Genomic DNA, 115,343 nt, shown 5'->3' on the forward strand with positions numbered 1-115,343 from the left:
TCGTCCATGGTGGACATCCGCGACAGGCAGAAGAGCCCCAGGCCCACCAGCAACAGGGTGATGACGGCGAAGCCGCAGGCGGCGCGGATGGAAATGCTCAGGTTGCGCAGGGACATGGGAGGCTCCTCCGGGGATGCGCGTGGACGTACGGGCATTAAGAGCGGAGGCGTTGCGCGGGACTTAAATGCGGCGGCGGGGTTTGGGAAAGGTCTGATGCGGTTTTACGTGGGGCATGAAAAAGGCCCGTATCCGGGGATACGGGCCTTCAGGTGTCGCCGGGGGCCGGTCAGGCCTTGAAGCGCTGCAGCACCAGGGTGGCGTTGGTGCCGCCGAAGCCGAAGCTGTTGGACATGACGGTGTCCAGCTTGGCGTCTTCGCGAACCTGGCGAAGGATCGGCATGTCGGCCACTTCCGGGTCCAACTCGTCGATGTTGGCCGAGGCAGCGATGAAGTTGCCTTCCATCATCAGCAGGCAGTAGATCGCCTCGTGGACGCCGGCGGCACCCAGGCTGTGGCCGGACAGGCTCTTGGTGGAGCTGATCACCGGGGCCTTGTCGCCGAAGACTTCGCGTACGCCGCGGATCTCCGCCACGTCGCCCACCGGGGTGGAGGTGCCGTGGGTGTTGAGGTAGTCGATCGGGGCCTGGACGGTGGACAGGGCCTGCTGCATGCAGCGGACCGCGCCTTCGCCGCTCGGAGCGACCATGTCGTAGCCGTCGGAGGTGGCACCGTAGCCGACGATCTCGGCGTAGATCTTGGCGCCGCGCTTGAGGGCGTGCTCCAGTTCCTCGACCACCACCATGCCGCCGCCACCGGCGATGACGAAGCCGTCACGCTTGGCGTCGTAGGCGCGGGAGGCCTTCTCGGGGGTGTCGTTGTACTGGGTGGAGAGGGCGCCCATGGCGTCGAACAGGCAGCTCTGGCTCCAGTGCTCTTCCTCGCCGCCGCCGGCGAAGACCACGTCCTGCTTGCCGAGCTGGATCTGCTCCATGGCCTGGCCGATGCAGTGCGCGCTGGTGGCGCAGGCGGAGGAGATGGAGAAGTTCACGCCCTTGATCTGGAAGGGGGTGGCCAGGCACGCGGAAACGGTGCTGCCCATGGTGCGGGTCACGCGGTATGGGCCGATGCGCTTGACGCCCTTCTCGCGGAGGGTGTCGATGGCTTCCATCTGGTTGACGGTGGAGGCGCCACCGGAACCGGCGATGAGGCCGGTGCGCGGATTGGAGATCTGCTCGGGCGTCAGGCCGGAGTCCTTGATCGCCTGTTCCATCGCCAGGTAGGCGTAGGCGGCGGCGTCACCCATGAAGCGGAAGATCTTGCGATCGATCAGCTCTTCCAGGTTCAGGTCGACGGAACCGGAAACGTGGCTGCGCAGGCCCATCTCGGCGTAGGCCGGGTTGTGGCGGATACCGGCACGGCCGGCACGCAGGTTGGCGGAAACGGTTTCCTTGTCATTGCCCAGGCAGGAAACGATGCCCAGGCCGGTGATCACGACGCGACGCATGCGGATAACCCTTAGAAGCTGTCAGTTGAAGTGAAGAGGCCGACGCGGAGGCCTTCCGCGCTGTAGATCTCGCGCCCGTCGACGCTGACGGTGCCATCGGCGATGCCGAGGATCAGCGAGCGGTTGATGGTGCGCTTGATCTGGATGTTGTAGGTGATCTTCTTGGCGGTCGGCAGGATCTGACCGAAGAATTTCACCTCGCCCGAGCCCAGTGCACGGCCGCGGCCGGGGTTGCCCTGCCAGCCGAGGTAGAAGCCCACCAGCTGCCACATGGCATCGAGGCCCAGGCAGCCCGGCATCACCGGGTCGCCCTCGAAGTGGCAGGCGAAGAACCACAGGTCGGGGTTGATATCGAGCTCGGCGACGATTTCGCCCTTGCCGTACTTCCCGCCGGTTTCGCTGATGTGAACGATCCGGTCGATCATCAGCATGTTGGGGGCGGGCAGTTGCGCATTACCAGGTCCGAACAGCTCACCGCGACTGCAGCGCAGCAGGTCTTCCCGGGAATAGGCGTTTTGTCTTGTCATGCGAGCTCCTAAATGGTCCCCGTACTGCAGGGCTTGGCATTTCGTCCACTGCCGTGCGCATAGCGCCGAATCGGCAGACTAGTCATAGACTGTTGCGTTGCAGTGAAAGTCACAGAGTACACTCGTACACCTGCATTCCGATCGTCCCGGGTCGCGCAAGGTGGGGGTTCGAGGGCACAGCCTGCCGCACTTTATCACCCGTTGCCCACTCACCGAAGGTCGGGGGGGCAATCGGTCGCGCCGCCCAGCCAGCGCTGCAGCACACGCTGCAGGTCTGCCCGTTTGAACGGCTTGGCGAGGTAATCGTTCATACCCGCTTCCAGGCATGCTTCGCGGTCGCCCTGCAGGGCGTTGGCGGTGAGGGCGATGATGGGGACCCGGGTGCCTCCATTCATGCCGCGAATCTGACGGGTGGCTTCATAGCCATCGAGCACCGGTAGCCGGCAGTCCATGAGGATGGCGGCGAACCCCGTGCGAGAAGCCGCCTGTACGGCCTGGGCACCGTCGCTGACCAGGCTGACGCGGTAGCCGAGGCTGCGCAGCATGGCTTCTATCACGGTCTGGTTGACCGGGTTGTCCTCCACCAGCAGCACGTCCTGGCCGTTGCCCGCCGCGGCCTGGTCCGGGTAGGGGCCGTCCGTTCGATTCACCTGCTGGCGGAAGGGCAGGGGGATTTCCAGGGTGAACACCGAGCCCTGGCCCTGGTGGCTTTCGGCGCGCAGGGTGCCGCCCATGCGCTCGGCCAGGGTGCGGGCGATGGGCAGGCCGAGGCCGGTGCCGCCGTAGCGCCGGGAAATGGAGCTGTCGGCCTGCTGGAAGGCGTCGAACATGTGTTCCAGCCGTTCCGGGGGAATGCCGATGCCGCTGTCGTGCACGGCGCAGGTGAGCCAGAGCACCTGGTCGTCCAGCGCCTGCCACTGGGTGACCACGCGGATGCTGCCCTCTTCGGTGAACTTCAGGGCGTTGCCGACCAGGTTCACCAGGATCTGCCGGATGCGCGTCGGGTCGCCCTGGACCTCCACCTGTTCCAGGCCGGGCTGAGTCTCCACGATCAACGCCAGGCCGCGCTGCTGGGCGCTGTGCTGGAACACCTGCACCGAACCGTTGACCAGCTCCAGCAGGTTGAAGGCGATGCGCTCCAGTTCCAGCGCGCCCCGCTCGATGCGGGAGAAGTCGAGGATGTCGTTGATCACCTTCAGCAGGTGCTCGGTGGACTCGGTGGCCAGGGCAGCGTACTCGGCCTGCTCCTGGGTCATTTCGGTTGTTTCAAGAAGTTGCAGCATGCCCAGTACGCCGTTCATCGGTGTGCGCAGCTCGTGGCTCATCATCGCCAGGAAGTCGGACTTGGCGCGGTTGGCCTGCTCGGCTTCTTCCCGCGCGGCAATCAGCTGGTCGATGGCCTGGCGCTGTTCCCGGCTGGCGCGGTCGAGGCCGCTGGCGAGGTTGTTGATGTGCCGGGCCAGGTCACCCAGTTCGCCTTCCTCCATCACCGGCAGGCTGGCCTGGTAGTTGCCGGCCTGGATGGCCTCCACTGCCTGGCCCATGGCGCTGATGGGCTGTGACAGGCGGATGGCCAGGCGGCGCGCCACCAGGAAGGTGAGGATCAGGGCGAACAGCGCCAGCAGCGTGGCCTTGAGCAGGATCTCCTGCTGGCGACTGCTGAACGCATCGTTGGACATGCCGACCACCACGCGCCCGAGGTAGCCGGTGGCCAGCTTGCTGTCGCCGCGCCCGGCGTGGAATAGCGTCTCGTTGCCCAGTTGCACCTGCTGCAGGCGGATCGGCGCATGGAAGATCTCCACCTGCGCACCGTTGCGTTCGAGGGTGCCCGGCTGCTCGACGTAGGCGAGGATGGCGTCGTCCTGGTCGCGCACTTCCAGGAAGCGCACATGGGGGGTGTCCAGGGTGGCCTTGAGCAGGCCTTCCAGCACCGGACGGTTGCCGGCGATCACGCCGTATTCGGCTGCCGGCGCCAATTGGTTGGCGATCAACTGGCCGGTGTGGTTGAGCTCCTGGCGCAGGTCCTGCAGCCGGGCGAAAGTGAAGAAGCCGGTCAGCAGCAAGGTCAGCAGCAGGGCGGGGCCGAGGCTGATGAGTTGGGTGCGGGTGTGGATGTCCCAGCTGCGGGTCATGGGGTGGTGCCTCCTGGGCCCGTCAGCGTGGAATCAAGGTGCGTCAGCCCCCGGGCATTTTCGCTTTGGTCGCTCGCCCGGGCGCCCGCGTCACCTTGGCGGCATGCAAGCCGTCGGGTAGAAGAGGCGGGCGAGGGGCGTGGAGGCATGCAGGGGTCTCGGCGCAGGGCTTGCCAGGTTGGGTGATGGCCGTTCGGCGGGCGTTTGGCACCGCAAAACCACGAAGCGGTCACATGGATGCGGGATTTTCGTCGCTCCCCCGCGGCTTGACCAGTGGCAGATGCCCGGTTTGAGACTGGTTGGTCGCTCGGGCCTCCGTATAATGCGCGGATTCGCCACCCGGGTGGCTCTACATGGACTGGTTATGACTCGAGATCAATCGATCGCAGTGCTGGGTGGCGGCAGCTTCGGCACCGCCATTGCCAACCTCCTCGCCGAGAACGGCAACAGCGTGCTGCAGTGGATGCGCGACCCCCAGCAGGCCGAGGCGATTCGCCAGAACCGCGAGAACCCCCGCTACCTCAAGGGGGTGAAGATCCACCCCGGGGTCAGCCCCAGTTCCGACCTGCCGGCCGTGCTGGCGGCCTGCGACCTGGTTTTCGTAGCCATCCCTTCCAGCGCCCTGCGCAAGGCCCTGGAGCCGGTGGCCGAGCAGCTCGAAGGCAAGCTACTGGTGAGCCTGACCAAGGGCATCGAGGCCCAGAGCTTCAAGCTGATGAGCCAGATCCTCGAAGACGTGGCGCCCAAGGCGCGCATCGGCGTGCTCTCCGGTCCGAACCTGGCCAAGGAAGTGGCCGATCACGCGCTGACCGCCACCGTGGTGGCCAGCGAAGACGCCGAGCTTTGCCAGCGCGTGCAGCAGGCCCTGCACGGCAAGACCTTCCGCGTCTATGCCAGCGCCGACCGCTTCGGCGTGGAGCTGGGCGGCGCGCTGAAGAACGTCTACGCCATCATCGCCGGCATGGCCGCTGCCCTGGGCATGGGCGAGAACACCAAGAGCATGCTGATTACCCGGGCACTGGCCGAGATGACCCGCTTCGCCGTCAAGCTCGGCGCCAACCCCATGACCTTCCTCGGCCTGGCCGGTGTCGGTGACCTGATCGTCACCTGCTCCTCGCCCAAGAGCCGCAACTACCAGGTGGGCTTCGCTCTGGGCGAGGGGCTGTCCCTGGAGGATGCCGTGGCCCGCCTGGGCGAGGTGGCCGAGGGGGTCAACACCCTCAAGGTGCTGAAGGCCCGCGCTGAGGAACTGCAGGTCTACATGCCGCTGGTCTCCGGCCTGCACGCCATCCTCTTCGAAGGGCGCACCCTGGCCCAGGTGATCGAGGTGCTGATGCGTGGCGAGCCGAAGACCGACGTCGACTTCATCCCCACCAGCGGCTTTTGAACCAGCTGCCCCAGGACCAGGAGCTAACCATGAGCAATGAGCAAGAAGACCTGCAGCGCGAGTCCATCCTGCTGCGTGTGTTGTGGATGCTGATCTTCGTCATCGTCTGGCAGTTGGCCGAGATCGTGCTCGGCGTGGTGGTGCTGGCCCAGCTGGGCTACCGCGCCTTCTACGGCGCGCCCAACGGCGGGTTGATGGCCTTCGGTGACAGCCTCAGCCAGTACCTGGCCCAGATCGGCCGCTTCGGCACCTTCAATACCGAGGAAAAGCCCTGGCCGTTCGCCGACTGGCCGACCCCGCGCGCGCCGGAAGGTGAGGCTGCCCACAGCGTGCCCCCGGCGCCCCACCCGGTGCGTGACGAAGAGCCGAAGCTGTGAAGCTCTGGCTGCTGCGCCACGGCGAGGCTGAGCCCCGGGCCGCCACCGATGCCGAGCGACCGCTGACCCGCAACGGCCGCCAGGAGGTGCTGCAGGCTGCAGCCCGCCTCGCGGGAGTGCCATTGGACGCGATCATCGTCAGCCCCTACCTGCGCGCCCGGCAGACGGCCGAGCTGGTGGTCGAGGCCCTGGCATTCCAGGGGCCGGTGCTGGTGGAAGGCTGGCTGACGCCGGAAAGCGACCCGCGCGAGGCGCTCGACCGGCTGGCTCAGCGGGAAGAGAGCCAGCTGCTGCTGGTGACCCACAACCCGTTCGTAGGGGAACTGGCGGGCTTGCTCGTCCACGGTCATCGCCAGCAGCCATTGGCCATGAGCACCGCCAGCCTGGCCGAACTTGACGGCGCAATGCCCCTGGCCGGGGTGATGGACCTGCGTGCGCTTCACCATCCCCATCGCCTGTGATCCCGCTGGGGCTCAAGGAAGACTGCCGTGATCCGTGATTTCACCCGCCAGGCACTCGCCTGGCTTCTGGCCATGGCCTGCATCCCGTTCGCGGGCGCTGCCGATCACCCCGACCCGTCCTACTTCGTCGGCCGCTACTGGGTGGTGGGCCGCCTGCCGGACAGCGGCACGCCCTACAGCGGTGACCTCAAGGTCTACCTGCATGAGGGCGAAATGGCGCTGTACTGGGAAGTGGGCGACGAGGTCTGGACAGGGCGGGCGACCTTCGTCGAGTCGGAGCTTGTCGATACCGCCACCCAACTGCGCATCACCGTCGAGCGCGGTGGCCATCCGTACGAAGGGACGCTGCTCTGGCGCAACGACCTGGACAACTACCCAAGGGTCTCGGGCTACATCTACGACCCGAAGGTCGACACCGACAAACCGGGCCTGGAGGCCTGGTTCCCCAACCCCGAGTCCCCCTGAACGAAACGCCCGGCCAAGGGGCCGGGCGCTGTCGGGTCAGTGGCTGGGGGCCTTGTCACCCCTCGTCTTCCAGAGCGAGACCAGCACGCCGCCGATCAGCAGGCTCAGGGTCACACCCAGGGAGATGGCCGGGGGGATCTTGCCGATAAAGCCCACCAGGAAGATCTTGCCGCCGATGAACACCAGCACCAGGGCCAGGGCGTACTTCAGGTAGGCGAAGCGGTGGATCAGCGCCGCCAGGGCGAAGTACAGGGCCCGCAGGCCGAGGATGGCGAAGATGTTGGAGGTGTAGACGATGAACGGGTCCTGGGTGATGGCGAAGATCGCCGGGACGCTGTCCACCGCGAACACCAGGTCGGCCAGCTCGATCATCACCAGGGCCAGCAGCAGCGGCGTACCCCAGAGCACCACACGGCCGCTGGCGTCCGGCTGGCGGACGAAGAAGCGCTGGCCGTGGAGTTCGTCGGTGATCCGCATGTGGCTTCGCAGGAAGCGCACGAAGCGGTTCTCTGCCAGGTTCGGCTCATCGTCCACCTTGGCGAACAGCATCTTCACACCGGTGATGACCAGGAACACGCCGAACACGTAGAGGATCCAGCTGAACTCATGGATCAGTGCGGCGCCCAGGGCGATCATCACGCCACGCAGCACGATCACGCCCATGATTCCCCAGAACAGCACCTTGTGCTGGTACTGCCGCGGGATGGCCAGGAAGCTGAAGATCATCGCCATCAGGAACACGTTGTCCATCGACAGCGACTTCTCGATCAGGAAGCCGGTGACGTAGTCCATGCTCGCGTCAGCGCCTTTCTGGTGCCAGACCCAGAGGCCGAACAGCAGACCTGCGGTGATGTAGCCGGCGGAGAGCATCAGGCTTTCCTTCACGCCGATCTCGCGCTCCTTGCGATGGAGCACGCCGAGGTCGAAGGCCAGCAGAGACACGACTATGGCGATGAAGACCAGCCAGAGCCAGGTTGAGGTGCCGAGGAAGTCGGCGAAGAGAAACGAATCTAGGGCAGTCACGAGCCCCTCCTTTCAGTCGAATTGAACCAACTATGACTCCGACATGGCGGCGCTAACCGTCAGAGGGGCCCGGCGTCATGGCGGCGAGAATACGGATCCCCTCATACCCACTCAAGCAGACCTTTTTGCAAATTGTGTATGCCCCCGGCAGAGGCCACGGTCGATACATTTCTTAACTTGCACCTGGGATGGCGTGCGTGGAATAGTCGACCAAGCAAGTGCTTGGTTGTCCCCGATTCACAAGAACAAGAAAGGAGGAGGCCCTGTGGCTGATGCAGTCCGTTTGCCGCTCGACATGTTCTTCGAGCGTGAAGCACGTCATCCCAACAAGCGTTACCTGGTGCAGCCCATGGCGGGTGGCCAGGTGGAGGAGCTTACCTGGGGCGATGTCGGCGACCAGGCGCGACGCGCCGCCAGTTGGCTCAGGGGGCGCGACCTCCCTCCGGGCAGCCGCATCGCGATCATTTCCAAGAACTGTGCCCACTGGATCGTGGCCGACCTGGCGATCTGGATGGCCGGGCACGTCTCGGTGCCCCTGTACCCCAACCTCACTGGCGAGTCCGTCCGCCAGGTGCTGGAGCACTCCGAAAGCGCCCTGGCGTTCATCGGCAAGCTGGACGACTGGCCGGCCATGAGCGGCGGGATTCCCGAGGGTGTGGCCACCATCGCGCTTCCCATCCACCCCGAGGGCACCTTCGACTACGCCTGGTCGGACCTGCTGGATTCCACCCCCATCCGCGACAACCCACGCACCCGTCCCGAGCAGCTCGCCACCATCATCTACACCTCCGGCACCACCGGCACGCCGAAGGGCGTCATGCAGAGCTTCGGCAACTTCGCCTTCGCCGCCGAGCACGGCGTGCAACTGTTCAATACCGGCGAGAGCGATCGCCTGCTGTCCTACCTGCCGCTGTGCCACGTGGCCGAGCGGATGTTCGTCGAGATGGCTTCCCTCTATGCCGGGCAGACGGTGTTCTTCGCCGAAAGCCTCGACACCTTCCTCCGCGACCTGCGCCGCGCGCGGCCCACGGCGATCTTCGGCGTGCCGCGCATCTGGACCAAGTTCCAGATGGGCGTTTTCGAGAAGATGCCCGCCCAGAAGCTGGACCGCCTGCTTCGCCTGCCTCTGATCGGCCGCTTCATCGGGCGCAAGGTCCTCGCCGGCCTGGGGCTCGATGCCGTGCGCGTTGCCCTGTGCGGCGCGGCCCCGGTGCCCGAGGCGTTGCTGCACTGGTACAAGCGCCTCGGCCTGGACGTGCTGGAGGTCTACGGTATGACCGAGAACTGCGGTTATTCCCACGTCTGCCGCCCCGGCGAGCAGAAGACCGGCTGGATCGGCCGCAACAGCCCCGGCGTCGAAGTGCGCATCAGCGAGGAAGGGGAAGTCCAGGTCCGCAGCGGCGCCACCATGCAGGGTTACTACAAGGACCCGGAACGCACCGCCGAGACCATCACCTCCGACGGCTTCCTGCGCACCGGCGACAAGGGCGAGCAGGACGCCGACGGCAACCTGCGGCTCACCGGCCGCATCAAGGAAATCTTCAAGACCAGCAAGGGCAAGTACGTCGCCCCCGCACCCATCGAGAACCGCCTGGCCGTGCACACCCGCATCGAGCAGGTGTGCGTGGTCGGCGACGGCCTGCCGCAGCCGATGGCCCTCTGCGTGCTCTCCGAGGTGGGGCGCCAGGAGGCCGGCAACGGTACCCGTGAACAGCTGGAAGGCAGCCTCCGGGCCCTGCTCGACGAGGTCAACCAGGCGCTGGACAAGCACGAGCGCCTGCTCGGCCTGGTGCTGGTGAAGGACGTCTGGGCGGTGGACAACGGCTTCCTCACGCCGACCCTGAAGATCAAGCGCAACGTCGTCGAAGGCACCTACGGGCCGCGTTTCCCTGAGTGGATCGAGCGGCGCGAAACAGTGCTCTGGCACGACTGAAGTCCGCGTCGGTCACCCCGGCGCCCACCTAAAAAGGAGTCGACATGAGCCTGTGGCGCGAAACCCCCGATCTGGACCGCCTCAACGCCACCCTGCGCAACACCATCGGCGAGGTGCTGGACATCCGCTTCGAAGCTTTCGACGAGGGCTCGATCACCGCCAGCATGGTGGTGGACGGCCGCACCCACCAACCCTACGGGCTGCTCCACGGTGGCGCGTCCGTGGTGCTGGCCGAAACCCTCGGCTCCACCGCCGCCTACCTGTGCATCGACACCAGCCGCTTCTATTGCGTAGGGCTGGAAGTGAACGCCAACCACCTGCGCGGTCTGCGCAGCGGCAGGGTCACTGCGGTTGCCCGGCCGGTGCACCTGGGGCGCTCCACCCATGTGTGGGACATCCGCCTCAGCGGCGACGATGGCAAGCCCAGCTGCATCTCGCGGCTGACCATGGCCATCGTGCCCCTGGGGGAGGAGCCGCCGCGCAGCTGATGTGCAAAAGAAAGGGGCCGCTTCAGCGGCCCCTTTTCATTCATGCCAGGTCCAGCCAGATCGGCGCGTGGTCGGAGGGTTTCTCCATGCCGCGCAGGTCGTAGTCGATCCCGGCATCGCGCAGGCGCGCCTGCAGCGGCTGGCTGGCGAGGATCACGTCGATGCGCAGGCCGCGCTTGGGGGTGTCCTCGAAACCGCGGCTGCGGTAGTCGAACCAGCTGAAGCGATCATTCACCTCGGGGTGGAGGTGGCGGAAGCTGTCCACCAGGCCCCAACCTTTCAGGGTGGCCAGCCACTCGCGCTCTTCCGGCAGGAAGCTGCACTTGCCGGTCTTCAGCCAGCGCTTGCGGTTCTCCTCGCCGATGCCGATGTCGCAATCTTCCGGCGAGATGTTGATGTCGCCCATCACCACCAGCGGCTGGGAGGGGGCGAAGCGGCTTTCCAGCAGCGCCTGCAGGTCGGCATAGAAGCGTTGCTTGGCCGGGAACTTCACCGGGTGATCGCGGCTCTCGCCCTGGGGGAAGTAGCCGTTCATCACCGTCACCGGGTTGCCCTGTTCGTCGGCGAAGGTGCCGTAGATGAAGCGGCGCTGGGCGTCCTCGTCATCCCCCGGGAAGCCCTTGTGCAACTCCAGCGGTGCCTGGCGTGACAGCAGCGCCACGCCGTAGTGGCCCTTCTGCCCGTGGTAGTGGACGTGGTAGCCGAGCTGGCGGATCTCCGCTTCCGGGAACTGCTCGTCGGCCACCTTGGTCTCCTGCAGGCCGATCACGTCGGGCTGGTGCTTGGCGATCAGCGCCTCCAACTGGTGGGGGCGGGCGCGCAGGCCGTTGATGTTGAACGAAACGATCTTCATGGGGGCAGCCATCCGGAAAAAGTATCGAATCCTAGCCCAACGCCCGCCGGGCCTGCCAGCACATGGCGGCGGGGCAGGGGGGCTGCTAGCTTTTCAGCCAGCCGGGGCACCTGCCCATCGCGGCGACCATAACCAGAACAACGAGGACACCGTGCATGCCCGGATACGTCACCCAAGCGCCGGTCGAAGTGCGCCTGCTCGACCGCGGCTACAGCCGCGAGGCCCGTTCGCTGCTTTACCACGCCTACCGGCACGAGCCCACCTACGCCTACCTGCTGGATGCCAACCGACCCGGCTATGACCAGCGCGTGCGCGCCACGGTGCGGGAGCTGGTCAAGCAGCATTTCATCGAGGAACTGCCGGCCATCGGCCTGCTGATCGAAGAGCGCCTGGTGGGCATCGCCCTCATCGCCCCGCCCCAGCGCCGGCTGGACATCACCGAAAGCTGGGGCTGGCGCCTGCGCATGCTGCTGACCACCGGCCTGGGCTGCACCCGGCGCTTCCTCGAGTACCACGAGGCGGTGCTCGCCTGCCTGCCGCCCGGCCCGTACCACGTGCTGCCGTTGCTCGGCATCCACCCGGAGTTCCAGGGGCGCCAGCTGGGCGAGCGACTGCTCCAGGCGCTGCACGAATGGTGCGCCGAAGACGCCGGCTCGCAAGGCGTGGTGCTGGATACCGGCAACCCGCGCTACCTCGACTTCTACCAGCGCCAGGGCTACCAGCTGCTTGGCGAGGTCGCCGTCGGGCCGGTGCTGGAGCGGGTCTTCTTCCACCCCAACCCGGCCCAGGTGCTGGAAGGCGTTGGCGTGAGCGCCTGAGCCGCCATGGTTGTCAGCCCGACACATCGCGCCATGAAATCCTCGGCCGACGAGGCGTCTGTGACTGAAGAAAGGCAGCGGAACGCCGTGCTAGCATCCCGCGCATGAATGTTCGTCAAGGAATGCGCGGCCTAATGGCACTCGCGCTGTCGGCCCTGTGCCCGCTCGCGCTGGCCAAGGCCTCGCTGGAAGTGAAGGTGTCCCCGGCCAATGCCGAGCTGAAGGCCAATATCGAAGCCTTCATCGGCAGCCTGGGGGATCGAGATGAAACCGCCCTGCGTCGTTTCCGCCGTGCCGCCGAGGAGCAGGCGCGCCAGGCGGCGCAGGCGCTCGGCTACTACCAGGCGGAGATCGACAGCCAGGTACGCCCCGGCCAGGACCCGGTCCTGCAACTGGACGTGCAGCACGGCGAGCCCGTCCGCCTGCGCCAGGTGACGGTGCGGGTGGAAGGCGAGGCCGCCGGCCTCAAGGCCTTCAAGGTGCCGAAAAGCAAGGCCCTGGCCCCGGGCGAGCCGCTCAACCACGGGCTCTACGAAGACGCCAAGAAACTCATCCAGAGCCAGGCCCTGCGCTACGGTTTCTTCGATGGCCGCTTCCGCTCCCAGCGGCTGGACATCGACCCCCGTGCCGGTGTCGCCGATATCGAACTGATCTACGACAGCGGGCCGCGCTACGCACTCGGCCGGGTCGCCTTCGACGGCGACACCCCCTTCGATCCCGACCTGCTGGCGCGCCTGGTGCCGTTCCCGCCCAACACGCCCTATGACGCCGACCAGGTCGCCAAGCTCAGCCAGAATCTCCAGGCCAGCGGCTATTTCGAGGAAGTGCGGGTGGATGCCCAGCCTGAGCCCGGTGCTGGCCGGCTGATCCCGGTGAAGGTGCGTCTCGGTGCCGTCAAACCCCGCACCCTGGGCCTGGGCGTCGGTTTCTCCACTGACGTCGGTCCCCGTGCCCGGGCCAACTGGACCCGCCACTGGATCAACCCCCAAGGCCACCGCCTCGGGGCAGAAAGCGAAATCTCCACGGCACGGCAGAGCGTCGGCACCTGGTACGAAATCCCCCTCGACCCACCGCTGACCGACAGCCTGCGTTTCACCAGCGGCTTCCAGCGCGAACAGCTCACCGACGTCGAAAGCCGCCGCTTCACCCTGGGCAGCCAATGGCAGTCCAAGCTGCCGGACGACTGGCAGCGGGTCGTCTCCCTGCGCTGGGAGCAGGAGATCTACGACTTCGGTGACGGCAGCCCAAACGGGCGCAGCAGCTTCCTCATCCCCGGCATCGGCTACAGCGTCACCCGCAGCGACAACCGCCTCGACCCCAACCAGGGCTACCACCTGCAACTGGACGTGCGTGCCGCCAAGGAGGGCGTGCTGTCCGATGCCGACATGACCTACGCCAGCGCCATGGCCAAGGGCCTCTACACCCTGCCGGGTGGCCATCGCCTGCTGGGCCGGGTCCAGGCCGGCGGCATCGCCACCACCGACTACGGCGCCATCCCGCCCTCGCTGCGCTTCTTCGCCGGCGGTGACCAGAGCGTGCGGGGCTATGACTACCAGACGCTCTCCCCGGAGGACCGCCAGGGCAACAAGGTCGGCGGCCGCTACATGGTGGTGGGCAGCGCCGAATACCAGTACCCCATTGCCGAGCGCTGGCGCATCGCGGCTTTCGTCGACCGTGGCAACGCCGTCAACAACCTCAAGGACAAGCTCAAGACCGGCGCCGGCATCGGCGTGCGCTGGGTCTCCCCGGTCGGGCCCATCCGCCTCGACCTGGCCAAGGCCCTGGATGATCCCGGCGGCTTCCGCATTCACTTCTCCATGGGGCCGGAACTGTGAGGCGCGCGGTCAAGGGGGCGTTGCTCGCCCTGGGGCTCACCCTGGGTGGCGTGGGAGCGACCGGAGCCTGGCTGCTGGGCAGCGAGAGCGGCGCACGCTGGGCACTGGGCCTGGTGCCGGGGTTGGCGGTGGAGGGTTTCAGCGGCCACCTGGGCGGCCAATGGCAGGCACAGCGTGTGGTGTGGCGCCAGGGCGAAAGCGTGGTCGCTATCACCGCCCCGCGCCTGGACTGGCAACCCGGCTGCCTGCTGGGCATGACGCTGTGCATCGACCAACTGGCCGCCGACGAGGTGGCCCTGTCGTTCCCGGGGGAGGGCGGCAGCACTGACGAAGGCCCCGTCCGCCTGCCCGCCCTCGCGCTGCCGGTCGGCATTCGCCTGGGCGAGGCTCGCCTGGGGCGCCTCAGCCTGGATGGCGAGGCGCTGCTGGCCGATCTCCAGCTTCGCGCCACCTGGTTGGCGGACGGGCTCACCCTGGAACGTGTCAGCCTCCGTCGTGACGACCTCGCGTTGGACCTGCAAGGGCACCTCGCCCCCAGTGGGGATTGGCCGCTGGAAGCCACCGGCACCCTCGGTTTGCCGGCCCCAGGCGGCCAGGCCTGGTCACTGGCGTTGCACGCCAAGGGCGACCTGCAAGGGCAACTGACCGTCCATGCCGACAGCACCGGTTACCTGCAAGGCCACCTGGAAGGCGAACTGCAGCCCCTGGCCGACCACCTCCCAGCCTCCGCCACGCTGAAGGTGGACGCCTTCAAGGCCTCGGCGAACCTGCCCGACACCCTGCAATTACAGCGGCTCACCCTCCAGGCCCGGGGCGACCTGGCGCAGGGCTACGCGGTCGAAGGACACGCCAGCCTGCCGGGCGAAGGCGGTGACGTACGCCTCGACCTGGCCGGCCGTGTGGACGCCAAGGGGGCGGACCTCAAGCGACTGGCCCTGATGGCGGCGCCGCAGCAGACGCTCGACCTGAACGGACGGATCGACTGGCAACAGGCCCTGGACCTGGATGCCCGCATCGCCTGGCGTGACTTCCCCTGGCGCCGGCTGTATCCCGCGATCGACGAGCCGCCCGTCAGCCTGCAGCGCCTCGACGGCCAGGTGCAGTACCTCGACGGCCACTACCACGGGCAATTCGATGCCGCCCTGAAGGGGCCGGCCGGCGACTTCACCCTCGCCAGCCCGCTCAAGGGTGACCTGGGCCAGGTGGAGCTGGCTGACCTGCGCCTGGCCGCTGGCCAGGGCAAGGCCCAGGGGCGCGTCCAGGTGGGCTTCGCCAGCGGTGTGGATTGGGATGCCCAGCTCGCCCTCAAGGACCTCGACCCCGCCTACTGGGTCGCCGAACTGCCCGGTCGCCTGGCCGGCAACCTCGCCAGCCAGGGGCGCATGGCCGATCGCCTCGCCCTCACGGCGGACCTCGACCTCAAGGGTCAGTTGCGCGGCCAGCCCGCCGTGCTCCTGGCCAAGGCCCGTGGCGAAGGGCAGCGCTGGACGCTGGAGCAGGTCCAGGCACGCCTGGGCGACAACCGCATCGACGGCCAGGGCCGCCTGGAGGAGCGCCTCGATGGCCGGCTGGACATCGCCCTCAATCGGCTTGGTCAGCTCTGGCCCGGCCTGTTCGGCAGCCTCAAGGGGCGCCTCGACCTCGCCGGCAGCCTCGACGCCCCCCAGGGCCAACTGACCCTCGATGGCCAGCGGATCGGCCTCGGTCCCCAGCGCCTGCGTCAATTGCGGCTTCAGGCCAAGCTGGATGCCCGACAGAACGGCACCCTGCAACTCGATGCCGACGACCTTGAGTCCGGCGAGCGCGCCCTGGGTGACCTGCGCCTGACCGGCTCGGGCACGCTCCAGCGGCAGCAGGCCGAGCTGAGCCTGAAGGGGCCCGACCTGGGGCTTGGCCTGGCCCTCGACGGGCAACTGAAGGACGGCGACTGGCGCGGCCGCCTCAGCCGTGGCGACGTGCGGCTCGGCACCCAGGACTGGCGCCTGGAGCAGGCCGCCTCGCTGCAGCGCCTGGCCGACGGCCGCCTGGACCTGGGCGCCCATTGCTGGCGTTCCGGCGAAGCCAGCCTCTGCGCCGGCCAGCAGCGCCTGATGCCCGAACCCAACCTGGACTACCGCCTGCGGGACTTCCCCCTGGCCAGCCTGGCGCCCTGGCTGCCGGACGACTTCGCCTGGCAAGGGCAGCTGGACGGCGACCTGCGGCTGCAACTGCCATCCACCGGCCCCAGCGGCCGCATCCTGCTGGATGCCGGCAGCGGCGTGCTGCGGGTGCGGGAGGAGGGGGCCAAGGGCCAATGGCTGGATTTCCCCTACCAGAGCCTGCGCCTGGAGAGCAGCCTGCGCCCGCAGCGGGTGGACAGCCGCCTACTGTTCGAAGGCGGCAAGCTCGGCCGTCTGCGCCTGGACGCCCGCATCGACCCGCGCCCGACCCGCAAGCCGCTGCAGGGTGACTTCCAGCTGGAGGGCCTGGACCTCGCCGTGCTGCGACCCTTCGCCCGGGGCGTGGAGGAGCTGGAAGGGCGCCTCGATGGCAGCGGCACCCTCGGTGGCACCCTGCTGGCACCCAACGTGATCGGGCAGGTGCGCCTGGGCGGAGGCCGCCTGGCCGGTGGTGAGCTGCCCACGCGGATCGAAGACCTCAAGCTGGATGCACGCATCGCCGGCGAGCGGGTCGAGCTGTCCGGCACCTGGAGCGGTGGCGAAAAGGGCCAGGGCAGCCTGGGCGGCAGCGTCGCCTGGAGCCAGGGCCTGGATGTGGACCTGGCCCTGCGCGGCAACAGCCTGCCGGTGGTGGTGGAGCCTTATGCCAACCTCGACGTCGACCCCGACCTGCGGGTGCGCATGGCAGAGGGCCGGTTGGCACTGTCCGGCACCGTGCGCGTCCCCCGGGGCACCATCAAGATCCGTGAACTGCCGCCCCAGGCCGTGCGGGTCTCGTCGGATGCCCACCTGGTGGGCGAACAGGACGAGGAAACCCCGCTGCAACTGGCCATGGACGTCAACGTCGAAGTGGGCCAGGAACGGCTCAGCTTCAGCGGCTTCGGCCTGACCGCCGACCTCGCCGGGCACCTCAAGGTCGGCGACAACCTGGCTGCGCGCGGCGAACTGAACCTGAAGAACGGCCGCTACCGCGCCTACGGCCAGCGCCTCGACCTGCGCCGCGCGCGATTGCTGTTCGCCGGCCCGCTGGACCAGCCCTATCTGGACGTAGAAGCAGTGCGAAAGATCGGCGACGTCACCGCCGGCATCCGCCTCAACGGGCGTGCCGACGAGCCGACCACCCAGGTGTTCTCCACCCCGGCCATGAGCCAGGAACAGGCGCTGTCCTATCTGGTACTGGGGCGCCCCCTGGAGCGCGGCAGCGACGGCAACGCCCTGGGGCAGGCCGCCCTGGCACTGGGGTTGTCCGGCAGTTCTTCGTTGACCAGCGACCTGGCGCAGAAGCTCGGCCTCAAGGACTTCCAGATCGGCGACGACGGCGCCACCGGCGTGCTCACCGACCGCCTCAGCATCCGCTATGGCCTCGGCGTACTGGAGCCCACCAGCGTGGTGGCGCTGCGCTACGAACTGACCCGGCGCCTCTACCTGGAAGCCGCCAGCGGCCTGGCCAGCTCGCTGGACCTGTTCTACAAGCGGGACTTCTAGCAGGCAGCCGTGATCGAGGTTTCGGCCGGGAGCCCGGGCTTGAGTCCCCCGGCTTCCAGTGCCGCTGCAAGCGCAACGGCGGGCCTTCCAGGCGACTGACGGTGCTGTTCGGGGCGCCGGCATGGCCTCAGAATCCCGTCATCTTCCCCCGTTGACGTGCGAGGTCGCCGTGGACGTTTCCGCCAGCTCCATCTCCGACGCCAGTGCCGCCCAGCTCGCCATAAAGGTGCAGGTCTCGGTGCTGAAGAAGTCCGTCGACCTGCAGTCCCAGAGTGCCCTGGCATTGCTGGAGGCGCTGCCCGCACCGGTGAGCAACAGCAACCCGCCGAACCTGGGCAACGTCATCGACGTCACCGCCTGAACCTCGGCAGCTTCCCTCCCTTTATTCCTGTCCGGCGGTCTCGCTGCAGGTGCGGTCGCGCCCGGCCTGCTTGGCACGGTAGAGCGCCCGGTCGGCGCGGGCGATGAGGCTGTGCAGGGTGTCTCCAGGGCGCAGTTCGGACAGCCCGATGCTCACGGTCACCGCTGTCTCGCCACCGTCGAAATGATGGTGCGCCTCGGCAACCCGCTCCCGCAGCTTTTCCGCCAGCTGCAGTGCCGTGGCACTGCCGGTGTCCTTGAGCAGCAGGATGAACTCCTCGCCGCCCCAGCGGCAGAGAATGTCCGCCTGGCGCACGCCCGCTCGCAGGTTCTCGGCAAAGCCCTGCAGCACCTGGTCACCGGCCAGGTGCCCGTGGGTGTCGTTGAGTTCCTTGAAGTGGTCCAGGTCCAGCAGCAGCGCGGTCAGCGGACGCTGGTCACGCAGTGATTCCTGCAGCGCCTGGCCCGCCAGCAGGTCGAAGCCGCGACGGTTGGGCAACCCGGTGAGGCTGTCGGTGGTGGCCAGCGCGGCGATGCGGTCGCGGTAGCGGCGCACCATCAGGTACAGCAGCACCAGTACCACCAGGGTCACCGCCAGGCTGATGCCCAGGTTGAGGTAGAGCACGTTGCGCACCGGCGACAGGGCGCCTTCTTCGGTCTTGTCGACGAACAGGTACCAGTCCAGTTCGGGGATGAAGCGGGCATTGAGGTAATGCTCGCCGTCGGGGGCGTGGTACTGGTGATTGCCACCGCGCTGGTGCAGAACCGCCCGTACCACCGGGGCCAGGCCCGGCAGTTCCCCGAGGCCCTGGCCCACGCGGCTGCCTTCCGGCCCGCCCTGGGCGCTGGTGAGCACCACGCGGCCGGTGGTGTCGGTGAAGTAGATGGTCCGCTGGTAGCGCTGCTGGTACTCGTCGATCAGCTTCACCACTGCGTCCACCGTCAGGCCCACGCCAGTGGCACCGAGGAAGCGGCCGTCGTAGTCCAGCACCTTGTAGTTGATGAAGATGGTCAGCCGGTCCTGGTTGGCCATGTCCACGTCGACGTTGATCTCGTAGGGCGTCTCCATGTCCCGCACGCGGTAGTACCAGACGTCCCGGGGCTCGTCCGGCGAAACCTTCTTCAGTACGCCCCGTGACTGGTAGTAGGTGCCGGTGCGCTCGGAAATGAAGAAGCTGGTAAAGGCGCCGTAATGCTCCTGGACTTCGCGCAGGTAGCGGGTCATGCGTTCCGGGTCCTGCTCGCCCTGCATGGCCCAGTCCCGCAGGAAGGTGTCGCGGCTCATCATCGAGGAGATCAGGATGGGCCGCACCAGGTCTTTCTGGATCTCGGAATAGACGTTGTCCGAGGTCAGCGGCAGCTCCGTGTTGACGATGCCGTCACGGATCGACTCGAGGGAGGCGTAGTAGCTGACCAGCGATGTGACGGTGAAGCCACAGGTCAGCAGGAGAACGAGCAGGGCAACGAGGAAGCGCTGGTTACGCAAGCGGGGCAGGTGGGCTGACATCGGAGCGTCCTGGGGCAAGTGGCCACATGCTAGCCACTTGCCCCGCCCGCGTCATCCGCGGCGTTCAGCGCAGCAGGCTGACATCCTCGATCCAGGGTTCCAGGCGCTTGCCGTAGGCCACTTTCAGGCGCATCGGCTTGATCGGCTCGTCGTAGGCGCCCACCAGTCGCTCCTCCACCTGCTGGCGCCAGCGATAAGGCACCTGCAGCGCATCCACCTCCAGTCGGCTCACCCGGGCCTGCAGGCGCGGCGGTGTCTGGTTGTGGTCGTACCAGGCGTAGAGGCGTGCCTTCACCAGCGCATAGCGCTTGCGGTCCGGGTAGCGCTGGCGCAGGGCTTCCGCATCGCTGCCGGCGGCCACCACGAACAGGCGGCTGGCGCGGTCGCGCTCGTACTCGAACTGGCTGCGGTACGTGGCCTCCAGGGCGGTGTTCTCCTCGTTGCGCTTGCGTGCCAGGGCCTTCGTGGCGTCCTTCAGCCGGGCTTCGGCACGGTCGAGCTCTGCCTTCCAGGCGGGGCCATCCAGTTCGAGCACGGCGTAGGTGCTGCTCTCGTGGGTGTCGTAGTGGCCCTCTTTGCCTTCGAGGGGCAGGCCGATTTCCTCCAGCACGGCACGGTCGAGAAGAATCTCCTGCTCGTCCGCATCCCGAGGCGTGCGCCAGTCCAGGCGCAGGCCGAGCCCGCTGTTCTCGCCGGACCAGCCGAAGTCCGAGTAGTCCCGGCCCAGCTCGCGCTGGGACAGTTCCAGGCGGCTGTCCGGCTTGCCGGCGCGGTTGTACCAGACCCCGGCCAGTGCCAGGCCGTTGGCCACCAGGACCAGGCCGAGGGCAGCGGAAAGGGCGTAGCGATTCAGGCTGTTCATCAGCGGGCACCTCCCTTCAGCCAGCTGCGGCGCAGACGATTCAGCACCACCAGGATGAGCAGGGCGATCAGGCCCAGCAGCAGGAAGAACAGGTACTTCGGCAGCAGGTCCCACCACCAGTCGAAGAGCTTGGTGTAGAGGAAGATCACCAGGAAGGTCAGGCTGCCGTTGATCACCTCCGGCCAGTCACGCCGAGCGCCCAACCAGATGCCGAGGGCCGCGAGGGCGAAGCCGCCGAGCTGGTAGCCACCCTCGATCAGGTCGCTGTCCAGGGGCAGGTAGCTGGAGCGGCCCCAGTTGGCCAGGACCAGCAGGGTCAGGAAGAAGGTGATCAGCCCCACCAGGCGATAGGTCGCGGCGAATCCGCCGAAGCGCACCTGGGACAGCAACTGCGGGACGAGGAATACCGCCACTGCCGCCGGCAGGAAGTTCTCCGGGTGCTCCCCCATGGACAGCCAGTAACCGCCACCCCAGGTGCCCACCCGCGCCGAGATGAATGCCATCAGGCACAGCAGCCCGGCCACCAGCAGCAGGCGAGCATTGCAGGCGTAGGCCAGCAACAGCCCGTAGGCGCCCCAGGCGATGAAGGCCTTGTCCGAAGGGGTGATGTTGAAGATCTGCCCGAGCATCACCAGGTTCAGCACGAAGGCGACGAAGGCCAGCATGGCCGCCAGCTTGCTGAAGTAGCCGGTGCTGTCGCGGCGCCGAACCAGCGCGGTCAGGCCCAGGGTGCCCAGGGTCGCGCCGACCAGGATGGCCACCTGCACGGCTTCACTGAACAACCCCCAGAACTGATAGAAGAAGAACAGCAGGCTCGCGCCCAAGGCCAGCGCCCCCAGCAGCGAGGCGATGCGCATGCCCAGGGACAGGCGACGGGTCTGGGTGTCGTGGTCGATGTCGTAGAGACTGCGCAGGTCGGCCAGTACCTGGCGGTGGTGATCGCCGAGCTGGTCGAGCTGGCCGGGGTCGAGCAGCAGCGCCTGCTCCTCGTGCAGGCGCTCCACCTCCCGGTAGAAAGCCTGAATGTCGTCGGCGCGACGTTGTGCGTCCTCATGGGTGACGGCGGGCATGGCGGGTCCTTGTGCGTGCGGTGCCGCCGAGCACTCTAGAGCCGTAGTTGGCGATGGGCAATGTGCAGCGCACGTGCATGCGAAGCAGATCGCCCCTATATCGAAGTGGACGCTGTCGGTAGGGGCGACAGCAGTTGCCCGCTTTTCTGTCGGAGCGATTTCAATCGCCAGCGGCGAAGCTGAGTGATTGCGAATGTATTCGCTCCTGCGAAACGGGCTATGCCGGACGTGGCCTTTACGCCTCCTCCAGCACCACCACCCGTTGCCCGGCGCGCACCGGGGAGCCGGGTTGCACGCGGACTTCGCGGACCACGCCATCGCGCGGGGCGGTGAGGGGGATCTCCATCTTCATCGACTCCAGGATCACCAGCACGTCGCCGGCCTTCACGCTGGCGCCGGCCTCCACCTGCACCTGCCAGAGGTTGCCGGCGATATGGCTTTCGATGGCGTGCTGGCCGGCGTCCAGAGGTGCGTCTTCGCCCAGCTCCGGCGCCGGGTCCTCGCTGTCGAAATGGGCCTGGCCAGAGGCGATCCAGCGTTCGCGCTCGGCGTTGAACGCCGCTTGCTGCTGGGCGCGGAAGGCGGCGATGCCCTCGGCCTCGGCGGCGAGGAAGGCCTGGTAGTCCGCCAGACGCAGTTCGCTGTGCTCGATGCGCAGCGGGAAGCGCCCCAGGGGAAAGTCGCGGCGGATGCGCAGCAGCTCCTCGGCACTCACCGGGTAGAAGCGGATCTGGTCGAAGAAGCGCAGCAGCCAGGGCTTGCCGTCGAAGGCGGCCACCTCGCGGTAGCGGTTCCACATCTGCAGGGTGCGGCCGACGAACTGGTAGCCGCCGGGGCCTTCCATGCCGTAGACGCACATGTAGGCGCCGCCGATGCCCACCGAGTTCTCCGCGGTCCAGGTGCGCGCCGGGTTGTACTTGGTGGTCACCAGGCGGTGGCGCGGGTCCAGCGGGGTGGCCACCGGCGCGCCGAGGTAGACGTCGCCCAGGCCCATCACCAGGTAGCGGGCGTCGAACACCGTGCGCTGCACCTCGTCGAGGTTGGGCAGGTCGTTGATGCGGCGGATGAATTCCAGGTTGCTCGGGCACCAGGGCGCGTCCTTGCGCACCGTGGTCATGTACTTCTCGATGGCCAGCTGGCAGGCCGGGTCGTCCCAGGACAGCGGCAGGTGGACGATGCGCGACGGCACGGCGAGGTCGCCAGCGGCGCAGACGCCGTCCCAGAGCCCCGCGACCACCTGCAGCAGGCGCTCCAGGGGCAGGGTTTCCGGCTGGTAGTGCACCTGCAGCGAGCGGATGCCGGGGGTCAGGTCGATGACGCCCTGCAGCGCCTCGGCCTCCAGCGCCTGCATCAGCGCGTGACCCCGGAAGCGCAGCACCAGGTCCAGCTCCGCCGCGCCGATCTCCAGCAGCAGGTGGGTGTCGCCGGAGAGGCGCGCGACCAGGCGTGTGGCGTCCTGGCCGAGGTCCAGGACGATGGGGCTCGACAGCTCTGCCGCACCTATTGCAGCGGATTCATCCGCGATTTCACGGCCGCCTGTGTCGCGAGTGAATTCGCTCCCACGGAGGGTGGTGCATTCGCGGTCACCTGCCTTGGCCAGCTCCCGTGCCGTGGCGATATCCACCGGCTCGAAGCGCACCCTGTCGCCGGCCTTGAGCTGGCCGAGCTGCCAGAGGTCGGCCTCGATCACCGTCACCGGGCAGACGAAGCCGCCCAGGCTGGGGCCGTCCGGGCCGAGGATCACCGGCATGTCGCCGGTGAAGTCAACGGCGCCTATGGCGTAGGGGTTGTCGTGGATGTTGGAGGGGTGCAGGCCGGCTTCGCCACCGCTCTCGCGCACCCATTCCGGCTTCGGGCCGATCAGGCGCACGCCGGTGCGGCTGGAGTTGAAGTGTACTTCCCAGGCGGTGGCGAAGAAGGTCTCGATGGAGGCCGCGGTGAAGTATTCCGGCGCGCCGTGGGGGCCGTAGATCACCCGGATGCGGCGCAGCGCCGGCAGCGGCTGGCAGAGCTCGGCGGGCAGGCTGGCGCCGACTGCATGGTCGGCCAGGGGCAGCAGGTGCAGCACGTCGCCGGCGCGCAGGGCGCGGCCGCCGTGGCCGCCGAACTGGCCGAGGGTGAAGGTGCTCTTGCTGCCCAGGTAATCCGGCAGCTGCAGGCCGCCGCGCAGGCACAGGTAGCTGCGTGCACCGGCGCCGGCGATGGTGCCGAGGGCCAAGATAGAACCGGCGGGCACCCGCAGCGCGGTGTTCAGCGGCTGCGGTTGACCGTCGAGGGTGAGCGGGATCGGCGCGCCGGTGACGGCCACCACCGCGTCGGTGTTGAAGCGCAGGCTGGGGCCGCTCATGGTGATTTCCAGTGCGGCGGCGCCTTCCTCGTTGCCCAGCAGACGGTTGCCCAGGCGCAGGGCGCGGCTGTCCATGGGGCCGGACGGCGGCACGCCCACGGCCCAGTAGCCGAGGCGGCCGGGGTAGTCCTGCACCGTGGTCTGGGTGCCGGCGCCGAGCACTTCGAAGGTGTGGGCACGGTGGGCGAGGTTTTCCAGGCAACGGGTCCAGGGCCGGCCACTGGCGAAGGGCGCGTCGGCCAGGATCTGCCGCAGGTAGTCGCGGTTGCTTTCCACGCCGTAGAGCTGCGTGTCGGCCAGGGCGCGGTCGAGGGCGACGCTGGCCTCATCGCGGTTCGCTGCCCAGGTGATCAGCTTGGCGATCATCGGGTCGAAGTAGGGCGGGATCTCGCAGCCGGCTTCCACCCAGGTGTCGATGCGCAGGGCGCGACCGTCCGCCTCGGGGAAGTGCACGGCGGTGAGCAGGCCGGGGCTGGGCTGGAAGTCGCGGCCCGGGTCCTCGGCGTAGAGGCGCGCCTGGATGGCGTGGCCGCTGGGGCGCAGCTCTTTCGCCAGCTCGGCGAGCGGGGGCAGGGTGCCGGCGGCCAGCTCGACCATCCAGCGCACCAGGTCGACGCCCCAGACCTGTTCGGTGACGCCATGCTCCACCTGCAGGCGGGTGTTCACTTCAAGGAAGTAGAAGCGCTCGGCCTCGCTGTCGTAGACGAACTCCACGGTGCCGGCGCTGCGGTAGCTGACTGCCCTGGCCAGCTGGATGGCGGCGGCGCAGAGGTCCTCGGCCATGCCGGCGGGTAGGTTGGGCGCGGGGGTTTCCTCCAGCACCTTCTGGTTGCGCCGCTGCACCGAGCAGTCGCGCACGCCGAGGGCGATCACCTCGCCCTGGCCATCGCCGAACACCTGCACCTCCAGGTGGCGGGCCCGCTGGATGTACTTCTCGATGAACACCCCGGCGTCGCTGAAGTTGTTCTGCCCCAGGCGCTTCACCGCCTCGAAGGCTTCGCTCAGCTCGCTGGCCGAGCGGCATACGCGCATGCCGATGCCGCCACCGCCGGCGGTGCTTTTCAGCATCACCGGGTAGCCCACCTGCTCGCCGGCCACCAGCGCCGCGTCGAGGCTTTCCAGCAGTTCGGTGCCTTCGAGCATCGGCACCCCCTCGGCCTTGGCCAAGGCACGGGCGGTGTGCTTGAGGCCGAACACGCGCAGCTGCGCAGGCGTCGGCCCGACGAAGGCGATGCCGGCCGCCTCGCAGGCTTCGGCGAAGGCGGCGTTCTCGGAGAGGAAGCCATAGCCCGGGTGGATCGCCTGGGCGCCGCTCTCGCGGGCTACGGCGAGGATCTTGTCCACCACCAGGTAGGTGCTGGCGGCTGGGCCGTCGCCCAGGCTGTGGGCCTCGTCGGCCTGCTGGACGTGCAGGCTGGCGACATCCGCCTCGGCGTACACGGCGACGCCGCGCACATCGAGCTGGCGCAGGGTGCGGAGGATGCGGCAGGCGATGGCGCCGCGGTTGGCGATCAGGAGTTTTTCAAACATTGCGGAGCCCTCGAAAGGGATGACGGGCCGTCCCGCCTTGTTCGTCTGCACCACGGTCGTCCGTGGCTGGTTTGCTGTCACCTGTAGGAGCCAGCTCTGCTGGCGAAGCGTTCGCGAGCAGAGCTCGCTCCTACGGTCGAGGTCCGGGGTTCTTGCCGAGGCATTGCCCTGAACGGCTCTGGCACAGAAGGAACAGCCAACGCCGCACCCCTTGCAGCTTGCCGCTCACCCCTTGCCGCTGCTTATTCACTCCCATACCAACACCTGCGCCGGAGTCGGGTTCCAGCCGTTGCAGGGGTTGTTCAGCTGCGGGCAGTTGGAGATGAGGAGGATGATGTCCATGTGGGCCAGCAGCTCAACGTACTTGCCGGGGGCGGAGATGCCGTCCTCGAAGGTGAGGCCGCCTTCGGGGGTGACCGGCACGTTCATGAAGAAGTTGATGTTGGCGCTGATGTCGCGCTTGGCCAGGCGGCCGTCGTGCAGGCTGGCGCGCAGGAAGTTGTCGCGGCAGCTGTGCATGTAGCGGGTGCCGAGGGCGTAGCGCACGGTGTTGCTTTCCTGGGCGCAGGCGCCGCCGAGGGTGTCGTGGCGGCCGCAGGTGTCGGCGACGATGCTCAGCATGGGGTTGCCGAGGTTGGACCAGAGCACGCTGCCGGGGCCGAGGTAGACGCGGTTCTGCTTGCGCAGGGTGCGTTGCACGTCATAGCGCTCGCGCGGGTTGCGCGCGCTGTAGAAGAGGGTGTCCACCGCCTGGTTGCCCTCCAGGTCGAGCAGGCGCAGGGTCTGGCCGGCCTTCACTTCGGTCATGAAGGGTTCGCCGGCGGCGATCACGGCGGTGTAGACGGCGGCTTCGGGGTGTTTGTCGCTGGGAGTCGGGTTCATCGGGCGGCCCTCAGATGTACAGGCGTTCGGTGTTGTGGAAGCCACGGCCGTTTTCCGGGCGCGAGGTGCGGCAGAGCAGGGTGATGCCGTCGCTCTCGACCTTGTGCCAGGCCAGCTGCACGGGCTTGGGCGCGTAGACGGGGTCGGGGTCCATGGGGTGCTGCAGGGCGGTGAGTACCACCAGGGTGTCCATCGGCGCGTACAGCTCGATGCAGTCGCCGGCCTGGCTGTTGCCGGGTGCGAAGTTGAAGCAGCCGTCGGCGTCCACCGTGACCTTGCTGAACAGGTTCAGGCACATCAGCAGGTCCTGCAGGTTGAGGTCCCACTTGCCCATCTCCACCAGCAGGTTGTCGACGCCGTTGCGGAAGAAGCCGTTGCGCAGTTCCTGGTAGCGGCCCTGGCCGTACTTCTCGCGCACTTCCTCGGCGTTGAGCACGCCGCCGAAGCTGTCGTGCCAGCCGCAGCTGTCGGCGGTGATGGCGGCGAGCACGCGGCCCATGTCCGAGTACAGGCAGTGGCCGGCGGTGAGCTTGGCGGTGTGCTGGCACTTGAGGCTGTCCGGCAGGTTCAGGCGCTCGCTTTTCTCGGCGGCGTTGAACAGCAGCAGGCTGACGTTGGCGCCGCCCTCGATGTCGCTGATGCGCAGCAGCTGGCCGCGTTTGAGGACGAAGGAGGTGTGGCCGCCGCCGGGGACGGTTTCTTCATAAAGGGTGGGGCGCAGGGCCAGGGATGCGGTCATGGGCGGGCTCCTTTCAATGGGCCGGGGCGGGCTGCAGGGCGCGGGTGACGCGCTCCGGCAGGGCTTCGACGGCGGCGCGCGCGGCGCGGCGGTCGCTGTTCAGGGGGATGTCGTAGGTGATGCGCGCGCCGTAGGCGTTGGGCGCGTGCGGGTCGTGGCGGACCTTGTCGAAGACCATCAGCCGGGTGCCGAGGCTGAAGCCTTCGGAGAGGTCGTGGGTGACCATGAACACGGTCAGCCGGGTTTCCTGCCACAGGCCCAGCAGCAGCTCGTGCATGTCCTTGCGGATGCCCGGGTCGAGGGCGCCGAAGGGCTCGTCGAGCAGCAGCACGCGGGGCTTCATCACCAGGGCCTGGGCGATGGCCAGGCGCTGCTGCATGCCGCCGGAGAGCTGCGCGGGGTACTTGTCCAGGGCATGGCCGAGGCCGACCTTCTCCAGCATCACGGCGGCCTGTTCGCGGGCGGCACGACGGGCACCGCCGAACAGGCGGCCGAACAGCGGCGCGCGGGGCAGCTCCAGGCCGAGTGCGACGTTGTCCAGCACCGTCAGGTGGGGGAACACCGAGTAGCGCTGGAACACCACGCCGCGGCTGGCGTCGGGCTCGGCCACCAGGGGCTGGCCGTCCAGCAGCAGTTGGCCCCGGCTGGGTGTCTCCTGGCCCAGCAGCATGCGCAGGAAGGTGGACTTGCCGCAGCCGGAGGCGCCGACCAGGGTGCAGAACTCGCCTTCGTTCACCTTGAGGTTGAGGTTCTCCAGCACCACCTGGTCGCCGTAGGCCTGCCACAGGTTCTTCACTTCGATGAAGGCGCTCATGCCTGGGCTCCTTCGTACCAGGGGAAGGCCAGGCGGGTGAGCTGGCGCAGGCCCAGGTCCATCAGCCAGGCGAGCAGGGTGATCCACACCACGTAGGGCAGGATCACGTCCATGGCCAGGTAGCGGCGGACCAGGAAGATGCGGTAGCCGAGGCCGTCGGTGGAGGCGATGGCCTCGGCGGCGATGAGGAACAGCCAGGCCGAGCCCAGCACCAGGCGCAGGGAGATGAGCAGGCGCGGCAGCAACTGCGGCAGCACCACGCGCAGGATCAGGGTCCAGGTGTTGGCGCCCAGGGTTTGCGCCTTGATCAGCAGCTCGCGGGGGATTTCCCGGGCGCGCTGCTCCAGGTCACGGGCGATGCAGGGGGCGATGCCGATGACGATCAGCATCACCTTGGACAGCTCGCCGAGGCCGAAGACGATGAACAGGATCGGCAGGATCGCCAGCGGCGGCACCATCGACAGCACCGTGAGCAGCGGCGACAGCGGTGCACCGAACAGCGGCAGGGTGCCGGCGGCGATGCCCAGGCACAGGCCCAGCAGCGCGGCGATGGCCAGGCCCGTGGCCAGGCGCTTGAGGCTGGAGGCGCTGTCCTGCCAGAACAGGTAGTCGCCGGAGCGCTTGTCCTCGGTGAAGGCCAGGCGCTGCACCGTCTCGACCATCTGCGTGGCGCTGGGCAGCAGCTTGTCGTTGGGGTTCTGCGCCAGACGCGATGCCGAGCCGGTGAAGTAGGCCAGCAACAGCAGGGCGAAGGGCAGCAGGATCAGCAGCAGCCTTCCTGCACGGTCCGGGTGGCGGTTGATCAGGCGCATGGCGAGCACTCGGTGGCGTGGGGCGGCGCAGGCGGGGCCGGGGTGGCGCCCGCCAGCGGTTGGGGGCGGCTCAGAGCGTGCCGTCGGCGGCCATCTGCACGTAGGTCGGGTCGAAGCGCAGCTTCACGTTGGCCTTGTCGCCGGTGACCAGCCCTTTGGCGAAGCTCATGCCCACCGCGTGGGCGTCCTTGGCGCCTTCACCCAGCAGGCCGTGGGCGAAGGAGAAGGTGGCCACCTTGTCCATGGTCGCCGGCAGCTTCGGGCTGGTGACGAACTCCAGGGCCTCGGCCGGCGTGCCGAACAGGCGGGTGGCGTCCAGCTGGGCCTGGTAACCCGCCAGGTCGGTGCCCGAGGCCTTGGCCATGTGCGTCAGGGCGGCGGTGCTCTCGGCAGTGCCGGCCTTCATCAGCGCGACGATCTCGAACCAGGCGCCGGTCAGCGCCTTGCCCAGGGCCGGGTTGTCCTTCAGGGTCTTGGTGTTCACCACCATCATGTCCATGATCTCGCCGGGCACCTTGCTGGAGTCGAACACCAGGCTGGTGCCGGGCTTGGCCTTGATCTCGGCGAGCATCGGGTTCCAGGTGGTCACTGCCTGCACCTCGTCGGTGTCGAAGGCGGCGGCGATGTCGGCATCGGAGGTGTTCACCACCTGCACGTCCTTCTCGGCCAGGTGGGCACGCTCCAGGGCGCGGGCCAGCAGGTAGTGGGAGACGGACAGCTCCACCAGGTTCACCGGCAGGCCCTTGAGGTCGCCGAGGGTTTTGCCTTCACCCTTGAGCACGATGCCGTCGTTGCCGTTGGAGAAGTCGCTGACGATCAGCGCGGTGCTGTCCACGCCGCCGGCGGCGGGGATGGTCAGGGCGTCCATGTTGGTCATGGTGCAGCCGTCGAACTGGCCCGCCGTGTACTGGTTGATGGATTCGACGTAGTCGTTGAGCTGGGTGACCTTGATCTCGATGCCGTACTTCTTCGCCCACTTGTCGACGATGCCCTGGGTGGCACCGTATTCCCACGGCATCCAGCCGGCGTAGATCGTCCAGCAGACGTCGAAGCTGCTCTTTTGGGCGGCGGAGGCGTTGAGGCTGAAGGCCGCAGCGAGGGCGGCGGCAGCGAGGGCGAACAGACGGGGTTTGCGCATGGGGTACCTCCAGTTCGGTTGAGGGCGGGCGGAGCGGCGCGGCACATCCCGTTCAAGGGGCGCGTTCTCCCGGGCTTTTGTCCCGCCGTGTAACCTCGCTGGAGGTCGCCAGCTCTCGGACCAGTCATCCGCCTGCGCGGACCGGAACCCTAGCCAGCCATTGCAAATTGTGGTGCCGCGATCCCGGTGGGCCGGGTAGCTCCTGCACGCCAGTCACAAAGCGAAGGCCGTGCCAACACGGGCAAAGGCCCGCCGCAGAAGGGCCAGGTGTCGCCCCGTGGTTCGTCGGCCGCCCACCGGCGCCCAGGGATGGGGCGCGCTGCCTCGCCGTGGTGCGTGGAAATACGCCGTAAAGGATTTTGCCGACGGCAGGTTGCACACCGCCGCACCGGCCCGCTGTCGAATCCGGCGGGAGCAATCCCGGGTGCCGACATTCGTGGGCACCGTCCCAGCGGTCGAAGGAGGCCGCCATGTCCAATCGAACCCTGTTGCTGATGGCTTTACTGGGCCTGCCCCTGACGGGCTGCGCCGCCTATGACTACGACGACTACCGCGAGTACCCGCGCCAGTCCGGCGGCTACTACCGCGTCGAGTCCTATCCCGGCTACCCCGCGTACCCCACCTACATCATCCGCGAGCGCCGCTACGCACCGCCGCCTCCGCCACCCGTGGTGCGCGGCTGGCCGGAGCGGCGCGACCCGCCGCGCTACGAGCGCCATGAGTACCAGCGCCAGGACTGGCGCCAGCAACCTCGGAACGACTGGGACGAACGCCGCCACGACTACACCCCGCGCCTGCAGAACTGGGGCGGCCAGCTGGACGGCGGACACCGCTACTGGCAGGGCCGTGACCGCCATGACCACGATGGTCGCGGCGGCTGGGGGCGCTAGCTCAGCCGGCCGAGGCCGGTGGGGTGCGGGCGTCCTCGTCGAGGATCAGTCCGCGCATCGCCTCGGCAGCCGGTGACAGGGTGCGCCCGGCGCGGCTGACTAGGCCGTAGGCCGAGCGTTGCGACAGCAGGCCGGGCGCCAGCTCCAGCAGGGCCAGGCGCCCGGCCTCGATCTCTTCGGCCACCACGTCCAGTGGCGCCATGCTCAGCACGTCGCTTTCCGCCACCAGCGCCTTCAGCACCATGAAGTTGTCGCATTCGATGCCCAGCGGCTGGCCGCTTTCCGCCAACTGCCCCAGGGCCTGCGCCACCTCGGCGGGCACCTGGGTGCCGGCCAGCGGATAGGCTGCCAGGTCGGCCGCCGTCAGCCGGTGCCGGCGCCGGCCCAGCAGCGGGTGCCCCGGTCGGCAGAAGATCACCCCGGGCCAGCTGCGCAGCGGCGTGACCTCCAGCTGCGGGTCGTCGCGCAGTTCCCGCACATCGGCCACGAACAGCTCCAGGGCATCGTCCAGCAGGCGCTGGTGCAGGCTGTACCAGGTGTCGATGGCCAATTGCACCCGCACCCCGGGGTGTGCCCCGGCGAAGCGTCCCAGCGCCCGGGGCACCAGCCGGGCGGCGGGGTAGGGGCCGGCACCCAGGCGCAGCTCGCCGCTGCCCAGGTTGTCCAGCTGGGAGACCGCACTGCGTAGCGCGCGGTCGCCGTCCAGCAAGCGCCGGGCATGTTCCAGCACCAGCCGGCCGTGGGCGGTCAGGCTCACCTGGCGCGGGCCCCGGTCCAGCAGGCGGCAGCCCAGGCCGTTCTCCAGGGCCTGGATGCTGCGGCTCAGGGCCGGCTGGCTGAGGTTCACCGCCTCGGCGGCACGGGCGAAGTGGCCGTGTTCGGCCAGGGCGACGAAGTGACGGAGCTGGCGTAGGTCGTTCATGCGTTACCTGCATTGAGAGCTGGATAAGAATGCATTGGAATTATCATTCGGCCGCTGCCAGCCTGTCTGCGCTCATCCACAACAACAACGAGCCGACCATGCGACTGACTACCCGCTTCAGCGGCCTGCTGCTGGCCGCGACCCTGCCCCTGGGGGCCGACGCCGCCCTGCCCGACGAAACCCTGAAAGCCAGCATCAACCCCGAACTGGCCGAACACACCCGGCACTTCAACCAGAAGGTCTACCAGGTGGCCGACAACGTCTGGTCGGCGGTGGGCTGGAACCTCGCCAACAGCGTGATGATCGAGGCGCCCGAGGGGCTGATCATCGTCGACACCGGCGAATCGGTGGACCAGTCGCGCAAGGTCCTCGCCGAGTTCCGCAAGATCAGCGACAAGCCCATCAAGGCCATCGTCTACACCCACTTCCACCCGGACCACATCAACGGTGTGAAGGCCTTCGTCAGCGAAGAGCAGGTGAAGAGCGGCGAGGTGCGCATCTACGCCCAGGAAACCCTGCTGGACAACGTCGTCACCCAGGGCTCGCTGGTGGGGCCGATCCTCGCCATGCGCTCGGGCTACAGCTTCGGCGTTGCGCTCTCCGACGAGGACAAGCGCGACATGAACGCCGGCCTCGGCCCGCTGGCCCACGAGGGTGCCTCCACCTTCATCGCCCCCACCGACACCTTCCGCGACAGCCTCGACACCACCATCGCCGGGCTTAAGGTGCAGTTCCTTCACGTGCCCAGCGAGGCGCCGGACGAAATCGTCCTCTACCTGCCGGACAACCGCGTGCTCATCAGCGCCGAGGTGACCCAGGGCCCGACCCTGCCCAACGTCCACACCCTGCGTGGCACCAAGTTCCGCGACCCGGTGGTGTGGGTGGCGAGCCTGGACAAGCTGCGGGCCTTCCAGGCCGACGTGATGGTGCCGCTGCACGGCCAGCCGGTGAGCGGGCGGGAGAAGGTGGAGGAGGTGCTGCGCATGACCCGCGACGCCATCGCCTACATCCACGACCAGACCGTGCGCTGGATGAACAAGGGCCTGACCCCCGACGAGCTGGTGGAGAAGGTCAAGCTGCCGCCGCACCTGGCCGGCTACACGCCCTACCTGCGCGAGTACTACGGCACCGTGAAGCACAGCGTGCGGCAGATCTACCAGGGCTACCTGGGCTGGTTCCAGGGCGACCCGGTGGACCTCGACCCCATCCCGCCGGCGGAGAAGGCCAAGCGCCTGATCGCCCTCATGGGCGGTCGCGACAAGGTGCTGATGGCGGCCGGCGATGCGTACCTGAAGGGCGACTGGCAATGGGCAGCGGAACTGTCCGGCTACGCCATCCGCGTCGACCACGACGACAAGCTCGCCCGCGACATCAAGGCCCGCAGCTTCCGCCGCCTGGGCTACGCCAGCATGAACATCAACTGGCGCAACTGGTACCTGATGAGTGCCATGGAGCTGGAAGGCAAGCTGGAGGGCGACGTGGCGCTGGAAATGTCCCGCCGGGTGCGCGCGGCCTTCCTCTCCCCGGACATGCTGAAGAACCTGCCGGCGCGCATCTTCCTGCAGAACTGGGTGACGCGCATCGACCCGGAGAAGAGCGGCGACGTCGAACTGGCCCTGGGCTTCGCCTTCCCCGACATCGACGAAGCCTGGACCCTGGAGGTGCGCCGCGGCGTGGCCCAGCTCAAGTCCGGCATCGACCCCGCCGTGCCCCTGCGCCTGACCCTCGACAAGCGCTACCTGGACACCGTCATCAGCGGCGAGAACAGCCTGCTCAAGGGCGCGCTGCTGGGGGACGTGAAGGTCGACGGCAACCTGCTGGACATCAAGACCTTCCTCGGCTGCTTCGACTTCGAGGACGCCCCCATCGCCCTCACCGTGCGTTGAGCCGGGCAGGGCGCCTGCCAACCAAAAGTGCGGAGAGCCGTGCCGCCGCCAGGCGGCACACTCTGTCTCCCGCCCCTCACGATGGAGACACCATGCACCTGCCTTCCTTCCTCAAGGGCGCGCTGGCCATGTTCTGGCTGGTGGCGCTGCTCAACGTCATCTACCCCTTCGGCGAGACCCTGCATCGGCCGCTGCTGCTGGTTTCCGCCCTGGTCCTGCTGGCCCACGTCGGCGAGGCCGCGCTGTTCAACCGCAAGCTGCGGGCCCGGCCTTCGCCCTGGCTGGAGCGTATCCAGGTCCTGCTGTTCGGCTTCCTGCACCTGCGCAGCCTGCGTTGAGGCCGAGGGCCATCCCGCCTGTCATGGCCCTGTAATGGCAACTGCGTAGGAGATGTCGGACCCCGTCGCACCTGGCGGGGTCCCGTCCGTTGAACGATTGGCTGAACCTGGAGCGGGGTGGCGTGTTCAAAACCCTGTCGATGCGCCAGGGGGCGCCGACTTGCGAGGACGCATGCAAGGAGTCCACACCATGAAGATTTCCGCCGAACTGGCGTTGAACAATGCGCGCACGCAACTGGCCCTGATGCGCAGCGCGCCGGACCGCCGGGCGCTCGCCTACCGCTTCGCGGTAGCGCGCGGCTACATCGATGCGCTGCACGATTTCGCCGTGATCGACGCCCAGCAGTGGCGCCAACTGCTCGACGAGGCCGATGCCTTGCGCCTGGAAGCCGATACCGCGTTGCACAGCCTGCCCGTGACCCACCTGCCACTGGGCCGCAGCGTCGCCGAGCCGTCCCCGGCCCAGGTGGCCTGACCGTCTGCACATTGCCGGCCCGGTGGCGGGCGCCGTATGCTCGGCGCCTTTCCCACCTGGGCCGGATGCGATGTTCTCTTCCCGACAGGCCATGCTGGGCCGGATGGAAGTCGCCCATTGCAGCGGTACCGGCCATCGCTTCGCCAAGCACAGCCACGACGAATGCGTCATCGGGGTCAACCTCGTCGGCGTGGAAGAGGTGTGGCTGGACCGGCGCACCTTCAGCGCACAACCGGGCGACATCACCCTCTACAACCCCGGCCAGATCCAGGGCGGCGGCGTGAAGGAGGGCGAGCCCTGGCGCTTCGCCGGCCTCTACCTCTGCGCCGACCGACTGGCTGCCGACTTCGGCCTGGCCCACCTGGAATTCGAGCGTGCCTGCTGGCGCCAGCCGCGCCTGGGCCAGTGCCTCAGCGAAGCGGTCGTGCTGGGCCTGCAGGCCGATCCCCACGCCCGCGAGCGCGCCGAGGAGCGCCTGCTGGAGGCGCTGGCGCACCTGGTGGATGCCTGCGCCGCACGCCTGCCGCGCAGCACCGCCCTCGGGCGCGGCCCGGTGGCCCGGGTCCAGGCCCTGCTCGCCGACCGCCTGCAGGACACACCCGACCTGGAGGAAATGGCTGCGCTGGTGGGCGTCTCGCGTTTCCACCTGCTGCGCGCCTTCCAGAAGGAAACCGGCCTGAGCCCGCGCCAGTGGGCCATGCAACTGCGCACCTGCCGCGCCCGTGGGCTGCTGCGGGCGGGCGTGCCGGCCACCGACGTGGCCCACGCCCTGGGCTTCGCCGACCAGAGCCACCTCAACCGGCACTTCCGCGCCGCCTACGGCATCACCCCCGGTGAACTGGGACGGCGCCTGCGCGGCCAGGCTGCAATCTGATCCAAGTCCGCCCTGGGGCGAGCCGGCATACTCGCGCCTTTCTGGCCGTGCCCTGGGAGCATTCGATGTCGATGGTGTTCATTTCCGCCTTTCTGTTCGGCGTGGCGTTCTGCCTGTCGCCCGGTGCCGTACTGGCCGAGACCCTGCGCCGGGGCTTGCTGCATGGCTTTCGCCCGGCGCTGATGGTGCAGGTGGGCTCCCTGGCCGGCGATGCCCTGTGGGCGCTGCTGGGGCTGGCCGGGCTGACCCTGCTGCTGGCCCAGGACGCGGTGCGTGTGCCGCTGACCCTGGCCTGCGCCGCCTACCTCGCCTGGCTCGGCTGGCGCAGCCTGGGGGATGCCTGGCGGCTGCCGGAGGCCGACGACGAAGCCGCGCCAGCAGCGGACCGGGGCGCCTTGCTGACCGGCGCAGCGATCTCCCTGACCAACCCGAAGAACATCGTCTACTGGGGCGCCCTCGGCAGTGCCCTGGCCGGCATCGTCGGTGAGGCCCCGAGCCTGGCCCAGACCGCCACCTTCTTTGCCGGCTTCATGACCGCCTCGGTGGCCTGCTGCTTCCTCTGCGCCGGCCTGGTGGCCTGGCTGCGGCGCAACGCCTCGGCCTTCTGGCAGCGGGCTAGCCACGGCCTGTGCGGCGTGCTCCTGCTGGGCCTGGCAGCGCTCGCTCTGCGCGGGCTGTAGCCACTGGACGGCGCTGCCCACGCTGAGGCAGGCTGCCGAGCCCGTGTCCCTGCTGGAGCGTGTCATGTTCGCTGAATTCCGCCGTCCCGTCCCCCTCGCCAAGGCCTATCGCCTGCTCAACCACGGCCCCACCGTGCTGGTCAGCGCCGCCCATGGCGGCAAGCGCAACGTCATGGCCGCTGCCTGGGCGATGCCCCTGGATTTCGACCCGCCGAAGGTGGCCGTGGTGCTGGACAAGTCCACCTGGACCCGGCGCCTGCTGGAGGCCGACGGCCATTTCGTGCTCAGCGTGCCGGCCCGCCACCAGGTGGACCTGGTACAGACCCTCGGCTCCAGCTCGGGCCATGAACTGGACGCCGCCGGGCACGACAAGTTCGCCACCTGGCAGGTCGGGCACTTCCCGGGCGAGCAGGTCGCCGCGCCGCTGATCGACGGCTGCGTCGCCTGGCTGGAATGCCGCCTGCTGCCCGAGGCGCACATTCAGCAGGGCTACGACCTATTCCTCGGCGAAGTCATCGCCGCCCAGGCTGACAGCCGGGTATTCAGCGAAGGCCGCTGGCATTTCGACGGCCAGGACGACCTGCGCACCCTCCACCACGTCGCCGGCGGGCATTACCTGGTGATCGGTGAGGGGGTGGATAGCCAGGCATTGCCGGCCAAGGCGTGAGGGCGCTCAGGCTGCGTAGCCCGGACTTCAGTCCGGGAGCGCGCCGAGCGCATTCAGCCCCCGTAGGAGCGAGCTCTGCTCGCGAACGCACTTTTATGCAAGTACGGCTGAATGTCTGCGGAAGCGGCTTCAGCCGCGATGCCCCGCCCAGAACGGGCGGGGCGGGGGGATCAGAGGGCGGCGGCCGGGGCCGGGGCGCTCTCGGGCTGGACGGGGATGAACTCCAGCTGCAGGCGCTCGTGGCTCCAGGCGCGGGTGCTGTTGGTCAGCTCCAGGTCGTCGTTCAGCTTGCGGCCGTAGGACGGGATGATGGCCTTCAGGCGGGCCTGCCAGGCGTCGCTCTTGAGCTTCTCGGGGAAGGTCTTCTCCAGCACGCTGAGCATGATCGGCGCGGCGGTGGAGGCGCCGGGGGAGGCGCCCAGCAGGGCGGCGATGGAGCCGTCGGCGGCGCTGACCACTTCGGTGCCGAACTGCAGCACGCCACCCTTCACCGGGTCCTTCTTGATCACCTGCACACGCTGGCCGGCCTGGATCAGTTCCCAGTCGGCGTCCTGCGCATCGGGGAAGTACTCGCGCAGAGCGGCCATGCGGTCGTCCTGGTCGAGCATCAGCTGGCCGACCAGGTACTGGCTGAGGTCCAGGTTGTCCATGCCGGCGGTGGTCATCGGGCCGATGTTGTCGGTGGTGATGGCGCTGAACAGGTCCATGTGCGAGCCGTTCTTCAGGAACTTGGTGGAGAAGGTCGCGAAGGGGCCGAACAGCAGCACTTCCTGGCCGTCCACCACGCGGGTGTCCAGGTGCGGGACGGACATGGGCGGGGAGCCGACCGAGGCCTTGCCGTAGAGCTTGGCGTGGTGACGGGCGACCACGTCCTGGTTGCGGGTCATCAGGAAGGAGCCGCCCACCGGGAAGCCGGCGTAGCCTTCGGCTTCCGCAATGCCGGATTTCTGCAGCAGCTTCAGGGCGCCGCCGCCGGCACCGATGAACACGAAGCGGGCGTTGACTGCGCGCTCGGCGCCGTCGTGGGCCAGGTCGGCCACCACCACCTTCCAGGTGCCGTCTTCGTTGCGCACGATGTCGCGCACTTCATGGCTCAGGTTCAGCTTGAACTTGGGCGACTCGGACAGGGAGGCGAACAGCTGGCGGGTGATCTCGCCGAAGTTCACGTCGGTACCGATGGGCATGCGGGTGGCGGCGATCTTCTGTGCCGGGTCGCGGTCCTGCATCACCAGCGGCACCCACTGGGCGATCTGCGCGTGGTCTTCGCTGTATTCCATGCCGCGGAACAGGTTGCTGTGCTGCAGGGCGGCGTGGCGCTTCTTCAGGTAGGCGACGTTGTCGTCACCCCAGACGAAGCTCATGTGCGGGACGTTGTTGATGAACGAGCGGGGATTCTTCAGCACGCCACGGTCGATCTGGTAGGCCCAGAACTGCTTGGAGATCTCGAAGGATTCGTTGATCGCCACGGCCTTGCTGATGTCGATGCCGCCGTCGGCGGTCTCGGGGGTGTAGTTCAGCTCGCAGAAGGCCGAGTGGCCGGTGCCGGCGTTGTTCAGGGCGTTGGAGCTTTCCTCGGCGACCTGGTCGAGGCGTTCGAAGGTCTCGATCGTCCACTCGGGCTCCAGCTCGTGGAGATAGGTGCCGAGGCTGGCACTCATGATGCCGCCGCCGATCAGCAGCACGTCGAGGGGTTGTTCGGGGGCGTCGGGCTGGGAGCAGCCGACCACGCTCAGGCACGTCAGTGCCAGCAGCAGTTTCTTCATCGATGAACCTTCCAGTCTTCCGGGCTGCGCCTGCCACCCTGTGCACGCGGTGTGGCCGGGCCCTTTGTGAGGGCGCGACCGGGCGGTGGCGCTGCGTTCTTCTGGCCGTCGCATGTGGCGGCGGCTGCGAACGGTGGTCCTGGGACCACCGTGGGCGGCCAAAAAAGCAAGGGCTGTGCCAGATGGTCGCAGGCCAGGTGGCACGGGGCTTGCCGGGAGGCACGCCAGCCGCGGGCTGGCGGGTACCCGCCACCATGGCGGGGCCTGGGAGGCGATGGGTGGCGGAAATCCGCCCACGCGGCTCAGCCGCGGGTGCGCGGGTCGATGTAGTAGGTGATGCGCTGGCGGGGGTTGAGGTAGTCCAGTGCTTCGGGCGGCACCTGGGCCGGCCGCAGGGCGGAGGCGATGGCCAGGTGCGGTTCACGCTCCAGGTCGACGATCAGGGCTTCCTCCTTGGGCACCTGGCTGTCGTAGAGGATCAGCGTCGGCTTGAGCGGCTGGCTCGGGTGCATGCCGAGCACCAGGCCGTAGCGATCATCCTCCAGCTGCACCAGGCTGCCCGGCGGGTAGACGCCCATGCAGCGGATGAAGGCCTTGAGCATCACGTCGTCGAACCGCGAGCGGTGCAGGGCGAACATCTGCTTCAGCGCTTCGTGGGGGCTGAGGCCGGCGCGTGGGTCGCGCGGGTTGCACAGGCCGTCGAAGTGGTTGGTGATGCACACCACCCGGCTCAGCCGGCCGATGGCGGCCTCGGACAGCTGACGCGGGTAGCCGGTGCCGTCGCAGTGCTCGTGGTGCTCGTGGATGACCCGCAGCACCTCGTCGTCGAGCATCAGCTGCTGGCCCCGGCGCAGGCCGTACTCGGTATGCAGCTGGCGCAGCAGCTGTTCCGGGCGGTTCAGCGGCTCAGGCTTGAGCAGCACCTGGCTGGGGATGTCCATCTTGCCGATGTCGTGGAGCAGGGCGCCGAGCCCGAGGCTGTGGCAGGCCTCGCTGTCGTAGCCGAGCTGGCGGCCGAGCATCAGCGACAGCACGGTGACGTTGAGCGGGTGCACGTAGGCATCGTCGTGGGCCTTGCCGTTGATGCTGTGCAACGCGGCGCCGTCTTCGCCCTGGATGGCTTCCACCAGCTCGCCGACCACTTCCCCGGCCTGGCGCAGGGCGTCTTCTGGCTGGTTGCGCAGGGCCTGGTTCATCGCCTTGACCCGCTGGCTGGCCTGGACGAAGCGGCGGTCCACCTCGGCCAGGCGCGTGCGCAGCTTGCTCAGCTGGACCACTCGCGCCTGGCGCGCGGCTTCTTCCGGTGCTGGCGGGGGCGGGGTGTCCTCCAGCACCTCGGTCGGCGTGGTAACCGGTTGCAGCGGCAGGGGCTCGCAGTCGCTGCGCGACGGGTCGTAGCGCAGGCGCTTGAGGCCGAGCTTGCGCAGGGCGGCGACCTGGTTGTCGTCGCGGATCTTGAAGTTGCTGAAGGTGAAGTCGTGTTCCCACCAGCCCAGTTCGAGCTGGATGTAGAGGCCGACGCACAGCTGGTCGGGGGTGATGTAGACAGGGCTCGTGGGCATGCCGGGGACCGGGATGGCGAAATGCTGGCAAGTCTAGCGTTTTCGGGGGCCGAGAGCAGCCCGCCCAAGCGATGGGCCGTGCCGCTCGACGGAGGCCCTGCAATGAGGCGCTCACGCACCGTCGGCGGGCGTCCAGCCGGGTGCGCGGGGCCTTTGCAGATGCGACAGGCCGCGTGGTGACTGGGTTCCCGGCTTCTGGTCCGGCGCTTGCAGCGGGCGTCGCCAACTTGGATACAAGATGGAGCGCCCCGATGAAGACCCCGCTGTTGCCCACCACCGGCTGGACCCTGCACGACTGGCAGCAGGCCTACCGCGACGGCCGCCTGCAGCCCGACTGCCTGCATGAGCTGCTGGAGACCCTGCGCGGGGAAGACCCGGCCTGGATCGTGCTGGTCGAACCCGCCCAGCTGACCGAGCGTCTCGCCGCCCTGGCCCGCCAGCTGGAGGCCGCGGGTGGCGACCTGGCGGCCCTGCCTCTCTATGGCGTGCCGTTCGCCATCAAGGACAACATCGACGCCGCCGGCTGGCGCACCAGCGCCGCCTGCCCGGCGTTCGCCTACCTCGCCGAGGTCGATGCCACGGTGGTGGCGCGGCTGCAGGCGGCCGGTGCCGTGTTGCTGGGCAAGACCAACCTGGACCAGTTCGCCACCGGCCTGGTGGGGGTGCGTTCGCCCTTCGGCGCGGTGCCCAATGCCTTCGATCCGGCCTATGTCAGCGGGGGCTCCAGCTCCGGCTCGGCCTCGGTGGTGGCGCGTGGCCTGGTGCCTTTCGCCCTGGGGACCGACACCGCCGGCTCGGGGCGAGTGCCGGCGGGCTTCAACAACATCGTCGGCCTCAAGCCCACCCGGGGCTGGTTGTCGACCCAGGGGCTGGTCCCGGCCTGCCGCAGCCTGGACTGCATCTCGGTGTTCGCCCTGACCGTGGACGACGCCGAGCAGGTGGCGCGGCTGGCTGGCGGTTTCGATGAAGCGGACGCCTATGCACGGCGCAACCCGGCCACCGCGCCGGTGGCCATCGGGGCGCGGCCGCGACTGGCGGTGCCCGAGGCGCCCGAGTTCTTCGGCGACCGGCGCAACCAGGCGGTGTTCGAGCAGGCCGTACAGCGTTTCGAGGCCCTGGGCGCCGAGGTGGTGCCCATCGACTTCGGCCCGTTTACCGAGCTGGCCCGCGAGCTGTACCAGGGGTCCTGGGTGGCCGAGCGCACCGTGGCCGTGGGGAGCCTGCTGCAGACCCGGCCCCAGGCGATGGACCCGGTGGTGCGGGGCATCGTCGAGAGCGGCCGCGACTTCAGCGCCTGCGACGCCTACCGCGCCGAGTACCGCCGGGCGGCGCTGGCCCGACGCATCCAGCAGGTGCTGGCAGGGTTCGACGCGCTGCTGGTGCCTACCTCGCCGACCCTGCGCACCCAGGCGGAAATGGCCCGCGAGCCGCTGCTCTACAACAGCCAGTTCGGCACCTACACCAACTTCACCAACCTCGCCGACCTGAGTGCCCTGGCCCTGCCGGCGGGGTTCCGCGAGGACGGCCTGCCGGCCGGCATCACCCTGATCGCCCCGGCCTGGCACGACCAGGCCCTGGCCAGCCTGGGGCGCCGCTGGCAGGCGGCGCTGGGTCTGCCGCTGGGGGCCACCGGGCGCTCGCTGCCGCCAACGGTGCCGCCCGTCCCGGCGCCCGAGTGCGTGCGGGTGGCGGTGGTGGGGGCGCACCTGACCGGGATGCCGCTCAACCATCAGCTGACCACCCGTGGCGCGGTGCGGGTGGAGGAGACCCGCACCGCCCCCTGCTACCGCCTGCACGCGCTGGCCGGCTCGGTGCCGCCCAAGCCCGGCCTGGTGCGCGGCCAGGAGGGTGCCGCGATCATCGTCGAGCTGTGGGACGTACCCCTGGCGCGTTTCGGTGAGTTCGTCGCCGAGGTGCCGCCGCCCCTGGGGATCGGCAGCCTGCAACTGGAGGATGGCCGCTGGGTGAAGGGGTTCATCTGCGAGCCCTGGGGCCTGGAAGGCGCCCGCGACATCACGGCCTTCGGGGGCTGGCGCGCCTACGTGGCGACGCTGGGCGGGCGCTGAGCCGATGGCGAGCCGGCCGCCACGCCTGGCGGAGACCGTCTACCGCCAGCTCAAGGACGACATTGCCGATTTCCGCCTGCTGCCCGGCGACCGCTTCAGCGAGGGCGAGGTGGCCGCACGCCTGGCGGTGAGCCGCACGCCGGTGCGCCAGGCGCTGGACCGCCTGCAACAGGAGGGCTACCTGCAGGTGCACTTCCGCAGCGGCTGGGAGGTGCTGCCGTTCGAGTTCGAGCGCTTCGAGGCGTTGTACGACCTGCGCATCGTGCTGGAGCGGGCGGCCATCGAGCGACTGTGCGAGGCCGCCGATGCTGCCGCCAGCCTGGCACCGCTCTGCGCGCGCTGGCAGGTGCCACCGTCCCGACGCAGCGAGGTGGATGCCGAGGTGGCGGCCTGGGACGAGGCCTTCCACTGCGAACTGGTGGCGGCCGCCGGCAACCCGGAACTGGCGCGGGTGCACCGCGAGGTGAGCGAGCGTATCCGCGTGGTGCGGCGCCTGGATTTCGGGGTGCAAGGGCGGATCGCCGCTACCTACGAGGAGCACGCCGCCGTGCTTGCGGCGATCCTGCGGCGGGATGTGGACGACGCCTGCGCACGCATGACCGCCCACATCGCCCAGAGCCGCGCCCAGGTGCGGCAGGTGACCGCCGCGCGGCTGCGGGCGGCCCGGTGCGTGGCCGGCGGGGATCAGGACAGGACGATGTAGTCGCTGCGCTGGGTGATGCCCCGGTGCTCGCCTTCGGTGAGGTGGACGTAGCGGCCGTCGAGCAGGTCGATGGGGATGCAGTCGTCCACGTCCAGCAGGGCGTCGGTGTGGGGTTTGTCCCAGCCTGCGTGCATGCGGCGCTTGCCGCGCTCCTTGGCTTCGGCGCGGTCGCGGGCGACCACCAGCAGGTAGCGGTGGGCTTCGCCGAAGGAGCCGGGTTCGTAGCCGCCGAGGTTGATGAAGTAGAGCCGGGGCGAGCCGGGTGCCGGTGCCAGGCTGCTGAGGCTGACGCGGTAGCCGTCGACGCCTTCGATGGCCATCCAGGAGTCGATGTGCAGGCCTTCGCGGCTGCCGAACCACTCTTCACGCAGGCGGGGGTAGGTGTCTTCGATGGTGTCGGCGAAGGCGAACACCACGTCGTGGACTTCGATCTTGGCCCGGGGGTGCCGGCCACCGAGCATGACGACGTACAGCATTGTCGTTGTCGTTCCTTGGAAGAACAGGGGAGGAGAGGCGCCCGGCATCCACTGCCGGGCGGCGCGCCATGGTAGCGCAGGGTGTGGGGCGGAGTGCAGCGCTTTTCGACGGCCTGCCGGGCTCAGGATGCCGGCGGGTGAACCCGGTCACGGCCGGCGTCCTTGGCGCGGTACAGGGCTTCGTCGGCGGCCCGCAGCAGCTGCGCTTCGGGGGTGTTGTCCAGGGGCAGCGGCATGTACACGTGGTAGCCGAGGCTGGCGGTGACCACGCCGTGGTCGCTGCCGCTGTGGGGGATCTCCAGCGCGCGCACGGCCTGGCGGATCTGTTCGGCGATGCGGTGGGTGTCCTCGGGGTCGGCGTTGGGCAGCAGCAGGGTCATTTCCTCGCCGCCGTAGCGCGCGGCCAGATCGCCGGGGCGGCGGGCGAAGCCGGCCAGCACCTGGGCGACGGCGCGGATGCACTGGTCGCCGGCGAGGTGACCGTAGTGGTCGTTGTAGCGCTTGAAGTAATCGATATCGAGCATGACGATGCCCAGCGGCGTGCCCAGGCGTCGGGCCCGGCTGGCCTCGATGGGCAGCACGGCGTCCAGTCGGCGGCGGTTGGCCAGGCCGGTGAGGGCGTCCTCCAGGGCCAGTTGCTCCAGGGTTTCGTGGGCCAGGCGCAGCTCCTCCTCGGCCAGCGCCCCCTGTTCCATCTGCCGCACCAGGGTGGCGGCGAACACGACAAGGCCGGCGATCACCACCACCACCACCAGGCACGAGCGGGCCACCTGGTTGAGCCAGGGCGCGGCGATGGATTGGGTGGAGATGCCGGTCTCCACCAGCAGGGGGTAGTCCTGCAACTGGCGGTAGCTGAACAGGCGCTCGACGTCGTCCAGTGAGGAGCGGGCCACCGTGACCCCGGCCGGCGCCTCCGGCAGCAGGTCCTTGACGATGTGGGTCTTGGCCAGGCTGCGGCTGGTGGCGTAGGGGTCGAAGGGATGGCGGACGAGGATGGTGCCATTCTGCTCGGCCAGCACGATGATGCCGCGGTCGCCCAGGTCGAAGGTTTCGTAGAAACGGTTGAAGTAGGCCACTTCCAGGGTGGCCACGGCGACGCCGGCGAACTGGCCGTTGCGGTCCTCGATGCGCCGCGAGATGGGGATGACCAGGTCGCCGGTGAAGCGGCTGCGGATCACTTGGCTGATGTGCACCCGGTGGTCGGGGTCGTCCCGGTGGTAGCGGAAGTACTCGCGGTCGGCGTTGTTCATCGGCTGGCCGCCCACCTCGCGGTCAGTCACCACGCAGTTGCCGTCCTTGTCGTAGATGAACAGCTCGTGGAGCTGCGGCAGGAACTGCTGCTGGCGCTTCATCAGCCGGTGCATGCGGGCAGTGTCCAGCCGTTCGAAGCCGTCATGCTCGACCTGTTCGATCAGGTCGTAGAGCAGGGCATCGGCCTGGCGGATGGCGTCGCGCGCGTGTTCGGCGGCGGCGCCGGTGACGTTGGTGGCGCTGACTTCGGCGCGGTGGAACTCCTGCCGGTAGTCGAGCCAGACCTGCCAGGCCTCCATGGCCAGGATCGCCAGGATGGTCAGGGTGGTGAACAGCCGCGCCAGCTGCTGGGTGCGCTGGTGGGGAGGGGGCTTGGAGGGGGCGGGTGCATTCATGCTGTCGGGTCGTGATCCTGGGTACTGCGGGTCCGGGCGGCCTTATCGGTTCCTGCGGGGAACCTTGGTTGTGAGCGTAGCGGAAGGCGCCGATGACTCCAGCGAGGCGGCCCTTGGTTTAGAATGCCGCCCCTTTTCCCGACGCGTATCGCCATGACTCCCGATTCCTTCGACATCCTCCGGCACCGACTCGTCACGGCCTTGGCCGAGCCGCCGGCCGAGACCCGGCGCCTGTTCCATGGCCGTGGCCGGCTCTGGCCGGGGCTGGAGCACGTCACGGTGGACTGGCTGGAGGGCGTGGTGCTGGTGGCGCTGTTCCGTGAGCCGCCGGCCGAGGCGCTGGAAGGCTTGCGTGCGCTGCTGCTGGCGCTGGCCGAGGCGCCTGCCTGGCCTGCTGGAAGCGTTCGCAGTGTACTGCTGCAGCACCGCTACCGACCCGGCAGTGAGACCGAGTGCCTGTGGGGCGAGGCGGTGGATGCCTGGACCATGCACGAGGACGGCCTGGCCTACCGGCTGGACCTGATGCGCAACCAGAACATCGGCCTGTTCCTCGACATGCGCCATGGCCGCCGCTGGGTGCGCGAGGTGGCGGCGGGGCGCCGGGTGCTGAACCTGTTCGCCTACACCTGCGGCTTCTCCGTGGCGGCCATCGCCGGGGGCGCCGAGGCAGTGGTGAACCTGGACATGGCCCGCGCGGCACTGGCCCGTGGGCGCGATAACCACCGTCTGAATGGCCATGACCTGGAGCGGGTGAGCTTTCTGGGGCATGAGCTGTTCAAGTCCTGGGGGCGGCTGAAGCGGGAAGGGCCTTACGGGCTGGTGATCATCGATCCGCCGTCGTTCCAGCGCGGCAGCTTCGAGCTGGACCGGGACTACCGCAAGATCCTCCGCCGCGTGCCGGAACTGCTGGCCCCCGGCGCCCGGGTGCTGGCCTGCGTCAACGACCCGGCCACCGGGGCCGACTTCATCATTCGCACGATGGGGGAGGAAGCGCCTGGCCTGGTGTTCCGCGAACGCCTGGCCAACCCGCCGGAATTCGCCGACGAGGACCCGGAAGGTGGGCTCAAGGCCCTGGTGTTCGAGTGGGAAGGGGCCGGGCAGGCCGGCCTGGAGCCTGAGGCAGGGCGCTAGCCCGGAGGGACGTGCGTGGGGCTGTACTCAGATCACGCCCGCGTCGTCGTCGTTGATCAGCCGGTTGAGCCCGCCCAGGGCTTCCCGCGCCTGGGTCCGGCTGAGCAGCTTGGACTGGGCGGCCGGCGGCAGGTCGGTGATGCGCAGGACGCCCTTGGTCATGAGCACGCTGATCAGGTCTTCCAGCACCCGGATCATCTCGCTGTCGCTCTGCTTGAGTTGCAGCAGGCTGGCCTCGATGGCCTGGTTGGAGTACCAGGCGAGCACGTCCTGGTCGTCGGCGGGGAGCTGGCCGGTGTGGCCGGCGAACTCGGCCGCTTCGACCCGCACCAGTTTGCCCTGGTCGTCGCGCTGCACGTAAAGCATGGGGTACCCCCTGGTTGGACATGATTCGCCGGACGCACATCTATACGCGTGGCCTGGCAAGCAGGCAAGAATGGCCGGGCAGGGCTGCCTTCCCACCGCGCCTTGGCGCGGTGGGAAGGGGCTTCATCAGCTGTGCTCGGTCTTCACCAGCGGGTCGGAGCCGGCCACCAGCGAGCTGACGATCTGCGAGGAGGTCGACCCGTACTGGGTCAGGTCCACGCCTTCGAGCTTGATGGTCACATCGGCGCCGTTGGCGACGTTGCCGCTGGTGCTCACCTGCAGGGTGCTGGTGGCGGTGTCGACCTTGAGGTAGTCAAGAATGTTGTTGGCGTTGGCGGCATCGGGCAGCAGGTCGCTGAGGTCGATGCGATCGCCTTCGCCGGCGTTGAAGTCCTTGATCACGTCATTGCCGAGGTCGCCGGCCTTCCAGACGAAGATGTCGGCGCCGGCACCGCCGGTGAGGGTGTCGTTGCCCACGCCGCCGATCAGCAGGTCGTTGCCGTCACCGCCATTGAGCAGGTCGTTGCCAGCGTTGCCGTAGAGCACGTCGTGGCCGTTGCCGCCGTTGAGGATGTCGGAGTACTTGCTGCCGTTGATCAGGTCGCTGGCCTCGGTGCCGTTGGTGGTGCCGATGGTGTGCAGCGCCCAGCCGGTATCGGTCTGTACCAGTTCCTGCCCGGCGCCCGGGGCCTGGAAGATCTCCAGCCCGCTGCCGCTGGCACCCAGCACCTTGTAGGCGGAGTCGGCACTGCCGCTGAGCTTGAACTCAACTTTCAGGCTCGCTGCGCCGCCTTGATCCCAGTACAGGAGTTCCAGGGCCTGCAGGTCGCCACTGAGGCCGACACCGCTGAACACCTTGGTAGTGGTGCTCTGGATGTAGTCGGCTTCGGCCACCACCTGGCCACCGATCATCAGGCGGTAACCGTCGTCCGCGGTGACGCGGATGTCATAGGTGCCGCCTTGGGCCAGGTCGAGGAAACCGTGGGCGCGGATGATCGCGTCCGAGGTGTCGCCCAGGCCTGCGCCGCCGGCCTTCAGGTTGGAGACGTTGCCGGTACTGGCTGCCGTGAGGAAGTCGTACAGGTTGTTCTGGATGGTGTTGTTGACGTAGCCGATGGTGGTGCCGTTGGACACCGTGCGGTTGTCGCCCAGGTCGTCGCTGAACACGGTGGTGCCGTTCTTCAGACCGTAGTCGATGACGTTGGCGACGAAGGTGGCGTTGACCGAGGCGGCGGCCGCGTTGTCGTTGGAACCGATCAGGCTGGTGCTGTTGCCAGTGCGGGACTCGACGTAGTCCTCCACCAGCTTGAGGCTGGTGAGGTTCGGCCGCGCGGTGCCGCTTTCGGCATAGCCCCAGTATTCACCGGTCAGGCCGCTGGACAGCGAGGTGCTGGTGTCCGCGACGTTGATGGTGTTGGTGGTGAGGCTTTCATGGTCGACGCCACCGTCGACGATCTTCAGCGTCAGGTGCTGGCTGGCGGAGCTGGCGGTGGTGCCGTTGGGCTCCACCGACACGGCCTTGATGTCCAGGCCGATCTCGCCGCGTACCGAGCCGCTGACCAGCAGCTTGGCGGTGGCCAGTTGGGCTGCGGTCAGCGATACCACGCCGGCGTTCGCGGTGAGGGTGGTGTTGCCGACCACCACGCTGGCCCCGCTGGGCAGGTTGGAGAGGTCGTAGCGCAGGCTCTCGGAACCGTCGGTGTCGGTCAGCGCGCCGCTGATGTAGTTGGCCAGGGCGATGCTGGTCTTGCCGCTGACGCCGCCGTCACCGGCCACCACGCCCTGGGACGAGGTGAGGGTGATGTTGTCGATCAGTGCACCACGGCCGCTGGAGTCGGTGGAGGTGCCGGCCAGCTTGATGGTCAGCGCCTCGGTCTTGCCGGTGCCGGTGAAGCTGAAGTGGATGTTCTCCCAGTTCAGGCTGGACTGGCTGCTGGTGGAGCTGTACTCGCCCACCAGGGTGGTGCCGAGGTAGACCGCGATCTTGGTGAAGCTGGCGTCGAAGCCCGAGCGACCGGCGTAGTCCAGGTTCAGCTCGTAGACCTTGCCGACCTCGGTGGCGACGTTGCGGGTGACGCCCAGGGTCTGGGACATGCTGCCGCCCGCGTCGTTGAGCTCCAGCGCGTCTCCGTTGTTGGTGCCCGGCAGCCTGACGGTGACGTAGCCGCCGGCCTGGTTCTGCATGCTGTCGCCGTTGGCCCAGATTTCGAAGACGTTGTTGCCGCCGTTGCGCACGTCACCGGTGGTGACCAGGGACCAGTTCTCGAAGGTCGGCCCGGCCACGTCCTGGGAGGTGTTGTCGCTGTTGGGCGCCGATTCCCAGGTGGTGGTGAACAGCGTGCTGGCCGCGGCGGACTTCACGGTCAGGGTCGGCACGTCGGCCACCGGGGTGATGTCGATGCTCATGGTGCTGCTGGCGGTGCTCAGGGCGCCGTCGCTGCCGCTGTACTTGAAGGTGGCGTAGGTGGCCTGGTTCAGCCCGACGCCGCTGCCGCCGAAGCTGTCGTGGCCGGACTCGTTGCTGTCCGGCACGAAGCGCAGGCCGCCGGCATCGATCGCCGACTTGGTGATGGTGCTGTTGGCGGTGACGTCGGTCCAAGTGCCGTTCACCTGCATCTGCAGTTTGCCTTCGATCGGCAGGCTCTCGATCTTGATCGACAGGGTGCTGTTGGCGTCGACGTCGCTGACCTTGAAGTCGCTCCAGGCGAAGGTGTAGTTGGTGTCTTCGACGCCGGTGACGTTGGCGCCCGCGACCACCACCGGGGCCTCGTTGACGTTGTTCACCTGGATGGTGAACGACTGGTTGGCGGTGCTGCCGTCGGAGCTGGTGGCCTTGACCACGATGGTGTGGCTGGTGGCGCTCTCGTAGTCCAGCTTGGTGCCGTCGGCGACGGTGACCACGCCGGTGGTGGCGTTGATGGCGAAGCGGCCGCCGGCGTTGTCCACCAGCTCGTATTTGGTGATGGTGGCGCCGACGTCGCCGTCCACGCCCTTGGCGGTCACGCCGACCACGGTGCCGTTGGCGGCGTTTTCGTTGACCTGGTTGGTGGCGGTGTTGCTGTCGGTGATCACCACGCCGTTGTCGTTGACGTTGCCCACCTGGATGGTGAACGACTGGGTGTTGGTGCTGCCGTCGGAGCTGGTGGCCTTGACCACGATGGTGTGACTGGTGGCGCTCTCGAAGTCCAGCTTGGTGCCGTCGGCCACGGTCACGACGCCGGTGGTGGCGTTGATGGCAAAGCGGCCACCCGCGTTATCGGTCAGCTCGTACTGGGTGATGGTGGCGCCGACGTCGCCATCCACGCCCTTGGCAGTCACACCGACCACGGTGCCCGTGGCCGCGTTCTCGTTGACGAAGTTGCTGGCGGTGTCGCTGTCGCTGATGACCACGCCGTTGTCGTTGACGTTGCCTACCTGGATGGTGAACGACTGGGTGTTGGTGCTGCCGTCGGAGCTGGTGGCCTTGACCACGATGGTGTGGCTGGTGGCGCTCTCGTAGTCCAGCTTGGTGCCGTCGGCGACGGTGACCACGCCGGTGGTGGCGTTGATGGCGAAGCGGCCGCCGGCGTTGTCCACCAGTTCGTACTGGGTGATGGTGGCGCCGACGTCGCCGTCCACGCCTTTGGCGGTCACGCCGACCACGGTGCCGTTGGCGGCGTTCTCATTGACCAGGTTGGTGGCGGCGTCGCTGTCGGTGATGACCACGCCGTTGTCGTTGACGTTGCCCACCTGGATGGTGAACGACTGGGTGTTGGTGCTGCCGTCAGAGCTGGTGGCCTTGACCACGATGGTGTGGCTGGTGGCGCTCTCGTAGTCCAGCTTGGTGCCGTCGGCGACGGTGACCACGCCGGTGGTGGCGTTGATGGCGAAGCGGCCGCCAGCGTTGTCCACCAGTTCGTACTGGGTGATGGTGGCGCCGACGTCGCCGTCCACGCCCTTGGCGGTCACGCCGACCACGGTGCCGTTGGCGGCGTTTTCGTTGACCTGGTTGGCGGCGGTGTCGCTGTCGCTGATGACCACGCCGTTGTCGTTCACGTTGGTGACGTTCACGGTGACGGTAGCGGTGGCAGCGGTCTTGCCGTCGGTGGCGCTGACCTGCAGCTGGTGCTGGGTGGCGGTTTCGTAGTCCAGCGTCTTGCCGTTGGCCAGAGTGATGACCCCGGTGCTGGCGTTGATGCTGAACAGACCGGCGTCGTTGCCGCCGATGATGCTGTAGAACAGCGGCTCGCCGTCGCGGTCCTGATCGGTGCCGGTGAAGCGGTCGCTCAGGTCGGCGATGGTGGTGCCGGCGGCGGTGTTCTCGGCGAAGGTGACGCTGCTATCGACCAGGCCGGGTGCGTCATCCAGGTTGGCCACCTGGATGGTCATGGTGTTGGGCTGGCTGGAGAACAGGCCGCTCTGGTCCTGCACGGAGAAGCTGAAGGAGCCACTGCTGCTGCCGCTGGCGGTGGGGGTGTAGACCAGCGAGGCGATCTGCGCCGCGGTGACCAGCATGCCCACGGTGACGGCGGTGCCGTTCAGGCTCAGGCTGCCATTGCCCGGCAGGCTGTTGATGCGGATGGCCTTGAGGCTGTCGCCGGCGTCCACGTCGCTGAAGCCGAACTCGGCAGCGCTGAAGCTGCGCGGGGTGCCTTCGTCGGTCTGCACGGTGTTGTCGGCGCCGGTGGGGGCGTCGCTCACCGGGTGCACGGTGACCGGCAGGGTCAGCGAGGTGGAGGCTTTGTCGCCGTTGGCGCCTTCGGTGGCGGTGGCGGTGACCTTCAGGTCGAAGGTGCCGTTGTAGTTGGCCGGCGGGGTGATGCTCAGGTTGCTCAGGTTCCAGCCGCTGATGTCGGCGGTGGTGCTGCCGCTGGTGGCGGTGAAGCTGTGCACGCCGTCGGTCAGGGTGGCGCCTGCGGGGATCTGCGAGATGCCCACGGAGAGGCTTTCCGAACCGTCGGTGTCGTTCAGCGAGGCGGTCAGGCGCGACAGCGGGATGCTGCTGTCCTCGTCACCCTCGTTGACGTTGTAGAGCTGGTAGTAGCCCTTGCCGTCGCTGCCATGCAGGTCGGACAGGTGCAGGCCGTTGCCGGCCAGGTCGCTGGCCTTGGTGTAGAGCTGCACGTTGGCGCTGGACAGGTCCTGCACCGGGCCGTTGCCGACCTTGACGTTGACGTCTAGGGTGCCCGGGCCGCTCTGGTTGTGCTGGTAGATGTCCAGGGTGTAGTAGCCGCTCTGCTGGGCGGTGTAGCTGCCGCTGAACTGGCCGGTGGAGCCGCCCCAGGTGGCGCTGCCCACGGTGGTGCCGCCGACCACGACCATCACGCTGTCGTCGCCGGTGCCGCTGAAGGTGTAGGTCTGGCCTGCTTCCAGGTAGATCAGGCCGGAGAGCTTGTTGGCCACGCCGGCGTTGACGCTGTCGATGTGGGCGTCGGCCAGGTTGCCGCTGCTGGTGGGGGTGCCGGCGGCGTCGATGGTGCTCTTCAGGGTGGCCGGGTTGGCGCCGTTGCCACCGCTGCCCAGGGCCAGGTTATTCCAGCTCTGTTGCAGCAGGCCGGTGGCGGCGGGGGTGCCGCTTGGTGCCTGGGTGCCCAGGTTCGGGGCGTCGGCCACCGGCTGGATGCCCACCTGGACGGTGGCGGTGCTGTTGCCGCCCTTACCGTCGGTAACGGTGTAGGTGATGGTGTCCGCACCGCTGTAGTTGCCGGTGGGGGTGTAGACCAGCTTGCCGTCGACGATGCTGACGCTGCCGTGCTGCGCGCTGGCGCCGGTCAGGGTCAGGCTGTCGCCGTCTACGTCGCGGTCGTTGGCCAGCACGTCGATGGTGACGGGGGTGTCTTCCTGGGTGGTGGCGGTGTCGTTGACGGCGGTGGGCGCATCGTTCACCGGCTTGACGGTGATGTCGACCACGGTGTCGACCACGCCGCCCTTGCCGTCGCTGACGGTGACCACGAAGCGATCCGGGCCGTTGTAGTCGCCGTTGGGCTTGTAGGTGTACTCGCCGGTGTTCGGGTCGAGGGTCAGGGTGCCGTTGGCGGTGCCGGTCTTCACGGTGTAGGTGAGGCGGTCGCCGTCCACGTCGGTGGCGGGGATGCGGCTGGTCAGGGTGCCGTCTTCGTCCACGCTGGCGGTGCTGTTGGGCGCCACCGGGGCATCGTTGACCGGCTTGACGGTGACGCTGACCACGCTGGTGGTGGTGCCGCCGTGGCCGTCGCTGATGGTGACGGTGAAGGCGTCGCTGCCGTTGAAGTCCTTGGCCGGCTGGTAGGTGTAGGTGCCGTCGGCGTTCATCACCACGGTGCCGTGCTGCGGGCCGTTGCCGTTGGCGATGCTGTAGGTGAGGGTGTCGCCATCCACGTCACGGCCGGTCACGCGGCCGTCCACCGGGGTGTCCTCGTCGGTGCTGATGCTGGACGGGGAGGCGGTAGGGGCGTCGTTGATCGGCTTGACGGTGATGTTGACCACGGTGTCGGTGACACCGCCCTTGCCGTCGCTGACGGTGACCACGAAGCTGTCCGGCCCGTTGTAGTCGCCGTTGGGCTTGTAGGTGTACTCGCCGGTGTTGGGATTGAGCACCAGGGTGCCGTTGGTGGTGCCGGTCTTCAGGGTGTAGGTGAGGGTGTCGCCCTCCGCGTCGGTGGCGGGGATGCGGCTGGTCAGGGTGCCGTCCTCGTCCACGCTGGCGGTGCTGTTCGGGGCGTTCGGGGCATCGTTGACCGGGTTGACGATGACGCTGACCAGGCTGGTGGTGGTGCCGCCGTGGCCGTCGCTGATGGTCACGGTGAACGTGTCGGTGCCGTTGAAGTCCTTGGCCGGCTGGTAGGTGTAGGTGCCGTCGGCGTTCATCACCACGGTGCCGTGCTGCGGGCCGTTGCCGTTGGCGATGCTGTAGGTGAGGGTGTCGCCGTCCACGTCACGGGCGATCACGCGGCCGTCGATCGGGGTGTCTTCATCGGTGGTCAGGAACTGCGGGCCGGAGGTCGGTGCGTCGTTGACCGGGTTGACCTTGACCGTCACCACGGAGTCGGCATAGCCGCCCTTCGGATCGTAGACCCGGATGGTGAAGGAATCGGTGCCGTTGTAGTCCTTGTTCGGGGTGTAGGTGTACTCGCCGGTGGCGGTGTTGAGCAGGATCGAGCCGTGGGCCACGCCGGACTGGATCACGTAGCTCAGCTTGTCGCCGTCCACGTCGGTGGCGACGATCTGGCCGCTGACGCTCTTGTCCTCGTCAGTTTCCTTGGTCTGGTCGGTGGTTTCCGGCGCGTCGTTGAACGGCAGGACGTTGATGCTGACCAGGCTGGTGGTTACGCCGCCCTTGCCATCGCTGATGGTGACGGTGAAGGCGTCGGTGCCGTTGTAGTCCTTGGCCGGCATGTAGGAGAAGGTGCCGTCGGGGTTGAGCGTGACGGTGCCGTGCTGCGGGCCGTTGCCGTTGGCGATGCTGTAGGTGAGGGTGTCACCGTCCACGTCGCGGGCATTGATCGTGCCGTTGGCGGCGTTGTCCTCGACGGTGGTCAGGAACAGCGGGCCGGAGGTCGGTGCATCGTTGACCGGGTTGACCTTGACCGTCACCACGGAGTCGGCATAGCCGCCCTTCGGATCGTAGACCCGGATGGTGAAGGAGTCGGTGCCGTTGAAGTCCTTGTTCGGGGTGTAGGTGTACTCACCGGTCACGGTGTTGAGCAGGATCGAGCCGTGAGCCACGCCGGACTGGATCACGTAGCTGAGCTTGTCGCCGTCCACGTCGGTGGCGACGATCTGGCCGCTGACGCTCTTGTCTTCGTCGGTTTCCTTGGTCTGGTCGGTGGTTTCCGGCGCGTCGTTGAACGGCAGGACATTGATGCTGACCAGGCTGGTGGTCACGCCGCCGTGGCCGTCGCTGATGGTGACGGTGAAGGCGTCGGTGCCGTTGTAGTCCTTGGCCGGCATGTAGGAGAAGGTGCCGTCAGGGTTGAGCGTGACGGTGCCGTGCTGCGGGCCGTTGCCGTTGGCAATGCTGTAGGTGAGGGTGTCACCGTCCACGTCGCGGGCATCGATCTTGCCGGTGGCGGCATTGTCTTCGACGGTGGTCAGGTCCAGCGGCTTGGAAGTCGGGATGTCGTTCACCGGGTTGACGGTGATCCGCACCACGGCGTCGACCACGCCGCCCTTGCCATCGTTGACGGTGACGGTGAAGGAGTCCGGGCCGTTGTAGTTGGCGTTGGGCTTGTAGGTGTACTGACCGGTGGCGGTGTCGAACACCAGGGTGCCGTTGTTGGTCCCGGTCTTCAGGGTGTAGGTCAGGCTGTCGCCATCGGCATCGGTGGCGTTCAGCTGGCTGGTGAGGGTGCTGTCCTCGTCCACGCTGACGTTGGCGTTGTTGACCACCGGCAGGTCGTTGATCGGGTTGACCGCCAGGTTGATGGTGCCGTTCACGGTGGCTGTGCCGTCGTTGACGCTGTAGGTGAAGCTGCCCACGGCATCGCCGGCCTTGTAGTCGGCGGGGGCGTTGTACTTCAGGCCCTGGAGCTGGGCGCTGGTGAGGGTCTGGCCATTGCTGACCAGGGTGCCGTCGGCGAGGGTGACCTGGCCGACCACCGGCAGGCCGGTGACCTTGATGGTGAGCACGTCGCCGTCCACGTCGGTGGGCGCCTTGATGCCCAGCGGGGTGCCGACGCTTTCCTCGTTGACGGTGAGGCCGTGGCTGTCCACCACCGGCAGGTCGTTGACTGCGGTGACGCCCACCTTGACGGTGGCGGTGTCGGTGCCGCCCTTGCCGTCGCTGACGGTGTAGGTGAAGGAGCCGGTGCCGTTGAAGTTGGCCGCCGGGGTGAACACCACCTTGCCGTTGACCAGGGCCACGGTGCCGTTGACCGCGTTCTGCACGCTGATGATGGTCAGGCTGTCGCCGTCCACGTCGGTGTCGTTGCCCAGCAGGGTGGCGGGCTCGATGGTCAGCGGGGTGTCTTCAGCGGTCACCAGGCCGTCGAGGCCGTGGCTCAGACTGTTGCCGCCGAGCACGGTGTAGCTGCCGCCTTCGGGGCGCATCTCCACCTTGAGCTGGGCCTGGCCGCCCTGGTCCCAGTAGATGATCTGGATCTGGTGGGCGCCGCCGGCAGGTACGTTGAAGGTGGCGAACTCGCGGGCGGTCGGGCCCTGGTTGCCGTTGTACTCGGCCACCACCTTGCCGTCGATGACGATGCTGAAGCCGTCGTCGGCGGTGACGCGCAGCTGGTAGTTGCCGGCGGCCAGGTTGACCGAGCCGCTCAGCTCGACGATGGCGTCGGAGGTGTTGGCCGGGTCGGTGTTCAGGCTGGCGGCGTCGCTGCCGAGGAACTTCTGCAGGTTGCCGTTGCCGCCCAGGTCGCTGCTCACGCCGTTGCCGTAGTTCAGCGAGGTGGCAGTGAAGGTGGCGTCGGCGGCGTGCTTGGCGATGAAGTCCTTGACCATCGCCAGGTTGCTCAGGTTCGGGCCGTCGGCGCCTTCGCGGTAGGCGTAGTAGCTGCCCTTCAGGCCGCTGAGGGTCGGGGCGTCGTCACGGGCGTCGGGCGCATCGTTCACCGGAGTGACGCTGATGGTCACGCTGCCGTTCACGGTGGCGGTGCCGTCATTGACGCTGTAGGTGAAGTTGCCCACCGGGTCGCCGGCCTTGTAGTCGGCAGGGGCGTTGTATTTCAGGCCCTGCAGCTGGGCGCTGGTGAGGGTCTGGCCGTTGCTGACCAGGGAACCGTCGGCCAGGGTGATCTGGCCGACCACCGGCAGGCCGGTGACCTTGATGGTGAGCACGTCGCCATCGGCATCGGTGGGCGCCTTGAGGCCCAGCGGGGTGCCGACGCTTTCCTCAGCCACGGTGAGGGGCTTGCTGTCCACCACCGGCAGGTCGTTCACCGGGGTGACGCTGATGGCGACGCTGCCGTTCACGGTGGCGGTGCCGTCATTGACGCTGTAGGTGAAGCTGCCCACCGGGTCGCCGGCCTTGTAGTCGGCAGGGGCGTTGTACTTCAGACCCTGCAGCTGGGCGCTGGTGAGGGTCTGGCCGTTGCTGACCAGGGAACCGTCGGCGAGGGTGACCTGGCCGACCACCGGCAGGCCGGTGACCTTGATGGTGAGCACGTCGCCGTCGGCATCGGTGGGCGCCTTGAGGCCCAGCGGGGTGCCGACGCTTTCCTCGGCCACGGTGAGGGGCTTGCTGTCCACCACCGGCAGGTCGTTCACCGGGGTGACGCTGACCGCCACGCTGCCGACCACGGTGGTGGTGCCGTCGTTGACGCTGTAGGTGAAGTTGCCCACTGGGTCGCCGGCCTTGTAGTCGGCGGGGGCGTTGTACTTCAGGCCCTGCAGCTGGGCGCTGGTGAGGGTCTGGCCATTGCTGACGGTGGTGCCGTCGGCCAGGGTCACGCGGCCGACCACGGGCAGGCCGGTGACGGTGATGGTGAGCGCATCGCCGTCCACATCGGTGGGCGCCTTGAGGCCCAGCGGGGTGCCGACGCTTTCCTCGGCCACGGTGATGGCGTTGCTGTCCACCACGGGGGCGTCGTTGCGGCCTTCGATGGTGACGCTGGCGCTGGTCTTGACCAGGCCGCCGTGGCCGTCGCTGACCTCGTATTCGTAGTTCAGGACCAGGTTCTGGCCCTTGGCCAGGTAGTTGTAGGCGGACGGGTCCACCTTGAGGCTGTTGCTGGCGGCGTCGAAGGTCACGCCGGCGGCGTTGCCGGTGCCGACCTGCTTCAGGTTGATGACGCTGAGCACGTCCTTGGCGTCGACGTCGCTGGCGTTCTGCAGCAGGTTGATGCTGTAGGGCTGGGCATCTTCGTTGGTCACCGAGGTGATCGCGCCGCTGACCACCGGGGCGTCGTTGCTGCCGGTGACGGTGATGGTGACGTCGCGGCTGGCGCTGGCGTTGCTGCCGTCGGTGACGGTCACGCGGTAGACCAGGGTCAGGGTCTCGCCGGCAGCCAGGTAGTCCAGGGAGCCGGCCGGCACGCTATAGGTCCAGTGCACGGAGCCCTGGCCGTCGCCGGTGGCGGAATCGCTGAGGGTGGCGGCGAGGCTGCCCAGGGCGGCCACGGCCTGGCCATTGCCGTCGGTGGCGCTGACCAGCTGGGTGCTGACGCTGTGGCTGTCGTTGAGGTCGGCGTCTTCGAAGCCGATGTCGCCGGTGGCGCTGAGGTTGCCGGCGTTCTCGCCGGGCACGCCGTCGGCGCGTTCGGTGACGCTGCCGGTCTGCACGGTGGTTTCCAGCACCGGCGCGTCGTTGCGGCCTTCGATGGTCAGGGTGGCGGTGGTGGGGGTGACGCCGCCGTTGCCGTCGACCACGTCGTAGCTGTAGGTGAGCACCAGCTTCTCGCCGGCGGCCAGGTAGTTGTAGGCGTTGGGGTTGACCTGCAGGGTGTTGCCCGAGACGGTCACGCCGGCAGTGTCGCCGCTGCCGACCAGCTTGACGTTGGCCACCGAGAGCACGTCGCTGCGGTCCACATCGCTGGCGTTCTGCAGCAGGTCGACCTGCTGGGCGCCGGCGTCTTCGTTCGTGGTGGTGGCGATGGCCGCGCTGACCACGGGGGCATCGTTGACGCCGTCGATCACCACGGTGGCCTGGGTGGTGACCAGGCCGCCATGGCCGTCGCTGACCTCGTATTCGTAGGTGAGGGTGACCTTCTCGCCCTTGGCCAGGTAGTTGTAGGCGCTGGGGTCGAGCACCAGGGTGTTGCCGCTGACGGTCACGCCGGAGGCATCGTTGCCGCTGGTTTCGCGCAGGTTGACGACGTTGAGTACGTCGTTGGCATCGGTGTCGCTGGCCTTGGCCAGCAGGTTGATGACCTGGCCGGCGGCGTCTTCGTTGGTGCCGACGCTGATGGCACCGGTGACCACCGGGACGTCGTTGACGCCGGTGATGGTCAGGGTCAGCACGCTGTCGCTGCTGAGCTGGCCGTCGGTGGCGGTGAACGGGACCTGGATGACCAGCTTCTCGCCAGCGGCCAGGGACTGGTAGGCCGCGTTGCTCGGGTCCAGGGTCCAGGTGCCGTCGGGGTTGAGGCTGAAGCCGGCCGGGGCGTTGCCCTTGAGGCTGAAGGTCAGTTTGTCGCCGTCGACGTCGGTGGCGGCGAGCTGGCCGCCCACGGTCGGGCCGTCTTCGGTGGCGCTGGCGCTGGTGGGGCTGGCCACGGGCGCATCGTTCACCGGGGAGACGTTGATGGTGGCGGTGGCGTTGGTGGAGGTGGCGCCGTTGTTGTCCACGGCCTGGTACTGGAAGGTGGTGGTGCCGTTCCAGTCGCTGTCCGGGACGAAATAGACCGGGCCGGTGACGCTGTCGCCGGCTTTCAGCGGGGTGCCGCCGTTGGCCGAGGCGTAGAGCTGGCCGTGCTGGGGCAGGCCGGTGATGACGAAGCCGGTGACGGTGCCATCGACGTCGTTGCCGGCCAGGTCGACCTGGATGCGTGCGGGCTGGTCTTCGCTGCCGCTGGCGGACACGGCGCTGGCCACCGGGGCGTCGTTGGTACCGGTGACGGTGATTTCCAGGTTGGCGGTGTTGCTGGCACCGAATTCGTCGGTGACGGTGACCGGCACCTTGATCACCAGCTGCTCGCCGGCCTTGAGGCTGTCGTAGGCGCTGTGGCTGCTGTCGAAGCTCCAGCTGCCGTTGCTGTTGAGGGTCAGGCCGTCGACGGTGGCGGGGGTGGTGAAGGTCAGTTGGGCACCGGTGTCGACGTCGGTGGCGACCATCTGGCCGGTGATGACGCCATCGCCTTCATCGGCTGCGGCGGTGGCGGCGTCGATCTTCGGCGCATCGTTGGTGCCGGTGACGGTGATGGTCAGGGTGCTCTTCGCACTCAGGCTGCCGTCGCTGACGCTGTAGGGAATGGTCAGGGTCAGGACCTGGCCCTTGGCCAGGCTCTGGTAGCCGGCGGCGCTGGGGTCGAGGGTCCAGGTGCCGTTGGGGTTGAGCTGGAAGCCGTCCGGGGCGGGGCCACTGAGGGTGTAGGTCAGTGTGTCGCCGTCGACGTCGTTGCCATCCAGCTGGCCGCTGATGGGGGCGGCGTCTTCTTCGGTGGCGGCGTCGGTGGCGCCGGCCACGGGGGTATCGTTCACCGGATTGATGGTCAGGCCGATGCTGTCGTTGTCGGTGAGCTGGCCATCGCTGGTGCGGACGTTGAGGGTGTCCTGGCCGTTGTAGTCGGCGGACGGGACGTACTTAAGGCCCTGCAGGGCGGCGTTGATGGCCTGGGCGCTGCCGGAGAGCACCAGGGTGCCGGTGCCGTTGCCGCTGAAGGTCACGCCGTTGCCGAGGTTGCCCAGGGTCAGGGTGCCGTGGCCGACGCTGAGGGTGGTGGTGAGGGTGTCGCCGTCCACGTCGGTGACGCTGATGGCGTTGCCGTTGGCGGTGCTGAAGGTCTGGCTGCCGTCTTCGTCGAGGGTCTGGGCGCCGGGGACGCTGTTGACCGGGGCGTCGTTGATCGGGTTGATCACCAGTTGCAGCGTGCCGGTGGTGCTCAGGGAGCCGTCGCTGAGGGTGTAGGTGACGGCCGGTACCACGCCGCTGTAGTCGGCGTTGGGGGTGAAGGAGAACTCGCCGTTGGCCAGCAGGGTCAGTTTGCCCACCGACAGGTAGGCGGTGTCGCCGGCCTGGTAGTTCTGCCCGGCGATGCTGAAGCCGGTGACGCTCAGGCTGGTGCTGTCGACGTCGCTGTCGTTGGTCAGCACGTTGCCGGTGGCGACGCTGTCCTCGTCCAGGGTGACGGTGTCGTCCACAGCCACCGGGGCATCGTTGGTGCCGTTGATGGTGACGGTGACGCTGGTCTTGGTGCCGTCTGCGCTGGTGACTTCGAAGGTGTCCACCAGTTTCTGGCCGACGTTCAGCTCGTTGTAGGCGGAGTTGGCGACGTAGCTCCAGTTGCCGGCGGCGTCGATGCTGAAGGTGCCGTAGGTACCGGCGGTGCCGGTCTGGGCAACGAAGGTGGCCGGGCTGTCGACGTCGCTGATGGTCAGGGTGCCGCCGGCGGTGAGGGCGCTGTCGGTCTCGTCCAGTTGCACGTCGGCGCTGCTCAGCACGGCGGCGTCGTTGGTGCCGTTGATGGTGACGGTGACGCTGGTCTTGGTGCCGTCGGCGCTGGTGACCTGGAAGGTGTCCACCAGCTTCTGGCCGACATTCAGCTCGTTGTAGGCGGCATTGGCGACGTAGGTCCAGTTGCCGGCGGCATCGATGCTGAAGGTGCCGTAGTTGCCGGCGGTGCCGGTTTGGGCGACGAAGGTGGCCGGGCTGTCGATGTCGGTGATGCTGAGGGTGCCGCCGGTGGTGAGGGCGCTGTCGGTCTCGTCCAGCTGCACGTCGGCGCTGCCGAGCACGGCGGCGTCGTTCACGCCGGTGACGGTGATGGTCAGGGTGCTGGTGCTCTTGGCGCCGAACTGATCGGTCACTTCATAGGGCACGGTGAGGGTCAGCTTCTGGCCTTCGGCGAGGGACTGGTAGGCGGCGTTGCCGGCGTCCAGGGTCCAGGCACCGGTCTGCGGGTTGAGGCTGAAGCCGGCGGGGGCCTTGTCGGTGAGGCTGTAGCTGAGCACCGCGCCCTTGTCGGCGTCGCTGGCCTGCAGGGTGCCGCTGACGGTCTGGTCTTCGGTGACGTCGGCGCTGCTGGCGGTGGCGATCGGCGCGTCGTTGGCGCCGTTGAAATTGATGGTGATGACGCGGGTGTCGCTGGCGCCGGACGGGTCGCGCACGGTGACGACGAAGCTGTCGCTGGCCTTCTCGCCGTCCTGCAGGCCGTTCACGGCCTTGGCGTCCACGACGTAGGTGTAGGTGCCGTCGGCATTGACGGTCAGTTCGCCGTAGGCGCCCTTGCCGCTGCCGCTCCAGGTCAGCTGGGTGTCGTCCACGTCGGTGGCGGTCAGCTGGCCCTTGATGTCGGCGAAGGTGTCGAGGCCGGCGGTGTCGTTGACGTCGGCGGTGTAGGTGCCGCTGGCCACCGGTGCGTCGTTGACCGGGGTGATGCCCAGGTTGACGGTCAGCGGGGTGGAGGCGCCGCGGCCGTCGGTGGCGGTCACGACGAAGCTGTCGGAGCCGTTGTAGTCCTGGGCCGGGGTGTAGGTCCAGGTGCCGTTGGGGTTGAACACCAGGGTGCCGTTGGCCGGGCCCTGGGTGACGCTGAAGGTGATCAGGTCGCCGTTGGCATCGCGGGCGGTGAAGGTGCCGCTGATCGGGGTGTCTTCCGGCGTGCTCAGGCTGAAGGTGGTGATGGGGCCGCCATCGGCGCCAGTGAACTGCGGAGCGATGTTGGGCAGGGCACCCTGGGTCTCGGTGGTGCCGGAGGCGCCGTTGGCCAGGCCCTGGGTGGCGAAACCGATCTGCGCTTCAACGACGCCGCCGGTGGGGTCCAGCAGGACGAAGCTGCGGCCACCGCCGGCTTCACCGCCGCTGGTGGAACCGCCGGCGCTGGTGGCACCGGCAGCGGTGGCTTCGAAGGCCTGGGTCGGGTCGACACCCGCGGCGATGGCCTGTTGCAGCTCTTCGGCGCTGGGCGCGGTCTGGGCGGCGCCGTCATCGGCGGCCTGGGGGGCGAATTCGTTGCTTGCCCAGCGGGTGTCGCGGCCCAGGTCGATCAGGCGGCCATCGGGCAGCTCGATGGTGACCATGCTGGCCGCGCCGGTGACGATCTCGTCACCCTGGAAGATCCGATCCCCCTCGAAGAGCTGACGCTGCACACCCTCGGCGGAGAGTGCAACGACCTGGCCGATGACGCTTTTCACTACGGCTACGACAGTGCTCATGGGGGTGAATCTCCTGGTTTGGCTTCAGCTTGCGGCGCCGAGTCGTTCCAGAGGTGGATCGGCGCTGCATTCCTTCATTGATTCGGTGGTGTTGAAAAGCTGGCGTCAGTAATTTGGCTTATTCAGATTCGCTATTGGGTATATGCCAAAGTATTGACCAATTGTCTGCCATCCTAAACAATTGCCTACGTAATGTCACTTTGATATTCGCAGCTATTTAAGATAGTTCTGACAGAAGGATCAGGACTGACTTGGGTCACGGATTTCTGCTCGCTGTTTGAGCAAGGTTGACGCCAATTCCCTGACGGAATCTTGCCCGGACAGAAACCCACCGAATTTCCATGAAAGGATGCCTTTCCATGCGTCTGCGCTTTGTTACCGCCTTGCCCTTTGCCCTTGTCGCCAGCTTTCCCCTGCACGCGCAGACCCTGCAGGAGGCCATGCAGCGTGCGATCGAGTACCACCCGGAAGTCCAGGCCGGGGTGAATGCCCGCCTGTCGGCTGACTATCAGTTGAAGGCTGCGAAGGGCGGCTACCTGCCGCGTGTGGACGTGGTGGCCGGCTATGGCCGCGAAGGCAGCGACAACACCACCACCCGTGGCCAGGGTGACCACTGGCGGACCATGACCCGTGGCGAGTCGGCCCTGACCCTGCAGCAGATGGTGTTCGACGGCTTCGCCACCTCCAGCGAAGTGGCGCGCCAGCAGGCCACCGTGAACTCCCGTGCCTACTCGCTGCTGGGCACCTCCGAGCGCACCGCGCTGGACGTGGCGCAGGTGTACATCGAGGTGATCAAGCGCCAGGAGATGGTCCGCCTGGCCGAGGAGAACCTGAAGAGCCACCAGCGCATCTATGACCAGATCACCCTGCGCAGCACCCGTGGGGTAGGGCGCCTGGCCGACCAGGACCAGGCCGAGGCGCGCCTGGCCCAGGCCCGCAACAACCTGATCACCGAGCAGACCAACCTGGCCGATGCCCGCACCAACTACTTCAGCGTGGTGGGCACCGACCCGCTCGAACTGACCGAGCCGTCCGGCCTGCCGGGCCAGTTGCCCGCCGACCTGGCCGATGCCCGTCGCGCCCTGCTGGAAAACAGCCCGATCCTGCGTTCGGCCGAGTCCGACGTGGCCGCTGCGGAGAAGCAGTACGACGCCGCCAAGTCCACCTTCTACCCGCGCTTCGATGCCGAACTGCGCCGTGGCGCCGACAACGACCTGGACGGCCAGAACGGCCACGTCAACGAATGGCAGGCCATGCTGCGCATGCGCTACAACCTGTTCGCCGGCGGCAGCAACAAGGCCGACCTGGAGTCCAAGTCCTACCAGGTGAACCAGGCCCTGGACATCCGCAACAACGCCCTGCGCGTGCTCAACGAAGACCTGGGTCTGTCCTGGAACGCCCTGGCCAACGCCCGCGAGCAGATGCCCATCGCCCAGCAGTACGTGGACTACAGCAGCCGCGTGCGCGAGTCCTACCAGAAGCAGTTCAGCATCGGCGAACGCACCCTGCTGGACCTGCTGGACAGCGAGAACGAGCTGTTCACCGCCTCGCGCCGCCTGGCTGAAATTCGCTACCTGGAGCTGTTTACTCAGTACCGGATCAAAGCCACCATGGGCGAGCTGCTCAAGAGCCAGGGTGTCGTCGCACCGATGGCGAGCGTCGTTCAGAGCGAGCTGAAGCCCGAAGTGAACCTGCCGGGCCTCAACTGAGCAGCGCCCAACCCCCGTACCGTTGAAAAGAGTGTTCCAGCGTGGATCAAGAAGCCAGTCGATTGCCCTTCACCAACGATCCACGCGGACAGCTCGATGATCCCCTGCTCGACAGCCTCCTCAGCCTCTGCCTGCAGCACCAGCGCCCGGCCAGCCGGGCCATGCTCACGGCGGGGCTGCCGCTGCCCGGCCAGCGCCTGACCCCCGAGCTGCTGCCCCGTGCGGCCGCCCGGGCCGGCCTGCAGGGGCGTCTGCTGCAGCGCAAGCTGGAGCAGATTCCGGCCATTGCACTGCCGGCCATGCTGATCCTCAAGGAGGGTCGCTGCGCCGTGCTGCTGGGCTGGGAAGCCAATGGCGATGCACGCCTGCTGCTGAGCGAGAGCGACGGCGGCGAGGTGCGCGCCCCCCGCGAGGCCCTGGCCGAGGACTACGCCGGCCAGGCCTTCTTCGCCCAGCCGCGGCACAAGTTCGACCTCAACCACGGCACGCTGATTCCCCGGGTCAAGCACTGGTTCCGCGACACCCTCAAGCGTTCCCGCTGGCTCTACGTCGACGCGGTGGCGGCCAGCCTGCTGATCAACCTGATCGGCCTCGGCGCGCCGTTGTTCGTGATGAACGTGTACGACCGCGTGGTGCCCAACCAGGCCGCCGCCACCCTGTGGGTGCTGGCCGTGGGCATTTCCGGCGCGTACGTCTTCGACCTGCTGCTCAAGACCATGCGCGGCCTGTGCCTGGACCTGGCGGGCAAGAAGACCGACATGATCATTTCCGCCACGCTGTTCGAGCGCATCGTCGGCATGGCCATGAAGCACCGGCCCGCGCGGGTCGGCAGCTTTGCCCAGAACATCCATGAGTTCCAGACGCTGCGGGACTTCCTCGCCTCGCTGACCATGACCAGCGTCATCGACCTGCCGTTCACGCTGTTGATCCTGCTGGTGATCGGCATCCTCGGCGGGCACCTGGTGTGGGTGCCGCTGGTGGCCTTCGTGCTCGCCGGTACCCTCGGCTGGCTGCTGCAGAAACCCCTGGTGGAGACCATGGACCGCACCATGGCGCTGTCCGCCGAGCGCCAGTCCAGCCTGATCGAGACCCTGGCCGGCCTCGACGCGGTGAAGGTGAACAACGCCGAGAGCGAGCGCCAGTACCTCTGGGAGCAGACCATCGGCACCCTGGGCCGCCTCGAACTGCGGGTGAAGATGCTCTCCAGCCTCTCGCTCAACCTGACCCTGCTGATCCAGCAGCTGGCCGGCGTGGTGATGATCGTCGCCGGGGTCTACATGATCATCGCCGGCGACCTCAGCATGGGCGGGCTGATCGCCTGCTACATGCTCAACGGCCGTGCCCTGGGCCCGATGACCCAGCTCTCCGGCCTGATCACCCGCTACCAGCAGGCGCGCCTGACCATGTTCTCGGTCAACCAGATGATGGCGCTGCCCCAGGAACGCCACGAAGACGAGCGGCCGCTGACCCGCCAGGGCCTGCAGGGCGCCATCGAGTTCCGCCAGGTGTCCTTCACCTACCCGAACCAGCAGAACCCGGCGCTGAACACCATCAACCTGATTATCCGCCCTGGCGAGAAGGTCGGCATTGTCGGCCGCAGCGGCTCGGGCAAGAGCTCCCTGGCCAAGCTGATCGTCGGGCTCTACCAGGCCGATTCCGGCAGCCTGCTGGTGGACGGCGTGGACGTGCGCCAGCTGGACGTCAGCGACCTGCGCCACAACATCGGCTACGTGCCCCAGGACATCCAGCTGCTGGCCGGCACCCTGCGTGACAACCTGGTGTCCGGCGCCCGCTACGTCGAGGACGAGCTGGTGCTGCAGGCTGCCGAGCTGTCCGGTGTGCACGAATTCGCCCGGCTGCACCCCCAGGGCTACGAGCTGCAGGTGGGCGAGCGTGGCCAGAACCTCTCCGGCGGCCAGCGGCAGAACGTCGCCCTGGCCCGCGCACTGCTGCTGGACCCACCGATCCTGCTGCTCGACGAGCCCACCAGTTCCATGGACAACACCGGCGAAGAACGCCTGAAACAGCGCCTGGCGGCCGTGGTCGCCAACAAGACCGTGCTGCTGGTCACCCACCGCGCCTCCATGCTGTCCCTGGTGGATCGCCTGGTGATCGTGGACAAGGGGCAGATCATCGCCGACGGTCCGAAGGAAGCCGTGATGGAAGCGCTGAAGAAGGGGCAGATCAGTGTCGCGTAAGTCGATGGGCGAAGGCCTGATGAGCTACTTCAAGGGCCAGGAGAGCCTGGCCGACCAACCCCTGCCGGAAGTCAGCAAGGCCCTGGTGGAGGACGCGCCCCGGGTGGTGCGCCTGACCATCTGGACGCTGATCGGCTTCACCCTGTTCCTCGGGCTCTGGGCGCATTTCGCCGAGATCGACGAGGTGACCCGGGGCGAGGGCAAGGCGATTCCGTCGTCCAAACTGCAGAAGATCTCCAACCTCGAGGGCGGCATCATCTCCGAGCTGTTCGTCCACGAAGGCCAGGTGGTGGAGCCGGGCGACCCGCTGCTGCGCCTGGACCCCACGCGCTTCCAGTCCAACGTCGGCGAGACCGAGGCCGACCGCGTGGCCATGGCCCTGCGCGTCGAGCGCCTGAGCGCCGAGGTGGACGGCCGCGAGCTGGCCATTCCCGATGCGCTGCGGCAGAAGGCCCCCGGCCAGGCCGAGAGCGAGGAGGCGCTGTTCCGCAGCCGCCAGCAGCAGCTCAGGGACGAAGTGGCCGGGCTGGAGCAGCAGCTGGTGCAGAAGCAGCAGGAGCAGCGCGAATTCGTCTCCAAGCAGGGCCAGTACCGCAACAGCCTGGAGCTGCTGCGCCAGGAGATCGCCATCTCCGAGCCGCTGGTGGCGGAAGGGGCCATCTCCAAGGTGGAGGTGCTGCGCCTGAAGCGTTCCGAAGTGGAGGTGCGTGGCCAGCTGGAGGCCACCAACCTGGCCATTCCCCGGGCCGAGTCGGCCATCAAGGAGGTGGAGCAGAAGGTCGCCGAGACCCGCTCGCGCTTCCGCAGCGAGGCGCTCACCCAGCTCAACGAGGCGCGCACCGACCTGAACAAGGCCGAGGCCACCGGCAAGGCTCTGGAGGACCGGGTCAACCGCACCCTGGTCACCTCGCCGGTACGCGGCATCGTCAAGCAGCTGCTGGTGAACACCATCGGCGGGGTGATCCAGCCGGGCAGCGACCTGGTGGAGATCGTCCCGCTGGACGACACCCTGCTGGTGGAGGCGCGCATCCGACCCCAGGACATCGCCTTCCTCCACCCCGGACAGAAGGCCATGGTGAAGTTCACCGCCTACGACTACACCATCTACGGCGGGCTGCAGGCCGACCTGGAGCAGATCGGCGCGGACACCATCACCGACGAGGACGGCAACAGCTTCTACCTGATCAAGCTGCGCACCCGTAAGAGCCACCTGGGCAGCGACGAGAAGCCGTTGCTGATCATCCCCGGCATGGTGGCCTCGGTGGACATCATGACCGGCAAGAAGAGCATCCTCAGCTACCTGCTCAAGCCGATCATCCGTGCCCGCGCCGAGGCCTTGCGCGAGCGCTGATTCACAGCTCGGGCAGGCGAGGGTGGACAGCCTGCCGTTCGTCACCTAGGGTCTGCGCGGCTTGCGGCTGCGCAGGCCGAGAAACCCAGGTTCCACCGCGTACGCAGGAGCGCCCATGGACGAATTCATGCAGGCCGCCATCGACGAAGCCCGCCAGGGGCTCGCCGAAGGGGGCATCCCGATCGGTTCGGTGATCGTGCACCGGGGCCGCATCATTGGCCGTGGCCACAACCGTCGCGTGCAAGAGGGCAGCGCCATCCGCCACGGCGAGATGGACGCCTTCGAGAACGCCGGCCGGCAGAGCGCCAGCGTCTACCGCGAGTGCGTGCTGTACACCACGCTGTCACCCTGTTCCATGTGCAGCGGCGCCATCCTGCTCTACGGCATTCCCAAGGTGATCATCGGCGAAAACCACACCTTCCTCGGCGAAGAGGCGCTGCTGCGCTCGCGCGGAGTCGAGGTCGAGGTGCTGCAGGACACCACCTGCATCCGGTTGATGGAAGACTTCATCGCCGCCCGCCCCGAACTCTGGAACGAGGACATCGGCGAATAGGCGAGCGGATCGCCTGCACGCGCGTTCACGGACGACACCATGCACAACCCACCACCCGCCTTCGGGGCAGTTGCCCCTGAGCCCTTCCTGCGCCGCAACTGGCCGGCGTTGCGCCGTGCCTGCTATGTCTTCGGGGTGCTGGCGGCCCTGCCGTTCGCCCTGCTGTGCCTGCTGATACCGGGCGGGTCGGGCTTCGGGCTGCTGCTGACCACCGGCGCCTGGCTGGGCATGGCCGGCCTGGTGTGGACGCTGTTCATCGAGCCCGAGGAGGCGGGCGGGCTGGCCAACCTCTTCGCCTTCTGTCTGCTGTTGGCCGGTGAGCTGGCCTTCCTGCCGCTCTCCATGGGCCTCCTTCTCGGTGCCATGCCGGCCGGGCTGTCGGCCTTGCTCGTCTGGCCGCCCCTGGTGGGGCTGCACTACATGGTGCGCATCCTGCTGGCCATGCGCGAGAGCGGCGACGTGTTCGCCCTGCGCCTGCTGGCGGGCCTGGGTGTGGTCATCGCCGTCGGTGGGCCGTTGTACTGGGTGACCCGCGACCAGCCGGCTGCCCAGGTCATTTCCGCCACCCGCCCGGCGGCGGAGATCACCGTGCTGCGGGAGGGCCCGGCTCGATTCGCCGAGGTCACGGTTGCCCCGTTGCTGGCCGCCGGGTATCGCAGCGTGCACGCGGACGGCCGCACCTACCAGGCCCTGCCACGGGGCGCACGGCGCTCCGTGCCCTGGGCCGGCGAGCCCTCACGCTATGTGGTCATCGAGCGCATCAGCCCCATTCCGGATTCCGAGCCTGCCGCCTGGCGCAGCGATATGGAGGTGCTCGATCAGGCCGAGGACCTGCGCCTGGGCAATCGCCAGGCCTGGGTCGGCGACGGCCGGCCGGTGATCGGCCAGGCGCCCGATGGGTACCCCGAGTTGCGGGATGCGCCTGCTGCCAGCTTCCTGCAGAAGGTGCTGGTCCCGCCGCCGCGCATCAATCTCCCCTGGGGCTACCCGGAGACGCCGTTGAACCTGCATGAACTGCCGCCCGCCACCCTGGTGGACCCGGCCCTGTTCGCCGGGCGCCCGGCTGGCTGTGGTGCGGTCAGCGTGCGCCCCAGCCCCGCCGGCTACAACAACGAGCTGGCGGGCCAGGGCTGGTGGTACCAGCCCGACGCCGCCATACGCCAGGTGGCCTGCCTCGGTGACAGTTACCTGCTGCTCAGCGACTGGCACCTGGGCGGTATCTCCCTCGATCACGTCGACCGTTACGGCCAACTGCTGGGCCAGTACCGGCTTGACCTGAAGGCCACCGACGGCAGCCGCGAGGCCGGCCAGGTGGCGCTGCTCTCGGCGGACAGCCGAGGCGGGCGGCTCTACCTGCGCTTCGGCGCGCTGAGCTGGGAGCACCTGAACGCACGGGCTACCCGCTACGACCGTGAACTGGCCGTGGACTTCACCCTCGGCAGCCGGCCTCTCTACTAGCCATGGACAGCCTACTGGGCGCGGTCGGCCGCCTGCTGGGCGAACTGCTGGTGGAGGTGCTGCTGCGCTGGGTGCTGTTCAGCGTCGGCCGCGTCGTCCTGCGCCTGGGCACCCTGGGGCGCTACCCCAGGGGCCATTGGCTGGACGATGGCTGGGAGAGCGCCATCACCTGCACGGTGGGGCTGTTCGTGCTGCTGGGCACCGTGGTGACCCTCGGCACGCTCATGCAGTGACCGCTTCCGGCTCCACCTGCGACAGCGGCTTCGCCACGCTCTCCAGCGGCTGCCGCTCGGCCGCCACGCCCCACAACGCCTGGATCACCCCGGCCGCCACCATCAGCCCGGCGCCGATCAGGTAGCCGATGAACACCTGGCTGCGCTCGGCGCTCTCGATCAACTGGCCGAACAGCAGTGGCCCGACGATGCCGCCCAGGCCGGTGCCGAAGGCATAGAACACGGCGATGGCCAGGGCGCGAACCTCCAGCGGGAAGGTCTCGGCCACCGTCAGGTAGGCCGAGCTGGCCGCCGCCGAGGCGAAGAAGAAGATCACCATCCAGGCAATGGTCTGCTGGGTGGCGTCGAGCATCTGCTGCTGGAACAGGTAGCCGCTCAGGGTCAGCAGCACGCCGGAGAGGATGTAGGTGCTGCTGATCATCACCCGCCGCCCCACGTGGTCGAACAGCCGGCCCAGCAGCAGCGGGCCGCAGAAGTTGCCGAGGGCGAAGGGCAGGATGTACCAGCCCACCTGGTCCCCCGGGACGTCGTAGAAGTCCGTCAGCACCAGGGCGTAGGTGAAGAAGATGGCGTTGTAGAAGAACGCCTGGCTGGTGAGCAGGCTGAGGCCCACCAGGGCGCGGCGGCGGTGGCGCACGAACAGGGTGTGCAGCACCTCCGGCAGGGGCGTGTGGTCACGCCCGCGCAGGCGCATGCGCGGCAGGTGATCGACGGAGGCGAGTGTGTGCCCCTCGCGGCGGAAGCGTGCCTCGATGGCATCGATGATGGCCTTTGCTTCGTCCGGGCGGTTGTGGATCATCAGCCAGCGCGGGCTTTCCGGGAGCCACAGGCGCATCAGCAGGATCACCAGCCCCAGCGCCGCGCCGATGCCGAAGCACAGGCGCCAGCCCATGTCGCCACCCACCACGTCCGGGTCCAGCAGCACCACCGAACCCACCGCGCCGAGGGCGGCGCCGATCCAGAAGGTGCCGTTGATGCCCAGGTCCACCCAGCCACGGAAGCGGGCCGGGGTGAACTCCTGGATGGTGGAGTTGATCGCCGAGTACTCGCCGCCGATACCGGCTCCGGTGAGGAAGCGGAACAGGAGGAAGCTCCAGAGGTTCCAGGCGAAGGCGGTGGCGGCCGTGGCGGCGATGTACACCGCGAGGGTGATGAAGAACATCCGCCGGCGGCCGATGCGGTCGGTCAGCCAGCCGAAGAACAGTGCCCCCAGCACCGCCCCGGCGATGTACATGCCGCCGGCCAGGCCCACGTCGGTGTTGCTCATGTGCAGGGCCGGACTGTGCTTGAGGGCGGCGGCGACCGAGCCGGCGAGGGTGACCTCCAGGCCGTCCAGCAGCCAGGTGATGCCCAGCGCCATCACCAGCAGGGTATGGAAGCGCCCCCAGGGCAGGCGGTCGAGCCGTGCCGGCAGGTCGGTGTCGTAGTGGCGGGTTTCGTCGCCGGTGGCGTCCTGGCCTGGACGGGCGTGTGCGGTCAGCGAGGGGCTGTTCATCACGGGCTCCTTGATCCATGGGGGCCGGCGCCGGGGCTGGCCATGATCTGGAGAGCGCGCGAGGGGGAGCGGAGTTCAGGTTGTCTGCCGGCCGGCACGGGGCCGACCGGCAAACGGGGCTGGCGGGTGGTGGTTCAGAGGTCGCTGAGGATCTTCATCTTCAGGCTCTGGTACTCCGCCTTCGAGAGCTTGCCCGACTCGAACTGCTGCTTGGCATCGGCCATGGCCTTGGCCAGCTTGTCGGCGCTGGCGAAGGCGGTTTGCGGATTGATCAGCTTGGACAACCCCTGGAGGGCGCTGATGTCGCCCGTCACTTCGGCGTTGAAGATCGGGGTCGTGGTGCTGTCGCTGTCGCCGCTGTAGGAGACGCTGGAGCTCGACTGCGTGGTGCGTTTGCTGGCGCCTGGGGTGGCCGGGTCGAAGAGGGTGTCGAAGCGGGTGAAGCCGAGCCCGCGCTCTTCCATGCCGCGGATGCGGTTTCTCTCGCGCCACTCCTGTTCCTGCTGCTGGCAGTACACGTACAGGGCCCGCGCGCTGACCACTTCCAGGCCGTTGAGGCGGATCAGCAGGCCGTTGTAGAGGCGCAACCGCAGTTCGGCGCCGAACAGGTCCTGCAGCAGGTTCTCGTCGATGGCGGCGTCCTGCAGGTCCTGCCAGCGGATGTCGTGCATGCGGTAACCGCCGATCAGGCGGCGGCGGAAGATGATCAGCCGCATGTTGGTGGCGACCACCACCTCGCGGCGGTGCTTCAGTGCGTGAAGGCGCAGCTGGTGCGAACTCTGGAGGATGGTCTCGTCCCCCAGCAGCAGGGACTTGATGGTGGTGAGCGCCGCTTCGATCCGATCCATGGAGGCTTTCCGGAGTGTGAAAAAGGGCCGCAGAGTGCCATCGGGCTCGGCTCCGGGCAACCCGGTGTGCAGTGCATCACGCTCACGGCCTTGACAGGCCGGGTGGCGTGGCGGTCCAATGCGCGCCTTTCCGATCCACCCCCTTCCCTCAAGTGGTGAAGCCAATGCCCCGCGCCAGCCAACTCGCCTGACACCGACGACGGTTCGACAAGCTCTGTTGCTGGCCGTGCATTCGCACGCTCACTGATCCCGCTGCATCACGTCGTCGGTTTTCCCTGTTTCAAGAAGGAGAAGACCATGACGGACCACGTCCGCGTTTCGACGCTCAACCTCGACTTGTTCAAGTACCCGCGCACGCCTCACCTGGAGTCGTCGCGGCTGCAGCTCGGCGACAGCGATGCCGACCAGCTCGCCTACCGTGACCTGGCCGGCTGCCACCTTGTGGTGGAGGAAAAACTCGACGGCGCCAACGCCGCCATCAGCTTCTCGCCCGGCGGCGAGCTGTTGCTGCAATCCCGAGGGCATTACCTGATCGGCGGCAGCCGCGAGCGCCAGTTCGGCCAGTTCAAGCAATGGGCCTGTGCCCACGAAGCCTGGCTGCTGGAGCGCCTGGAAGACCGCTACGTGATGTTCGGCGAGGTGTGCAGCAAGCTGCATTCTGTGTTCTACGACCGGCTGCCGCACCTGTTCCTCGAGTTCGACATCTGGGACCGCACCGAGCAGGCCTTCCTGTCCACCCGTGCGCGGCATGCGTTGCTGGCCGGTGGCCCGGTGCTGTCGGTGCCGGTGCTCCACGAGGGCCCGCCGCCGCCTCGGCTGGCTGATCTGCTGCGGCTGGTCGGCCCCTCCCTGGCGCGTTCGCCCGACTGGCGCGCCAGCTTCGAGCGCACCGTACGGCGCGAAGGGCTGGACCTGGCCCGGGCGCTGGCCAACGGCGACCACTCCGAGCACATGGAGGGGCTGTACCTGAAGATCGAGGACGCCCGGCACACCCTGGGCCGCGCCAAGTGGGTCCGCCCGGATTTCGTCCAGGCGATCCTCGACAGCGGCCTGCACCATTCCCGGCAGCCGTACATTCCCAACCTGCTGGCACCGGGCGTTGACCTCTACGCCCCGCAGCCAGTGGTGACCTGGGCCAGCCTGGCTGCCCAAGGAGACTGAAGACCATGGACATGGCAACCCTCAGGGCCCTGGTGCCCAACCCCGGCCAGGCGGCGGACTTCGCCGCCTGCCTGGCGGCCATCCCGTCCCTCGGGCGGCTGGCCGATACCCCGCAGGACCCGCTCTACCACGCCGAGGGCGACGTCTGGATCCACACCCGGATGGTGGTGGACGCGCTGCTGGCCCAGCCGGCCTATGCCGCTGCCGATGCGGACGCGCGCTTCGTGCTGTTCTTCGCCGCGCTGCTGCACGACATCGCCAAGCCCGATACCACGGTGATCGACGAAAGCACCGGCCGTATCGGCCAGCCGGGCCATTCGCGGCGCGGCGCCATCGATGCGCGCATCCTGCTGTGGCGCGCCGGCGTGCCGTTCGAGCTGCGCGAGCGCATCTGCCGGATCATCGCCGTGCACCAGCTGCCGTTCTTCGCCCTCAGCAGCGACCGCAGTGGGCGCCCGGTGGAATTCACCTTGCACCGGCTGTCCTGGGAGCTGCCGTTGTGGATGCTCTGCGCGGTGGCGCGGGCGGACATGCTGGGGCGTGGGTTCGACGGCAAGCAGGCGGTGCTGGACGAGATCGACCTGTTCGAGCAACTGGCGGAGGAGGAGGGCTGCCTGCACGCGCCCAAGGCTTTCGTCGACGAGCACACCCGGGTGCAGTACTTCCGTGGCGCGCGGGTGTTGCCGGACTACCCGCTGCACCGGGCCGTGGAGGGCTCCGAGGTGGTGGTGCTGGCCGGCTTGCCGGCCAGCGGCAAGAACACCTGGCAGGCGCGCCACCGCCCCGACCTGCCGGTGGTGTCCTTCGACGACGCCCGCGAGGCGCTGGGCCTGCGCCACGGCCAGAACGAAGGGGCCGCTGCGCACTACGCCATCGACCAGGCCCGGGGACTGCTGCGGGCGCGGCGGCCCTTCGTGTGGAATGCCACGCACCTGTCGGCACAGATGCGCAAGAAGACCCTGGACCTGCTCTACGCCTATGACGCGCGGGTGGAGCTGGTCTACCTGGAGCAGCCGGAGACGGAGATCCTCCGGCGCAACCGCCAGCGCGACAGCAGCCTGCGCAACCAGGACATCGCGCGGATGCTGTTCAAGTGGGAGGTGCCGGTGCCCAGCGAGGCGAACCGGGTGGTCTATCAGGTGGTGTGAGGCTTCACCGATTCCAGCGCCGCCGCCAGGTGCGCCAGCATGGCCTCCCAGCCGGCGCGGGCGTTGTCGGCCTGTTCGCTCCAGCGGGCGTCCAGGTAATGGGTCAGCTGCAGCTCGCAGCCTTCGTCCAGGGCGCTGATGTCCACGTCGACGCGGTCGCGCTCGGCGCTGTCCCGGCCGATGCCGAAGGTGAAGGACAGCCGCTGGGGGCGGACCAGTTCGAGGTATTCGCCGACGTGCTCGACCTTCTCGCCGTTACGCAGCTCCACCATCAGCAGGTGGCCGCCGGGGCGGGGATCGAGGTCGACGACGCGCATCTCGCCACCGGGCGTGGCGAACAGGAAGCGGCAGGCCAGCGCCGGGTTCAGCCAGGCGCTGTAGACCGCGTCGGCCGATTGCGCAAAGCGCCGGTGGGTGTGGAGGGCGAGGGTCTGGGTGTCCTGCATGGCGGTCTCCTTGCGGTAAGCGCGGTTCAGGTCAGGCTGTCGGGGTCGCCGCAGTACATCTGGATGCGCGAGCGCAGCCAGCGTTCCGCCGGGTCGTTGTCCTGGGCGCCGCGCCAGGCCATGGACAGCTCGAAGGTGCGGTTGCCGTAGGGCGGGTCCTCCACCCGCAGGCCGCCGGCGGCGGTGAGCACGGCTGCGGTGTAGTCCGGCACCACGGCGACCATGTCGGTCCCGGCCAGCAGGGCGCCCAGGCCGTTGAACTGCGGCACCGCCAGCACCACCCGGCGGCTGCGGCCGAGCTTGGCCAGCTCCTCGTCGACGAAGCCGCTGAGGTCACCGGCGTAGGACACCAGGGCGTGGGGGCGCGAGCAGTAGTCCTCCAGGCTCAGGGGGCCAGGGACCGAGTCGGCCCGCAGCAGCTTGGAGCGGGCGCGGCGGATGGTCTTGCGCTTGGCGTTGGCCGGCAGCTCGTCGGTGTAGCTGACGCCCACGGAGATTTCCCCCGAGGCCAGCAGGTTGGGCATCAGCAGGTAGTTGGTGCGGCGCACCACCAGCACCACGCCCGGGGCTTCGGCACGCAGGCGGCGGAGCAGGGCGGGGAGCAGGCCGAACTCCACGTCGTCCGACAGGCCGATGCGGAACACCGCGTTGCTGGTGGCCGGGTCGAAGTCGGCGGCGCGGCTGATGGCGGTGGAGATGGAGTCCAGCGCCGGGGTCAGCAGGGAGAAGATCTCCACCGCCCGCGCCGAGGGCTCCATGCTGCGCCCGGTGCGCACGAACAGCGGGTCGTCGAACAGCGACCGCAGGCGGGCCAGGGCCGCGCTGATGGCGGGCTGGCCGAGGAACAGCTTTTCCGCCGCGCGGGTCACGCTGCGCTCGTGCATGAGCGTCTCGAAGACGATCAGCAGGTTGAGGTCGACTTTGCGCAGGTCGTTCCTGTTCATGCATGGGCTTCCGGAAAAAGTGGGTGAAAAATGAGGCTCCGCGCAGGCGCCGTCAAGCGCCCGCATCATCACCGTTTATGACGACTATTGATCGCTACGGGTGGTTTTGTGGACAAAGCCCGGATAGAGTCCGTGGCCATGTAAAGAGTCACAGGCGAGGTGCGTGATGTCCCGCATGATCCGTTTCCATCAGTTCGGCGAGGCCGACGTGCTCAAGCTGGAAGAGCTCCCCACCCCGGTGCCCGGGCACGGCGAGGTTCTGGTGCGCACCCGTGCCATCGGCGTCAGCTGGAAAGACGTGCTCTGGCGTCAGAACCTGGCCTCCGAGTCGGCACGCCTGCCGTCGGGTGTCGGGTTCGAGATGGCCGGCGTGGTCGAGGCCGTGGGCGAAGGGGTCGATGACCTCGAACCCGGCGTGGCCGTGGCCAGCTTTCCCGCCAGCACCCCCAACCGCTACCCCACCTGGGGCGACCAGGTGCTGCTGCCGCGCAGCGCCCTGACGCGCTACCCGGACGAGGTGCTCACTCCGGTTGAGGCAGCGGTGCACTACACCCCCTTGCTGATGGGCTACTTCGCCCTGATGGACCTGGCCCGGCTCAAACCCGGCCAGCGCGTGCTGGTCACCGAGGCCGGCCATTGCCTGGCGCCGCAGACCGTGCAGCTGGCCAAGGCGCTGGGCGCGGTGGTGATCGCCTCCACCAGCTACCCCGAGAGCCGTCCGTTCCTCAAGGAACTGGGGGCCGACAAGATCATCGTCACCGAAGAGCAGGACCTGGTGCTGGAGGTCGAACGCTTCACCGACGGCCAGGGCGTCGAGGTCATCCTCGACCAGTGCGCCGGCCCGCAGATGAAGCTGCTGGGGGATGTCGCCGCCCAGCGCGGCAAGCTGATCCTCTACGGCCTGAACGGTGGCAACGATGCGGCCTTCCCGGCCTGCGCGGCGTTCAAGAAGCACCTGCAGTTCTTCCGTCATTGCGTCATGGATTTCACCGGTGGCGATCCGGAGTCGGGCCTGGAGCGTGATGAGGCGGCCGTCCGCCGCGCCCTCGAGCACATCAACCAGCTCACCCGCGACCACCTGCTCAAGCCGAGCATCGACCGGGTCTTCGAATTCGAGGACTTCATCGAGGCCAGCCGCTACATGGAAACCTGCCCGCCCGGCGGACGGGTGGTGATGCGCGTCGCCGACTGACCTGTTCCCTGCGACCCCTTCGATCCGGCGCCCTGTGCGCCGGATTGCGTTGTGGGCGGCGGTGGTTTCAGCCAGGACTGCAGTCTGCCGTCCCACCTCCTTGCCCGGGTAGTCGATTCCTGCCGGATTCTTGCACGATCCTGCCTGTTTCTACTCGCGTGCGAGACGCCGGTTTTCCCCGCGGTTAGAGTCGGAAGCCTTGCCGGGAGAAGCCCTAACCATGAACTCATCCGTCTCCAACGCCGACCCTGTTTTCACCGCCCCCCTTGGAGCCCAGGACCGGTTCGCCCGGCTGATTGAACGATTCGCCAGGGAGGAGGGCGGCAGCGCCACCGCCATCCCCGGCCTCTGGCTGTTCCGCGCCAGCACGCCCAGCGAACCGCTGCATTGCCTCTATGAGCCCGCCCTGGGCGTGGTGGTCCAGGGCAGCAAGCAAGCCCAGCTCAACGGCGAGTGCTACCGCTACGGCCCGTCCCAGTACCTGATCGTCTCCCTCGACCTGCCGGTGATCGGCCAGGTGCTCGAAGCCACGCCCGAGGTGCCCTACCTCAGCATGCGCCTGGACCTGGAGCCCGCCGCCATCAGCGAGATGCTGCTGCAGATCGCCGAGCCGCCGCCGCTGTCGGCGTCCGCCCGGGGCATCTCGGTGTGCAGCCTGGACGGCGGCCTGCAGGACGCGCTGATCCGCCTGGTGGGCCTGCTGGACACCCCGGCCGATATCCCCGTGCTAGCACCGCTGATCAAGCGCGAGATCCTCTACCGCCTGCTGATGGGCGAGCGCAGCGCGCAGTTGCGGCAGATCGCCTGCGCCGGCAGCCAGGCCCAGCGCATCGCCCGCGCGGTGGCGTGGCTGAAGACCCACTACCACCGGCCGCTGTCCATCGAAGCCCTGGCCAGCGAAGTGAACATGAGCAGCTCGGCGCTGCACCACCATTTCAAGGCGGTCACCGCCCTCAGCCCGCTGCAGTTCCAGAAGCAGCTGCGCCTGCAGGAGGCGCGGCGGCTGATGCTCAGCGAAGCCCTGGACGCCGCCACCGCCGGTGGCCGCGTCGGCTACGAGAGCCCCTCGCAGTTCAGCCGCGAATACAGCCGGCTGTTCGGCGCGCCGCCCCAGCGCGACATCGCCCGCCTGCGGCAGAGTGCCTGAACCGGCCGCCGCTTCGTCGCCCCGGCACCGGGGCCGGCGGCGGCCTTCTAGTCTGAAGAAAACCAGCCAGGCCGCGTGCGGCCGATGACGACCAACCCGATCCCGAAGAGGTGGGCCAACCGATGATTACCCTCAACCTGAATGGCCAGGACACCGCGCTCGACGTGGCGCCCGACATGCCCCTGCTGTGGGCCCTGCGAGACGTGGCCGGCATGACCGGCACCAAGTACGGCTGCGGCATGTCGCTGTGCGGCGCCTGCACCGTGCACGTCGACGGCCAGCCCACGCGCGCCTGCGTCACCCCCGTTTCCAGCGTGGTGGGGCGCAAGGTCACCACCATCGAAGCGGTGGCCGAGAACGACGTCGGCCGCGCCGTCCAGGCCGCCTGGCGCAAGCTCGACGTGGTGCAGTGCGGCTACTGCCAGTCCGGGCAGATCATGGCGGCCACCGCCCTGCTCAGTGGCAACCGCACGCCCACCGATGCCGACATCGACGCCGCCATGAGCGGCAACATCTGCCGCTGCGCCACCTACGTGCGCATCCGCGCGGCTATCCACGAAGCCGCCGGGCAGCTGGCATGAGGAGCGACGCCATGAGCACCTTCGAGCAGGACGCAGCGCCGGAGACCGGCATCTTCAACGTCAGCCGCCGCACCTTCCTGCGCGGCAGTGGCGGACTGGCCCTGGGGGTGCTGTTCTCGCCCCTGCTGGACGCCGCCGAACTGCTGGCCGGCAACGGCAGCTTCGAACCCAATGCCTTCGTGCGCATCGACCGCAGCGGCCAGGTGACGGTGATCGCCAAGCACGTGGAGATGGGGCAGGGCGCCTACACCGGCCTCGCCACCCTGGTGGCCGAAGAGCTGGACGCGGACTGGAGCCGGGTCGTGGTGGAGGGCGCGCCTGCCGACGCCAAGCGCTACAACAACCTGGCGTTCGGGCCGTTCCAGGGCACCGGCGGCAGCAGCTCCATCGCCAATGCCTACGAGCAGATGCGCAAGGCCGGTGCCACCGCCCGCGCCATGCTGGTGGCCGCCGCCGCGCGGCAATGGCAGGTACCGGCTGATTCCCTGCGCGTCGAGCAGGGCGTCATCAGCCATGCCGCCAGCGGTCGCAAGGCCGGCTTCGGCGAACTGGCCGAGGCCGCCGCCCGTGAAAGCGTACCGGCCAGCGTCCCCCTCAAGGAGCCGAAGGACTTCCGCCTGATCGGCCAGGCCGTACCGCGCAAGGACAGCCCCGACAAGACCGACGGCCGCGCCGTGTTCACCCAGGACTTCAAGCTGCCCGGCATGCTGGTGGCCGTGGTGGCCTACCCGCCGCGCTTCGGTGCCGTGCCGTCCAAGGTCGACGCCGCCCGCGCCAAGGCCGTGCCGGGCGTGGTTGAGGTGGTGGAGTTCCGCGACCTGCCCCACGGTCGTGCCGGCGTCGCCGTGCTGGCGCACAACACCTGGGCTGCCCGCAGCGGCCGGGATGCCCTGGCGGTGGAGTGGGACGAACAGCGTGCCTTCACCCTCGGCAGCGAGGAGATCTTCGCCCGCTACCGTGACGCCGCTGCCCAACCGGGCACCGTCGCCACCCGCCAAGGGGAGGTGGAGCCGGTCCTCGCCAAAGCCCACCAGCGCATCGAGGCAGAGTTCGAATTCCCCTACCTGGCCCACTCGGCCATGGAACCGATGAACTGCCTGGTGCGCCTCTCCGAAGGCGCCTGCGAACTGTGGAACGGCGAGCAGTGGCAGACCGGTGACCAGGCTTCGGTGGCACGCTTGCTCGGCATCGCCCCGGAGAAGGTCACCATCACCCAGCTCTACGCCGGCGGCAGCTTCGGTCGCCGCGCCAACCCGGTGTCGGACTACCCGCTGGAAGCCGTGGCCATCGCCAAGGCCGCCTGGGACAAGGGCGTGAAGGCGCCGGTCAAGCTGGTCTGGACCCGTGAGGACGACACCCGTGGCGGCTACTACCGCCCGGCCTACCTGCACCGCGCACGCCTTGCGCTGGATGCCGAAGGCCGGTTGACCGCCTGGCACCACCGCATCGTCGGGCAATCCATCATCAAGGGCACCGGCTTCGAGGCCGTGATGATCAAGGACGGCGTCGACCAGACCTCGGTGGAGGGCCTCTCCAACCTGTCCTACGCCGTCCCCAACCTGCAGGTGGAGCTGAGCACCCCCAGCGACATCGGTGTCCCCGTGCAGTGGTGGCGCTCGGTGGGCCACACCCACACCGGCTTCGCCGCCGAAGTACTGGTGGACGAAGCCGCCACCACCGCCGGCAAGGACCCGTACGCCTTCCGCCACGGGCTGCTGGAGAAGCACCCGCGTCACCGAGGCGTGCTGGAGCTGGTCGCCGACAAGGCTGGCTGGTCCCAGCCGCTCAAGCCGGGCGCGGAGGGCGAGAAGCGTGGCCGTGGCATTGCCGTGCATGAATCCTTCGGCAGCTACGTGGCCCAGGTAGCGGAGGTGACGGTCAAGGCTGATGGCAGCTTCCGGGTGGATCGGGTGGTCTGCGCGGTGGATTGCGGCCTGGCCATCAACCCAGACGTGATCAAGGCGCAGATGGAGGGCGGCATCGGCTTCGGCCTCGCGGCCGCCCTGCACGGCGCCATCACCCTGCGGGAAGGGCGCGTGGAGCAATCCAACTTCCACGACTACCAGGTGCTGCGGATGAACGAGATGCCGGTGGTGGAGGTGCACATCCTGCCCTCCGCCGAGAAGCCCACCGGCGTCGGCGAACCGGGCGTGCCGCCCCTGGCACCGGCAGTGGCCAATGCGCTCTACGCCGCCACCGGCGTGCGCCTGCGCAAGCTGCCGTTCCCCAGCCAGGTCAAGGCCTGACCGGCCGGCGAGGTGGCCCTATCAGGCCGCCTCGCCGCGAATCAGCTGGCGCAATGCGCGACGCTCGGCGATGGGCGTGCTCACCTGGAGCATCTCGAAGGTGCCGTCCTCACGGCACAGCGCCACCTCAGTCTCGAAGTGCAGGCGGAACTCATCCTGGGTCACATGGGTGACCAGGTAGCTGTTGTCGTTGCAGGCGTGGGGGAAGGACATGGCTCGATCCTCGTTTCAGCGGGGCAGGTGCTCGACCCGAGGCATGATGCCGCTGCGCTCCCGGGCGCAGAACTGAAAGGGGCTGATGGTCGCCATCAGCCCCATCGATGGACCCGGCGCTAGGCGCTCAGGCGCACGGCCAGCTCGTCAACCTTCACCGCCCAGTCCGCATCCTGGCCGAGGGCGCTGCGCAGGAAGTCCCGCTGAGCCTCGTTCCAGAACGGCGCTTCATGGATCTTGCGACCCTCCTCCAGGCGATGGCCCGCGATGAAGGCCTCTATGGCCGGCCGACTGGCGTCCAGCCCGAGCTGTTCGAACAGAGTGGCAAGGGTATGGGGCGTGGTGTCCATGGTGGTCTCCTGTTGGGTCTGTGGGGTTCGACTCGCGATCCGGCGCAACGGTTCGCCTGGAAACACAGCGGCGCCTTCCCACTGGCGCACAGAGCAGTGGCAAGGCGCTTCCGCCCAGCCTTGGCGGCAGGTATCTTCCGCACCTTCTGATTTTTCCAGGACCCTTGCCCATGACCCGCCCATTGTCCCGCCTTGCTGCCCTGTGTTTCGGCCTGTTCGTGCTGCAGGCCGAGGCGCGGGTGGAGGTGGAGGCGGTGCAGCACCCGACCATCGGGAGGATGCTGGTGGCCAAGGTGTCGGAGGAGATTGCGCCGGGTGACTACGACGCGCTGATGAAGGGGGTGCTGGGCAACCCCGGCAACTTCGCGCGCAAGGTGCTGATGCTGGACAGCATCGGCGGCAGCGTGCCCGAGGCGATTCGCATGGGGCGGCTGGTGCGCGAGACCGGCTTCGACACCCTGGTGCCGTCCACCGGCCTGTGCCAGGGCACTTGCGTCTACCTGCTGGCGGCCGGCCGCAACAAGGCGGTGCGCGGTTCGGTGGGGCTGCACCGGCCGTACTACGCCCACGGTGACGCCTCGCGGGATGCGGCGCTGTACCAGGGGGTGCGCTACAACGCCTCGGCCTACTTCCGCGAGATGGGCATTCCCGACAGCCTGCTGGACGACATGCAGCGCATCGACCCGCGCCAGATGCGGGTCCTCGACCCGAAGGATCTGGCGCGCTACCGGCTGATCAGCGGCAAGTAGGCGCGCCGGGTCGCCCGATCAACCCTGGGCGACGTTCACCGGTACGGCCTGCACCACCTGGGTGGGGGCGGCCATCCAGCCACCGGCCACGGCGGCTTCGCGGAAGGCCAGGTAGTGCGGGCTGGCGCGGTGGGCGTCGATGGCGGCCTGGTCGCGGTACAGCTCGTGGAGTTGCAGGCTGCCGTCATCCCCGGCGTAGAGGTCGTAGCGCAGGTTGCCGGGCTCGTTGCGGGTGCCTTGGACCAGGGCTTCCAGGGCCTGCAGGACGACCTCGCGGTGCTCCGGCAGGGGGCTCAGGGTGGCGAACAGGGCGATGCTCATGGCGTCTCCTCGAAAGGGGGAGGCGCGGCGCCTCCCCGATGGGTTCACAGCAGTTTCAGCAGGGCGTCTGCCGTGGCATCGGACGAGGCCGGGTTCTGTCCGGTCACCAGCAGGCCGTCCACTACCACATGGCTGTGCCAGTCGTCGGCACGGCTGTAGAGGCCGCCATGGCCGCGCAGCATGTCCTCGACCAGGAAGGGCACCACCTCGGTGAGCTGCACGGCGGCTTCTTCGCTGTTGCTGAAGCCGGTCACCTGCTTGTCACGCACCAGCGGCTGGCCGTCGGCTGTCTTCACATGGCGCAGCACGCCGGGAGCGTGGCATACCGCAGCCACCGGCTTGCCCTGGGCCAGGAAGGCTTCGATCAGGGCGATGGAGCGGGCGTCCTCGGCCAGGTCCCAGAGCGGGCCGTGGCCGCCGGGGTAGAACAGCGCGTCGTAGTCGTCGGCGCGCACGGCTTCCAGGGGCAGGGTACTGGCCAGGGCCTGGCGGGCGGCCGGATCGGCGTCGAAGCGGCGGGTGGCGTCGGTCTGGGCGCTCTCTTCGTGGCTCTTCGGGTCCAGCGGCGGCTGGCCGCCCTTGGGCGAGGCCAGGGTCAGGGCCATGCCGGCATCGTGGAAGTGGTAGTAGGGCGCGGCGAACTCTTCCAGCCAGAAGCCGGTGGCCAGGCCGGTGTCGCCGAGGCGGTCGTGGGAGGTGAGGACCATCAGGATCTTTTTCATGTGCAGTCTCCCGCCCGTAGGGGCGTCGTTTCAGGTTGGCGACCATCCTAGGAGAGGGCGTACGATTCGATAATTCGAAAGCTCTTATTCCTGGTATCCAAAAAGTGAATATCGCCAACAAGGACCTGAACCTGCTGCTGGTCTTCCATGTGCTCTACCAGGAGCGCAACGCCTCGGTGGCGGCCGAGCGCATGGCCCTCAGCCAGCCGGCCCTGAGCCACAAGCTGAACAAGCTGCGCCACCAGTTGGGCGACCCGCTGTTCGTGCGCGCGCCGCGTGGGCTGACGCCGACGCCCCGGGCCCACGAGCTGGCTCCGCGCATCCAGTGCCTGGTGGCGGAGCTGGAGGCCTTCTACGAACACAGCGACGGCCAGGACTTTCTCCAGCGCGCCGAGCGCATCCACCTCTACAGCACCGACTACATGGAGCAGACGCTGCTGCCCGAGCTGCTGCCGGTGTTGCGCCGCGAGGCACCGAACCTCGTGCTGGTGACCCACAACACCCGTGGCCTGCTCCCCCGCGAGGAGCTGGAGAAGGGCACCTGCGACCTGGCCATCGCCGGGTTCTACGCCGATTTGCCGGACACCTTCCACCAGCAGCGCCTGCTCAGCGAGGACTTCGTGGTGCTGGCCTGGCGCGACAACCCGCACCTGGCCAAGGGACTGGACCTCGACGCCTTCGTCGCCTGCGAACACCTGCTCACCACCCTCACCGGCGACCTGGCCGGGCGGGTCGACCAGGCCCTGGCCGCACTCGGTCGCCAGCGGCGGGTGGCGGCGGGGCTCTCCAGCTTCCTGGCGCCGCCCCGGCTGTTGCCCGGCACCGACCTGCTGCTGACCTGCCTGCGTTCCGTGGCTGAGGACGCTGTGGCCCGCGACCCGTCGCTGTGCCTGCATGCGCTGCCGGAGGCGCTGGCCCTGCCGAAGGTTGAGGTGATGCAGATCTGGCACCAGCGCACGGCCAGCGACCCGTTGCGGCGTTGGGTCCGCCAGCAGATCCAGGAGGCTGCCCGGCGCTTGCAGGGCTGAACTGTTGCTGGGGCAACAGATGTTCAGCAATTTGCCCTGCTGTGCAGATTCCAACAGTTGTTCGTTTTATATAAATAGCTGATTAATAAGGAATATTTTTCAGGCACGGGTTGTGCAACCGATCTCTTCGCAAGCGTACGCGGCTGCTCGCGACGCAACAGGAATAATCGAGAACGGACCCATGACCCACCCTTCCGAACCCAAGGACCCGCGTGACCAGGCGCCCCCGCTACTCCCGGCGGCGCTGATCGAGAACGACGCCCAGGCCCTGCACGCCGCCCACGAAGTGGCCAGGCAGGCCCGGGCTGGCGCCGCCCAGCGTGACCGCGACCGCCAGTTGCCCTGGCCCGAAGTGGAACTCTTCACCCGCCTGGGCCTGGGGGGCATTCGCATCCCCCGCGCCTATGGGGGTGCCGAGGTTTCCCATGTGACCCTCGCCGAGGTGTTCCGCATCCTCTGTGCCGCCGACCCGGCACTGGGGCAGATCCCGCAGAACCAGTTCGGCCTGCTCAGCGTGATCGAAAACGTCGGCAGTGAAGCGCAGAAGCGCCAGGTGTTCGCCGGCATCCTCGCAGGGCGTCGCCTGGCCAATGCCGGCCCCGAGCGCAATACCAAACACACCCTGGAGATCAAGGCGCGCATCACCCGGGGCGATTCCGGCCTGGAGGTGAGCGGCGAGAAGTTCTATTCCACCGGCGCCCTGTTCGCCCATTGGGTGGCGGTCAAGGCCCTGGATGACAGCGGCACCGGCGTGCTGGCCCTGGTGGAGCGGGGCGTGCCGGGGCTGGCGATAGTCGACGACTGGTCCGGCTTCGGTCAGCGCACCACCGCCAGCGGCACCGTGCTGCTGGACCGCGTACCGGTGGCGGACGACCTGGTGTTCCACAACAGCCGCCTGGCCGAGGTGCCGAGCATCCAGGGCGCGCTGTCGCAGCTGATCCAGGCGGCCATCGACGCCGGCATCGCCGAGGCCGCCATCGACGACGCCATCGCCTTCATCCGCGAGCGCTCGCGGCCCTGGGTGGACGCCGGCGTCGAGCGAGCCAGCGAGGAGCTGTACACCATTGCCGAGATCGGCCGCCTGAAGACCGAGCTGAACGCCGCCAACGCGCTGCTGGAGCGCGCCGGCCAGGTGCTCGACGAAGTGGCCGCCGCGCCCATCGACGCCGCAGCGGCCGCCCGCGCTTCCATCGCCGTGGCCGAGGCCAAGGTGCTCACCACCGAGATCAGCCTGCTGGCCAGCGAAAAGCTGTTCGAGCTGGCCGGCAGCCGCGCCACCCTCGCCGAGTTCGGCCTCGACCGGCACTGGCGCAATGCCCGGGTGCACACCCTCCACGACCCGGTGCGCTGGAAGGTCCACGCCGTCGGCAACTACCACCTGAACGGCGCCTTCCCGGCCCGCCATTCCTGGATCTGAGGAGGCGCCATGACCATTGCCCATCCCCACCCACACGCCCCCGTGGCAATCATCCGTGACGACGCCGAAGCCCTGGAGGTGGCGCGCCAGGTGGCCGACCTGTTCCGACCCGGCGCTGCCGAGCGCGACCGCGAGCGCCGCCTGCCCCTGGACGAACTGGAGCTGTTCAGCCGCACCGGCCTCTGGGGCATCAGCGTGCCCCGCGAGTTCGGCGGGGCCGGGGTGTCCCGCGTCACTCTGGCGCGGGTCATCGCGCTGATCAGCGCCGCCGACAGCTCCCTCGGGCAGATCCCGCAGAACCACTTCTATGCCCTGGAAGTGCTGCGGGTGAACGGCAGCCCCGAACAGCAGCGCCGCCTGTTCGCCGCCGCTCTGGCCGGCGAGCGTTTCGGCAACGCCCTGGCAGAGATCGGCACCCGCACCGCCAACGACCGCACCACCCAGCTGGTGCGGGACGGCGAGGGCTACCGCATCCGTGGCCGCAAGTTCTACTGCACCGGTGCCCTCTACGCTCACCGCGTGCCGACCCTGGTGGTGGCCGAGGATGGCCACCAGTACCTGGCCTTTGCCGAGCGCGCCGCGCCGGGGCTGACGGTGATCGACGACTGGTCGGGCTTTGGCCAGCGCACCACCGGCAGCGGCTCGGTGGTGTTCGACGACGTGCCGGTGGCGGCCGAGGACCTGGTGTCCTTCCAGGCCGCCTTCGAGCGCCCGACCACGGTCGGACCTTTCGCCCAGATCCTCCATGCCGCCATCGACGTCGGCATCGCCCGCGCTGCCTACGAGGATGCGCTGGCCTTCGTCCGCACCCGTTCGCGGCCGTGGATCGACGCCGGGGTCGACAAGGCCAGCGACGACCCGTTGCTGATCCACGCCTTCGGCCACCTGGCCATCCGCCTGCACGCCGCCGAGGCCATCCTCGACCGCGCCGGCCGGCTGCTGGATGCCGCCAGCGCCGAGCCCACCGCCGACAGCGTGGCCGCTGCGTCCCTGGGGGTGGCCGAGGCCCGTGCGCTGACTACCGAGGTCTCGCTCAGTGCCGGCAGCAAGCTGTTCGAACTGGCCGGCACCCGCGCCAGCCTCGCCGAGCACAACCTCGACCGCCACTGGCGCAACGCCCGGGTGCACACCCTGCACGACCCGGTGCGCTGGAAGTACCACGCGGTGGGCAACTACTACCTCAATGGCGTGCTGCCGCCGCGCCGGGGGACGATCTGATGGCGCGCAAGCAGATCCTCCTCAACGCCTTCAACATGAACTGCGTGGGGCACATCAACCACGGCCTGTGGACCCACCCGCGCGACCGCTCCACGGACTACCGCAGGCTCTCCTACTGGACGGAGCTGGCGCAGCTGCTGGAGCGCGGGCTGTTCGACGGGCTGTTCCTGGCGGACATCGTCGGCGTCTACGACGTCTACCAGGGCAACGTCGACCTGACCTTGAAGGAGAGCATCCAGCTGCCGGTCAACGACCCGCTGCTGCTGGTCTCCGCCATGGCCGGGGTGACCCGCCACCTGGGCTTCGGCGTTACCGCCAACCTCAGCTACGAGCCGCCGTACCTGTTCGCCCGGCGCATGAGTACCCTGGACCACCTGAGCGAGGGGCGCGTGGGCTGGAACATCGTCACCGGCTACCTGGAGAGCGGGGCCCGTGCCATGGGCCGCAGCCAGCAGGTGGAGCACGACCGCCGCTACGACCAGGCCGACGAGTACCTGGAGGTGCTCTACAAGCTGTGGCAAGGCAGCTGGGAAGCCGGGGCAGTGGTCAACGACCGCCAGCGCCGGGTCTACGCCCAGCCGGACAAGGTGCACAAGGTGGTGCACCACGGCGAGTTCTTCGACGTGGAGGGCTACCACCTCTGCGAACCCTCGCCGCAACGCACGCCGCTGCTGTTCCAGGCCGGCTCCTCGGCGCGCGGCCTGCGCTTTGCCGGCGAGCATGCCGAGTGCGTGTTCATCAGCGGCAGCAACAAGGCCGCGACCCGCGCCCAGGTGGACAAGGTGCGCGCCGCCGCCGTGGCCGCCGGCCGTGATCCGCAGGCGGTGAAGGTGTTCATGGGCATCAGCGTGATCGTCGCGCCCACCGAGGCCGAGGCCCGTGCCAAGCACGCCGAGTACCTGGCCCATGCCAGTGCCGAGGCGGGCGTCGCCCACTTCGCCAGCTCCACCGGCATCGACTTCGCCCGCTTCGCGCTGGACGAGCCGATTCCCTACATGAAGACCAACGCCATCGAGTCCGCTGCCAGCAAGCTGCGTGACAACAGCCTGACCCGCCGCGACCTGCTCGAGCAGCACGCCCTGGGTGGCCGCTACGTCCTGCTGGTGGGTTCGCCGACCCAGGTGGCCGACGAGCTGCTGGCGTGGATCGACGAGACCGGGCTGGACGGCTTCAACCTCACCCGCATCGTCACCCCGGAGAGCTACGCCGACTTCATCGACCTGGTGGTGCCGGAGCTACAGGCCCGAGGTGCATACAAGACCGCCTATGCCGAAGGCACCTTGCGCCACAAGGTGTTTGGTGCGGGGGATCAGTTGCCGGCGGACCATCGTGGAGCCCGTGTGGGAGCGAATTCATTCGCGAATCGGCCCGAAGGGGCGACCCCGGACTCCCAGGGGAAGGCTGCGCCTTCCATCGCGAATGAATTCGCTCCCACGACCTGAACCCATTACCCACGGATAGAAACCATGCCCAAGCACACCCTCAAAACCCTGGTCCTTGGACTGCTGCTGGCCAGCGGCATCGCCCAGGCCGCCGACAAGCCCCTCAAGCTCGGCACCACTGCCGCCTTCGCCCCGCCCCTGGAAGTGGCGGTGGAGGAGGCCGCCAAGCAGGGCCTCAAGGTCGAGCTGGTGGAGTTCACCGACTGGAACACGCCGAACATCACCCTGGCCAATGGCGACATCGACGCCAACTACTTCCAGCACACGCCCTTCCTGGAGAACGCCAACAAGGAGGGTGGGTTCACCCTGAAGGCCTTCGCCCCCGGGATCATCAACAACGTCGGCCTCTACTCGAAGAAGTACAAGGCCATCGCCGATCTGCCTGAGGGCGCCAAGGTGGCCATCGCCAACGACCCCATCAACGGCGGTCGTGGCCTGCAGCTGCTGCAGAAGGCCGGCCTGCTGAAGCTCAAGGAAGGCGTGGGCTACAAGGCGACCCTGGACGACATCGTCGAGAACCCCAAGCACATCGACATCATCGAACTGGAGGCCGTGCAGCTGGTGCGCGCCCTGGACGACGTCGACCTGGCCCAGGGCTACCCGCACTACATCCGCCTGGCCGGCACGATCGACCCCAACAGCGCGCTGCTCTTCGACGGCATCGAGAACAAGGAGTACGTCATCCAGTTCGTCACCCGTGGCGATTATCAGGATGACGGCCGCCTGGCGAAGTTCGTCGAGGTGTACCAGCACTCGCCGCAGGTGCGCGCCGCACTCGACAAGGCTCATGGCTCGCTCTACCAGCCCGGCTGGCAGTGACGTCCCTGGGATAGGCGTGGGAGCGAATTCATTCGCGAAAGGAGCGCGCAGCGCTCCCGGGCGGCCCCGGCAGAGCAGTCCTTCGGCCTGCATCGCGGATGAATCCGCTCCCACTGCAGGGGCGACTTCAGTTGCCCAGGGGCAGCAGCGCTGCCCAATGGTGTCGAGGAGCAGCCCTGCGGGCTGCCTGGCGAATGAATTCGCCCCTACGGAGGTTCGCCGTGCGGTTTGGTCGAGGGGGCTGGTGGACGCGCGTAGCCCGGGAGCTGTGCCGGATATCCCCGGGCTGAAGCCCGGGCTACTGCCTTCCGCGGCTCCGTTTTTCGGGCTTTAAACAGATTTTCGAGAGGCCCACATGGTCAGTTTCAATCGCAACATCCGCCTGGACCTGCCGCACATCCGGCTGCAGGGGCTGGGCAAGGCCTACCCGGGCAGCCAGGGGCCGGTGCAGGCGCTGCAGGGCATCGACCTGGAGATCCGCCGGGGCGAGGTGTTCGGCATCATCGGCCGCAGCGGCGCCGGCAAGTCGTCGCTGATCCGCACCCTCAACCGCCTGGAGAAACCCTCGGTGGGCCAGGTGGTGATAGACGAGGAAGACATCGGCACCTTCGACGAGAAGCAACTGGTGCTGCTGCGCCGTCGCGTCGGCATGATCTTCCAGCACTTCAACCTGATGTCGGCCAAGACCGTCTGGCAGAACGTCGCCCTGCCGCTGAAGGTGGCGGGCGTGGCCAAGGCCGATATCGAGCGCAAGGTCGCCGAGCTGCTGGCCCTGGTAGGCCTGGCGGAGAAGCGCGACGCCTACCCGGCGCAGCTCTCCGGCGGGCAGAAGCAGCGGGTCGGTATCGCCCGTGCGCTGGTGCACCAGCCGGAAATCCTGCTCTGCGACGAGGCCACCTCGGCGCTGGACCCGGAAAGCACCCAGTCGATCCTGGCGCTGCTGCGCGACATCAATCGGCGCCTGGGCCTGACCATCGTGCTGATCACCCACGAGATGGGCGTGATCCGCGAGATCTGCGACCGCGTGGTGGTGCTGGAGCGGGGGCGGGTGGTGGAGCAGGGCGAGGTCTGGCAGGTGTTCGGCGACCCGCAGCACGTAGTCACCCGAACCCTGCTGGGCACCCTGCGCCATGAGTTGCCGGACGACCTGCAAGGTCGCCTGGCCAACGAACCGGTGCCCGGCGGTGACCTGCTGCTGGACCTGCACTTCACGGGGGCCAGTGGCCGCGAGCCGGACCTGCTGGCCATTGCCCAGGGCTTGGGCGCACGGGTGAGCCTGTTGCACGGCGGCATCGACCGCATCCAGGGACGCCCGCAGGGGCACCTGCTGGTGCGGGTCGGCCTGGCCGGGCTGGGCAGTACGCAGGTGCTGGAGCGCGCTCACCAACTGGCGGACAAGGCGGAGGTGCGCGGCTATGTCGCCCATGCTTGATCGGCTCTGGACCGGGCTGCTGGATACGCTGCTGATGATCGGCGCCTCGTCGCTGATCGTGCTGCTGGTGGGCATTCCGCTGGCGTTGGTGCTGGTGACCACCGGGCCGGGCGGGATCTTCGAGGCACGTGTGCTGAACCGCACCCTGGGCAGCGTGGTGAACGTGCTGCGTTCGGTGCCCTTCCTGATCCTGATGGTGGCGCTGATTCCCTTCACCCGGTTGATCGTCGGCACCAGCTACGGCGTCTGGGCCGCGGTGGTGCCGCTGACCATCGCTGCCACGCCGTTCTTCGCGCGCATCGCCGAGGTGAGCCTGCGGGAGGTGGATTTCGGTCTGGTGGAGGCGGCCCAGGCCATGGGTTGCCGGCGTCGCCACATCATCTGGAACGTGCTGCTGCCGGAGGCGCGGCCGGGCATCGTCGGTGGCTTCACCATCACCCTGGTGACCATGATCAACTCCTCCGCCATGGCCGGCGCCATCGGCGCGGGCGGGCTTGGAGACCTGGCGTACCGCTACGGCTACCAGCGCTTCGACACGCAGATCATGCTCACGGTGATCATCGTGCTGGTGCTGCTGGTGACCCTCATCCAGTTCGGCGGCGACCGCCTGGCGCGGTTGCTGAACAAGCGGGCCTGAGGGCTGTTGCTGGAGCAACAGTCCGGCAACAGGCTGTTGCCGGGTGTACAGCAGGGCGAGGCAGGGCAGGGCGCCAGGCCGCGCCGGCCGGGGCGCGGAGGGTTGGCATGGTGGCTGCATATTCCCTGATCAAAGCGTGATGACGGCTATGGATAGCTGGATCGAATAAGGAGCGTCGCGCGACTTCTGTCAGGAGCCTCCCATGAGCCATTTCCCCCTGCGGGCCCGCCGGCCCGGTTTTCTCGGTCGCGTAGTCGGGCTGCTGGCCGCCTGCGCGGCACTCGCCTCGCCGTTGGCCGCCCAGGCCGAGACGCCGCCTGAGCAGGTCCGCCTCGACTACGCCTACTACTCGCCCACCAGCCTGGTGCTGCGCCATTTCGGCTGGCTGGAGCAGGCTCTGGGCCCGGATACGCGGGTGAGCTGGGTGCTGAGCCAGGGCAGCAACCGTTCGCTGGAGTACCTCAACGGCGGCAGCATCGACTTCGCCTCCACCGCCGGGTTGGCGGCCGTCCTGAGCCGTGCCAACGGCAGCCCGATCAAGACCGTGTACATCGCCAGCCGCCCCGAGTGGACGGCCCTGGCGGTACGCAAGGACTCGCCGATCAAGACCCTGGCCGACCTCAAGGGCCGCAAGATCGCCGCGACCAAGGGCACCGATCCGTACCTGTTCACCCTGCGCAGCCTGGAACAGGCCGGCCTGGGCAAGGACGACGTGGAGCTGGTGCACCTGCAGCATCCGGATGGCCGAGTGGCCCTGGAGCGCGGTGACGTGGACGCCTGGGCCGGGCTCGACCCGCACCTGGCGGCCAGCCAGCTGCAGTCGGGGGCGCGCATCCTCTACCGCAACCTGGATTTCAACAGCTACGGGGTGGTGAGCGTGACCGAGGGCTTCGCCGCCGAGCACCCGCAGACCATCAAGCAGGTGCTGCAGGCCTATGAAAAGGCCCGGCAGTGGGCGCGGGAGAACCCCGAGCCGCTGGCGGAGCTGCTGGCCAAGGAGTCCGGCCTGCCGCTGGAGGTGGCGCGGCTGCAACTGTCGCGCACCGACTTCTCCAACGCCCAGCCGGGCGCGGAGCACATCGCTGCGCTGAAGGCGGCGGCGCCGATCCTCGCCAGCGAGGGCCTGGTACGCCGTGGCGTGGACGTGGCCCAGGTGGTGGACCAGTTGATCGACCCGAGCTTTGGTACCCAGGCCATCGCCCGCCAGTGATGCAGTACCCCAGGAGAGCCCGATGAGCAGCAAGAGCAAGACCCTGGCGGTTCCGCCGCTTCCCTGGCGACCCGCCGTGCCACTGGCCGCGCTGGTGGTACGGGCCAAGGGGTTGGCGATTCCCCTGGCGGCGATCCTGCTGCTGGAGGTGGCCGTGCGTGCGGGCTGGGTGCCGGCGTACCAGATGCCGGCCCCCAGCGACATCCTGCTGACCCTGCAGGAGCTGGCGGCCGGGCCGCTGTGGGGGCATATCGGGGTCAGCCTGGGGCGCGTGGCCGCCGGGTTCGCCGTGGGTGCGTCCCTGGCGCTGGTCGCTGCTGCCTGGGTGGGTCTGAGCCGCGAGGCGGAGGCCTACCTGGAGCCGACCCTGGCCGCGTTGCGGGCGATCCCCAGCCTGGCTTGGGTGCCGCTCCTGCTGCTGTGGCTGGGCATCGACGAGCGCTCGAAGGTGGTGCTGATCGCCATCGGTGCGTTCTTCCCGGTTTACCTGAACGGGGTGGCGGCGATCCGCAACATCGACCGCAAGCTGGTGGAGGTGGGGCGCATGTACGGCTTCGGGCGGCTTCGGCTGGCCCGCCGCATCCTGTTGCCGGCGGCCCTGCCGGGGCTGTTCACGGGGTTGCGGGGTGGGCTCAGCCTGGCCTGGATGTTCCTCGTGGCGGCCGAGCTGATCGCGGCCACCCGGGGCCTGGGCTACCTGCTGACCGACGGCCGGGAAACCTCGCGGCCGGACCTGGTGCTGGCGGCGATCATCGTCCTGGCGCTGCTGGGCAAGCTCAGTGATGGGCTGCTGGCGACGTTGGAGCGGCGCCTGCTGGCCTGGCGCGATGCGTTCGCCGGCGAAGGCGGGGAGGCGCAACCATGAGCCTGCCCCTGCTGGATTTCCGCGTGCAGCGCAAGGCGTTCGCCGGGCACACGGTGCTGCAGGACGTGCACCTGCAACTGGCCGAGGGCGAGGTGGTGAGCCTGCTGGGCCCCAGTGGCTGCGGCAAGAGCACCCTGCTGCGCATCGTCGCCGGCCTGGAGCGCGACTACAGCGGCCAGGCGCTGCGCGGTGAGGGCGAGGTGGCCTTCGTGTTCCAGGAGCCGCGCCTGATGCCCTGGCTGACGGTGGCGGAGAACATCGGTTTCGCCGATGACCGGGCCTACGACCGGCCCCGGGTGGCGCAACTGATCCGCGAGGTGGGACTGGAGGGATTCGAGCAGGCCCTGCCCAAGCAACTGTCGGGCGGGATGGCCCAGCGCGTGGCCATTGCCCGGGGGCTGTATTCGCGGCCCCGGGTGTTGCTGCTGGACGAGCCCTTCAGCGCGGTGGACGCCTTCACCCGGATGAAGCTGCAGGATTTGCTGCTGGCCCTGGCTGCGCACCACGGCATTGCGTTGCTGCTGGTCACCCACGATGTGGACGAGGCCCTCTACCTGGGCGACCGCGTGCTGGTGATGGGCAGTCGCCCGGGGCGGGTGCTGGAGACGCTGGAGGTGCCGCTGGTACACCCCCGCGACCGGCGCGACCCGCTGCTGGCGCAGTTGCGTGCCGAGGCGTTGACGGCGCTGCACCGGGCCCACGCGTTCTAGTGACTCTCAGCCGGTGGTCTTGCGCCGGGGATCGGGGATGCCGGACCAGAGCTCGTCGAGGTTGCGGAAGTTCCAGTCCGCCGGGGATTCGCGGCCGACGATGCGGTCGCGGCCGGCGAGCTTGGCCAGGTCCACCACTTCCTGGGGGATCGCGGTCTTCAGTCGGGCGGAATAGAACACCTTGACCTTGGGCGTGGTGAGGGACTTCTCGTGCTGCTCCATCACCACCCCCAGGCGCCCGCTCTCCAGGCGCACCAGGGACCCGGTGGGGTAGATGCCGATGGATTTGACGAAGGCCTGGAAAACCAGCTCGTCGAAGTGGTCCTTGCTCCATTCGGCCATGCGGCGGATGGATTCGGCCGGGTCCCAGCCACGCTTGTAGGGGCGGTCGGAGGTGATGGCGTCGTAGACGTCGCAGACCGCGCCCATCTTGGCCAGCAGGCTGATCTGGTCGCCGGCCAGGCGGTGCGGATAGCCGGTGCCGTCGACCTTCTCGTGGTGGTGCAGGCAGACGTCCAGCACCAGGGCGCTGACCTGGTGGCTCTCCAGCAGGATGCGGGCGCCTTCCTCGGGGTGCTTGCGCACGCACTGGAACTCGTCGTCGGTGAGCTTGCCGGGCTTGTTCAGCACGTCCATGGGGATGGCCATCTTGCCGATGTCGTGCAGCAGGCCGGCCAGCCCGGCCTCGCGCACCTGGGCCTCGCCCAGGCCGAGCTGGCGGGCGAGGGCGATCATCAGGGCGCACACGGCCACGGAGTGCATGTAGGTGTATTCGTCGGCAGTCTTCAGCCGCGCCAGGCTGATCAGCGCATTGGGGTGGCGCAGCACCGAGTCGGAGATTTCCTGCACCAGGCCCTGGGCGTCGTCGACGCTGATGGCCTTGCCCATGCGGGCATCGCTGAACATGCTCACCACGGCGTCCTTGGCCTTGGCACAGAGCATGGCGGCACGGCTGACTTCGCTTTCCAGGTCGGCACGCTCGATGGGCGGCGCCTGCTCGGCGGCGGCCAGGCGGGCGTCGATCTCGGCTTCGGCCTCCTCGACGCTGACGCTGGGCTGGTCCTGGTGGATATCCAGGCCCTTGTCGGTGTCGATCCAGACTTCATGAACATCGCTGTTGCGGATGCGCTGCAGGTCCTTGTCGGTCTTGACCACGAACTTGGCGCGGAAGAACGGGTGGTCCATCCATGAACCGCAGAACTCCTGAACGTACATGCCCAATTGCAGGTCGGTGGTGGCGATGCGTTTGAGTGTCATGGCACTACTCTGACGGGGGAAAGGCGCTCGGCAGGGCCGGCTGACACTCACTATAGGCGGGCGATGGCCGGCTTTGAAACGCCGCCTGCAAGCTTGCACGGCTGTTCTATCTTGAGTGAAGGCGCCGCGCGGCATGCGGCGTTCCGTCTTCGCCCGACGACCGTCCGGCGGCCCAATGGCACCGTGCCATATTCGTCTAGTCTCTCTGTCAATCAGGGAAAGCGAGTAGCAGGGAATGCAGGATTCTTTCAGCTCCGAGCCGGTGATCCTGATCGTCGATGACCAGGCCAGCGACGTCCTCATCCTCAGCGAGGCGATCCGCGACCTGGCGTCCATTCATGTCGCCAACGGGGGAACGGGAACGCTGGATGTGGCGCGGGCCTGCCGCCCGGACGTGGTGCTGCTGGACATCCAGATGCCGCTGATGGACGGCTTCGAGATCTGCCGGGCGATCAAGTCGGACCCCAAGCTGCGCGGGGCCTCGGTGCTGTTCGTCACCGCCCACAGCGGGCCGGAGAACGAGTTGAAGGCGCTGGAGAGCGGTGCCCTGGGCTTCATCCGCAAGCCACTCAACCTGCCGCTGGTGCGCGCCCATGTGCGTGCCCACCTGGATTTGCGCGAGCAGGCCAAGCGGGTGGTCTGCTTCGATGCCCTGACCGGTCTGCCCAACCGCGCGCTGCTGCAGGACCGTGCGGCCCAGGCCATCCAGAAGGCCCGGCGCAGCGAGGGGCGGGTGGCGATGCTGATGCTGGACCTGGACAACTTCAAGTTCCTCAACGACACCATTGGCCACTCCACTGGCGACCAGGTGTTGCGCGAGGTGGCCCAGCGGCTGTCTGCGGCGGTGCGTTCGGTGGACACGGTGAGCCGCCAGGGCGGCGACGAGTTCGTGGTGCTGCTGCCGGACGTGCAGGGCTTCGATGCGGTAGGGGACTTCTCCGAGCGGCTGCTGGGGATCATCGCCCAGCCGCTGCTGATCAACGGCAACCGCTATGACTTGTCGGGGAGCATCGGCATCAGCTTTTTCCCCGATGATTGCGACAATTTCGAGTCGCTTTACCGCTATGCGGACGCGGCGATGTACCAGGCCAAGCAGGAGGGCCGCAACCGCTTCCGTTTCTTTTCCGAGCAGATCGAGAACAGCACCCGGGCCCGCCACATGCTCGAACGGCATATGCGCCGGGCGCTGGAGCAGCGGGTGTTCGAGGTGTTCTACCAGGCCAAGGTGGACGTCACCGACGGCCGCCCCAGCGGCGTGGAGGCATTGGTGCGCTGGCGCACGTCCGACGGGCAACTGGTGTCGCCGGCGGACTTCATCCCCCTGGCGGAGGAGACGGGGCTGATCATCCCCATCGGCAAGTTCGTGATGCTGCAGGCCTGCAACGACGCCCAGCGGATGATCGCCATGGGCTGGCCGGTTTGCATGAGCGTGAACATCTCGGCGGTGCAGTTCCGCGAGGAGAGCTTCCTGGGTATGGTCACGGCCATCCTGGAGGAGTCGGGCCTGCCGCCGAACCACCTGGAACTGGAAATCACCGAAGGGGTGCTGGCCCACGACATCGACCGTACCCGTGCCACCCTGCTGGCGCTGAAGGAGATCGGCGTGCGCATCGCCATCGATGACTTCGGCACGGGTTACTCCAGCCTGGCCTACCTCAAGCGCCTGCCCATCGATGTGCTGAAGATCGACCAGAGCTTCGTCCGCGAGATGCTCACCGACCGCAGCGATGCGGCCATCATCGAGGCTGTCATCCGCCTGGCCCAGGCGCTGGACCTGGAACTGGTGGCCGAGGGCGTGGAGTGTCCGCGCCAGGCCCGGCGTCTTCAGGAGCTGGGGTGCCGGCTGATGCAGGGCTACCTGTTCTGCCGGCCGCTGCCCTACGAGGACGCCTGTGGCTTCCTCGCCGAGCACTGTGAGCACCCGCGCTGCTGGACCACTCTGGATGGCGAGGGGGAGGCCGAGTGAGAAACCGCGGGCAGGTGTCCGTTCCACTGGTTGCCATGCTCCTCACGGCGCTGGCCGGCCTGCTGGTGACTGGCCTGCTGGCGGGGTTGCTGGAGCGCGCCAACCAGGATCGTCTGCACGAGGCCCTGCATGACGTCACCGAGCGTGCCGCAGATGGCGTTGTGAAGCGCCTGGAGCTTTACCAGTACGGTTTGCGTGGGGCTCGGGGCAGCCTGCTGACCGCTGGGGAGTGGGGCATGACGCGGGAGATCTTCCAGCGCTATGCCCGCTCCCGCGATATCACCAAAGAGTTTCCGGGTGCGCGGGGCTTCGGGTTGATCCGCCGTGTGCCGCAGGCCGAGCTGGCCGGTTTCCTGGTCAAGGCGCGGGCCGACGGGCCGGCGGATTTCGACATCCATGAACTGACGGACCATCCGGGCGAGCACTTCATCATCCAGTACATCGAGCCCCTGGCAGGCAACGAGCCCGCCATTGGCTTGGACATCGCCTCCGAGCGCAACCGCCGTGAAGCGGCCCTGTCGGCGATGCGCAGTGGTGAGGTGCGGCTGACGGCACCGATCACCCTGGTGCAGTCCCTGGGCAAGCCGCGCCAGTCGTTCCTGATCCTGATGCCGATCTACCGCAGCGGGGTGGTGCCGGCGACCGAGGCTGAGCGGGAGCGTCAGGCCATGGGCTGGAGCTATTCGCCGCTGATCACCGAGCAGGTGCTGCAGGGGCTGGAGGTGGTGGACGAGACGATGCGCCTGCGCCTGCGGGACATCACCGAGGATTCGGACGAGCCGCTGTTCTACGAGAGCGCGCCGGATTCGGCCGAGGCGCCTGAAGTCCACCAGGAGAAGGTCCTGCGGGATTTCTACGGCCGTCGCTGGGAGATCGAGCTGGCTGCGCTGCCGTCGTTTGTCGAGCGTCTGGCGCTGCCGCCTCCGGCGATGGTGTGGGTGGCGGGGACAGGGCTGAGCCTGCTGCTGGCGGCGTTGCTGGGGGCGAGCCTGATGAGCCGCCGACGCAAGCACCAGGTGCTGGCGGAGCAGGCGCGGCTGGCGGCCATCGTCGAGAACTCGGCCGATGGCATCGTCGGCCAGACCCTGGGTGGCGTGATCACCAGTTGGAACCAGGGGGCCGAGGCGATCCTCGGCTACAGCGCGGAGCAGGCCATCGGCCAGGACCTGGCCGCATTGGTGGTGCCGGAGCGCGGCCACGAGCAGGAAGAAACATTGCTGCGCCAGGCGCTGGCCGGGGAGCGCATCAGCCTCTACGAAACCCGTTACCGGCGCCAGGACGGCAGCCTGGTGCATGTGGCCCTGTCGATCGCGCCGATCCTGGATGGCCTGGGCCGGGTGGTGGGCATTTCGCGCACGGTGCGTGACATCACGGCGCAGAAGCAGGCAGAGGCGCGCATCCTCGAGCTCAATGCCAGCCTGGAGACCCAGGTGGCCGAGCGCACGGCCCAGCTGTTGCGCACCAATGTGCTGCTGGACGGCGTGCTGACCGCGGCCACCGAGGTGTCGATCATCGCCACCGACCCGGACGGGCTGATCCGGGTGTTCAACCGCGGTGCCGAGCGCTTGCTGGGGTACTCGGCCGAGGAACTGGTGGGGCGCCAGACGCCGGCGCTGCTGCATGTGACCGAAGAGGTGGTGGCCCGTGGCCGGGAGCTTTCCGCCTATTACGACAAGCCGGTGCAGGGGTTCCGGGTGTTCGTCCAGGTGCCTGAGCTGGAAGGTTCCGAGGCACGTGAGTGGACCTATGTGCGCAAGGATGGCAGCCGCTTCCCGGTGACCCTGGTGGTGACCGCGATGCGCGATGAGCAGGGGCGCATCACCGGCTACCTGGGCATTTCCCTCGACATCACCGAGCGCAAGGCCACCGAGCGGCGCCTGGCGGAGAGCCTGGCGACCACCCGTGCGGTGCTGGATACGGCGGTGAACCCGGTGATCACCTTCGATGGCGAGGGGCGCATCCAGACCTTCAACCCGGCGGGTGGCGTGGTGTTTGGGGTATCGCCCGAGCATATGGTCGGGCGCTCTATCGAGGACCTGATCGAGCCCGTGTCCCTGGAGCGCTTCCACGAACTGCTCACGGGCTACGAGCAGCCGGTGGAGGGTCTGGGGCCCAGCGGGATGGAGCTGTGGGGGCGGCGCAGTGACGACAGCGCCTTCCCCATGCAGGTCACCCTGGCACCGATGCTGGTGGGTGGCGAGCAGCGCATGGTCTGCGTGGTGACCGACCTCAGCGAGCAGCATCGCCAGCGCAAGGAGCTGGTGGCCACCCGCGACCAGCTGCTGCTGGCCTCGGAGGTGGCGGGCCTGGGCATCTGGTCGTGGTTCCTGGAGGACAACCGGCTGCACTGGAACGACCGCATGTTCGAGCTGTATGGACAGCCGCGCAGCCTGCGGGAACAAGGCCTCACGTTCGACCATTGGCGCCAGCGTGTGCACCCGGACGACATGGACCGGGTGGTGGCGCAGTTGCAAGGGGCCATCGCCGGGACCGCCGTCTATGACCCGATCTTCCGCATCGTGCGGCCGGACGGGCAGGTGCGTTACATCCAGGCGGCGGCTCAGATCGAACGGGACTCCCTGGGCCGGCCCACCCGGGTGACCGGGATCAACCTCGACATCACCGCCCAGCGCGAACTGGAGTCGCGCCTGCGGGATGCGCGTGACAAGGCGGATGCGGCCAGCGCGGCGAAGAGCTTCTTCCTCGCCAACATGAGCCATGAAATCCGCACGCCGATGAATGCGGTGCTGGGCATGCTGCACCTGGTGCAGGGCACCGGGCTGGACAACCGCCAGCTGGACTACGTGCTCAAGGCGCAGACAGCGGCGCGCTCGTTGCTGGGGCTGCTCAACGACATTCTCGATTACTCGAAGATCGAAGCCGGCAAGCTGCAGCTCGATCCGCACCCGTTCGAGCTGGAGTCGCTGATGCGCGACTTGGCAGTGGTGCTGGCGGGTAACCAGGGCGACAAGGATGTCGAGGTGATGTTCGACCTCGACGCCAACCTGCCGCTGCACCTGGTGGGGGACAGCTTCCGCCTGCAGCAGGTGCTGATCAACCTGGGTGGCAATGCCCTGAAATTCACCAGCCGTGGCCAGGTGGTGGTGGCCTTCCGTCAACTGGCCTGCGACGACTCCTCGGTGTTGCTGCAGGTGTCGATCAGCGACACCGGCATCGGCATCAGCCCGGAGCAGCTGGAGCGGATCTTCGATGGCTTCACCCAGGCCGAGGCGTCCACCACGCGCCGCTTCGGCGGCACCGGGCTGGGCCTGGTGATCTGCAAGCGCCTGGTGGAGCTGATGGGGGCCGAGCTGAAGGTGGAAAGCCGGCCGGGAGAAGGCAGCCGTTTCTGGTTCGATGTGCGGCTGGGCATCAGCGAGCCGGTCGCCGCCCTGCGCAGCGAGTGCCCGTGCGTGGATGCGCCGCTGCACCTGCTGGTGGTGGACGACAACCCGGTGGCGGGGGAGGTGCTGCTGCGCACGCTGCTGTCCCTGGGGTGGCGCAGTGAATACGTGATGTCGGGTGAGGCGGCTGTCTCGGCGGTGCAGCAGGCGGCGCGGCGGGGCGATCCGTTCGACCTGGTGCTGATGGACTGGCGCATGCCGGGGCTGGACGGGCTGGCCAGCAGCCGTGCCCTGGCGGCACTGGGGGCTGCAGCACCCCGGGTGGTGATGATCACCGCCCACGGCAGCGAGGTGCTGGCGGACCAGCAGCAGAAGGGACGGGCACCGTTTGCGGCGTTCCTCACCAAGCCGGTGACGCCCCAGCAGTTGGCCACTGCTGTGCAACGGGCGATCTGGGGCGAGGAGGGGGCGGTGGGCCAGCCTACCGCCGGTGTAGCGCGGGTCCGGCACCTTGCTGGGTTGTGCCTGCTGGTGGTGGAGGACAACGCGCTGAACCGCCAGGTGGCTTCGGAGCTGCTGATGGGCGAGGGCGCGGAAGTGATCCTGGCCGAGGGCGGCCTGGAGGGGGTGCAGACGGTGCTGGCGGAGCCGGAGCGTTTCGATGCGGTGCTGATGGACATCCAGATGCCGGACATCGATGGCCTGGAGGCGTCCCGGCGCATCCGCCTGGATGAACGGTGCCGCACCCTGCCGATCATCGCCATGACCGCCAATGCCTCGGAGCAGGACCGGCGCACCTGCCTGGAAGCGGGGATGAACGATCACGTCGGCAAGCCCGTGGACATCCAGCAACTGACCCGGGTGCTGTTGTTCTGGACCGGTGGGGCTACCCCGGCGCTACCGGAGCCTCCGCCCCCCCGACCCGCCCCGGGTGCGCAGGTGTTGCTGGAGCCGCCGGCATCGATCCTGTCGCGTTTTGCCGACAACCTGCCATTGCTGCAGACGGTGCTGGTCAGCTTCCGCGAGGAGACCGAGCGTCAGCTGGAGCAGTTGCAGCAGGCCCGTGATGATGGCGACCTGCGCGGTGTGCTGGCGGCCTTGCATGGCATCAAGGGCAGTACCGGGACGATGGGAGCCAGGGCGCTTTCACACCTGGCCATGGAGCTGGAGAGCCGGGGCCGTGGATTGACCCCGGATACGGCTGCTCCCTTCCTCGAAGACCCGAGCTGGCTGCTGCAGATGCGTGCACTGCTGGTGGAGAGCAACCAGCAACTGCTTGAGCAGTTCCAGGTGGATGCGTCGACTGGCCAGGGGCAGGAGCCCCTGCCGGCGCTGGATGAGGACGCCTGGCGTGAGGCGCTGCAGCAGACGCTGGAGCTGCTGGCCAGCGGATCGATCCAGGCGCTGGACCGCGCGCGGGAGCTTAAAGGGCGTGCTCCGGACAGCCTGCGGGAGGCGGCAGCGGCCTTTGCCGCGCGGGTGGAGCGCCTGGACTTCCAGGGCGCCCAGGCCTTGGCCCGTGACCTGTTGCCCAGTGATGCGGCGTCTTCGCCGGACTGAAGGGTATCGGGCCTGATACCGAATTCTTCTCGGCGCTGCGGAACTGGCGGGCACCGGCTCGCTCAAATCGGCACTTCAACCACTGCCGAGGTGTGAGCAGCATGCGTCTTCCCTTCAAGCCCTTCCTGGCCCTTCTGATGGTTCTGCCGTTGACCGCCTGCCTGGACAAGCAGGTGGACCAGACGGCGCTGTGCACCTTCACCTCTGACGCCGATGCACGGCTGTGCAAGGAGGGCGAGCTGGCCTGGTTCAAGCCGGCCCGCTGGGGCAACGAGCAGTTGCCGTTGAGCGTGGCGGCGGCCTATTGCGACTTCAACCATCCGGTGATGCACAACAACGCGGGGGTGATCTGCGTGTTCACCGAGAAGCGCCTGCGGCTGGTCAACGGCCAGTAAGGCGGGGGCGGGCGAGGCGGGAGTATTCCGCCCTGGTCAGCAGGTGCAAATAAAAAAGGCCTCGGTATCGCTACCGGGGCCTTGAGGCATCCGGCTGGGCCCGAGGGCCCGCCGGTGAACAGCTCCTATTAGTGGAACTGGTTCATGGTGTTGTCTTTACCGCTTGCCTTCAGAGCCGCTTCGCCAGCGAAGTACTCCTTGTGGTTGTCGCCGATGTCGGAGCCAGCCATGTTCTGGTGCTTGACGCAGGCGATGCCTTGGCGCAGCTCCTGACGCTGAACACCCTTCACGTAGGCCAGCATGCCCTCGTCGGCGAAGTAGCCTTTGGCCAGGTTGTCGGTGGACAGGGCCGCAGTGTGGTAGGTCGGCAGGGTGATCAGGTGGTGGAAGATGCCGGCGTGGGCGGAACCGTCACGCTGGAAGGTACGGATCTTCTCGTCTGCAACCTGGGCCAGTTCGGTCTCGTCGTACTCGACGCTCATCAGCTTGGCGCGGTCGTAGGCGGAAACGTCCTTGCCTTCGGCGACGAACGCGTCGAACACCTGCTGGCGGAAGTTCAGGGTCCAGTTGAAGGACGGGCTGTTGTTGTAGACCAGCTTGGCGTTCGGGATGACCTGACGGATGCGGTCAACCATGCCTTTGATCTGGCCAACGTGCGGCTTCTCGGTTTCGATCCACAGCAGGTCGGCGCCGTTCTGCAGGCTGGTGATGCAGTCCAGTACGCAGCGGTCTTCGCCGGTGCCCTGACGGAACTGGAACAGGTTGGACGGCAGGCGCTTGGGACGCAGCAGCTTGCCTTCGCGGTTGATCACGACGTCGCCGTTCTTCAGTTCGGCAGCGGAGATCTCTTCGCAGTCCAGGAAGGAGTTGTACTGGTCGCCCAGGTCGCCCGGCTGCTTGGTCACGGCGATCTGCTTGGTCAGGCCGGCACCCAGGGAGTCGGTACGGGCAACGATCACGCCGTCGTCCACACCCAGCTCGAGGAACGCGTAGCGAACGGCGTTGATCTTGGCGAGGAAGTCTTCGTGGGGAACGGTCACTTTGCCGTCCTGGTGGCCGCACTGCTTCTCGTCGGAAACCTGGTTCTCGATCTGGATGCAGCAGGCACCGGCTTCGATCATCTTCTTGGCCAGCAGGTAGGTGGCTTCCGGGTTACCGAAGCCAGCGTCGATGTCGGCGATGATCGGGACGACGTGGGTTTCGTAGCCGTCGATCTGGGCCTGTACTTCGGCTTCCTTGGCCTTGTCACCGGCGGCGCGGGCAGCGTCCAGGGCGGTGAACAGCAGGTCCAGTTCGCGGGCGTCAGCCTGGCGCAGGAAGGTGTACAGCTCTTCGATCAGGCCGGCGACAGCGGTCTTCTCGTGCATGGACTGGTCGGGCAGCGGACCGAAGTCGGAACGCAGGGCGGCAACCATCCAGCCGGACAGGTAGAGGTAGCGCTTGTTGGTGGTCTTCAGGTGCTTCTTGATGGAGATCAGCTTCTGCTGACCGATGAAGCCGTGCCAGCAGCCCAGGGACTGGGTGTAGACGGAGGAGTCGGCATCGTACTCGGCCATGTCCTTGCGCATGATGGCCGCGGTGTACTTGGCGATGTCCAGACCGGTCTTGAAGCGGTTCTGCACACGCATGCGAGCTGCGTACTCGGGGTTGATCGCGCTCCAGCTGCTGCCGTACTTCTCTTTCAGCGCGGCAACGGCTTTGATCTCGTTCTGATATGCGGACATGGTCAATCCTTCAAATGTGTATGGTTGAGCACCAACTTCCCCGTGCAAGGACCTGGAAGGCCATGGCGGGTTGCTCACCGCAGTACGCTGAGAATGTGACCAGAGCGAGTGTGAACTCGGAGGGAGGGGTTGAGACGAACGGTGCAGGCGGCTTCGGTGATCGCTACCCGTGGCGCTTTCGGCTCGTGGATGCCTTGACGCACGAATAGGGGTGAAGTTTCGTCTGCCAGTTTCGCGGTGCTTCCCCGTCCCTCAGGACAACCTCGTTCCAGTCGCAACCTCGTCGCACTGCCTTTTGGGCTACACAACACGGGTCGGCTCGTTGGTCTGGAGCACGGCCCGGAGGCCCGTTTCAGGGCCCCTGGTTAGCGGGAGCGGGGCCATCATGCGCCTCAAACAAGTGTTCGTCAAACGTTTTTGTAGTGTTTTTTTGTGACTACTACAAAAGTCGTGTGTGCGACTGGATGGTCAGTTGGAGGGGGCTCAGTCGAGGCTGTCGACCTTCAGGCGCAGGGTCATGTTTTCGCTGCCCTGGGTGGTCTGGCGGTGCAGGAAACCACTGCTGTCGCTCTGGCTGGATTCGTTGACGCCGCCGACGGTGATCCATTCGCCGAGCCGGCCGCTGACGCGGGTGTCGGTGCTCTGGATGTCGATGGCGCCCGGCTGGGACTGGCTGAGGCGGTCGCGGTTGCTGCTGAGGCTGACGTGCACGGTCTGCCCGGTGACGCTGGCGGTGACGTAGAAGCCGCGGGTGACGTTGCGGTATTCGGTGTTGGTGTAGACCTGCCCATAGGGCCCGGTGCTGGCACTGGTGATGGGCACGCTCTGGCCGACCTGGATGAGGGCGGGGTAGCCCTCGGTGGCCTGGACCTGCTGGACGCCGCCGCCCCGGCTGTCGGTGCTGCGGCGGATGATGCGCACCTGGTCGCGGCCGTTGACTTCGCCACGGCCGGCCTGGACGTCGACGCCGCCGACGCTGGCCGAGCCGTTGACGCTGTAGCCCTGGTCGTCCTGGTAGTTGCTGTCGCTGGTGTCCACCGAGATCAGCAGGCGGCGTGGGGCGGTGTCGAGCTTGTCGAGCACGCCGCGCAGTTCCTGGATCTTCTGCGGGGAGGCATTGACGATCAGCTGGTTGCCGTAGGCGCTGACCCGACCTTCGTTGCCGATCACCGACTGCACCACCGGCATCACGTCCTCGGCGGTGCGGTAGTTGAGCGGGATGACTTCGGTGGCGGCCTGCAGGGGCAGGCTCAGGGCCAGGCACAGGGCGGCGAGCAGGGCGGCGAGCAGGGCGCGTGGCGTCATAGCAGGAAACTCCGCAGGTCGGGGTCGCTGACGCTCTGGTCCCAGGCCTGGTCGAACTGGACCTGGCGCAGGCGGCAGCGGCCGGGGTCGTTGTACAGGGCGTAGCCGGCGAAGCTGTCCAGCTCCGGGCGCATCAGCAGGCCACGGTCGTCCACCTGCAGGTAGGCGCACTCTTCGCTGGCGTGGTCCGGGTTGAGCCGGCGGATCTGGCTGTTGCTGGACAGGCGGCGCACGAGGTTGAGCAGGCGGTGGCCTTCCTTCACCGGGCGGGTCACGTCGCGGATCAGGATGCGCAGGCGGTTGCGCGGGTTGGCCAGGAGGAAGCGGGTGCAGGCTGTCTGGATGCTGCTGTGGTGATAGAGCCAGGCTTCCAGGTCGGGCGTGTAGAGGTTGAGGCTGCGCTGGGCCTGTTGCAGGAGCGCCAGGGCGTGGGAGCGGGCTTCCTCGGGTTTGGCGAAGCGCTGCAGGGCGTCGTGCTGGCCGAGCACGAAGGGAGCGGGTTCCCAGGGGGCGGGTTCGCGCAGGTCCGGGACCGGGTTATGGACATCGAAACGCCCCGGTGAATGGAATTCGATGGCAGGCAGCTCGGCCTCGATCTCTTCGTTTTCCGGGACGTTCGATTCCATGGGGACCTCTATTGGCTGTCGCGCACCATATCCACGTGGGGGATGCCGGCTTCGATGAATTCCTCGCTGACCACACGGAAGCCATGGCGCTCGTAGAACGGCGTGGCGTGGACCTGGGCCGAGAGCATCTGCTGCTTGAGGCCGCGGCGCTCGGCTTCGGCGATCACCGCTTCGAGCAGGCGATCACCGACATGCAGGCCGCGCCAATCCTTGAGGACCGAAACGCGACCGATGTGGCCGTCGGGCAACAGGCGTGCGGTGCCGATGGCGTACTCGTGCTCGAGGGCGAGGAAGTGCACGGCGTCGGCATCCTCGGCATCCCACTCCTGTTCAGGCGACACGGATTGCTCGGCGATGAAGACCGCCTCGCGGATGCGTCGCAAGTCAGCGTTGTCCTTCTGCCAGTCGGCGATTCGGACGTGAATCTCACTCATCGGCAAACTCCAGACTTCCTTGCTTGATCAGTTCCCACAGAAGCTTACGCCCGTCTTCGTCGGCCAGCCATCGGCCGAGGTTCTCGATGTGCAGTGCATCGCTGGAGCACACCAGGCGCAGCAGTTCGCGCAGGGAGGAGGGCAGCAGGCGGCTCTGGCCGCTGGCGAACAGCACGAGGCCGATATCCACTTCCGACCAGGCCATGCGTGCGCTGGGGTTGCGGATGATCACGGCGCCGTCTTCGATGGCGCCGACGAAGGCTTCTTCATCGACTTCGATGCCGGTGACCAGTTCGGGGTAGCGCGGCTCGGTCATGAACTGGCCGAACCAGGTCAGCAGCAGGCGCTCGTCGCTCATGTGCTCGGCGATCAGGGCCTTGAGGCGGTCGAGGGCGTCCTGCTGGATCTGGTGCGGGTCTTCGACCGGCTGGATGTCGGCGTCGCTGTAGCGCTCCTCGTCCGGGATGAACTGGGCGAGGAAGTCGGTGAAGTGGGTGAGCACTTCGGCGGCGCTGGGGGCGCGGAAGCCGACCGAGTAGGTCATGCAGTCGTCTTCGGCGGTGCCGAAGTGGGCGAGGCGCGGCGGCAGGTAGAGCATGTCGCCGGGTTCCAGGACCCACTCATCGGTGCCCATGAATTCGGCGAGGATGCGCAGGTCGCCGTGGGGCAGCAGCGCGCTGTCGGCGTCGCACATCTGGCCGATGCGCCAGCGGCGGTGGCCATGGCCCTGGAGCAGGAAGACGTCGTAGTTGTCGTAGTGCGGGCCGACACCGCCGCCCGGGGCGGCGTAGCTGATCATGACGTCGTCGATGCGCCAGTTGGGCAGGAAGCGGAAGTGCTCCAGCAGTTCGCCGACTTCCGGGACGAACTGGTCGACGGACTGCACCAGCAGGGTCCAGTCGCGCTCGGGCAGGTTCTGGTAGGTGTCCTCGGCGAAGGGGCCGCGACGCAGCTCCCAGGGGCGCTCGCCGTGTTCGAGGATGATGCGCGACTCGACTTCCTCTTCCAGGGACAGGCCGGCCAGCTCATCGGGGGAGATGGGGCTTTCGAAGCCTGGGATGGCCTGGCGGATCAGCAGCGGCTTCTTCTGCCAGTAGTCACGGAGGAATTCGCGGGCAGAGATGCCGCCGAGGATTTGCAGGGGAAGATCGGAAGTCATGGCAGTGAACCTGTGAAATAAAAACGCCCGGCACGGCCGGGCGTATGGAGGCGGTTGCCCGTCAGATGCGCTTGGCCTGGGCCACGGCGTTGCCGATGTAGGCAGCCGGGGTCAGTTTGCGCAGTTCGGCCTTGGCTTCGGCAGGGATGGCCAGACCGTCGATGAAAGTCTGCAGGGCTTCGGGGCTGATGCCCTTGCCGCGGGTCAGTTCCTTCAGCTTCTCGTAGGGGTTCTCGACGCCGTAACGACGCATGACGGTCTGCACCGGCTCGGCGAGGACTTCCCAGCAGGCGTCCAGGTCTTCGGCGATGCGCTGGGCGTTCAGCTCCAGCTTGCCGATGCCCTTGAGGCTGGCTTCATAGGCGATGACGCTGTGGGCGAAGCCGACGCCGAGGTTGCGCAGCACGGTGGAGTCGGTCAGGTCGCGCTGCCAGCGGGAGATCGGCAGCTTGCTGGCCAGGTGCTGGAACAGGGCGTTGGCGATGCCGAGGTTGCCTTCGGAGTTCTCGAAGTCGATCGGGTTGACCTTGTGCGGCATGGTGGAGGAGCCGATCTCGCCGGCAACGGTCTTCTGCTTGAAGTAGCCGAGGGAGATGTAGCCCCAGACGTCGCGGTCGAAGTCGATGAGGATGGTGTTGAAGCGGGCGACGGCATCGAACAGTTCGGCGATGTAGTCGTGGGGCTCGATCTGGGTGGTGTAGGGGTTCCAGGTCAGGCCCAGGTCGCCTTCGATGAACTCGCGGGCGTTGGCTTCCCAGTCGATGTCCGGGTAGGCGGACAGGTGGGCGTTGTAGTTGCCGACGGCGCCGTTGATCTTGCCGAGCAGCGGGACGGCGGCCACCTGGGCGATCTGGCGCTCCAGGCGGTAGACGACGTTGGCCATTTCCTTGCCGAGGGTGGTGGGCGAGGCGGGCTGGCCGTGGGTACGGGACAGCATGGGGACGTCGGCGAAACGCATGGCCAGATCGCGGATGGCATCGGCCAGCTGGCGCATGAGCGGCAGGATCACCTGGTCGCGACCTTCGCGCAGCATCAGGGCGTGGGACAGGTTGTTGATGTCCTCGCTGGTGCAGGCGAAGTGGATGAATTCGCTGACCTTGGCCAGTTCCGGCAGCGTGGCGGCCTGCTCCTTGAGCAGGTATTCCACGGCCTTCACGTCGTGGTTGGTGGTGCGTTCGATTTCCTTGATGCGCTCGGCATGCTCGAGCTGGAAGTCTTCGGCGAGCTTGTCCAGCAGGGCGTTGGCTTCGGCGGAGAAGGGCGCCACTTCCGGAACGCCGGCGTGGGCGGCGAGGCGCTGCAGCCAGCGCACTTCGACCTGGACGCGGAAACGGATCAGGCCGTATTCACTGAAGATCGGACGCAGGGCGCTGGTTTTGCCGGCGTAGCGGCCATCGACGGGGGAAACCGCAGTGAGCGAAGAGAGCTGCATGGAGGGGGTCTCGGGCAGGTCGGTCAACGAAAAGGGCGCACATCATACATGAAAACCGACCCGGTCGCCGTGCCCGACCGGTCACCTTCCGGCGACCGGTCGCTGGGCTCACCCTCGCAGCAGGGGATAGAGCTCGGCGAGCAGCTTGCGACGGCTGAACAGCAGCTGCCAGCGGTGGCCGCCGAGCTGGCGCCAGAGGCGGGCTGAGCGGATGCCGGCGAGCAGCAGGGCGCGGATCCTTGCGGCGTTGGTGGATTGCTGCAGGTAGCGCATGTCGCCATGCACCTGGATGCGCTGGCGGAAGGTGCTGAGGGTGTCCTGGTAGAGCGAGGCACAGGAGGCGACGACGTTGTCGTGGGCCGGGCCGAAGTGCTGGACCTGCTGCTGGATCTGGTCGAGGCGGCTGCCGATCTGGTCGAGCATGTCGTCGCGCTTGGCCAGTTGGCGTTCGAGGGTGAGCAGCGACAGGGCGTAGCGCAGGGGCTCGCGCTGGAGGCTGGCGGGCTCGCGCTCGAGTGCGCTTACCAGGGCCTTGTAGCCGTCGCGCAGGTTGATGTCGTCGCCGCCGTACACGTCCAGGGTGCTCTTCGGGTCGCGCACCAGCAGGCTGCCGATCATGCAGGCGAGGGGGGCTTCGCTGATCTGCCCGGTCTTGGCGATGCGGTCGACCAGGGCGGCGGCTTCGAAGACGCCGCCGAGGGCAATGAGTTGTTCGTTCAGCGGGGCCATCAGGTGCGTTCCTCGCTGTACCAGGGCTCGGCGCTCTCGATCACGCCGCCGCCGAGGCACACCTCGCCATCGTAGAAGACCACGGACTGGCCGGGGGTGACGGCGCGCTGGGGCTCGGCGAAGACGGCGCGGTAGCCGTCGGCGGTCTTCTCCAGGGTGCAGGCCTGGTCGGCCTGGCGGTAGCGCACCTTGGCGGTGAGTTGGCGCGGGGCGTCCAGTTCGATGGGGTTGACCCAGAAGATCTCGGAGGCGAGCAGGGCCCGGGAGAACAGCCACGGGTGCTCATTACCCTGGCCGACCACGAGGACGTTGCGGGCGACGTCCTTGGCGAGGACGTACCAGGGCTCGTCGCTGGCGTCCTTCATGCCGCCGATGCCCAGGCCCTGGCGCTGGCCGATGGTGTGGTACATGAGGCCGTGGTGGCGGCCGATGACGTCGCCGTCAGTGGTCTCGATGTCACCCGGCTGGGCGGGGAGGTACTGCTTGAGGAAGTCGCTGAAGCGGCGTTCACCGATGAAGCAGATGCCGGTGGAGTCCTTCTTCTTGGCGGTGGCCAGGCCGTGTTTCTCGGCGATGGCGCGGACTTCCGGCTTTTCCAGTTCGCCGACGGGGAACAGGGTACGGGCGATTTCCTTGCCGCCGACGGCGTGGAGGAAGTAGCTCTGGTCCTTGTTCGGGTCCAGGCCCTTGAGCAGCTCGGTGCGACCGTCGATATCGCGGCGGCGCACGTAGTGGCCGGTGGCGATGAGGTCGGCGCCGAGCATCAGGGCGTAGTCGAGGAAGGCTTTGAACTTGATCTCGCGGTTGCAGAGGATGTCCGGGTTCGGCGTGCGGCCGGCCTTGTATTCGGCGAGGAAGTGCTCGAACACGTTGTCCCAGTACTCGGCGGCGAAGTTGGCGGTGTGCAGCTTGATGCCGATGCGGTCGCAGACGGCCTGGGCGTCGGCCAGGTCTTCCTTGGCGGTGCAGTACTCGGTGCCGTCGTCCTCGTCCCAGTTCTTCATGAACAGGCCTTCCACCTGGTAGCCCTGTTCCATCAGCAGGAGAGCGGAAACCGAGGAGTCTACGCCGCCGGACATGCCGACGATGACGCGGGTGTTGGCTTTATCGGACATAGGAATCTGTTGCTGCTGCAAAAAAGAACGGGATTCTACCAGTTGCGGCGAATGGGGGCGATCAGGCCGGGTCGCGGATCAGGGCCAGGGGAAAGCGTTCACCCGCCAGGTAGTCGTCGACACAGCGCAGGACGAGGCGGCTGCGCCAGCGGTCCTGCTGGGCTGCCAGCTCGTCACGGGTGAGCCAGCGCGGGCCGATGATGCCGTCGTCCAGTGCCAGGTCGGGGCGATGACGCAGGGGGCGGGCGGCGAAGCAGACGCGCTGGTAGGTCACGCCATTGCTGGGGGCGGTGTACAGGTAGATGCCGGTGACGGCGGTGAGTTCAACCTCCCAGCCGGTCTCTTCGAGGGTTTCCCGCAGGGCGGCCTGGGGCAGCGTCTCGTCGGCTTCGAGGTGGCCGGCGGGCTGGTTCAGGACGGCCCGGCCGTCGGCTTCTTCCTCGACCAGGAGAAAGCGGCCCTGGTCTTCGACCACGGTGGCGACGGTGATGTGGGGTTGCCAGGTCATGGTGTGGCTCCTTCTGAGGGGGCGACATGTTCGCAGGGCTGCGCCGGAAAAAGAAACCCCGGGACATGCCCGGGGTTTCTGGTACTGCAGGTCGTTTAGGCGACCAGTCCGTCGATGACCGCGTTGAAGGTGGCGCTGGGGCGCATCACCTGGCTGGTCAGCTCGGGGTTGGAGCGGTAGTAGCCGCCGATTTCGGCAGGCTTGCCCTGTACGCCGTTGAGTTCGGCGACGATGGCGGCTTCCTGCTCGGTCAGGGCCTTGGCGACCGGGGCGAAGTGGGCCTTGAGTTCGGCGTCTTCGTCCTGGGCGGCCAGGGCCTGGGCCCAGTAGAGCGCCAGGTAGAAGTGGCTGCCGCGGTTGTCGATCTCGCCGACCTTGCGGGACGGGGATTTGTTGTTGTCCAGCAGTTTGCCGGTGGCTTCGTCGAGGGTCTTGCCCAGCAGCTTGGCCTTGGCGTTGCCGGTCTTGATGCCGGTCTCTTCGAGGGAGACGGCCAGGGCCAGGAACTCGCCGAGGGAATCCCAGCGCAGGTAGTTCTCTTCCACCAGTTGCTGCACGTGCTTGGGCGCGGAGCCGCCGGCGCCGGTTTCGTACATGCCGCCGCCCGCCATCAGCGGGACGATGGAGAGCATCTTGGCCGAGGTGCCCAGTTCCATGATGGGGAACAGGTCGGTCAGGTAGTCACGCAGGACGTTGCCGGTCACCGAGATGGTATCCAGGCCGCGGATCATGCGTTCCATGGAGACGCGGATGGCTTCGTTGTAGCCCATCATGCGGATGTCCAGGCCGGTCAGGTCGTGGTCCTTGAGGTACAGCTCGACCTTCTTCTGCAGTTCGCGGTCGTGGGCGCGCTCCGGGTCCAGCCAGAAGATGGCAGGGGTGTTGGACTGGCGGGCACGGGTGACGGCCAGCTTGACCCAGTCGCGGATCGGGGCGTCCTTGGTCTGGCAGGCGCGCCAGATGTCGCCGGCTTCCACTTCGTGCTGCATCAGGACGGTGCCGTCGGCAGTGACGACGCGCATGGTGCCGTCTGCGGTCATCTCGAAGGTCTTGTCGTGGGAGCCGTATTCCTCGGCCTTCTGCGCCATCAGGCCGACGTTCGGTACGCTGCCCATGGTGGTGGGGTCGAACGCGCCGTTGGTTTTGCAGAAGTTGATCATTTCCTGGTAGATGCGGGCGTAGGTGCTTTCCGGCATCACGGCCTTGGTGTCTTTCTGCTTGCCGTCCTTGCCCCACATCTGGCCGGAGTTGCGGATCATGGCCGGCATGGAGGCGTCGACGATCACGTCACTGGGGATGTGCAGGTTGGTGATGCCCTTGACGGAGTCGACCATCGCCATTTCGGGGCGGTGGCTGTAGACCTCGTGGATGTCGTGCAGGATCTCCTCCTGCTGGGAGGCGGGCAGGGCCTTGATCTTGTCGTAGACGCTGCTGATGCCGTTGTTCGGGTTGACGCCCAGTTCCTTGAACAGGTCGCCGTACTTGTCGAAGACGTCCTTGTAGTAAACGCTGACGGCGTGGCCGAACACGATGGGGTGGGAGACCTTCATCATGGTGGCCTTGACGTGCAGGGACCACATGACGCCGGTTTCCTTGCAGTCCTGCAGGGTCTGTTCGAAGAAGGCACGGAGCTTCTTGCAGCTCATGAACATGCTGTCGAGCACTTCGCCATCCTGAAGGGCCAGCTTTTTCTTCAGCTCGACCTGGCCGTCCTTGCCGACGAACTCGATGCGAACGTCACCGGCCTTGGCCATGGTGATGGACTGCTCGCTGGAGAAGAAGTCGCCGCCACGCATGTAGTCGGCGTGGGAGCGGGAGGCCATGCTCCACTTGCCCATGGAGTGCGGGTGCTTGCGGGCGTAGGCTTTGACGGCTGCCGGTGCGCGGCGGTCGGAGTTGCCTTCGCGCAGGACCGGGTTCACGGCGCTGCCCAGCACCTTGGTGTAGCGCGCGCGGATTTCCTTCTCTTCTTCGCTCTGCGGATCTTCAGGGAAGTTGGGGACGTTGTAGCCCAGTGCCTGGAGTTCTGCGATTGCGCCCTTCAGCTGCGGTACCGATGCGGAGATGTTCGGCAGCTTGATGATGTTGGCGTCGGCAGCGGTCGCAAGGGTCGCCAGGTAGGCCAGGTCATCCTCGATGCGCTTGTCGGCAGGGAGGGTGTCGGCGAAGGTGGCGAGGATGCGTCCGGCGAGGGAGATGTCGCGGGTCTCCACGTCGATGCCGGCGGAGGCGGCGAATCCCTTGACGATGGGGAGGAGGGAGTAGGTGGCGAGCGCTGGGGCTTCGTCGGTGAAGGTGTAGGTAATCTTCGGACGGTTGGGCATTAACGTTTGACTCTCTTCTATGCTGGACGCGCACAGACTCTCGTAGCGCACCGGTAGATGCAGTCGCTCAAACGGATCCGATGTTGAGCAGTGCCGAGAATTGCCGCGGAGGGGTAATGGAGCGCCAGTAGAGCGTTGCTCGGCCCGATCATGATGGTGGTCTGGCCGCTTCAGGGTCAGTTGAGCCTGGTCCCAGACTGCTCGACCCAGGTGACCATGAGGTCACGGCGCGCAGTGTACCATTCCTTTCGGTTGGCTGGCTCTGGCACGATGTTTCGACTAAGGAAGATATGGTCGATGACCGCCCGTTTGGAGTAGGCTCACGGGCCGCAAGAGCATTCTCAAACCACAATATGGAGCTCAGCATGGGATACCAAAAGATCCAGGTTCCGGCAGTCGGTGACAAAATCACCGTTAACGCGGATATGTCCCTGAACGTACCGAATACCCCCATCATTCCCTTCATCGAGGGCGATGGTATTGGTGTCGACATCAGCCCTGTAATGATCAAGGTCGTGGACGCTGCCGTGTCCAAGGCGTATGGCGGTGAGCGCAAGATCGCCTGGATGGAGGTCTATGCCGGCGAGAAGGCCACTCAGGTCTACGATCAGGACACCTGGCTGCCCAAGGAAACCCTGGAGGCCGTGCGCGACTACGTCGTATCCATCAAGGGCCCGCTGACCACGCCGGTGGGCGGTGGCATCCGCTCCCTCAACGTGGCCCTGCGCCAGGAGCTGGACCTTTACGTTTGCCTGCGTCCGGTGCGCTGGTTCGAAGGCGTGCCGAGCCCGGTCAAGAAGCCCGGCGACGTGGACATGGTGATCTTCCGCGAGAACTCCGAAGATATCTATGCGGGTGTCGAGTGGAAGGCGGGTAGCCCCGAGGCCGAGAAGGTCATCAAGTTCCTCACCGAGGAAATGGGCGTGAAGAAGATCCGCTTCACCGAGAACTGCGGTATCGGTATCAAGCCCGTTTCCGAGGAAGGCACCAAGCGCCTGGTTCGCAAGGCCCTGCAGTACGCGGTGGACAATGACCGCAGCTCCGTGACCCTGGTGCACAAGGGCAACATCATGAAATTCACCGAAGGCGCCTTCAAAGAGTGGGGCTACGAGATTGCGCGCCAGGAATTCGGTGCCGAACTGCTGGATGGTGGGCCGTGGATGCAGTTCAAGAATCCGCGCACTGGCAAGAACATCGTGGTGAAGGACGTCATCGCCGACGCCATGCTGCAGCAGATCCTGCTGCGCCCGGCCGAGTACGACGTGATCGCGACCCTCAACCTCAACGGCGACTACCTGTCCGATGCCCTGGCGGCTGAGGTAGGGGGTATCGGTATCGCTCCGGGCGCCAACCTGTCCGACTCGGTGGCGATGTTCGAGGCGACCCACGGCACTGCGCCTAAATACGCAGGCCTGGACAAGGTGAACCCGGGGTCGGTGATTCTTTCCGCCGAAATGATGCTCCGCCATATGGGCTGGGGCGAGGCTGCGGACCTGATCATCAAGGGCGTGAACGGTGCCATTGCGGCGAAGACCGTCACCTACGACTTCGAGCGTCTGATGGACGGTGCCAAGCTGCAGTCCTGCTCCGAGTTCGGCGACGCCATCATCACGCACATGTGATCGATAGGCGTGCAACAAAAAAAGGCCGGTCAATTTGACCGGCCTTTTCGTTTCCCCAGCTTTCAGGGTCAGGCTTCGACGGCGCTACCTTTGGCAGTGGCAACTGCAGCGGTGCCATGGGTATCGCTGGCCGCCGTGACAGGGCTGATGTTCACGGCATGCAGGCCCTTGGGGCCCTGGATAATGTCGAAGCTTACCGGCTGGCCAGCCTTGAGGGTCTTGTAGCCCTCCATCTGGATCGCCGAGTAATGGGCGAACAGGTCCTCATCTCGGCCTTCAGCGAGGATAAATCCATACCCCTTGGCGTTGTTGAACCACTTGACCTTACCG

The 115,343-nt window shown here is 67.8% G+C and carries 88 protein-coding genes, 1 pseudogene and 1 riboswitch (2 of these 90 running past the window's edge); of the genes and pseudogenes, 47 read left to right on the top strand and 42 right to left on the bottom strand.

Annotation, left to right across the window (positions count from 1 at the left end):
• From PotMrB4_RS11030 to PotMrB4_RS11045, 4 genes are all read right to left on the bottom strand, one after another.
• A protein-coding gene (locus tag PotMrB4_RS11030) for a methyl-accepting chemotaxis protein (protein WP_172433267.1) crosses the window boundary here: on the bottom strand, positions 1–116 show its beginning. Its footprint begins 1,510 nt before the window's first position; 116 of the gene's 1,626 nt are visible here — the first part of the coding sequence; its start codon is at positions 114–116; its stop codon lies off the left edge, out of view.
• Positions 117–286: 170 nt separating this feature from the next.
• The gene (gene fabB, locus PotMrB4_RS11035; RefSeq protein WP_074972506.1) at positions 287–1,504 is read right to left on the bottom strand and encodes a beta-ketoacyl-ACP synthase I; all 1,218 of its coding nucleotides are present in this window, start codon (positions 1,502–1,504) and stop codon (positions 287–289) included.
• Positions 1,505–1,515: 11 nt separating this feature from the next.
• Entirely contained in the window at positions 1,516–2,031 is a 516-nt protein-coding gene (gene fabA, locus PotMrB4_RS11040; RefSeq protein WP_044413996.1) for a 3-hydroxyacyl-[acyl-carrier-protein] dehydratase FabA, read from the bottom strand.
• 209 nt (positions 2,032–2,240) lie between these two features.
• Positions 2,241–4,163, bottom strand: a complete 1,923-nt coding sequence (locus tag PotMrB4_RS11045) for an ATP-binding protein (RefSeq protein WP_142008385.1) — start codon at positions 4,161–4,163, stop codon at positions 2,241–2,243.
• Positions 4,164–4,527: 364 nt separating this feature from the next.
• Here PotMrB4_RS11045 and PotMrB4_RS11050 point away from each other — a divergent pair, with 364 nt between their 5' ends.
• Genes PotMrB4_RS11050 through PotMrB4_RS11065 form a run of 4 tightly spaced genes read left to right on the top strand, consistent with a single transcriptional unit; the run spans position 4,528 to position 6,853 of the window.
• Entirely contained in the window at positions 4,528–5,550 is a 1,023-nt protein-coding gene (locus PotMrB4_RS11050; protein WP_069560232.1) for an NAD(P)H-dependent glycerol-3-phosphate dehydrogenase, read from the top strand.
• Between the two features lie 29 nt (positions 5,551–5,579).
• Positions 5,580–5,927, top strand: coding sequence for a DUF4389 domain-containing protein (locus PotMrB4_RS11055; RefSeq protein ID WP_044413989.1), 348 nt, complete (start codon positions 5,580–5,582; stop codon positions 5,925–5,927).
• Positions 5,924–6,388 carry a phosphohistidine phosphatase SixA gene (gene sixA / locus PotMrB4_RS11060; RefSeq protein ID WP_172433268.1) on the top strand — a complete coding sequence of 155 codons (465 nt, stop codon included), beginning with the start codon at positions 5,924–5,926 and terminating at the stop codon, positions 6,386–6,388. Before PotMrB4_RS11055 ends, sixA begins: the two co-directional genes overlap by 4 nt.
• A 27-nt stretch (positions 6,389–6,415) precedes the next feature.
• Complete coding sequence (locus PotMrB4_RS11065) at positions 6,416–6,853, top strand: hypothetical protein (protein WP_172433269.1); 438 nt, start codon at positions 6,416–6,418, stop codon at positions 6,851–6,853.
• 36 nt (positions 6,854–6,889) lie between these two features.
• Here PotMrB4_RS11065 and PotMrB4_RS11070 read toward each other — a convergent pair whose 3' ends face one another.
• Positions 6,890–7,876, bottom strand: coding sequence for a TerC family protein (locus tag PotMrB4_RS11070; RefSeq protein WP_172433270.1), 987 nt, complete (start codon positions 7,874–7,876; stop codon positions 6,890–6,892).
• A gap of 265 nt (positions 7,877–8,141) precedes the next feature.
• Here PotMrB4_RS11070 and PotMrB4_RS11075 point away from each other — a divergent pair, with 265 nt between their 5' ends.
• Together PotMrB4_RS11075 and PotMrB4_RS11080 are read left to right on the top strand one after the other, a co-directional pair.
• Complete coding sequence (locus tag PotMrB4_RS11075; protein WP_172433271.1) at positions 8,142–9,809, top strand: AMP-binding protein; 1,668 nt, start codon at positions 8,142–8,144, stop codon at positions 9,807–9,809.
• Between the two features lie 44 nt (positions 9,810–9,853).
• Complete coding sequence (locus PotMrB4_RS11080; RefSeq protein WP_074972519.1) at positions 9,854–10,297, top strand: hotdog fold thioesterase; 444 nt, start codon at positions 9,854–9,856, stop codon at positions 10,295–10,297.
• Between the two features lie 40 nt (positions 10,298–10,337).
• On the opposite strand, the gene xthA is transcribed toward PotMrB4_RS11080, so the two are convergent.
• Positions 10,338–11,150 carry an exodeoxyribonuclease III gene (gene xthA / locus PotMrB4_RS11085; RefSeq protein ID WP_044413974.1) on the bottom strand — a complete coding sequence of 271 codons (813 nt, stop codon included), beginning with the start codon at positions 11,148–11,150 and terminating at the stop codon, positions 10,338–10,340.
• Positions 11,151–11,305: 155 nt separating this feature from the next.
• Here xthA and PotMrB4_RS11090 point away from each other — a divergent pair, with 155 nt between their 5' ends.
• From PotMrB4_RS11090 to PotMrB4_RS11105, 4 genes are all read left to right on the top strand, one after another.
• Positions 11,306–11,968, top strand: coding sequence for a GNAT family N-acetyltransferase (locus PotMrB4_RS11090; protein ID WP_160481248.1), 663 nt, complete (start codon positions 11,306–11,308; stop codon positions 11,966–11,968).
• A gap of 134 nt (positions 11,969–12,102) precedes the next feature.
• Positions 12,103–13,803: an autotransporter assembly complex protein TamA gene (locus PotMrB4_RS11095; protein ID WP_232060822.1), complete on the top strand. Its 1,701-nt coding sequence runs from the start codon at positions 12,103–12,105 to the stop codon at positions 13,801–13,803.
• A complete protein-coding gene (locus PotMrB4_RS11100) occupies positions 13,800–17,447 on the top strand; it encodes a translocation/assembly module TamB domain-containing protein (RefSeq protein WP_172433273.1) in 3,648 nt (1,215 codons plus the stop codon). The genes PotMrB4_RS11095 and PotMrB4_RS11100 overlap by 4 nt, the downstream gene beginning before the upstream one ends.
• A gap of 169 nt (positions 17,448–17,616) precedes the next feature.
• On the top strand, positions 17,617–17,808 hold the full coding sequence (locus PotMrB4_RS11105; protein ID WP_197939515.1) for a putative motility protein: 192 nt from the start codon (positions 17,617–17,619) through the stop codon (positions 17,806–17,808).
• 21 nt (positions 17,809–17,829) lie between these two features.
• Here PotMrB4_RS11105 and PotMrB4_RS11110 read toward each other — a convergent pair whose 3' ends face one another.
• From PotMrB4_RS11110 to PotMrB4_RS11150, 9 genes are all read right to left on the bottom strand, one after another.
• A complete protein-coding gene (locus tag PotMrB4_RS11110; protein ID WP_107330201.1) occupies positions 17,830–19,314 on the bottom strand; it encodes a sensor domain-containing diguanylate cyclase in 1,485 nt (494 codons plus the stop codon).
• Positions 19,315–19,378: 64 nt separating this feature from the next.
• On the bottom strand, positions 19,379–20,176 hold the full coding sequence (locus tag PotMrB4_RS11115; protein WP_142008398.1) for a DUF4824 family protein: 798 nt from the start codon (positions 20,174–20,176) through the stop codon (positions 19,379–19,381).
• Positions 20,176–21,246 carry a DUF2157 domain-containing protein gene (locus PotMrB4_RS11120; protein WP_172433275.1) on the bottom strand — a complete coding sequence of 357 codons (1,071 nt, stop codon included), beginning with the start codon at positions 21,244–21,246 and terminating at the stop codon, positions 20,176–20,178. The genes PotMrB4_RS11115 and PotMrB4_RS11120 overlap by 1 nt, the downstream gene beginning before the upstream one ends.
• A gap of 235 nt (positions 21,247–21,481) precedes the next feature.
• The gene (gene uca, locus PotMrB4_RS11125; protein WP_172433276.1) at positions 21,482–25,123 is read right to left on the bottom strand and encodes an urea carboxylase; all 3,642 of its coding nucleotides are present in this window, start codon (positions 25,121–25,123) and stop codon (positions 21,482–21,484) included.
• Between the two features lie 246 nt (positions 25,124–25,369).
• A complete protein-coding gene (locus PotMrB4_RS11130) occupies positions 25,370–26,005 on the bottom strand; it encodes an urea amidolyase associated protein UAAP2 (protein ID WP_172433277.1) in 636 nt (211 codons plus the stop codon).
• 10 nt (positions 26,006–26,015) lie between these two features.
• Complete coding sequence (locus tag PotMrB4_RS11135; RefSeq protein ID WP_172433278.1) at positions 26,016–26,744, bottom strand: urea amidolyase associated protein UAAP1; 729 nt, start codon at positions 26,742–26,744, stop codon at positions 26,016–26,018.
• Positions 26,745–26,757: 13 nt separating this feature from the next.
• Positions 26,758–27,558, bottom strand: coding sequence for an ABC transporter ATP-binding protein (locus tag PotMrB4_RS11140; RefSeq protein WP_172433279.1), 801 nt, complete (start codon positions 27,556–27,558; stop codon positions 26,758–26,760).
• A complete protein-coding gene (locus tag PotMrB4_RS11145) occupies positions 27,555–28,370 on the bottom strand; it encodes an ABC transporter permease (RefSeq protein WP_172433280.1) in 816 nt (271 codons plus the stop codon). The genes PotMrB4_RS11140 and PotMrB4_RS11145 overlap by 4 nt, the downstream gene beginning before the upstream one ends.
• Before the next feature lie 70 nt (positions 28,371–28,440).
• Positions 28,441–29,508, bottom strand: coding sequence for a putative urea ABC transporter substrate-binding protein (locus PotMrB4_RS11150; protein WP_172433281.1), 1,068 nt, complete (start codon positions 29,506–29,508; stop codon positions 28,441–28,443).
• Between the two features lie 64 nt (positions 29,509–29,572).
• A riboswitch (guanidine-I (ykkC/yxkD leader) is annotated at positions 29,573–29,672 on the bottom strand.
• A gap of 306 nt (positions 29,673–29,978) precedes the next feature.
• Between PotMrB4_RS11150 and PotMrB4_RS11155 the strand changes: the two genes are divergently transcribed.
• Positions 29,979–30,398, top strand: a complete 420-nt coding sequence (locus tag PotMrB4_RS11155) for a hypothetical protein (protein ID WP_172433282.1) — start codon at positions 29,979–29,981, stop codon at positions 30,396–30,398.
• Position 30,399: 1 nt separating this feature from the next.
• Here the strand turns inward: PotMrB4_RS11155 and PotMrB4_RS11160 are convergent, their stop codons facing one another.
• The gene (locus PotMrB4_RS11160; RefSeq protein WP_044405789.1) at positions 30,400–31,320 is read right to left on the bottom strand and encodes a LysR family transcriptional regulator; all 921 of its coding nucleotides are present in this window, start codon (positions 31,318–31,320) and stop codon (positions 30,400–30,402) included.
• Positions 31,321–31,418: 98 nt separating this feature from the next.
• Here PotMrB4_RS11160 and PotMrB4_RS11165 point away from each other — a divergent pair, with 98 nt between their 5' ends.
• The 6 genes from PotMrB4_RS11165 (at position 31,419) to PotMrB4_RS11190 (ending at position 36,240) form a co-directional block, all read left to right on the top strand.
• Positions 31,419–33,206, top strand: a complete 1,788-nt coding sequence (locus tag PotMrB4_RS11165) for an alkyl/aryl-sulfatase (protein WP_044405847.1) — start codon at positions 31,419–31,421, stop codon at positions 33,204–33,206.
• Between the two features lie 92 nt (positions 33,207–33,298).
• Positions 33,299–33,544 carry a DUF1145 domain-containing protein gene (locus PotMrB4_RS11170; RefSeq protein ID WP_044405788.1) on the top strand — a complete coding sequence of 82 codons (246 nt, stop codon included), beginning with the start codon at positions 33,299–33,301 and terminating at the stop codon, positions 33,542–33,544.
• Positions 33,545–33,734: 190 nt separating this feature from the next.
• Complete coding sequence (locus PotMrB4_RS11175) at positions 33,735–34,019, top strand: hypothetical protein (RefSeq protein ID WP_044405786.1); 285 nt, start codon at positions 33,735–33,737, stop codon at positions 34,017–34,019.
• Between the two features lie 70 nt (positions 34,020–34,089).
• Complete coding sequence (locus PotMrB4_RS11180; protein ID WP_172433283.1) at positions 34,090–34,893, top strand: helix-turn-helix transcriptional regulator; 804 nt, start codon at positions 34,090–34,092, stop codon at positions 34,891–34,893.
• 65 nt (positions 34,894–34,958) lie between these two features.
• Complete coding sequence (locus PotMrB4_RS11185; protein ID WP_172433284.1) at positions 34,959–35,573, top strand: LysE family transporter; 615 nt, start codon at positions 34,959–34,961, stop codon at positions 35,571–35,573.
• Between the two features lie 64 nt (positions 35,574–35,637).
• Positions 35,638–36,240 carry a flavin reductase family protein gene (locus PotMrB4_RS11190; protein WP_172433285.1) on the top strand — a complete coding sequence of 201 codons (603 nt, stop codon included), beginning with the start codon at positions 35,638–35,640 and terminating at the stop codon, positions 36,238–36,240.
• A 170-nt stretch (positions 36,241–36,410) separates the two neighbouring features.
• On the opposite strand, the gene PotMrB4_RS11195 is transcribed toward PotMrB4_RS11190, so the two are convergent.
• Both PotMrB4_RS11195 and PotMrB4_RS11200 read right to left on the bottom strand, forming a co-directional pair.
• The gene (locus PotMrB4_RS11195; RefSeq protein ID WP_172433286.1) at positions 36,411–38,003 is read right to left on the bottom strand and encodes a malate:quinone oxidoreductase; all 1,593 of its coding nucleotides are present in this window, start codon (positions 38,001–38,003) and stop codon (positions 36,411–36,413) included.
• A gap of 302 nt (positions 38,004–38,305) precedes the next feature.
• Positions 38,306–39,565 (bottom strand): HD-GYP domain-containing protein, encoded by a 1,260-nt coding sequence (locus PotMrB4_RS11200; RefSeq protein WP_172433287.1) that lies wholly within the window; start codon positions 39,563–39,565, stop codon positions 38,306–38,308.
• Positions 39,566–39,816: 251 nt separating this feature from the next.
• Here PotMrB4_RS11200 and atzF point away from each other — a divergent pair, with 251 nt between their 5' ends.
• A complete protein-coding gene (atzF, locus tag PotMrB4_RS11205; protein WP_172433288.1) occupies positions 39,817–41,631 on the top strand; it encodes an allophanate hydrolase in 1,815 nt (604 codons plus the stop codon).
• Between the two features lie 4 nt (positions 41,632–41,635).
• Positions 41,636–42,334 (top strand): GntR family transcriptional regulator, encoded by a 699-nt coding sequence (locus PotMrB4_RS11210; RefSeq protein WP_172433289.1) that lies wholly within the window; start codon positions 41,636–41,638, stop codon positions 42,332–42,334.
• On the opposite strand, the gene PotMrB4_RS11215 is transcribed toward PotMrB4_RS11210, so the two are convergent.
• Both PotMrB4_RS11215 and PotMrB4_RS11220 read right to left on the bottom strand, forming a co-directional pair.
• Positions 42,316–42,810 carry a DUF1543 domain-containing protein gene (locus PotMrB4_RS11215; protein WP_044400559.1) on the bottom strand — a complete coding sequence of 165 codons (495 nt, stop codon included), beginning with the start codon at positions 42,808–42,810 and terminating at the stop codon, positions 42,316–42,318. The two genes, PotMrB4_RS11210 and PotMrB4_RS11215, sit on opposite strands and share 19 nt — an antisense overlap.
• Positions 42,811–42,932: 122 nt before the next feature.
• Entirely contained in the window at positions 42,933–44,456 is a 1,524-nt protein-coding gene (locus PotMrB4_RS11220; RefSeq protein ID WP_172433290.1) for a sensor domain-containing diguanylate cyclase, read from the bottom strand.
• A 153-nt stretch (positions 44,457–44,609) separates the two neighbouring features.
• On the opposite strand from PotMrB4_RS11220, the gene PotMrB4_RS11225 reads away from it, so the two are divergent.
• A complete protein-coding gene (locus tag PotMrB4_RS11225) occupies positions 44,610–45,587 on the top strand; it encodes a class I SAM-dependent methyltransferase (RefSeq protein ID WP_172433291.1) in 978 nt (325 codons plus the stop codon).
• 27 nt (positions 45,588–45,614) lie between these two features.
• Here PotMrB4_RS11225 and PotMrB4_RS11230 read toward each other — a convergent pair whose 3' ends face one another.
• Both PotMrB4_RS11230 and PotMrB4_RS11235 read right to left on the bottom strand, forming a co-directional pair.
• Complete coding sequence (locus PotMrB4_RS11230) at positions 45,615–45,953, bottom strand: tryptophan synthase subunit beta (RefSeq protein WP_074968056.1); 339 nt, start codon at positions 45,951–45,953, stop codon at positions 45,615–45,617.
• Positions 45,954–46,079: 126 nt separating this feature from the next.
• The gene (locus PotMrB4_RS11235) at positions 46,080–61,670 is read right to left on the bottom strand and encodes a retention module-containing protein (protein ID WP_172433292.1); all 15,591 of its coding nucleotides are present in this window, start codon (positions 61,668–61,670) and stop codon (positions 46,080–46,082) included.
• 359 nt (positions 61,671–62,029) lie between these two features.
• Between PotMrB4_RS11235 and PotMrB4_RS11240 the strand changes: the two genes are divergently transcribed.
• From PotMrB4_RS11240 to PotMrB4_RS11265, 6 genes are all read left to right on the top strand, one after another.
• Positions 62,030–63,379 carry a TolC family outer membrane protein gene (locus PotMrB4_RS11240; protein ID WP_172433293.1) on the top strand — a complete coding sequence of 450 codons (1,350 nt, stop codon included), beginning with the start codon at positions 62,030–62,032 and terminating at the stop codon, positions 63,377–63,379.
• 41 nt (positions 63,380–63,420) lie between these two features.
• Positions 63,421–65,577 carry a type I secretion system permease/ATPase gene (locus tag PotMrB4_RS11245; RefSeq protein WP_172433294.1) on the top strand — a complete coding sequence of 719 codons (2,157 nt, stop codon included), beginning with the start codon at positions 63,421–63,423 and terminating at the stop codon, positions 65,575–65,577.
• 4 nt (positions 65,578–65,581) lie between these two features.
• On the top strand, positions 65,582–66,928 hold the full coding sequence (locus PotMrB4_RS11250) for an HlyD family type I secretion periplasmic adaptor subunit (RefSeq protein WP_142016356.1): 1,347 nt from the start codon (positions 65,582–65,584) through the stop codon (positions 66,926–66,928).
• Positions 66,929–67,043: 115 nt separating this feature from the next.
• Complete coding sequence (locus PotMrB4_RS11255; protein ID WP_172433295.1) at positions 67,044–67,481, top strand: nucleoside deaminase; 438 nt, start codon at positions 67,044–67,046, stop codon at positions 67,479–67,481.
• A gap of 39 nt (positions 67,482–67,520) precedes the next feature.
• On the top strand, positions 67,521–68,939 hold the full coding sequence (locus tag PotMrB4_RS11260; RefSeq protein ID WP_172433296.1) for a hypothetical protein: 1,419 nt from the start codon (positions 67,521–67,523) through the stop codon (positions 68,937–68,939).
• A 2-nt stretch (positions 68,940–68,941) separates the two neighbouring features.
• Positions 68,942–69,172: a hypothetical protein gene (locus tag PotMrB4_RS11265; protein ID WP_142010345.1), complete on the top strand. Its 231-nt coding sequence runs from the start codon at positions 68,942–68,944 to the stop codon at positions 69,170–69,172.
• Here PotMrB4_RS11265 and PotMrB4_RS11270 read toward each other — a convergent pair.
• Positions 69,162–70,667: an MFS transporter gene (locus PotMrB4_RS11270; protein WP_044403728.1), complete on the bottom strand. Its 1,506-nt coding sequence runs from the start codon at positions 70,665–70,667 to the stop codon at positions 69,162–69,164. The two genes, PotMrB4_RS11265 and PotMrB4_RS11270, sit on opposite strands and share 11 nt — an antisense overlap.
• A gap of 134 nt (positions 70,668–70,801) precedes the next feature.
• Positions 70,802–71,515: a PH domain-containing protein gene (locus PotMrB4_RS11275; RefSeq protein ID WP_172433297.1), complete on the bottom strand. Its 714-nt coding sequence runs from the start codon at positions 71,513–71,515 to the stop codon at positions 70,802–70,804.
• A 297-nt stretch (positions 71,516–71,812) separates the two neighbouring features.
• On the opposite strand from PotMrB4_RS11275, the gene PotMrB4_RS11280 reads away from it, so the two are divergent.
• Both PotMrB4_RS11280 and PotMrB4_RS11285 read left to right on the top strand, forming a co-directional pair.
• Positions 71,813–72,676, top strand: a complete 864-nt coding sequence (locus PotMrB4_RS11280) for an RNA ligase family protein (RefSeq protein WP_074967866.1) — start codon at positions 71,813–71,815, stop codon at positions 72,674–72,676.
• Positions 72,677–72,681: 5 nt separating this feature from the next.
• Positions 72,682–73,824 carry an AAA family ATPase gene (locus PotMrB4_RS11285; RefSeq protein ID WP_172433298.1) on the top strand — a complete coding sequence of 381 codons (1,143 nt, stop codon included), beginning with the start codon at positions 72,682–72,684 and terminating at the stop codon, positions 73,822–73,824.
• Here the strand turns inward: PotMrB4_RS11285 and PotMrB4_RS11290 are convergent.
• The gene (locus tag PotMrB4_RS11290; protein WP_172433299.1) at positions 73,812–74,270 is read right to left on the bottom strand and encodes an SRPBCC family protein; all 459 of its coding nucleotides are present in this window, start codon (positions 74,268–74,270) and stop codon (positions 73,812–73,814) included. The two genes, PotMrB4_RS11285 and PotMrB4_RS11290, sit on opposite strands and share 13 nt — an antisense overlap.
• A gap of 26 nt (positions 74,271–74,296) precedes the next feature.
• Complete coding sequence (locus PotMrB4_RS11295) at positions 74,297–75,214, bottom strand: LysR family transcriptional regulator (RefSeq protein ID WP_074967870.1); 918 nt, start codon at positions 75,212–75,214, stop codon at positions 74,297–74,299.
• Positions 75,215–75,380: 166 nt separating this feature from the next.
• On the opposite strand from PotMrB4_RS11295, the gene PotMrB4_RS11300 reads away from it, so the two are divergent.
• From PotMrB4_RS11300 to PotMrB4_RS11315, 4 genes are all read left to right on the top strand, one after another.
• Positions 75,381–76,406 (top strand): zinc-dependent alcohol dehydrogenase family protein, encoded by a 1,026-nt coding sequence (locus tag PotMrB4_RS11300; RefSeq protein ID WP_044403718.1) that lies wholly within the window; start codon positions 75,381–75,383, stop codon positions 76,404–76,406.
• Positions 76,407–76,626: 220 nt separating this feature from the next.
• Positions 76,627–77,553, top strand: a complete 927-nt coding sequence (locus PotMrB4_RS11305; RefSeq protein ID WP_082078164.1) for an AraC family transcriptional regulator — start codon at positions 76,627–76,629, stop codon at positions 77,551–77,553.
• 122 nt (positions 77,554–77,675) lie between these two features.
• Positions 77,676–78,134, top strand: a complete 459-nt coding sequence (locus PotMrB4_RS11310; RefSeq protein WP_044403716.1) for a (2Fe-2S)-binding protein — start codon at positions 77,676–77,678, stop codon at positions 78,132–78,134.
• Positions 78,135–78,145: 11 nt separating this feature from the next.
• Positions 78,146–80,380: a xanthine dehydrogenase family protein molybdopterin-binding subunit gene (locus PotMrB4_RS11315; RefSeq protein ID WP_172433300.1), complete on the top strand. Its 2,235-nt coding sequence runs from the start codon at positions 78,146–78,148 to the stop codon at positions 80,378–80,380.
• A 21-nt stretch (positions 80,381–80,401) separates the two neighbouring features.
• Here the strand turns inward: PotMrB4_RS11315 and ptrC are convergent, their stop codons facing one another.
• Positions 80,402–80,593, bottom strand: a complete 192-nt coding sequence (gene ptrC, locus PotMrB4_RS11320) for a type III secretion system co-regulatory protein PtrC (RefSeq protein WP_044403712.1) — start codon at positions 80,591–80,593, stop codon at positions 80,402–80,404.
• A 119-nt stretch (positions 80,594–80,712) separates the two neighbouring features.
• Positions 80,713–80,943 (bottom strand): DUF2789 domain-containing protein, encoded by a 231-nt coding sequence (locus PotMrB4_RS11325; protein ID WP_044403710.1) that lies wholly within the window; start codon positions 80,941–80,943, stop codon positions 80,713–80,715.
• Positions 80,944–81,113: 170 nt separating this feature from the next.
• On the opposite strand from PotMrB4_RS11325, the gene PotMrB4_RS11330 reads away from it, so the two are divergent.
• Positions 81,114–81,692, top strand: coding sequence for a COG3904 family protein (locus PotMrB4_RS11330; protein ID WP_044413956.1), 579 nt, complete (start codon positions 81,114–81,116; stop codon positions 81,690–81,692).
• A gap of 18 nt (positions 81,693–81,710) precedes the next feature.
• Here PotMrB4_RS11330 and PotMrB4_RS11335 read toward each other — a convergent pair whose 3' ends face one another.
• Positions 81,711–82,013, bottom strand: coding sequence for a putative quinol monooxygenase (locus tag PotMrB4_RS11335; protein ID WP_044413953.1), 303 nt, complete (start codon positions 82,011–82,013; stop codon positions 81,711–81,713).
• A gap of 44 nt (positions 82,014–82,057) precedes the next feature.
• Complete coding sequence (locus PotMrB4_RS11340) at positions 82,058–82,735, bottom strand: type 1 glutamine amidotransferase domain-containing protein (protein WP_172433301.1); 678 nt, start codon at positions 82,733–82,735, stop codon at positions 82,058–82,060.
• A 104-nt stretch (positions 82,736–82,839) separates the two neighbouring features.
• On the opposite strand from PotMrB4_RS11340, the gene PotMrB4_RS11345 reads away from it, so the two are divergent.
• From PotMrB4_RS11345 to PotMrB4_RS11390, 10 genes are all read left to right on the top strand, one after another.
• Positions 82,840–83,763, top strand: coding sequence for a LysR family transcriptional regulator (locus PotMrB4_RS11345; protein ID WP_069561096.1), 924 nt, complete (start codon positions 82,840–82,842; stop codon positions 83,761–83,763).
• 181 nt (positions 83,764–83,944) lie between these two features.
• Positions 83,945–85,180: an SfnB family sulfur acquisition oxidoreductase gene (locus tag PotMrB4_RS11350; protein ID WP_160481849.1), complete on the top strand. Its 1,236-nt coding sequence runs from the start codon at positions 83,945–83,947 to the stop codon at positions 85,178–85,180.
• Positions 85,181–85,189: 9 nt separating this feature from the next.
• Complete coding sequence (locus tag PotMrB4_RS11355; RefSeq protein ID WP_172433302.1) at positions 85,190–86,398, top strand: SfnB family sulfur acquisition oxidoreductase; 1,209 nt, start codon at positions 85,190–85,192, stop codon at positions 86,396–86,398.
• Positions 86,398–87,840: an LLM class flavin-dependent oxidoreductase gene (locus tag PotMrB4_RS11360; RefSeq protein ID WP_172433303.1), complete on the top strand. Its 1,443-nt coding sequence runs from the start codon at positions 86,398–86,400 to the stop codon at positions 87,838–87,840. The genes PotMrB4_RS11355 and PotMrB4_RS11360 overlap by 1 nt, the downstream gene beginning before the upstream one ends.
• A 24-nt stretch (positions 87,841–87,864) precedes the next feature.
• The gene (locus PotMrB4_RS11365; RefSeq protein WP_074972547.1) at positions 87,865–88,659 is read left to right on the top strand and encodes a MetQ/NlpA family ABC transporter substrate-binding protein; all 795 of its coding nucleotides are present in this window, start codon (positions 87,865–87,867) and stop codon (positions 88,657–88,659) included.
• 355 nt (positions 88,660–89,014) lie between these two features.
• Positions 89,015–90,091: a methionine ABC transporter ATP-binding protein gene (locus tag PotMrB4_RS11370; protein ID WP_172433304.1), complete on the top strand. Its 1,077-nt coding sequence runs from the start codon at positions 89,015–89,017 to the stop codon at positions 90,089–90,091.
• On the top strand, positions 90,075–90,728 hold the full coding sequence (locus tag PotMrB4_RS11375; RefSeq protein WP_172433305.1) for a methionine ABC transporter permease: 654 nt from the start codon (positions 90,075–90,077) through the stop codon (positions 90,726–90,728). The genes PotMrB4_RS11370 and PotMrB4_RS11375 overlap by 17 nt, the downstream gene beginning before the upstream one ends.
• A gap of 202 nt (positions 90,729–90,930) precedes the next feature.
• Positions 90,931–91,938, top strand: a complete 1,008-nt coding sequence (locus PotMrB4_RS11380) for an aliphatic sulfonate ABC transporter substrate-binding protein (RefSeq protein ID WP_172433306.1) — start codon at positions 90,931–90,933, stop codon at positions 91,936–91,938.
• 22 nt (positions 91,939–91,960) lie between these two features.
• On the top strand, positions 91,961–92,803 hold the full coding sequence (locus PotMrB4_RS11385) for an ABC transporter permease (protein ID WP_172433307.1): 843 nt from the start codon (positions 91,961–91,963) through the stop codon (positions 92,801–92,803).
• Positions 92,800–93,513 carry an ABC transporter ATP-binding protein gene (locus PotMrB4_RS11390; RefSeq protein ID WP_172433308.1) on the top strand — a complete coding sequence of 238 codons (714 nt, stop codon included), beginning with the start codon at positions 92,800–92,802 and terminating at the stop codon, positions 93,511–93,513. Before PotMrB4_RS11385 ends, PotMrB4_RS11390 begins: the two co-directional genes overlap by 4 nt.
• A gap of 6 nt (positions 93,514–93,519) precedes the next feature.
• On the opposite strand, the gene PotMrB4_RS11395 is transcribed toward PotMrB4_RS11390, so the two are convergent.
• Positions 93,520–94,770, bottom strand: a complete 1,251-nt coding sequence (locus PotMrB4_RS11395; protein ID WP_074972558.1) for an HD-GYP domain-containing protein — start codon at positions 94,768–94,770, stop codon at positions 93,520–93,522.
• Positions 94,771–95,005: 235 nt separating this feature from the next.
• On the opposite strand from PotMrB4_RS11395, the gene PotMrB4_RS11400 reads away from it, so the two are divergent.
• From PotMrB4_RS11400 to PotMrB4_RS11410, 3 genes are all read left to right on the top strand, one after another.
• Entirely contained in the window at positions 95,006–96,736 is a 1,731-nt protein-coding gene (locus tag PotMrB4_RS11400; protein WP_172433309.1) for a putative bifunctional diguanylate cyclase/phosphodiesterase, read from the top strand.
• A gap of 14 nt (positions 96,737–96,750) precedes the next feature.
• On the top strand, positions 96,751–101,640 hold the full coding sequence (locus PotMrB4_RS11405) for a PAS domain S-box protein (protein ID WP_172433310.1): 4,890 nt from the start codon (positions 96,751–96,753) through the stop codon (positions 101,638–101,640).
• Positions 101,641–101,741: 101 nt separating this feature from the next.
• On the top strand, positions 101,742–102,035 hold the full coding sequence (locus PotMrB4_RS11410) for a hypothetical protein (protein WP_052807592.1): 294 nt from the start codon (positions 101,742–101,744) through the stop codon (positions 102,033–102,035).
• Between the two features lie 128 nt (positions 102,036–102,163).
• On the opposite strand, the gene PotMrB4_RS11415 is transcribed toward PotMrB4_RS11410, so the two are convergent.
• The 10 genes from PotMrB4_RS11415 to PotMrB4_RS11460 form a co-directional block, all read right to left on the bottom strand.
• Positions 102,164–103,759: an isocitrate lyase gene (locus PotMrB4_RS11415; protein ID WP_044406275.1), complete on the bottom strand. Its 1,596-nt coding sequence runs from the start codon at positions 103,757–103,759 to the stop codon at positions 102,164–102,166.
• A gap of 483 nt (positions 103,760–104,242) precedes the next feature.
• Positions 104,243–105,064, bottom strand: coding sequence for a secretin N-terminal domain-containing protein (locus PotMrB4_RS11420; protein WP_172433311.1), 822 nt, complete (start codon positions 105,062–105,064; stop codon positions 104,243–104,245).
• Positions 105,061–105,690 (bottom strand): DUF7931 domain-containing protein, encoded by a 630-nt coding sequence (locus tag PotMrB4_RS11425; RefSeq protein ID WP_172433312.1) that lies wholly within the window; start codon positions 105,688–105,690, stop codon positions 105,061–105,063. Before PotMrB4_RS11425 ends, PotMrB4_RS11420 begins: the two co-directional genes overlap by 4 nt.
• Positions 105,691–105,698: 8 nt before the next feature.
• Entirely contained in the window at positions 105,699–106,124 is a 426-nt protein-coding gene (locus PotMrB4_RS11430; RefSeq protein ID WP_044406283.1) for a GNAT family N-acetyltransferase, read from the bottom strand.
• The gene (locus tag PotMrB4_RS11435; protein WP_044406286.1) at positions 106,117–107,283 is read right to left on the bottom strand and encodes a ribosomal protein uL16 3-hydroxylase; all 1,167 of its coding nucleotides are present in this window, start codon (positions 107,281–107,283) and stop codon (positions 106,117–106,119) included. The genes PotMrB4_RS11430 and PotMrB4_RS11435 overlap by 8 nt, the downstream gene beginning before the upstream one ends.
• Before the next feature lie 61 nt (positions 107,284–107,344).
• A complete protein-coding gene (purB, locus tag PotMrB4_RS11440; protein ID WP_172433313.1) occupies positions 107,345–108,715 on the bottom strand; it encodes an adenylosuccinate lyase in 1,371 nt (456 codons plus the stop codon).
• Positions 108,716–108,823: 108 nt separating this feature from the next.
• Complete coding sequence (gene hflD / locus PotMrB4_RS11445) at positions 108,824–109,444, bottom strand: high frequency lysogenization protein HflD (RefSeq protein WP_044406292.1); 621 nt, start codon at positions 109,442–109,444, stop codon at positions 108,824–108,826.
• Positions 109,444–110,559, bottom strand: a complete 1,116-nt coding sequence (mnmA, locus tag PotMrB4_RS11450; protein WP_074972570.1) for a tRNA 2-thiouridine(34) synthase MnmA — start codon at positions 110,557–110,559, stop codon at positions 109,444–109,446. The genes hflD and mnmA overlap by 1 nt, the downstream gene beginning before the upstream one ends.
• A gap of 61 nt (positions 110,560–110,620) precedes the next feature.
• Positions 110,621–111,067 carry an NUDIX hydrolase gene (locus PotMrB4_RS11455; RefSeq protein ID WP_044406298.1) on the bottom strand — a complete coding sequence of 149 codons (447 nt, stop codon included), beginning with the start codon at positions 111,065–111,067 and terminating at the stop codon, positions 110,621–110,623.
• Between the two features lie 95 nt (positions 111,068–111,162).
• Positions 111,163–113,391, bottom strand: a complete 2,229-nt coding sequence (locus PotMrB4_RS11460) for an NADP-dependent isocitrate dehydrogenase (RefSeq protein WP_172433314.1) — start codon at positions 113,389–113,391, stop codon at positions 111,163–111,165.
• A gap of 365 nt (positions 113,392–113,756) precedes the next feature.
• On the opposite strand from PotMrB4_RS11460, the gene icd reads away from it, so the two are divergent.
• Positions 113,757–115,013 (top strand): NADP-dependent isocitrate dehydrogenase, encoded by a 1,257-nt coding sequence (gene icd / locus PotMrB4_RS11465; RefSeq protein ID WP_044406307.1) that lies wholly within the window; start codon positions 113,757–113,759, stop codon positions 115,011–115,013.
• Positions 115,014–115,092: 79 nt separating this feature from the next.
• Here the strand turns inward: icd and cspD are convergent.
• Positions 115,093–115,343 (bottom strand): annotated as a pseudogene (gene cspD / locus PotMrB4_RS11470) (cold shock domain-containing protein CspD) (its annotated part continues 8 nt past the right edge of the window); the annotation flags it as partial.

This window comes from Metapseudomonas otitidis (assembly GCF_011397855.1).
Lineage (GTDB): Bacteria > Pseudomonadota > Gammaproteobacteria > Pseudomonadales > Pseudomonadaceae > Metapseudomonas > Metapseudomonas otitidis.

Bases quoted from the DNA above. Each gene is read 5' to 3' on its own strand.
- PotMrB4_RS11425 (WP_172433312.1), bottom strand. From the start codon at position 105,690: ATGGAATCGAACGTCCCGGAAAACGAAGAGATCGAGGCCGAGCTGCCT.
- PotMrB4_RS11390 (WP_172433308.1), top strand. From the start codon at position 92,800: ATGAGCCTGCCCCTGCTGGATTTCCGCGTGCAGCGCAAGGCGTTCGCC.
- PotMrB4_RS11340 (WP_172433301.1), bottom strand. From the start codon at position 82,735: ATGAAAAAGATCCTGATGGTCCTCACCTCCCACGACCGCCTCGGCGAC.
- PotMrB4_RS11315 (WP_172433300.1), top strand. From the start codon at position 78,146: ATGAGCACCTTCGAGCAGGACGCAGCGCCGGAGACCGGCATCTTCAAC.
- PotMrB4_RS11235 (WP_172433292.1), bottom strand. From the start codon at position 61,670: ATGAGCACTGTCGTAGCCGTAGTGAAAAGCGTCATCGGCCAGGTCGTT.
- PotMrB4_RS11170 (WP_044405788.1), top strand. From the start codon at position 33,299: ATGCACCTGCCTTCCTTCCTCAAGGGCGCGCTGGCCATGTTCTGGCTG.
- PotMrB4_RS11325 (WP_044403710.1), bottom strand. From the start codon at position 80,943: ATGGACACCACGCCCCATACCCTTGCCACTCTGTTCGAACAGCTCGGG.
- PotMrB4_RS11200 (WP_172433287.1), bottom strand. From the start codon at position 39,565: ATGCCCACGAGCCCTGTCTACATCACCCCCGACCAGCTGTGCGTCGGC.
- PotMrB4_RS11435 (WP_044406286.1), bottom strand. From the start codon at position 107,283: ATGACTTCCGATCTTCCCCTGCAAATCCTCGGCGGCATCTCTGCCCGC.
- PotMrB4_RS11095 (WP_232060822.1), top strand. From the start codon at position 12,103: ATGGCACTCGCGCTGTCGGCCCTGTGCCCGCTCGCGCTGGCCAAGGCC.
- PotMrB4_RS11120 (WP_172433275.1), bottom strand. From the start codon at position 21,246: ATGCCCGCCGTCACCCATGAGGACGCACAACGTCGCGCCGACGACATT.
- PotMrB4_RS11285 (WP_172433298.1), top strand. From the start codon at position 72,682: ATGGACATGGCAACCCTCAGGGCCCTGGTGCCCAACCCCGGCCAGGCG.
- purB (WP_172433313.1), bottom strand. From the start codon at position 108,715: ATGCAGCTCTCTTCGCTCACTGCGGTTTCCCCCGTCGATGGCCGCTAC.
- PotMrB4_RS11055 (WP_044413989.1), top strand. From the start codon at position 5,580: ATGAGCAATGAGCAAGAAGACCTGCAGCGCGAGTCCATCCTGCTGCGT.
- PotMrB4_RS11395 (WP_074972558.1), bottom strand. From the start codon at position 94,770: ATGACACTCAAACGCATCGCCACCACCGACCTGCAATTGGGCATGTAC.
- PotMrB4_RS11175 (WP_044405786.1), top strand. From the start codon at position 33,735: ATGAAGATTTCCGCCGAACTGGCGTTGAACAATGCGCGCACGCAACTG.
- PotMrB4_RS11305 (WP_082078164.1), top strand. From the start codon at position 76,627: ATGAACTCATCCGTCTCCAACGCCGACCCTGTTTTCACCGCCCCCCTT.
- PotMrB4_RS11185 (WP_172433284.1), top strand. From the start codon at position 34,959: ATGTCGATGGTGTTCATTTCCGCCTTTCTGTTCGGCGTGGCGTTCTGC.
- PotMrB4_RS11255 (WP_172433295.1), top strand. From the start codon at position 67,044: ATGGACGAATTCATGCAGGCCGCCATCGACGAAGCCCGCCAGGGGCTC.
- PotMrB4_RS11135 (WP_172433278.1), bottom strand. From the start codon at position 26,744: ATGACCGCATCCCTGGCCCTGCGCCCCACCCTTTATGAAGAAACCGTC.
- PotMrB4_RS11090 (WP_160481248.1), top strand. From the start codon at position 11,306: ATGCCCGGATACGTCACCCAAGCGCCGGTCGAAGTGCGCCTGCTCGAC.
- PotMrB4_RS11275 (WP_172433297.1), bottom strand. From the start codon at position 71,515: ATGGATCGGATCGAAGCGGCGCTCACCACCATCAAGTCCCTGCTGCTG.
- PotMrB4_RS11190 (WP_172433285.1), top strand. From the start codon at position 35,638: ATGTTCGCTGAATTCCGCCGTCCCGTCCCCCTCGCCAAGGCCTATCGC.
- PotMrB4_RS11280 (WP_074967866.1), top strand. From the start codon at position 71,813: ATGACGGACCACGTCCGCGTTTCGACGCTCAACCTCGACTTGTTCAAG.
- PotMrB4_RS11160 (WP_044405789.1), bottom strand. From the start codon at position 31,320: ATGAACGACCTACGCCAGCTCCGTCACTTCGTCGCCCTGGCCGAACAC.
- mnmA (WP_074972570.1), bottom strand. From the start codon at position 110,559: ATGTCCGATAAAGCCAACACCCGCGTCATCGTCGGCATGTCCGGCGGC.
- PotMrB4_RS11140 (WP_172433279.1), bottom strand. From the start codon at position 27,558: ATGAGCGCCTTCATCGAAGTGAAGAACCTGTGGCAGGCCTACGGCGAC.
- PotMrB4_RS11430 (WP_044406283.1), bottom strand. From the start codon at position 106,124: ATGAGTGAGATTCACGTCCGAATCGCCGACTGGCAGAAGGACAACGCT.
- PotMrB4_RS11355 (WP_172433302.1), top strand. From the start codon at position 85,190: ATGACCATTGCCCATCCCCACCCACACGCCCCCGTGGCAATCATCCGT.
- PotMrB4_RS11415 (WP_044406275.1), bottom strand. From the start codon at position 103,759: ATGTCCGCATATCAGAACGAGATCAAAGCCGTTGCCGCGCTGAAAGAG.
- ptrC (WP_044403712.1), bottom strand. From the start codon at position 80,593: ATGTCCTTCCCCCACGCCTGCAACGACAACAGCTACCTGGTCACCCAT.
- PotMrB4_RS11150 (WP_172433281.1), bottom strand. From the start codon at position 29,508: ATGCGCAAACCCCGTCTGTTCGCCCTCGCTGCCGCCGCCCTCGCTGCG.
- PotMrB4_RS11045 (WP_142008385.1), bottom strand. From the start codon at position 4,163: ATGACCCGCAGCTGGGACATCCACACCCGCACCCAACTCATCAGCCTC.
- PotMrB4_RS11115 (WP_142008398.1), bottom strand. From the start codon at position 20,176: ATGAACAGCCTGAATCGCTACGCCCTTTCCGCTGCCCTCGGCCTGGTC.
- PotMrB4_RS11330 (WP_044413956.1), top strand. From the start codon at position 81,114: ATGACCCGCCCATTGTCCCGCCTTGCTGCCCTGTGTTTCGGCCTGTTC.
- PotMrB4_RS11195 (WP_172433286.1), bottom strand. From the start codon at position 38,003: ATGAAGAAACTGCTGCTGGCACTGACGTGCCTGAGCGTGGTCGGCTGC.
- PotMrB4_RS11220 (WP_172433290.1), bottom strand. From the start codon at position 44,456: ATGAATGCACCCGCCCCCTCCAAGCCCCCTCCCCACCAGCGCACCCAG.
- PotMrB4_RS11400 (WP_172433309.1), top strand. From the start codon at position 95,006: ATGCAGGATTCTTTCAGCTCCGAGCCGGTGATCCTGATCGTCGATGAC.
- uca (WP_172433276.1), bottom strand. From the start codon at position 25,123: ATGTTTGAAAAACTCCTGATCGCCAACCGCGGCGCCATCGCCTGCCGC.
- PotMrB4_RS11460 (WP_172433314.1), bottom strand. From the start codon at position 113,391: ATGCCCAACCGTCCGAAGATTACCTACACCTTCACCGACGAAGCCCCA.
- PotMrB4_RS11180 (WP_172433283.1), top strand. From the start codon at position 34,090: ATGTTCTCTTCCCGACAGGCCATGCTGGGCCGGATGGAAGTCGCCCAT.
- PotMrB4_RS11230 (WP_074968056.1), bottom strand. From the start codon at position 45,953: ATGCTTTACGTGCAGCGCGACGACCAGGGCAAACTGGTGCGGGTCGAA.
- PotMrB4_RS11295 (WP_074967870.1), bottom strand. From the start codon at position 75,214: ATGAACAGGAACGACCTGCGCAAAGTCGACCTCAACCTGCTGATCGTC.
- PotMrB4_RS11270 (WP_044403728.1), bottom strand. From the start codon at position 70,667: ATGAACAGCCCCTCGCTGACCGCACACGCCCGTCCAGGCCAGGACGCC.
- xthA (WP_044413974.1), bottom strand. From the start codon at position 11,150: ATGAAGATCGTTTCGTTCAACATCAACGGCCTGCGCGCCCGCCCCCAC.
- PotMrB4_RS11365 (WP_074972547.1), top strand. From the start codon at position 87,865: ATGCCCAAGCACACCCTCAAAACCCTGGTCCTTGGACTGCTGCTGGCC.
- PotMrB4_RS11360 (WP_172433303.1), top strand. From the start codon at position 86,398: ATGGCGCGCAAGCAGATCCTCCTCAACGCCTTCAACATGAACTGCGTG.
- icd (WP_044406307.1), top strand. From the start codon at position 113,757: ATGGGATACCAAAAGATCCAGGTTCCGGCAGTCGGTGACAAAATCACC.
- PotMrB4_RS11265 (WP_142010345.1), top strand. From the start codon at position 68,942: ATGGACAGCCTACTGGGCGCGGTCGGCCGCCTGCTGGGCGAACTGCTG.
- PotMrB4_RS11225 (WP_172433291.1), top strand. From the start codon at position 44,610: ATGACTCCCGATTCCTTCGACATCCTCCGGCACCGACTCGTCACGGCC.
- PotMrB4_RS11420 (WP_172433311.1), bottom strand. From the start codon at position 105,064: ATGACGCCACGCGCCCTGCTCGCCGCCCTGCTCGCCGCCCTGTGCCTG.
- PotMrB4_RS11310 (WP_044403716.1), top strand. From the start codon at position 77,676: ATGATTACCCTCAACCTGAATGGCCAGGACACCGCGCTCGACGTGGCG.
- PotMrB4_RS11375 (WP_172433305.1), top strand. From the start codon at position 90,075: ATGTCGCCCATGCTTGATCGGCTCTGGACCGGGCTGCTGGATACGCTG.
- PotMrB4_RS11350 (WP_160481849.1), top strand. From the start codon at position 83,945: ATGACCCACCCTTCCGAACCCAAGGACCCGCGTGACCAGGCGCCCCCG.
- PotMrB4_RS11155 (WP_172433282.1), top strand. From the start codon at position 29,979: ATGTCCAATCGAACCCTGTTGCTGATGGCTTTACTGGGCCTGCCCCTG.
- PotMrB4_RS11250 (WP_142016356.1), top strand. From the start codon at position 65,582: ATGGGCGAAGGCCTGATGAGCTACTTCAAGGGCCAGGAGAGCCTGGCC.
- PotMrB4_RS11380 (WP_172433306.1), top strand. From the start codon at position 90,931: ATGAGCCATTTCCCCCTGCGGGCCCGCCGGCCCGGTTTTCTCGGTCGC.
- PotMrB4_RS11300 (WP_044403718.1), top strand. From the start codon at position 75,381: ATGTCCCGCATGATCCGTTTCCATCAGTTCGGCGAGGCCGACGTGCTC.
- PotMrB4_RS11260 (WP_172433296.1), top strand. From the start codon at position 67,521: ATGCACAACCCACCACCCGCCTTCGGGGCAGTTGCCCCTGAGCCCTTC.
- PotMrB4_RS11455 (WP_044406298.1), bottom strand. From the start codon at position 111,067: ATGACCTGGCAACCCCACATCACCGTCGCCACCGTGGTCGAAGACCAG.
- PotMrB4_RS11335 (WP_044413953.1), bottom strand. From the start codon at position 82,013: ATGAGCATCGCCCTGTTCGCCACCCTGAGCCCCCTGCCGGAGCACCGC.
- PotMrB4_RS11370 (WP_172433304.1), top strand. From the start codon at position 89,015: ATGGTCAGTTTCAATCGCAACATCCGCCTGGACCTGCCGCACATCCGG.
- PotMrB4_RS11050 (WP_069560232.1), top strand. From the start codon at position 4,528: ATGACTCGAGATCAATCGATCGCAGTGCTGGGTGGCGGCAGCTTCGGC.
- PotMrB4_RS11110 (WP_107330201.1), bottom strand. From the start codon at position 19,314: ATGTCAGCCCACCTGCCCCGCTTGCGTAACCAGCGCTTCCTCGTTGCC.
- atzF (WP_172433288.1), top strand. From the start codon at position 39,817: ATGAAGACCCCGCTGTTGCCCACCACCGGCTGGACCCTGCACGACTGG.
- fabA (WP_044413996.1), bottom strand. From the start codon at position 2,031: ATGACAAGACAAAACGCCTATTCCCGGGAAGACCTGCTGCGCTGCAGT.
- PotMrB4_RS11080 (WP_074972519.1), top strand. From the start codon at position 9,854: ATGAGCCTGTGGCGCGAAACCCCCGATCTGGACCGCCTCAACGCCACC.
- PotMrB4_RS11130 (WP_172433277.1), bottom strand. From the start codon at position 26,005: ATGAACCCGACTCCCAGCGACAAACACCCCGAAGCCGCCGTCTACACC.
- PotMrB4_RS11385 (WP_172433307.1), top strand. From the start codon at position 91,961: ATGAGCAGCAAGAGCAAGACCCTGGCGGTTCCGCCGCTTCCCTGGCGA.
- PotMrB4_RS11145 (WP_172433280.1), bottom strand. From the start codon at position 28,370: ATGCGCCTGATCAACCGCCACCCGGACCGTGCAGGAAGGCTGCTGCTG.
- PotMrB4_RS11165 (WP_044405847.1), top strand. From the start codon at position 31,419: ATGCGACTGACTACCCGCTTCAGCGGCCTGCTGCTGGCCGCGACCCTG.
- PotMrB4_RS11240 (WP_172433293.1), top strand. From the start codon at position 62,030: ATGCGTCTGCGCTTTGTTACCGCCTTGCCCTTTGCCCTTGTCGCCAGC.
- PotMrB4_RS11210 (WP_172433289.1), top strand. From the start codon at position 41,636: ATGGCGAGCCGGCCGCCACGCCTGGCGGAGACCGTCTACCGCCAGCTC.
- PotMrB4_RS11215 (WP_044400559.1), bottom strand. From the start codon at position 42,810: ATGCTGTACGTCGTCATGCTCGGTGGCCGGCACCCCCGGGCCAAGATC.
- PotMrB4_RS11290 (WP_172433299.1), bottom strand. From the start codon at position 74,270: ATGCAGGACACCCAGACCCTCGCCCTCCACACCCACCGGCGCTTTGCG.
- PotMrB4_RS11410 (WP_052807592.1), top strand. From the start codon at position 101,742: ATGCGTCTTCCCTTCAAGCCCTTCCTGGCCCTTCTGATGGTTCTGCCG.
- hflD (WP_044406292.1), bottom strand. From the start codon at position 109,444: ATGGCCCCGCTGAACGAACAACTCATTGCCCTCGGCGGCGTCTTCGAA.
- fabB (WP_074972506.1), bottom strand. From the start codon at position 1,504: ATGCGTCGCGTCGTGATCACCGGCCTGGGCATCGTTTCCTGCCTGGGC.